This window comes from Dryocola clanedunensis, from assembly GCF_038405435.1.
In the GTDB taxonomy this organism is placed as follows: domain Bacteria; phylum Pseudomonadota; class Gammaproteobacteria; order Enterobacterales; family Enterobacteriaceae; genus Dryocola; species Dryocola clanedunensis_A.
On sequence record NZ_JBBYHZ010000005.1, the window covers coordinates 57,672 to 142,481 of the forward strand.

Below are 84,810 nucleotides of genomic sequence, written 5' to 3' on the forward strand. Positions count from 1 at the left end.
CGGGCGGCAAGCCACTGCACCACACCTTCCAGCGAAATGGTCGAATTAACAAACAGGCCGTAAACGCCATCTTCAGGCGGCATAAAGTCCTGTAATCCGGCCTGCACATGCTTCGGCGAATAGCCGTCCACAAAAGTATTTTTCGCTGAAACAACCAGGCCCGCTTCCTGATGCGCATCCCGGAAGCCGCGCAGGCGCTCACGCGTATTGTGATCGTTGCGCCTGCCGCCAATAAAGGTCAGTGCGACCTTCTTACCGAAGCGCTTTTCAGCGTTAAGCAGAATGCGTTCGGTTAACGCCTTCGATCCCGCGTAGTTATCGGAAATAACCGAAGGTGCCAGCGTGCCCGGCAGGTCGAGATTCAGGGTGTGAACGCCCGCCTGTGAACACAGTTCGGAGATCTCATCAGGGCGCGTTGCGCCTGTGGCAATAACCCATTCTACCTGCCATGAGAGCATGGTGCGCACCGCCTCCAGCTCCAGCGCCGGGTCACGACGGGTACAGGTAATAATCGGGAACAGGCCGCGCTCGCGCGCCATCTCTTCAAATTTTTCAACGATAGAGCCAAAGTAGCGGTTATCGTATTTCGGCACAATCATGCCAATCACGCGGGATTTCTCTTTGCGCAGCAGGCTGGCCTGGCGGTTAACCGCGTAGCCCTGCTCCTGAGCCACCTGGGTGACCTTCTCGGCAAGCTTCGCGCTGATGCGGCGCTTCTTCCAGTTGCCGTTAAGAATGGCGCTCACCGCGCTCGCCGAAACCCCGGTCAGCTCCGCCAGGTCATAAATCGTTATTTTCTTCGTTTTCCTGGTGCGTATCACAAATTTCTCTCTCCGTTTTTTATCGGGCTTGCCGCAAATTTCATCTGGTGCTAAATCTGCTCTATCGATTGAGCAATTTGTATTGCATCCCAATAATCTGCCTGGCTGACAAGGATTATAAAATGAAAAACACTTTACCCTCCATGAATTGCGCGCTTAGCGGCAAAGTAGCTGCCATTACCGGAGCCGCCTCCGGCATCGGGCTGGAATGCGCGAGAACGCTGCTTGCGGCGGGCGCGAAGGTTGTGCTGATTGACCGCGACGGCGAAAAGCTTGAGAAGCTGACCGCAGAAATGGGCGAGAACGCCTTTGCGCTGGTGGTCGATCTTATGCAGCCGCAGCAGGTCGACAATATTCTCGCCGGGATCCTGGAAAAAGCAGGGCGTCTCGATATTTTCCATGCTAACGCAGGCGCGTACATTGGCGGTCCGGTAGCGGAAGGCGACCCTGACGTCTGGGACCGTGTGCTTCACCTTAACATTAACGCCGCGTTCCGCAGCGTGCGGGCGGTGCTGCCCCATCTGATTGCCCAGAAGTCCGGGGATATTATTTTCACCAGCTCCATCGCGGGCGTGGTGCCGGTTATCTGGGAACCCATTTATACCGCTTCCAAGTTTGCCGTCCAGGCGTTTGTCCACTCGACTCGTCGCCAGGTCGCTCAGCACGGCGTGCGCGTTGGCGCCGTTCTGCCGGGCCCGGTGGTCACCGCCCTGCTCGACGACTGGCCAAAAGAGAAAATGGAAGAGGCGCTGGCCAACGGCAGCCTCATGCAGCCGATTGAAGTCGCCGAATCCGTATTGTTTATGGTGACGCGCAGTAAAAACGTGACCGTTCGCGATCTGGTCATTCTGCCAAACAGCGTGGATCTGTGATCCAGGGAAGATGGATACCGTAATGAACAGCGAAACACAAAGTACCCTGATCGGGGTTGACGTCGGTTCCGGCAGCGTACGCGCCGGGATCTTCGATCCAGCCGGACACCTGCTGGCCCATGCTTCAAGGCCTATTACGTTGCACCGCAGCGCGGGCAGCAAGGTTGAGCAGTCCAGCAATGAAATCTGGCGGGCGGTCTGCGAGAGCATTCGCGAAGCCGTGAGCTCCGCAGGCGTTTCACCCACCAGCGTGCGCGGCATAGGTTTTGATGCCACCTGTTCGCTTGTGGTGCTGGGAAAAGATGGCGAGCCGCTGCCGGTCGGTGACGCAGAGGCTCCAGAACAAAATATCATCGTCTGGATGGATCACCGGGCCACCGAACAGGCCGAGCGGATAAACGCCACCGCGCATCCCGTGCTGAAATACGTTGGCGGCAAAATCTCCCCGGAAATGGAGACGCCAAAGCTGCTCTGGCTGAAGGAGAATCGCCGGGAGGTTTACGATAGCGCCTGGCAGTTCTTTGACCTGGCGGACTTTTTGACCTGGCGCGCCACCGGCGATCTGGCGCGATCTAACTGTACCGTAACCTGCAAATGGACTTATCTGGCCCATGAAAAACGCTGGGATGGCGACTACTTCCGCACCATCGGGCTTGAGGAACTGGCAGAGGAAGAGTTCGTGCGCATCGGGCAGCGGATTGTTGAACCTGGCACGCCCTGCGGCGAGGGGCTAAGCGCTGCCGCAGCAGACGACATGGGGCTGCCGGCTGGTACGCCGGTCGCCGTGGGGATGATAGATGCCCACGCGGGCGGCATCGGCACCGCGGGGGTGGACAAGGGCGCGGAGCATAACCTCGCCTGGGTATTTGGCACATCGGCCTGTACGATGACCTCCACGCAGCAGCCCGTTTATATTCCCGGCGTCTGGGGGCCGTATTATTCGGCGATGGTGCCGGGGATGTGGCTCAGCGAGGGCGGCCAGAGCGCGGCGGGCGCGGCTATCGACCAGCTTCTCTCTTTCCATCCTGCCGCCGCCGAAGCGCGCAGGCAGGCCAGGGCGCTGAACGTTCCGCTCCCGGTTTATCTGGCAGACCTGGTGCTGGCCAGGATTACCGATCCTTCCCGTGCCATAGAGCTTGCCCATGGGCTGCACGTCGTGCCGGAATTCCTGGGTAACAGAGCGCCGTTCGCCGATCCCCATGCCAGGGCCGCGATTGCCGGGCTGGGCATGGAAAACGATCTGGATAATTTGCTGGCGTTCTACGTCGCCGGGCTGGGCGGCATTGGCTACGGGCTGAGACAAATCGTCGACGCCCAGCGTCACGCAGGGGTTAAAACAGAGAAAATTGCGATCAGCGGCGGCGCAGGCCAGCACCCGCTGGTGCGCCAGCTGCTGGCGGACGCCTGCGATCTGCCGGTCATCGCTACCCAGTGTAGCGAACCGGTACTGTTAGGTTCAGCGATCCTCGGCGCCGTAGCGGGGAATGTTGCCGCAACCGTCAGTCACGCAATGTCGCAGATGACGAAGCTGGATCGGCAGTTTGAGCCGCAGGAAACATACCGCCAGACGCACCGGGCGCGCTATGAGAGCTATAAGCTTTTACAGCAGACGGCGAAGGCGATTCGGGATAATTAACAGGCAGGCCCTCTCCTGGCAGAGAGGGTTAGATCAGGCTGCGCTTACTCGGCTGCGGCAGCGGACTTCGATTCGTTCTTGGCGTTGCGCGTCATCCACAGCGACAGCGCCTTTAACGAATCCGGGGTGAAGTCGTCGCAGCGGGCGGTGATCTCTTCCGGAGACATCCAGCTCACTTCGCTGACCTCGTCTTCCTGCAGCGCGAACGGGCCGTGGGAGACGCAGCTGAACAGCCCGCCCCAGACGCGGCAGTGCTTATCTTCGAAGTAGAACATGCCGTGTTCGGCAAAAGGAACGCCCGCGATACCCAGCTCTTCTTCGGCTTCGCGACGGGCGGAATCGAGGAGCTGTTCGTCAGATTGTACAACGCCTCCGGCGGTCGCATCGAGCATGCCCGGCAGGTAGTCTTTGGTTTCGGTGCGGCGCTGCACCAGGATTTTACCCATACCGTCGTGTACAACAATGTAGGTAGCCCGGTGACGCAGGCCCTGCGCGCGCATCTGCTCACGGCTGGCCTGTGCGATCACTTCATTGTCTTCGTTAACAATGTCTACCCATTCCGTGCCAGCAAAATGACTCTGTTCCACCATCGGAAACCTTCTCTATTGGGCGCTCTTACGGCGCGTTTAAGATCTTACCAGCGGTAAGGTACGGGGTAATGCCAACCTGTGCAATAACCCTGTCGTTAATCAGTGTGTGAACGGTCAGAACGTCGTCGTTCAGCATGCCGTAGCTCGCTTCAAATCCGCCTTTCGGGATGCTCACCGAACCGGGGTTGAAGAAGTAGATCCCATCGCGAATTTCCGCCACGGGAAGATGAGTATGACCGAAAATCAGCGCATCGTGTGGTGCTAAAGGTGGCAATTTTTCTGGATTATAAAGATGCCCGTGCGTCACGAACAGGCGCTGACCCGGCAGCAGGATCTGCGCAAACGGGGCGGTAATCGGAAAGTTAAGCAGCATCTGGTCGACTTCACTGTCGCAGTTGCCGCGCACCGCGATGATCTTCTCCGCCACGGTATTAAGCCCTTCTGCAACCTTCGCCGGGTTATAGCCTTCCGGGAGCGCGTTACGCGGCCCGTGGTTGAGCAAATCGCCCACCAGCACCAGCCACTGAGCGCCGCTGCGCGCAAAAATTTCCAGCACCTTTTCGGTGGCCGGTAGGGAACCGTGAAGATCGGAGGCAAACATCAGCTTCATAAGTCCACACCTCTTTTAATGGTAAGTGGCTCAATGATAGCGAACAAAACCTGCGGGATCAGCCCGTACGTTTAGCCGAACGGGCGATAAAGCGCTGGACGGAGGCCCGCTGCCACTGGAAGGCGGCATACTCCTGCAGGCGTTCCGGCACCGCATCGCCGTTCAGCACCAGCCGATTCAGCATCAGCGCCAGGTCCGTATCGGCAATCGACCATTCCCCAAACAGATTCTGCTGGCCGACCGGCAAAACGGACTCCGCCGTGGCAAACAGCTTCTCTGCGGCCTTAACGCCCGCAGGGCTGAGCGCCGGTTTTTTTACCCCGCCGAAAACCACGTCCGTCGAACGCTCTTCGCGAATCGGCATCAGGTCGCTGCGCAGCCAGGCCTGAATCTGGCGGGCGCGGGCGCGCTTTTCGATATCTACCGGATAGATGCGCTCCCAGGTTGGCGGGGCGAAGCGCTCTTCCAGATACTCGGTGATGGCGGAAGATTCGCTCAGCACAAATTCGTCTACCGCCAGCAGCGGCACGCGACGCGTGAAGTCATAGCCCTTCCAGCCCGGCTGTAGCTGCTGCCCGGCGGCGAGGTCGACAGTTTCCGTCGTGAAATTCAACCCCTTCTCCTTCAGGGCAACATAGACCGAAAGCACATAGGGGCTGAAAAAATTCGCATCTGACCAAAGGGTAATTACGGGCTGGCTCATGGTAATCCTCGTCATTCATCGCATCCGGCTTTTGAACATATAGCGAAAACGGCGGCCTGTCACTTGAGCAAACCTCAACATTGACCGCCCGTCCCCCGTCACAGGACCTATACTGCAAAAAGTTCCCGAAAACTGTTATCAGAGGCTGTCTATGATCGATCTCTTTTATGCGCCAACGCCCAACGGGCACAAAATCACGCTGTTCCTTGAAGAGGCGGGGCTGGAGTACAACATTCACCGCATTGATATTGGCAAAGGGGATCAGTTCAGGCCGGACTTCCTGGCCATTTCGCCGAACAATAAAATTCCGGCGATCGTTGACCATCTGCCCGCCGACGGCAGCGGCCCGCTGAGCGTATTCGAATCCGGCGCGATTCTGCTCTATCTGGCAGAGAAATCGAATTTGCTGCTGAGTAAAGATCTGCGCGAGCGCACCCATACCCTGCAATGGCTGTTCTGGCAGGTTGGCGGCTTCGGCCCGATGCTGGGGCAGAATCACCACTTCAACCACTTCGCCCCGCAGTCGGTGCCTTACGCTATCGAACGCTACCAGGTGGAAACACAGCGCCTGTACGGCGTGCTCAACAAGCAGCTGGAGAAAACGCCGTGGCTTGGCGGACAGGAGTACAGCATTGCGGATATCGCGACCTACCCGTGGGTGGTCTCTTTTGAACGGCAGCGCATTAACCTTGCGACCTACCCGGCGGTAAAAAACTGGTTCGAAAGAATTCGTTCCCGTCCGGCGACGGAGCGCGCTTACAAACAGGCTGAAAACGTCTGATCCGGCGTGTCAAAATCTTCCCGCCGTAGTGTATTCTGTGGCGGGAAGCAACACACGGAGGAAACCTGCAATGTCATCCCCTCAGCCAGACGCCATTATTCGTATTAAAAACCTACGCCTGCGCACCTTTATCGGCATCAAGGAAGAAGAGATCGCCAACCGTCAGGATATCGTCGTTAACGTCGCCATTCACTACCCGGCGGACAAGGCTCGCGCCAGCGAAGACATCAACGACGCGCTGAACTATCGCACTATTACCAAGCAAATCATCCAGCTGGTAGAGAGCAACCGCTTCTCGCTGCTGGAAAAATTAACTCAGGATGTGCTCGATATCGCATGTGACCATCCGTGGGTGTCTTATGCTGAAGTAGAGATCGATAAACTTCACGCGCTGCGCTACGCCGACTCGGTCTCCATGACCATGAGCTGGCGGCGATAAGCGTAGCCTTCAGGAGACGCGCATGCAGATACTCATAACCGGCGGCACAGGACTTATCGGCAGCCACCTTGTTCCTCGCCTGCTGGAAACCGGCCACGAAGTCACTCTGGTGACAAGGGACCCGGACAAAGCCCGCGGCCACTTCGACCCGCGCGTGGTGCTCTGGAAGGGGCTGAACGAGCATGAGAATCTTGATGGATTCGATGCGGTGATTAACCTTGCGGGCGAGCCGATTGCCGACAAGCGCTGGACGGAAGGTCAGAAGCAGCGCCTGTGCGTCAGCCGCTGGCAAATCACCGAGCGCCTGGTGGAGATGTTCAAAGCAGGCAGCACCCCGCCGTCCGTCCTGATATCCGGTTCTGCTGCTGGCTATTACGGGGATTTGGGCGAGGTTGTCGTCACCGAAGAGGAGCCGCCGCACAACGAGTTTACCCACAAGCTCTGCGCCCGCTGGGAGCAAATCGCCTGCGGCGCACAAAGCGATAATACTCGCGTTTGCCTGCTGCGCACCGGCGTCGTTCTGGCCCCGAAAGGCGGTATCCTGGCGAAGCTGCTGCCGATCTTCCGTTTAGGTCTGGGTGGCCCGATAGGTTCAGGCCGTCAGTACCTGGCGTGGATACACATCGACGATATGGTCAACGGCATCCTCTGGCTGCTGAACAACGATCTGCGCGGCCCGTTCAATATGGTTTCGCCCTATCCCGTGCGCAACGAGCAGTTCTCCCACGCGCTCGGCCACGCCCTCCACCGCCCGGCGTTCATGCGGGCGCCTGCCACAGCGGTGAAGCTGATGATGGGGGAATCGTCGGTATTAGTGCTTGGCGGGCAGCGGGCGCTGCCGAAACGGCTGGAGGAGTCCGGCTTTGGCTTCCGCTATTTTGACCTGGAAGAAGCGCTGGCGGATGTGGTTCGCTAGTCGGTAAAAGGTGGATGGCGCACGCGCTTATCCACCCTAAAATTCATCCTTCGTAGTCGGGTAAACGCAAGCGCCACCCGACTAAGTCCTCTGACAATTACTTCAGAGATCCAGAAAGGAACTGCTGCAAACGAGCGCTCTTAGGGTTGCCGAACAGCTCGTCCGGCGCGCCCTCTTCCTCGATGCGGCCCTGATGCAGGAAGATGACGTGGCTTGAAACGTGACGGGCAAAGTCCATCTCGTGCGTGACCACCACCATCGTTTTCCCCTCTTCGGCAAGCTTCTGCATGATGCGCAGCACCTCGCCCACCAGCTCCGGATCCAGCGCGGAGGTTGGCTCATCGAACAGCAATACTTCAGGCTCCATCGCCAGCGCGCGGGCAATAGAGACGCGCTGCTGCTGGCCGCCGGACAAATGCACCGGGTATTTCGCCTGCTGACGTTCGTCAATGCCCACCTTGGCCAGATACTTCAGCGCGCGCTCTTTCGCCTCCTGCTTGCTTAAGCCCAGCACCTGAATCGGCGCTTCCATGACGTTTTCCAGCACCGTCATGTGGCTCCACAGGTTGAAGTGCTGGAATACCATCGTCAGACGCGTACGCAGCAGGCGCAGCTGGTTTTTATCCGCCACCTTCAGCTGCCCGTCTTTGTCGCGCACCAGGTTGATGTTCTGGTTGCTGACCACAATCGTGCCTTCGCTCGGCTTTTCGAGGAAGTTAATGCAGCGCAAAAAAGTACTTTTCCCCGAGCCGGACGAGCCGATGATGCTGATCACATCTCCGGCGTTGGCCCGCAAAGAAACCCCTTTCAGCACTTCATGTTCGCCGTAGCGTTTGTGTAAATCAGTAACGTTTAATTTATTATCGGCCATGGAAATCACTCAATGCGAAGAGCTGGGTTTAACATGCTGCATAAAACGCTGCTCGGCTTTGCGGAACAGGCTTATCAGCACGTAAGAGATAATCAGATACAGCACCGCCGCGATGCCAAACGCCGTAAACGGCTGGTAGGTGGCGGAGTTAATATCCCGGGCGATTTTCAGCAGGTCCGGCACGGTGGCGGTGAAGGCCAGCGCCGTGGAGTGCAGCATCAAAATCACCTCGTTGCTGTACGCCGGCAGCGCGATGCGCAGGGCGGACGGCAGAATAATACAGCGATACATTTTCACCCGCGAGAAACCGTAGGCCCGCGCGGCTTCGATTTCACCGTGCGGCACGGAGCGGATCGCCCCGGCGAAGATTTCCGTGGTGTAGGCGCAGGTGTTAAGCGTCAGCGCCAGCACGGTACAGTTCAGCCCGCTGCGGAAGAACTCGTTCAGCAGCACGGTACCCTTCACCACTTCCAGCGTGTACATCCCGGAATAGAATACCAGCAGCTGTACGTACAGCGGCGTGCCGCGGAAAATATAGGTAAACAGCCAGATTGGGAAGGCGATGAATTTGTTGCTGGAGACGCGCCCGATGGCCAAAAACAGCGCCAGAATCCCGCCCATAATCACCGATGAAATCAGCAGCCACAGGGTGATTGCCACGCCGGTAAAACGGTAGCCGTCCGTCCACAGCAGGGATTTCCAGTATTCCTGAAGGATATCGATCATAGCTCAGCCCTCTTCACGCCAACCGAGTAGCGGCGCTCGAGCCAGAGCAGCACACCGTTAGAGACGGTGGTAAACACCAGATAGATAATCCCGGCGACGATAGCGAAGTAGAACGGCTGCCAGGTGCTCTTACCGGCAAGCTGGGTCGCCTTCACAACATCTTCCAGGCCTAACAGGGAGACCAGCGCGGTAGCCTTAAGGATGACCTGCCAGTTGTTGCCGATGCCGGGCAGCGCGTAGCGCATCATGGCCGGGAAAAGAATACGGCGGAAGGTCTGCGAGCCGGTAAATCCAAAGGCAGTTGCCGCTTCGATATGCCCTCTGGGAACGGCAAGAAAAGCCCCACGGAAGGTTTCGGTAAAATAAGCCCCGTAGATAAACCCGAGGGTAATGATACCTGCGACCATAGGGTCGATATCAAACTGCGCCACGCCCAGCGCGTCGGTAATGCTGTTGAGCAGCATTTGCAGGCCGTAGAAAATCAGCAGCATCAGCACCAGATCCGGCACGCCGCGAATCAGCGTGGTGTAGCCTTCAAACAGCAGCGCCAGCGGGCGATTTTTGGAGAGTTTCGCCCCCGCCCCGGCCAGGCCGATGATCACCGAAAGCACAACGGAGCTTAACGCCAGCTCCAGGGTGACGATCGCCCCCTTAAAAATCACTTCAGAAAAGCCATACAGCATGGTGCGTATCCTGTCGTCAGTGTCTGCACAAACCGGGCCTGCCCTTACGGGACACAGGCCCTACCACCGGTGACTGTTAACCACCAAAAACATCAAAATCGAAGTATTTTTTCGCCAGCTTGTCGTAGGTGCCGTCTTTACGCATTTCGGCAAAGGCTTTGTTCAGCGCCTGACGCAGTTCGGTGTCCTCTTTGCGCAGGCCCATACCGGTGCCTACCCCGAACAGCTTATTGTCTTTAATGGACGGGCCGCCAAACTGGTAATCTTTGCCGATGGGCTGCTTAAGGAAGCCTTCGCTGGCCGCCACTTCGTCCTGGAACGCCGCGTCGATTCGACCCGCCGTCAGGTCAGCGTAGATAGAGTCCTGGCCCTGATAAGAGACAATCTCAATGCCTTTTGGCGCCCAGTGCTCGTTACCGTAAGTTTCCTGAGTGGTGCCCTGCAGCACGCCGACGCGTTTGCCCTTCAGGGCCTCAAGCGTGGGCTGAATCGGTGAGCCTTTCGCAACCACCAGGCGGGAATCTGCCGCATAAAGCTTGTCGGTAAAGGCGATTTCCTGCTGGCGTTTTTCAGTAATGGAAAGCGACGACATAATCACGTCGATCTTTTTGGCTTTCAGAGAGGGGATCAGCGCATCCAGCGGGTTCTCAACGAACGTACAGTTAGTTTCGATGCGTTTGCAGAGTTCTTTAGCCAGATCGATATCAAAACCAACTAATTCGCCCTGGGCGTTCTTGGATTCGAACGGGGCGTAGGTTGGGTCCGTGCCGATACGCACGTTTTTAGGAATAGCGGCGAATGCTGTGGAAACACTGGAGAATGCCAGCACCAGTGAAAGGGACAACACCAACTTTTTCATAATTATCCTCATAGACTGTCTGTTTAGCGCTAATGCCGGTAGATGGCTAATCAAGAAGAATAATGATGCACCAAAAGAGGGCAACCCGGGGGCGCACCGTGCATGATTATCCAGCCCGGTTAAGAATATATTCAAAACCGGGCACAGACTACGGGAAAACCTTAATCACCGTAAACATTAAAATCGAAGTACTTTTTGGCAAATTTGTCGTAGGTGCCGTCTTTTCGCATTTCTGCCAGCGCTTTGTCGAAGGCGGCCTTCAGCTCCGTTTCGTCTTTGCGCATGCCGATACCGGTACCGTCACCAAAGTACTGCTTGTTCTTAACGGATGGGCCAGCAAAGGCAAACTCTTTGCCCGCAGGCTGCTTCAGGAACCCTTCGCTCGCGGCGACTTCATCCTGGAACGCCGCGTCCAGACGGCCCGCGGCCAGATCAGAGTAGATCAGATCCTGGTTAGCGTAGGCCACGACATCAATGCCTTTTGGACGCCATTCGGCATTGGCGAATGCTTCCTGAGTGGAGCCCTGCAGCACGCCGACGTGCTTGCCTTTCAGTGAGTCGAGGGTTGGTTTAATCGTTGAGCCAATGCTAGCGATCAGACGAGAGTCCGCCGCGTAGAGCTTGTCGGAGAAAGCAATTTCCTGCTGGCGTTTTTCAGTGATGGACAGAGAAGAGATGATCGCGTCGATTTTCTTCGCTTTCAGAGAAGGGATTAGCGAGTCGAAGTCGCTGCCCACCCAGGTACATTTGGTATTAATGCGTTTGCACAGCTCGTTGCCGAGGTCGATATCAAAGCCGACAAACTGCCCTTTCGCGTCTTTAGAAGAGAATGGCGCATAGGTGGCGTCCGTACCGATACGAACGTTCTGCGGGATTGCTGCGTAAACGGTGCTGGTCAGACCGAGCAACAAAGACAGAGCGAGAACCTGCTTCTTCATACATAACCCTCAAGTTGACTCTTATTATGTGTCGTGTTGTGTGGTGTAGCGGACGAAGAGTTGCACTTCTCATGCCACTTTTCCCTGCGTGGAGGAAAGTGCGAAGCTTTATGTTAATAAAACGTTGCAACTCTGTCGTCTGGTTGAAAGATAGCAGGTATGGCGAAGGGGCAAAACGTTTACGGAGTAAAGTGCGGACTAAATTCGAGAAAAGCGATCGGGGTTACAAAATCGCCCCAAATTGATGCAGGCGATTCTGTGATGCACCGCGCTGGCGCAGAGCGCTATGCACCCTGCCAGCGCTGGAAGAGATCCTGGGGCAGCTCAATATCGAACTGATCGATAACGCGGTTCACGGTCTGATTAATAACGTCATCCAGCGTCTGCGGACGGTGATAGAACGCGGGAACCGGCGGCATGATCACCGCACCCAGCTCGGCGGCCTGGGTCAGCAGACGCAGGTGGCCCAGATGCAAAGGGGTTTCCCGGACGCAGAGCACCAGCGGACGACGCTCTTTGAGCACCACGTCAGCGGCGCGCGTCAGCAGACCGTCCGTATAGCTGTGAACGATGCCTGACAGCGTTTTGATGGAACAGGGCAGGACAACCATGCCGTGGGTCTTAAAAGAGCCTGAGGAGATGTTTGCGGCGATATCACGCGCATCGTGTACGACATCGGCCAGCGCCTGCACGTCGCGCAGGGACATATCCGTTTCTAAAGTGAGGGTCTGGCGGGCAGCGTTGCTCATGATGAGATGGGTTTCCACCTCGGGCACTTGTTGCAGCACCTGTAGCAGCCGTACTCCGTAGATTGCGCCGCTGGCACCTGAAATCCCAACAATTAACCGTTTCATGCGTCTGCCCATCAAGTTCATTTGGGCTGACTTTGCCGCAAGATGGGGCGGGATGCAAGGAAGCGTGAAAGGCATGGGATCTGTAGGGCGGATAAGGCTCACGCCATCCGCCGCAAAATCTGGTGGATGACGCTGCGCTTATCCCCCCAGGAAGGGCAAAAGCAGGCGTTAACCCTCGTTGTGCATCTCTAAGTTTTCCACTTCGTTCTGACGCAGCAGGGCTTTGGAGTCGTCATTGCGCAGGGAGTCGAGATACTCAAGGTACTGCTGGTCAACGTCTTTGGTCACGTAAATGCCGTTGAAGACCGAGCATTCAAACTGGGTGATGTCCGGGTTTTCGACGCGCACCGCTTCAATCAAATCGTTCAGATCCTGGAAGATAAGCCCGTCCGCACCGATGATCTGGCGGATTTCATCCACTTCACGGCCGTGGGCGATCAGCTCGTTGGCGCTTGGCATATCGATGCCGTAGACGTTCGGGAAGCGAATTTCCGGTGCCGCAGAGGCCAGATAGACCTTTTTCGCCCCCGCTTCACGGGCCATCTCGATAATCTGTTCGGACGTCGTACCGCGCACGATAGAGTCATCCACCAGCAGCACGTTCTTATCGCGGAACTCGGCACGGTTTGCGTTAAGCTTGCGGCGCACGGATTTACGGCGCAGGTGCTGGCCCGGCATGATAAACGTGCGGCCAACGTAGCGGTTTTTCACGAAGCCCTGACGATACGGCTTATCGAGAATACGGGCGATCTCCAGCGCGATATCACAGGAGGTTTCCGGGATCGGGATAACTACGTCGATATCCAGATCTTCCCACTCGCGGGCAATTTTCTCACCGAGCTTTTTGCCCATCTCAACGCGGGCGCTGTAAACGGAAATTTTGTCGATGAACGAGTCCGGGCGCGCAAAATAGACGTACTCGAACAGGCACGGGTTGCTGGCCGGGTTATCCGCACACTGGCGGGTAAACAGCTGGCCCTTCTCGGTGACGTAAATCGCTTCGCCGGGCGCGATATCGCGCAGGAACTCAAAGCCCAGGGTATCCAGCGCCACGCTTTCGGAGGCGACCATATATTCGGTGCGGCCGTCGCCCAGTTCGCGCTTGCCCATTACCAGCGGACGGATGCCGTTCGGATCGCGGAACGCCACCATGCCGTGACCGATAATCATCGCCACGCAGGCGTAAGCGCCGCGGATCTGACGGTTAGTTGCGGCAATGGCCGCAAAAATGTTGTCGGCTTCCAACGGATAGTTACGGAAGTTATCCAGCTCGCTGGCAAAGATATTGAGCAGGATTTCAGAATCTGAAGTGGTGTTAATGTGACGGCGTTTCTCTTCGAACAGCTTTTTGCGCAGTTCGTGGGCGTTGGTCAGATTACCGTTGTGCGCCAGAGTAATGCCGTACGGGGAGTTAACGTAGAAAGGCTGAGCTTCGGAGGCGCTGGAGGAGCCAGCGGTCGGATAGCGGACATGGCCAATACCCATGTTGCCCTGCATACGCTGCATGTGGCGGGCTTCAAATACATCACTCACCAGGCCGTTCGCTTTACGCAGACGGAAGCAGTTTAAAGCATCAATGGTGACGATGCCTGCGGCATCCTGGCCACGGTGCTGAAGCACCGTTAACGCGTCATAAATCGACTGGTTGACCGGCATAAAACCGGCGATACCGACAATACCGCACATGTTGTCTTTTCCTCATTAAGCCACGACCCCCCGCCTTATGGCCGGGGCAAGAAACTTGACGAGCTTTGCAGATAGTCAAAGAACCATCTGATGATGAAACTGAATTGCGGGATAAGCTGCGACTTTTGCCAGTCTTCACTTTTCGAAAAGCCGGTGAAGGTATCCAGAAAGAACAGAATGGCGGCGACAATCAGGGCACCACGCAGAGCGCCAAAACAGATCCCCAACACCCTGTCTGTACCCGACAGGCCGGTTTTCTCCACCAGCGCGCCAATCACATAGTTGACAATCGCGCCGACGATCAGCGTCGCGATAAACAGTATCGCGATAGCAATCCCATTACGTACCAGTTCGTCTTCAAAGCCAGTGAACCAGACCGAAAGGTAAGTGTAGTAGTGACTGGCAACAAAGAAGGCACATCCCCAGGTCACCAGCGATAACGCTTCGCGGACGAAGCCACGAATCACACTAATCAGAGCCGAAAAGCCGATAACAGCAATAATGGCGTAATCTATCCAGACCATGCACAAATCTCGCGTCAAATCGCCCTGTCGTCCAGTTCGGGGCGCATTCTAACAGAAAAAGAAAACGTTTGCGTAGGGATTTCCTTCCCCCGCGTAAATAAATAATGGCGTTGAAAAAATCATCAACGCCATTAAAATTTTGCCTCGCAGCCGCCCGTTTTGAGCCCGTATTGTAGGGTGGATAAGCGCCAGCGCCATCCACCACCAGGCTCGTTCGCGGCGCGCTTAGCGAACCGAGTAGTTCATCACCACGCCGTTCAGCCCGGAAATGGAGTTCAGCTCGCTCAGGGAGGATTTAAGCTTATCCTTCGAGGCATCCGGCCCTACCAGAATACGGGTAATTTTACCCGGTACCGGGGTAGACGGAGAGGTATAAACCCGGAACCCGGCGCCACGCAGTTTACCAACAATTTCATTCACTTTGTCGGCATTTTTGAGCGCGCCAAGCTGCACGACATAGGCCTTGCCGGTCGGTGCCGCTGGCTGGTCGTCCTGCTTCGCTGGCTTCTCGGTTTTCGGCGGCTGCTCGTTGCCCATCGCCAGCTGCTCTTCGGTCCGATCGGCCGTTGGCCTGCTTTGTGGCTTAGGCTTCGGCTTTTCCGCAGCCGGCTTTGGCTGAGGCGGCTTTTCACGGGCAACCGGCACTTCGTCGATATCCGCGCCCGCCTCACCCGGCAGTGAAGCCGTGTCTAAACCAGGCGCAAAGGCGTTACCCGCCCTGACCTCTTCCGCAGCCCCTTCCGGCGGCTGCGAAGGCAATGCCTGCGTCGCCGCTGGCAGCATGTCAGGCTCGTCCGTATCCCCGGGCTTTGGCACCAGAGGAATAGCGGCAAACTCATCCTGATAATGTTTTTTCTGCCCGTCGAGCAGACCCGGAAGAATAATCACTCCCAGTGCGACCAGAATAATGGTCCCGACTAATCGGTTTTGAAACTTACTCGCCACCTTTTCTCCCCGCGTCCAGCGCTTCCATTACGTGGGCTACCGTGTGGAAGGATCCACACACCAGCACGGTGTCATCTGCCCCGGCGGCGGCCATTGCCGCATGCCAGGCCTCGGCCACGCTGCCATAGACTTCGCCAGTCTTAAGATGCTCCACCAGCTGTGCGGCGGTTGCACCGCGCGGCCCTTCAAGGGGTGCACAATACCAGCTATCCACCTGCCCCGCCAAACACGCCAGCGTGCCGGCTATATCTTTATCGTGCAGCATCCCGATTACCGCCAGTACGCGGCCCTTCTTCGGCAGCTGCGCCAGCCGGTCGGCAAGATAAGCGGCGGCGTGGGGATTATGCGCCACGTCCAGAATAACGCGTGGTGCGTCAGAGATAATCTGAAAACGCCCCGGCAGCGTCGCTTCTTTAAGCCCCTGACGAATCGCCGTTTCGCTGACGTCCAGCCAGCTGGCCCGCAGGGCCGCAAGCGCGGTTGCTGCATTAGGCTGCGGCACCAGCGGCAAAGGTAAACCTGTCAGCTCGCCCTTTCCGTCTTTGAAGCTCCAGCCGTCGGCACCCACGCTATAAGACCAGTCAACGCCACGACGCAGCAGCTGGGCACCTTTCTCGGCGGCCACATCGGCAATAGTCTGCGGCATATCCGGCTCGCCAACTATCGCAGGTTTACCGCCACGGAAAACGCCCGCTTTTTCGCGGCCAATGCTTTCGCGGTCCGGCCCCAGCCAGTCGGTATGATCCAGCGCGATGCTGGTCACCACCGCCACGTCGGCATCGACAATATTCGTGGCATCCAGACGCCCGCCGAGACCAACCTCAAGAATCACTACGTCCACGTTCAGCTGTTTGAACAGCAGCAGCGCGGACAGGGTGCTGTACTCGAAGTAAGTCAGAGACGTGTCGCCCCGCGCGGCTTCGATTTCGGCAAATGCCGCCGTGTGGTACGCCTCGTCCAGCTCTTCGTTCTGAATACGTACGCGCTCGGTATACCGCACCAGATGAGGGGAGCTGTAAACGCCCACGCTGTATCCCGCCGCCATCAGCACCATTTCCAGCGTGCGGCAGGTGGTGCCTTTGCCGTTGGTGCCAGCTACGGTGATGATGGTGGGGGCAGGTTTCAGTACGTCCAGCGTCGCCGCCACTTTCTGAACACGGGCAAGGCCCAGCTCAATGGCCGTAGAGTGGAGGTTTACAAGATAGCAAAGCCACGTGGCCAGGGGCGACGTGGCTTGAGGAGTGTGATGTTTTTCCATGGTACCCGTTCTGTCCGCGGTTCGGTTCAAGAAAAAAGGCAGTTCCGCGAGCGGCCCTGCCTTTATTGACTGTCAGGCCTCTTGACCCTGTTCCGGCGCTGGCGGAACCACAATAGGTTCGCGCGGCGCTTCCGGATTTGGTGCCGGCAGATTCATAAACTTCGCCAGCACGCGAGCCAGCTTCAGGCGCAGATCCGGACGACGGACGATCATGTCGATCGCCCCTTTTTCGATCAGGAACTCGCTGCGCTGGAAGCCCGCCGGCAGTTTTTCACGCACGGTTTGTTCGATAACGCGAGGACCGGCAAAGCCGATCAGCGCTTTCGGCTCGGCAACGTTCAGATCGCCCAGCATCGCAAAGCTTGCGGAAACGCCGCCCATGGTAGGGTCGGTCAGGACAGAGATGTACGGCAGACCGCGTTCCTGCATCTTCGCGAGCGCGGCGCTGGTTTTTGCCATCTGCATCAGCGACATCAGCGCTTCCTGCATACGTGCGCCGCCGGAGGCGGAGAAACAGATCATCGGGCAGTTATCTTCCAGCGCCTGTTCAACGGCACGGACAAAACGCGCGCCGACCACAGAGCCCATAGAGCCGCCCATAAAAGCAAACTCGAAGGCTGCGGCGACCACTGGCATACCGTGCAGGGTACCCTTCATGACCACCAGCGCGTCTTTCTCGCCGGTCTCTTTCTGGGCGCTTGCCAGACGATCTTTGTATTTTTTCGAGTCTTTGAACTTCAGCACGTCTTTCGGCTCAAGTTCGCTGCCCAGCTCCACCATCGAGTCTTCGTCTAACAGACTGTGCAGGCGCTCGCGCGCCGCCATACGCATGTGGTGATCGCACTTCGGGCAGACTTCCAGATTGCGTTCCAGCTCGGCGCGGTACAGGACCTGGCCGCAGCTGTCGCATTTCGTCCACACGCCTTCAGGGATGCTCGCCTTACGGGTGGGGGTGATGTTGTTACTCTTGAGAATTCGTTCAATCCAGCTCATTGATGACCTTTCTGCTTGAACCTGGTCGATGCCAGTTTTTCTGTGGCGCTAACGCTGCCCCAGACCATAAATGGTGCTCATTAAAACATAACGGCCCGCGACTTTGGATAAAAAAGTGGTCGAACCGCTGTACGGAGTTATTTTTGCAGCCGTGCGGCGGCGCGTTTGTGGCGGATAATTTCGATGACGCCCGGCAGAACCGACAGCACGATAATCGCCACAATCAGCAGCTTCAGGTTTTCCTGCACAATCGGCAAATCGCCGAACAGGTAACCCGCGTAGGTAAACAGCAGCACCCACAGCAGCGCTCCAACGACGTTATACATCGCAAAGTGGCGATAGGACATGTGCCCCATACCCGCGACGAACGGTGCGAAGGTTCGCACAATTGGAACGAAGCGCGCGAGGATAATCGTTTTTCCGCCGTGACGCTCGTAAAAAGCGTGAGTTTTATCGAGATAGCTGCGGCGGAAGATCTTCGAATTGGGGTTACTGAACAGCTTTTCGCCAAACAACCGACCAATAGTGTAGTTCACGGCGTCGCCGACAATAGCGGCGATCACCATCAGAATCACCATTGTGTGGACGTTCAGATCGTTGGTTGGCAGCGCCGCCAGCGCGCCGGCCACGAACAGCAGCGAATCGCCGGGCAGGAACGGCGTCACCACCAGGCCCGTTTCGCAGAACAGAATGAGGAAAAGTATCGCGTAAACCCAGACGCCGTACTGCGCGACCAGCTCAGCCAGGTGCACATCAATGTGCAGAATAAAATCAATAATAAAGTGGATAAATTCCATTGTGATTTACCTTTACGACTGCATCAGTCCGCTAAAAACAGAGGCCCCATCCGGGGAGTAGGTAACGCAAAATGTACTGGATAATCCACCGACACGAGATATAAGCCTTCCGCTTTGCCCGTGGCGGCGGCAAGCTTACGGTCTTTCGCGGCCAGCAACTCTGCCATCCAGTTTTCCGCCTGGTTACCGCAGCCGATTTCCATCAGGCTGCCGACGATATTACGCACCATGTGATGCACGAAGGCGTTCGCCTTGATGTCCACCACCACGTAAGAGCCATAGCGGGTGACGGTAATGTGCATCAGATTGCGCCACGGCGTGCGGGACTGGCACTGCACCGCGCGGAACGAGGTAAAGTCGTTCTCGCCCAGCAGGCACTGCGCTGCACGGTGCATTCTGTCGGCGTCCAGAGGGTGGTAGAAGTGCGTCACCCCCTGCCCCATCACCGCCGGGCGCAGCCTTTCGTTATAAATGACATAACGGTAGCGGCGCGCCGTGGCGCTGAAACGGGCATGAAAATCGTCGGGCACAGCTTTCACCCAACGCACCGCGATGTCTCCAGGCAAATTCGCATTTACGCCCAGCGTCCAGGCCGCATCCTTACGATCCATACTCGTTTCGAAATGCACAACCTGGCCGGTGGCGTGTACGCCCGCGTCGGTTCGCCCGGCGCAGAACACGTTCACCGGCTCGTTGGCGACTTTTGTCAGCGCCTTTTCAAGCTTTTCCTGCACGCTGCGCACTTCGTTCTGGCGCTGCCAGCCGTAATATTTGCTGCCGTCGTACTCAATACCGAGCGCAATTTTGCGCTTCGGGCTTTCAACCAGCTCGCCGGACATTAGTACATGTACTCCTGCACTAATTTTTCTGCCGTTTTCACCGCCATCAGCGCGCCGCCAAAGCGGACGTTATCGGCAACGGACCAGAACTGGATCTGTTCCGGCATGCCGTAGTCGTTGTGAACGCAGCCAACAGAAAGATGCGCGCTGCCGGAGGCATCTGAAACCTGCGTCGGATATTCGCCCTCTTCGGACAGCTCCAGGTCGGCTACCTGGCCAAACGCATCGCGCGCTTCTTCCGCCGCCAGCGGACGCATGGCTTCAAAATTCACCATTTGCGCGTGGCCGTAGAAAATCGGCGCCTGCACGTAGCTGACGGAAATCGGCAGGTTATCGTCCTGAAGGATTTTACGAACTTCGTTCACCAGACGGCGCTCTTCGCGCACGCTGCCTTCCGCATCCGGCACCAGCGGCAGCATGTTGAACGCCAGCTGACGGCCAAACAGGTCGTTTTCTTCGATTGGCATTCCGTTAAGCAGGCGCGCGCTCTGCCCAGCCAGGGCGTCCACAGCTACTTTTCCGCGTGCGGAAGCGGCCAGCAGGTTGGTGACCTGAATACGCGATAAACCACCTTGTTCAATCAGCGGTTTTAACGCCGTCAGCAGCTGGCTGGTCAGGCTGTCGGCCACGGCAACCACATTACGGTTACGGTAATCGCCCAGCACGAACGGGTTCACGTCCGGCACCACCAGCGGCACGTCAGGCTCAAGGGCAAACAGGCCGCTTGAGTCAATGACCAGGCAGCCCGCGTTGGTTGCTTCGTCAACATACTGCGCCGAGGCTTCAGCGCCCGCGACGAAGAAAGCAAGCTGCACCTGAGTCCAGTCGAATTCGGCGACGTCCTGCACCATCACCGTTTTGCCTTCAAAACGCAGATTTTCCCCGGCGCTTTCGCTACGGGCCAGGGCGTACAGCTCACCAACCGGGAACTGGCGTTCGGCCAGCAGATCAAACACAGCTGCGCCAACGGCACCCGTGGCACCTAAAACGGCAATATTCCAGCCTTCATACATGTTGGTTTACTCCAGACTTAAAAACAGCGTCCCACCGGGACTAAGACCGGTGGGACAAAAGATAAGGGTTAGCGGGCGGTGTGGTAGACCGCGCTGAAGCCCAGTTTTTGCAGTGTTTGTGCCGCAGGCTCATCGTCACACTGGATAAAGAGCGACGACCATTCGCGGCGTTCTAAATAGTTCTTCCGCAGCTTGTCGAATTCACCCGGCACGGCCGCGACCTTGCGCAGCGGCGCATCATCGCGGCGCACATCATACACCAGATGAACCAGTCTTTTGAGCGTGGCCTGATCGAGCGGGCCATGCAGCGTTATGCGGCCGAATTCTGGTGCCGGGAGCAGCGTATCCAGCGCGACCTGCTGCTGCTTGCCGATGAACTGGCTGAAGGCCTCAAACACCTGCGTGGTGCCGCGCGCTTTGCCTTCCAGGGTGTAGCCCGCAATATGCGGCGTACCGACATCAACCAGCTCCAGCAGATCGACGTTCAGCTCAGGCTCCGGCTCCCAGACGTCCAGCACCACGCTGAGATCCTGCCCGCTTTGCAGGCATTTCAGCAGCGCCGCGTTATCCACCACCGGCCCACGGCAGGCGTTGATCAGGATGGTGCCTGGCTTAAGGCTGGCAATAAGCTGCTCGTCAGCAAGATGCAGGGATTTGTATGGGCCATCTTTAAACAGCGGGGTATGGAAGGTCAGCACATCGGCTTCGCGCACCAGCTCGTCCAGCGGCTGGAAATCACCTTCATCGCCACGGTCAGCGCGCGGCGGATCGCAAAGCAGCGTACGCACGCCATAAGCTTCAAGACGAGCCTGCAAACGTGAGCCCACGTTGCCCACGCCCACAATACCAACCGTGCGGTCAGCAAGGGCAAAACCGTCGCGCTCGGCAAGCATCAGCAGCGAGGAGAAAACATACTCCACGACGGCAATGGCGTTACAGCCGGGAGCGGCAGAGAAAGCGATACCCGCGCGTTCCAGATACGCATCATCAACATGATCCGTTCCTGCCGTGGCGGTACCCACGAATTTGATTGGTTTACCGTCGAGCAGTTCAGCGTTCACTTTGGTGACCGAGCGCACCATTAAAGCGTCAGCATCGGCAAGCTCGGAAACGGGAATGGGGCGGCCTGGCACGGCGGTTACTTCGCCCAGACGACTAAATAATTCGCGGGCATAGGGCATATTTTCATCAACGAGAATTTTCACGTTCGCTACCTGTCGGTTAATCGTCGAGATTAAGCCCGATAGTGTGCCATAATCTGCCGTCCGGGCATAACGAACTACCTTGTAATGTTTTGTCGTTTTTCAGGTGAGATAAGGATCTAATGCTATGCAGCCTATTCAGGGAGCCACGCCGCGCCCTCCGGGGGAACCCGCTCCCGCGCCATCCGTTGCCGGGGAGCAGCCGCTCTCTTCCGTGCAGCGAACCGTTCTGGAACGCCTGATTACGCGCATCGTTGCCGTCAGCCAGCAGCAGAGCGCAGAGCTGTGGGCCGGTCTGAAACACGATCTGGGCCTGAAGAACGAGGCGCCTCTGCTGTCGCGCCATTTCCCCGCTGCGGAACAGAACCTCAACCAGCGCCTGACCAGCGCGCAGACAACCCATGCCACGCGCCAGATAGTCCAGCAGCTGAGCGAACTCCTGCCGCAGGGGAATAACCGCCAGGCCGTGAGCGACTATATCCGCCAGCAGTTTGGACAGACGGCCCTTAGCCAGCTTACCCCCGAACAGTTAAAAAGCGTGCTGACGCTGCTGCAAAATAACCAGCTGGCTATTCCCCAGCCGCAGCAGCGCCCGGCAACGGACCGTCCGTTACTGCCCGCAGAGCACAGCACGCTGAATCAGCAGGTGGCGAAGCTGACCGCCGCCACCGGGGAGTCCGGCAAGCAGATCTGGCAGTCCATGCTGGAGCTTAGCGGCGTGAAAACCGGCGAGCTGATCCCGGCGAAGCACTTTACGCTGCTGACCACCTGGCTTCAGGCTCGCCTATCCCTCAGCCAGCATTCCGCGCCGACGCTGCATACCATTCAGGCCGCGCTGAAGCAGCCGCTGGAGGCAGACGAGTGGAAAGAGATAACCGACTATTCACAGCAGCGTTTCCAGGCCACGCCGCAGACCGTGCTGACCACAGCTCAGGTGCAGGATATTCTCAACCAGGTGTTCCTGAAGCGCGCCGAAAAACAGCACGTCGGGCCGATTGAAACCCAGAATATTCAGCCGGTGTATAATCCGTTTATCGCGCCGTTTATCGAACCGCTGAAGATTATTTCGGCGCGTCCGGGACTGGCATTGATTGCCCTGATCGTGGTGATGCTGCTGTTCTGGATGGTGGTGTAGTCCGGCTTTATCTGGTGGATGACGGCTATTTGCGGAACGCGACCACCGTCACCACAATCCCCACTACAGCCGAAATCGCGCCTGCCAGGAACACCGACGGATAGCCCAGCGAGGTTGCCAGCAGGCCGGTCAGCGGCGCTGTCACCCCGTATGAGATATCCTGGAACGCGGCGTAGCCGCCCAGCGCCGTACCGCGAACCTGAGGCGGGACGCGCTTAACCACCTCAACGCCCAGCGCCGGGAAGATAAGCGAACAGCCGCTGCCGGTTAGCGCCGCGCCCAGCAGCGCAACCCAGGCGACCGGTGCCTGCCACAGCAGCAGTAAACCAACCGTTTCAATGACCAGCGAAACCAGCGCCACCCGCACGCCGCCGAAGCGGTCAGGCATCCAGCCGAACAGCACGCGCATCAGCACAAACGCCCCGCCAAATGCGGTCAGCGTAAACCCTGCCCACGCCCATCCTTTTGAAACGAAATAGAGCGAAACAAAAGTCCCGATTACCGCAAAGCCCACGCCCTGCAGCGCCAGCCCGAGTCCCGGCTTCCAGATAAGCCCAATCACCGTCAGCATCGACGGGCGTTCGCCTTTATGCGCAGGCACGGCATGCACGCGTCCGTTGAACAGCCACCCAAGCAGCGGTAAAACGACGGTGGAGATGTCCAGCGCGATGAAGCCCCACTGGCTGTTGAGCATCAGCCCCAGCGGCGCACCGGCCGCCAGCGCGCCATAGATAGCCATGCCGTTCCACGACATCACCTTGCCGGAACGCGCCGGGCCGACCAGCCCCATGCCCCACGTCAGCGTGCCGGTCAGCAGCTGGCTTTCGCCAAAGCCGAGGATCAGACGCCCGACGATGAGTATCCCAAACTTGATGGTGTTATCCACCGGCAGCAGCGCCGCCAGCAGGTAGGCCACGCCCGCCAGCGCGCAGGCAAACATCCCCTGCAGCGCGGTGCGCTTTGCCCCTTGCTGATCGGCCAGGCGCCCCGCATAGCCGCGCGTCAGCACCGTTGCCAGGAACTGAATACCCACGGCGACGCCCACCATCAGATTGCCGTAGCCCAGCTGATGGTGAACAAACAGCGGAATGACGGGCAGCGGCAGGCCGACTGTCATGTAGGTCAGGAAAACGGCAAAGGCAATTTTGAACAGGGATTTATCCGCCGACTTCGGCTTCTTAAAATGAGAATCAATCGTTGCAGACATGCTGCTTACTCCATTGACAGCAGAGTAAGGCGGGGAATTCGCCGCGCCTCTCTATCTGACAGGTCAGATTAAAGGTGCGTTGGATGACGTTAAACGCTTACGCATTATCATTTTGATAATGTTGAGGTCGGCATAGTGCCTTTATTCCCCCGGCGCGTCAACTTGTGTAAAGGCAAAAAAAACGGGGCGCCAGAGGCACCCCGCTTACATGCTTAAGCGTTTGTTATGCGTCGATTTTACGCATAACCAGCGTGGCGTTGGTGCCACCGAAGCCGAAGCTGTTAGACATCACAGTATTCAGTTTCTTCTCTGTCGCTTCGGTCACGATGTTCAGGCCAACGGCCTTCTCGTCCAGCTGTTCAATGTTGATGCTTGGGGCGATAAAGCCGTGTTCGAGCATCAGCAGAGAGTAGATCGCTTCCTGTACGCCTGCGGCACCCAGAGAGTGGCCGGTCATCGCTTTGGTTGCGGACATAGACGGAGAGTTATCGCCGAAGACTTCACGAATTGCGCCCAGCTCTTTCACATCGCCAACCGGCGTGGAGGTCCCGTGGGTGTTCAGGTAGTCAATCGGGGTGTCAACGCCGTGCATTGCCATCTTCATGCAGCGCACTGCGCCTTCGCCTGATGGAGCAACCATGTCCGCGCCGTCGGACGTTGCGCCGTAGCCAACGATTTCAGCGTAGATGTGTGCGCCACGTGCCAGAGCGTGCTCCAGCTCTTCGACCACCACCATGCCGCCGCCGCCTGCGATAACAAAACCGTCACGGTCTGCATCATAAGTACGGGAAGCCTTGGTTGGGTCTTCGTTGTATTTGGTGGACAGCGCGCCCATGGCGTCAAACTCACAGGCCATTTCCCAGCACAGCTCTTCGCCGCCGCCGGCAAACACGATGTCCTGTTTGCCCAGCTGGATCTGCTCAACAGCGTTACCGATACAGTGTGCAGAAGTCGCACACGCGGAGCTGATGGAGTAGTTCACACCGTGAATTTTGAAAGGTGTTGCGAGGCAGGCAGAAACGCCGGAGCCCATCGCTTTAGTCACCACATAAGGCCCTACCGCTTTCAGGCCGCGCGGGCTACGCATTGCGTCAGCACCGAACACCTGGTAGCGAGGGGAGCCGCCGCCGGAACCTGCAATCAGGCCGACACGCGGGTTATTCTGATAAGCTTCATCGCTGAGACCGGCGTCCTGAATAGCCTGTTCCATGGACAGGTAAGCGTAGATGGATGCATCGCTCATGAAACGCACAATTTTGCGATCGATGAGACCGGTGGTGTCCAGCTTGACGTTACCCCACACGTGGCTACGCATGCCGGAGTCTTTCAACTCCTGAGAGAAGGTGATCCCTGAGCGTCCTTCACGCAGAGATGCCAGGACTTCCTGCTGGTTATTACCAATGCTGGAAACGATGCCCAGGCCAGTAATCACTGCACGTTTCATTCAATACCTCTTCCACTGCACTATTAGGATTTCGACTGGCACAATAGCGTACACTTGTACGCCGAACAAGTCCGATCAGCGAAATCGGCCCGAAATTTGCGCCGCTTCGCACACATCGTTATGATCCTTTCACAGCCTGCCAGACGAGTAACTTACGTGAAACACTCCCCTATACAATCCGCCAGCCTTGGCTTTAACGAAGAGGGTACACCTGTATCCCGAGAATTCGACGATGTGTACTTCTCTAATGATAATGGACTGGAAGAAACTCGTTATGTCTTTCTTGAGGGAAATCGTCTGTCAGAGCGCTTTGCCACGCATGACCGCCCGCTGTTTGTGGTTGGCGAAAGCGGGTTCGGCACCGGGCTTAACTTCCTGACTTTATGGCAGGCCTTCGATGAATTTTGCCAGAAACAGCCTGATGCCACGCTGCGGCGTCTGCACTTCATCAGTTTCGAAAAATTCCCGCTCACGGCAGCGGATTTACAGACCGCCCACGGCCACTGGCCAGAATTGGCTGAATTTGCTTCCGAGCTACAAAAAAACTGGCCGCAGCCTTTTTCTGGCTGCCATCGCCTGCTGCTGGCGGGAGGCCGAATCACGCTCGATCTGTGGTTTGGGGATATTAACGATCTTATCCCCCAGCTGGATGACACCTTAACGAAGCAGGTTGATGCCTGGTTCCTGGACGGCTTTGCTCCGTCGAAAAACCCGGATATGTGGACGCCCCAGCTGTTCAATGCCATGGCGAAGCTGGCTCGTCCGGGCGGTACCCTGGCCACCTTTACCTGCGCTGGCTTCGTGCGCCGGGGGCTTATCGACGCGGGCTTTACGATGTTCAAAACCAAAGGCTTCGGGCGTAAGCGCACGATGCTGACCGGGATCATGGAGCAGGAACTTCCTCTCCGCTTACAGACGCCGTGGTTTAACCGTCCGCCCGCCCAGGGTAAAGAGGTCGCGATAGTGGGCGGAGGGATTGCCAGCGCCCTGCTCTCCCTGTCATTACTTCGGCGCGGCTGGCAGGTGGCGCTCTACTGCGAAGACGACGAACCGGCGCTTGGCGCATCCGGCAATCGCCAGGGTGCCCTCTATCCTCTTCTGAGCACTCACGACGCATCGCTGACGGACTTCTTCGCCACGGCCTTCACCTTCGCCCGCCGTCTTTACGATGCGCTGCCCGTTGAGTTCGACCGCGACTGGTGCGGCGTCACCCAGCTTGGCTGGGATGAGCGAAGCCGCCATAAAATCGAGCAGATGCTGAGCCTTGAGTTCCCTGAAGGTATCGCCCGCGCCGTGGATGAACAAACCGTTACCGAAATCAGCGGCGTTCCGACAGGCTGTGGCGGCATCACTTATCCGCTGGGCGGCTGGCTTTGTCCCGCGCAGCTGACCGCTGGCGCTATTGAACTTGCCCGTAAGCAGGGGCTGAAAGTGCATTTTGGTCATCACGTGAATAAGCTGATTAAAGCTGAAGATGTCTGGCAGCTGGAGTTTTCCGGGCAGCCGACTCGGCGGCATAGCGCCGTAGTGCTGGCTAACGGGCACAAGGTTAACCATTTCTCGCAGGCAGAAAAGCTGCCGGTGTCTGCGGTTGGCGGCCAGGTGAGCCATATCCCCACCGGCCCGGCGCTATCCTCGCTCCGCCAGGTTCTGTGCTACGACGGCTACCTGACGCCGCAAAACCCGGCGAACCAGCAGCACTGCATCGGGGCGAGCTACCATCGCGGCGTGGAGGATATGCAGTACAACGAGGAAGACCAGCGGCAGAATCGCCAGCGGCTTATTAACTGCCTGCCTGAGCAGGGCTGGCCGCAGGAGGTAGATGTTTCTGCTGGTAACGCCCGCTGCGGCGTGCGCTGCGCCTCGCGCGACCATTTGCCGCTTATCGGCAGCGTGCCGGATTATGAGCAGACGCTGGAAAGCTACGCGGGGCTGGTGCACAGCAAAGAGAACGCGGTGAACGCACCGGTCTATGGAAATCTCTTTATGCTCGCCGGGCTGGGTTCAAGAGGATTGTGCTCTGCCCCGCTGGCGGCGGAAGTTTTAGCCGCGCAGATGAGCAACGAGCCGATACCGCTGGATAGCGCAACGCTTGCGGCGATTAACCCGAATCGGTTCTGGGTACGGAAGCTGTTGAAAGGCAGAGAGGTTAAATAACTTCGTCGGATGACGCTGCGCTTATCCGACCTACCATAATGGCGGGTTATGGGTGAATTTTTCGGTTGACGCCGCGCTTATCCGACCTGGCGGACGGATGCTGTAGGGTGGATAAGCGGCAGCGTCATCCACCGGTTACTTAAACTCGGCCTGCTTATACAAATTATCCCACATCCCCAGCACCAGGGACTGGTCGCGCGGGGAGAGCTCGCCCGCCTGAATCGCTTTTTCCAGACTGCTGGAAACGGCCGTATGCAGCGCCTGCGGGGAGTGGTCTTCGCCGTGTTCTATTTCGGCCACGGCCAGGGTGAGGTGGCCACGCAGATATCCGCTGGCGAACAGCTCGTCATCACTGGCCACTTCAACCATTCCATCAATCAGCGCCAGAATGCGTGTTTCAAATTCCGCGATCATCGTACGTCTTTCCTCATTTGCAGGTAATTAGTTTAGATCTTCCGGCCACGGGAACAGCTCTGCTGTCACCGGCGGCGTTTTATAATAGTCACGAAGCGCCGCCATCAGGCGCGCCGGGCGTTCAGGGATGCCCTGCTCCAGATAAATCATCACCTGGGCATGTACACGACGCTGGAACGCAATTCTGTCCGGGTCGACGTCGCCGCTTAAGTTGTCGCAGCTGACGTTAAACGGGAAGCCCGCCGCCACGCAGAGCAGCCACTCCAGCGCCTGCGGCTTAACCTCCACGTCTTCAAACCTGCTCTGCGTTTCGGCATCACGGCCGTCCGGGCAGTACCAGTAACCGAAATCCACCAGCTCACGGCGGGCTTTCCCCGCGATGCACCAGTGCGAAATCTCATGCATCCCGCTTGCGTAGTAGCCGTGGGCGAACACCACACGGTTGTACGGCAGCTCTTCGTCTGCGGGAAGATAGATCGGTTCGTCGTCGCCTTTAATCAGACGGGTATTAAAATCATCTTTAAAACAGCCGTCGAAGATATCGATCAGCTGCTGATAGTGGTGTTCAGTCGTCATACTTGCTGTAGTCATCTCATGCTATCCCCATCCAGTGGAGGATCTCCGTTCCGTGGCTGTCGAATAATAGTTTGGCACTCATCACCGCCGATACGATCACGATCATCGGCCGGATGAGCTTCTGCCCTTTGCTTAATACCAGGCGCGAACCCATGCGCGCGCCCAAAAATTGCCCGGCCATCATCACAAAGCCGGTACCCCAAATCACCTTCCCGCCGATGATAAACAACAGCAGCCCGCCAAGGTTAGACGTGGCGTTCAGCACTTTGGCGTGAGCGGTAGATTTTGCCAGGTTGAAGCCGCACAGCGTAACAAACGCCAGGGCGTAAAACGAACCGGCGCCTGGCCCAAAAAATCCGTCATAGAATCCAACGCAGCCACCGGCGACCAGCGCAAACGGCAGGCCGTACAGGCGGCGCTGGCGATCTTCTTCCCCCAGCTTCGGCATCAGCAGGAAGTACAGGCCAATGCCGATAACCAGCAGCGGCAGGATCTGACGTAATAAGTCTGATTTGACGTGCTGCACCAGCAGCGCGCCGGTCATTGACCCGATGAAGGTCATCAGAATATTGAGCTTCTGATCCGCAAGGCTGACAACTTTTCGGCGAATAAAATAGAGCGAGGAGGAGACCGACCCGCCGCAGGCCTGAAGCTTATTGGTCGCCAGCGCGTGGGCCGGAGACATTCCGGCGGCCAGCAGCGCGGGCACGGTCAACAGGCCGCCGCCGCCCGCCAGCGCATCAATAAACCCCGCCAGCAGCGCGACAAAGAACAGCGTCACCAGCATCAGGGGAGAAACTAAAAACCATTCCATGAGGGTATCCGTCAGATTTCGTGATTATCCAGCAGGGCCTGACAAGAGGCCGGTATCGGCGGCGGCGTTTTCTTTTTCGGCGGCTTGCTGCCCGGCGGCGGTGGCTGGAACCAGCTTTGCAGTTCGGCTCCACAGCCGTCGCCGGGAGGCGGCAGCGGCTGATCGACGCACTCGAGGCTGTCTGCCGGACAGCGCAGACGAACGTGCATATGGGCGCGGTGGGCAAACCACGGACGTACCTTACGCAGCCAGTCGCGATCCGCACCGGCATCCAGACAAAGCTGCTGTTTGATAGCCGGATTGACGAAGATGCGCGTGACGTCGTTATCTTTCGCGGCAAGTTTGATCAGGCTGTCGATTTCCGGCTGCCACAAACGCTGGATAACGTGTTTATCGTCGCTTGCGACTAAATCCAGCGCCTGCGGCCTGAGCAGCTGGGCCGAAGTCCAGCGCGTTTTCGGCAGCTGCAGGAAAATATCTACGTCCAGCCCGGTCTGATGGCTGGCGTGTCCTGAACTGAAGCGCCCGCCTGCGGCCATGCCCATATCGCCAATCAGCACCGTGCCCAGCCCAAGCTGGTGAACCTGGCTGCTCAGCCGCTGGATAAACATCACCAGATCCGGATGGCCGAAGTAGCGGCGCTGATCCTGACGCATAATCTGGTAGTTAGCATCTTCAGGCGGCAGCCCGTGAGCGCCAACGATGCAGCCGTTGGCAAAAGAGCCGATAGACTGCGCGCTGCCCGCCACGGGATGGGTGATTTTTTGCCACGGGGTGGCAGCAAAAGTTACGCTGCTGGCAACGAGCGCCAGCAGACCGACGAGCGCTTTTTTCATCGTATTACCACTGTGGCAAAGGTGGTGTCACGTCGGCGTTTTGAGCGCGCTGACGCAGCATGTGATCCATCAGAACGATCGCCAGCATCGCCTCCGCGATCGGCACCGCGCGGATCCCAACGCACGGATCGTGACGCCCACGGGTCACCATTTCGACCTCTTCGCCTTCGCGGTTGATCGTACGGCCCGGCACCATAATGCTGGAAGTGGGCTTCAGCGCCATGTTTGCCACAATCTGCTGGCCGCTGCTGATGCCGCCGAGAATGCCGCCCGCATGGTTGCTCTGGAAGCCTTCTTTGGTGATCTCATCGCGGTTCTGGCTGCCGCGCAGGCTGACCACGCCGAAGCCTTCGCCGATTTCCACGCCTTTCACGGCGTTAATGCTCATCAGCGCATGGGCGATATCCGCATCAAGACGGTCAAACACCGGCTCGCCAAGGCCTGGCGGCACGTTGTCTGCCACCACGGTGACTTTCGCACCGATGGAATCCCCCTCTTTTTTCAGGGCGCGCATCAGCTCGTCGAGGGTTTCGATTTTGTCCGGGTCCGGGCAGAAGAACGGGTTCTGCTCAACCCGATCCCAGTCCTTAATCTCTAACGGCACGTCGCCCATCTGCGTCAGACAGCCGCGGATGGTGATGCCATATTTCTGCGCCAGATACTTTTTCGCAATGGCCCCCGCCGCCACGCGCATGGCGGTTTCACGGGCAGAGGAACGGCCACCGCCACGGTAATCGCGCTGGCCGTATTTTTGTTCGTAGGTGTAGTCGGCGTGGCCCGGACGGAACACGTCTTTAATGGCGCTGTAATCCTGCGAGCGCTGGTCGGTATTTTCGATCAGCAGGCCGATGCTGGTGCCGGTGGTGACGCCTTCAAACACGCCGGAGAGGATTTTAACCTGGTCCGGCTCGCGGCGCTGCGTGGTGTAGCGCGATGTGCCGGGGCGACGGCGGTCGAGGTCGTGCTGTAAGTCTGCTTCCGTCAGGGGAATGCCCGGCGGTACGCCGTCCACGATGCAGCCCAGCGCAATACCGTGAGACTCACCAAATGTCGTTACGCGAAAAACCTGTCCGATTGAATTTCCTGCCATTTTTCACGGCTCCTTACCGTTGTCATTTTTGATTGTGTTGTTGGCTATCGATTTCGCTGTTGGCGAAAAGAAGACGGGCCTTACGGCCCGCCTGCGGTCAATCTTTGTAGATGCTGAAGTGCTCGCGCGCCGCAATCAGCTGCGCTTTGGTGAGCATGAAGACACCGTCGCCGCCGTTGTCGAACTCAAGCCAGGTGAACGGCACCTCCGGGTACTGCTCCATCAGGTGAACCATGCTGTTTCCCACTTCGCAGACCAGCACGCCGCCGTCCGCCAGGTAATCCGGGGCGCAGGCCAGGATACGGCGCGCCAGCTTCAGACCGTCGCTGCCTGCAGCCAGGCCCAGCTCCGGCTCGAAGCGGAACTCGCCCGGCAGGTCGGACATATCTTCCGCATCCACGTACGGCGGATTGGTGACGATAATGTCGTACTGCACCTTCGGCAGGTCGCGGAACAGGTCGGAACGAATTGGCGTGACCTGATTCTCCAGGCCGTGCTCAGCAATGTTCTGCTCTGCTACCGCCAGCGCGTCCAGGGAGATATCGACCGCGTCGACTTCCGCATTCTGGAACTCATAGGCGCAGGCGATGGCGATGCAGCCGCTGCCGGTACACATATCCAGAATGTGCTGCGGCTCGCCGTCAAACAGGCCCGCAAAGCGGTTGGTGATAAGCTCACCGATTGGCGAACGCGGCACCAGCACGCGCTCGTCCACGTAGAATTCGTGGCCGCAGAACCAGGCTTTGTTGGTGAGGTAGGCAACCGGAATGCGCTCGTTGACGCGGCGAATCACGCGCTCCACGATACGGTGGCGCTCGCTGGAGGTCAGGCGCGCGGTGCGCATATCTTCAGGAATATCCAGCGGCAGATAGAGGCTTGGCAGCACCAGCTGAACGGCTTCATCCCACGGGTTGTCGGTGCCGTGACCATACCAGATGTTGGCGGCGCTGAAGCGACTGACCGACCAGCGCAGCATATCCTGAATGGTGTGCAGTTCACTCACTGCCTCATCGACGAAAATTTTATCCACGTTGCCCTCCGCAGGCCGTTCGCGCTAATACAATAATCGATTAGTTTGCCATGAAGACCGCGACAAATCAGCAGACAATCGCCGTGGCGGGGCGGAAAATCGCGTTTTATTTAGCGATGGGCGGCAAAGCGGGTAAACTGGCGGCATAGCAGATGCGAGACGAGAAACAGATGAAGAAGAAACCACCGCTCAGCGCTGACGATCAGAACCTTTTCCGCGATCTGATGAGCGGCACCAAAAAACTCACCCAGGACACCATTGTTCACCGCCCGGCGCGCAAAAAAGCCATGCAGGTGCCGGTGAAACGGCTGTTACAGGAGCAGGCGGACGCCAGCCACTACTTTTCCGATGAGTTTCAGCCGCGCCTGGCAACGGAAGGCCCTACGCGCTATGTCCGCGAGGACGTCAGCCACTTTGAATTAAAGAAGATTCGCCGGGGCGACTACTCCCCCGAGCTGTTTCTGGATTTACACGGGTTAACGCAGCTGCAGGCCAAGCAGGAGCTGGGCGCGCTGATTGCCGCCTGCCGCCGGGAGCACGTGTTTTGTGCCTGCGTAATGCACGGGCACGGCAAGCATGTTTTAAAGCAGCAGACGCCGCTGTGGCTGGCGCAGCATCCGCACGTGATGGCTTTCCATCAGTCACCGAAAGAGTACGGCGGCGACGCGGCGCTGCTGGTGCTGATTGAAGTGGAAGAGTGGCAGCCGCCGGAGCTGCCTTAACTTCTGGGTTGTCTGGTGCCCTCACCCCGGCCCTCTCCCACGTGGAGAGGGTGAAATTCAAAACCTGTTCACCGGAACCTCAAAAACAGAAAGAGCCGCATATAGCGGCTCTTTTTTTCATGCTTACGGCTCTCAGATAGCTTTCGCTACCCTGAGGTTGCACGGGTTCATCTGCCAGTTGAACACGCCTTTTCCGGTCTGCGGATCGAGCGTGACGTTGGCGATTGCCGAGGTACAAAACATAGGTGGAGACTCTTCAGGGCAGAGTTCAGACACCAGGTAACCTACCAGCGGCAGGTGGGACACCACCAGCGCTGACTCAACGCCTTCACTGGCCAGGGCCTGCAGGTAGTCGCCCACCAGGCCTACATCACCGCACGGAGTCAACTCCTGCAGGATGTCCTCTTTTTCCGGGAGGTTAAGCGCTTCCCGCACCACGTCCAGGGTCTGTTCAGCTCGCAGGTAAGGGCTCACCAGAACACGTTCGATATCCGCTACCTGACCTTTCAACCAGGTCGCCATTACCCGGGATTCGTCACACCCGCACTGGGTTAATGGACGTACCGAGTCACTGGCGGCATCGAGTGCCGCGTCGCCGTGACGCATGATAAAAACTTGCATATTGCACCGCTTTTGTTAACCAGGAATGCTGCGCCATATCCCCAATGAGAGCAGAGGATATATTCAGCAGCCGGGCATTGTGCCTTATCCGTACATCGAATGAAACGCTGTTTTTTACCTTATTGCTGTAAGTATAGTCAATTAGTGTTTACACATTAACCAACCAGCGCCCATTCACCGAGTTGCTGCCTCGCCCGGGGCGAGGAGAAACTCATGCTTCTTTGACCCCAACTTCCGCAGCAGGGTTCACTGTTCCTGAGAAAGTAAGGTTGTTCTCTGCCATCTGCCGCAGCCGGTCACAGGGTGTGAAACGCTCCCCGTACTGCCCTGCCAGCCGTTCGAGCCTGGCCACAATGTCACCCGCGCCCCGGCTATCCATATAGCGGAACGGGCCACCAAGGAAAGGTGGAAATCCTATACCAAATACGGCACCAATATCGCCATCACGCGCGCTGCGCACCACGACTTCATCCAGGCAGCGAGCGGCTTCATTCAGCATCATTAACACACAGCGCTCAGCGATAACCTGCGGATCGAGCTGCCCTTTCGGCGTTACGCCCAGCAGTTTATAAATTGCCGGGTCGGCCTGTTTTTTGCTTTTACGCCCTTTCGCCGGATAAAGATAGAAACCGCGCCCATTTTTTCTCCCTTTGCGATCGTCCTTCAAAATTGCGTCTATTGCAGGCGGAGCGGCAAAACGATCGCCGTAAGCGTTTTGCAGTATTGGACTAATTTTAGTCCCCACGTCGATTCCCACCTCATCCAAAAGTTGGATTGGGCCAACGGGGAAACCATACTTCACCAGGGCTTCGTCGATCTTTTCGATCGGCTCCCCTTCCACCAGGCAGCGCATGGCTTCATTTATGTAAGGTGCAAGAATACGGTTAACGTAGAACCCGGCGCTGTCGCCGACCACGATCGGCGTTTTTCCCTGTTTCTTCGCCAGCGCAACCGTTGTGGAAATAGTTTCCGCAGATGTACCGGCGTGAGGAATAACTTCCACCAGCGGCATTTTGTCCACCGGGCTGAAGTAGTGCAGACCGATAACCTGTTCTGGACGTGCGGCGTTCGCGGCGATATCCGCAATCGGTAAAGAAGAGGTATTAGAGGCAAAGATGGTATGCGCCGCGGCGTACCGTTCAATTTCCGCCACCATTTTCTGCTTCAGGGCTAAATCCTCGAACACGGCCTCCACCACGATTTCGCGATGGCTGAAGCCGTGGTAATCCGTGCCGCCAGAGATACGCGCCATTTCCCGCTGCCGCTCTGCCGCTTTCATATGACGGCGGCGCACCTTTTTATCCAGCAGATCCCAGCTGTATTTCAGGGCGTGGTTGATGCCGTCGTTACTGATATCTTTAATTCGCACCGGAAGATGCCCTTTCGATGCCGTAACGTACGCAATGCCACCGCCCATCAGGCCGCCGCCCAGCACGCCGACTGCATGAATCGGACGAGGCTCGGCGTCGCCGCCGTGCTCTTTTTTTAGCTCCGTGCTGGCGAAGAATATGCTGCGCAACGCGGCGGACTGCGGCGTCATTGCCAGCTCACCGAAGGCTTTTGCCTCCGCTTCGTAGCCGCTGTGGCTCCCCTGCTCTAAGCCGGTTTTGATAACGTCAAGAATGCGTCGCGTCGCCGGATAGTTGCCTTTGGTTTTCTGTTCGGTTTTTTTACCGACGAGATTAAACAATAGTGAGCGCCCCAGCGGCCCGGCGAGAATACGCTCCCGGACGGGCAAAACGCGCGAAGGTTTGCGGCCTTTCAGGGCCAGCTCCACTGCCGCATTCAGCAAAATAGATTGCGGAACAACGTCGTCCACCAGGCCCAGCTTCAGCGCCTGGCGCGGACGAAGCTGTTTGCCGGTCAGGATCATATCCAGCGCGTTGCTTACGCCAACCAGACGCGGTAAACGCTGCGTGCCGCCGGAACCGGGCAGCAGCCCGAGCTGTACTTCAGGCAGCCCCAGCTTCGTTTTTTCGTCGTCGGTGCAGATACGCGCGTGGCAGGCCAGCGCCAGCTCCAGGCCACCGCCCAGGCAGGCGCCGTGGATTGCGGCCACCACCGGTATCGGTAAAGCCGCAATTTCTGCCATTATCTGCTGACCCTGCTGCGCCAGAGACTGGGCTTCTGCGGCGGACTGGCAGCCGGCAATCATATTGATATCCGCACCGGCGACAAAGTTATCCGGCTTGCCGGAAATGAATACCAGCCCCTGCAAACTGTGGTTATCGCGAACCTGTTTAATGATGGCGTGAACCTCCGGGCCGAACGAAGCCTTGAGGGTATTCATCTTTTCGCCGGGAACGTCGATGGTGACCACCGCCACGTTGTCGAGACGGACGTGCAGAGTGAATGCGCTTGTCTGTTCCATTATTCGACCTCCAGTACCATAGCCGCGCCCAGGCCACCGGCGGCACAGGCCGTCACCAGCCCAAGCCCACCGCCGCGACGACGCAGTTCATGCAGCGTCTGGGTAATCATACGCGCGCCCGTGGCCGCAAACGGGTGGCCGTAGGCAATCGACCCGCCGAGCACGTTAAATTTGGCATCGTCCACCTCTCCCGTAGCATGAGCACGGCCAAGAACATCGCGGGCAAAGCGCTCGCTGGAAAGCATTTTCAAATTGGCAAGCGTCTGCGCCGCAAAGGCTTCATGCATATCAAAGAGGGTCAGGTCGGCAAGCGTGATCCCGGCGCGCTCCAGCGCCAGCGGCGTCGCCCAGGCCGGTCCAAGAAGCATGTCTTTCCAGACGTCCACTGCGGTAAACGCATAGCTGCGCAGGAAACCAAGCGGCTTAAGGCCGATCTCACGAGCACGCGACTCCGTCATCAGTATGACGGCAGCGGCCCCGTCGGTCAGCGGCGTGCTGTTGGCCGCGGTTACCGTGCCGTGTTTACGATCGAAAGCAGGCCGCAGCTTTGCGTAATCTTCCAGTGAAGAACCTTTGCGCACGTTGTTATCTTCCGCGAAAGGCTGGCGATATGGCGAGATAAACGCCGTCATCACTTCTTCCGACAGCTTCCCTTCCTGCCATGCCTGCGCCGCACGAATATGGGAACGATGGGCCAGGGCATCCTGCTGTTCGCGGGTGATACCGTGCGTCTTCGCCATTTGTTCGGCGGTGTCACCCATGCGTAATCCGGTCGAATATTCCGCTACCGCCGGAGGAACAGGCAGCAAGTCGCGTGGGCGAAGCTTAGAGAATAGTTTGAGGCGCTGTCCGAGCGAGCGGGCTTTGTTCACATCCACGAGCGTACGGCCAAGCTTTTTACTCACGCCAATCGGCAAAACGGAGGATGAGTCTGCCCCACCCGCGATCCCCGCGCGAATCGTCCCGGCAAGTAAACTTTCCGCCACGTTGGCCACGGCCTGGAAACTTGTCGCGCACGCACGGCTGACGCTATAGGCATCGGTATGCACGCTCATGCCGGTGCCGAGCACGATTTCACGGGCAATATTTGGCGCTTCCGGCATCTGTACAACCTGGCCGAAAACGAGCTGCTCAATGATTTCCGGGGATATCTCGCTGCGCGCCAGCAGTTCGCTGACCACCATGTTGCCAAGATCGATGGCGGGAATGCCGTGAAAAGCTGTCGCCTGTTTTGCAAACGGCGTGCGTAGACCGCTGACGATGGCAATGCGGTCGCCCTGACGGGTAACCAGCGGAAGTGCCTTACTCATAACGCGCCCCTGTTAAAAAATGTAAGCAGATAAATTAGTGGTCGGACCTGATCACAGTTTTAACCAAAAAGTTACATTCAGCCAACCGGGGGAGGAGAAATTTGGGAGGGGGGACACGCTTTACCGCAGGATTATTGGAGATGAAGACACAGGATGAAGCTGGCGTCATCGGTCAAATTTTACGGTGGATGACGCTGACGCTTATCCACCCTACGTCCGCTCGGGCATAGGGTGGTTAGAAAAAATTAACGCAGGCCGAGCTGGAAGATCATGGTTTCAGCCTGGCAGCTGAAGACAAAGTCGATATCCATCTGCACGCCACCCTCAACTTCTTTGAAAGTTGGGACGATCTGGCAGGGCTCGGACTCGACTTCACGGGCCTTCTCGCTTAGCGCGGCCAGCGTTTCTTCTGCCTGGGCCTTATTGTCAAAGACGCGGCTGTAGGTTGCGATGCAGTCGGTATTATCAATGATGGAGCCGACATCAATACAGCAGCAAACCGGGGTTTCATCAGCGCTGTTCTTACTCATTATGATTTTCCTCTGTATCTAAAGATGGGAAGGGATTCAACAATTACTGTCTATTTTACGCTCCCAGTTGAATGCTCACCAGCCGTTAATATTATCTGGCGCGCCAGGGGAGCAAAATCACACTTAAAAATGATCTAAAACAAATTTCATGCTTCTGGCCTGGGCGCCCTGGCCGCTATTTTGCCAGGCAGATCTCGTTTTTAAGATCAAACTTTAAAAACTTTAGAAACAAACTTGCAACATCCCATCTGGTCAGACCTATACTCTCGCCACTGGTCAGATTTCTCTTACACGGATCAGTCCCTACTATTCGCGCTCCTGTTACTACATGTAACATTGTTTGTATAAAAATAAATCTATGAGGTTTTGGTCATGAGCCAGAAAAACCTGTTTACAAAGTCAGCCCTCGCGGTTGCAGTGGCAATTGTCTCCTCGCAGGCGTACGCCGCCGGCTTTCAATTAAACGAGTTCTCTTCCTCTGGCCTTGGCCGAGCGTATTCGGGGGAAGGTGCCGTGGCGGACAACGCGGGCTCAGCCAGCCGTAACCCAGCCACCATCATGATGTTCGATCGCCCTTCTTTCTCGGGCGGTGCGATCTTCATCGACCCGGACGTAAATGTTTCAGGCACCTCACCTTCAGGCCGCAGCCTTGACGCAGATAACATTGCGCCAACCGCCTGGGTACCAAACCTGCACTTTGTCGCGCCGATTAACGAACAATTTGGTTGGGGGGCATCGGTCACCTCTAACTATGGTCTGGCAACAGAATTTACCGATGACTACACCGCAGGCTCCATGGGCGGCAAAACCGACCTGACCACCCTGAACCTGAACCTGAGCGGTGCTTACCGCCTGAACAATAACTGGAGCTTCGGCGTTGGCTTTGATGCTGTATACGCCAAAGCGAAAATCGAGCGTTACGCCGGTGACCTGCCTCAGCTCATCGCTGGGTCTGGCGCCCTGCCGCCGCAGCTGGCAGGCCCGGTTTCCCAGATCCCTGGCGACACCCAAATCGCCCACCTGAAAGGTGACGAGTGGGGCTACGGCTGGAACGCCGGTATTCTTTACGAAATCGATAAGGACAACCGCTACGGCTTTACCTACCGTTCAGAAATCAAAATCGACTTCGACGGCGACTATAAGAGCAACCTTCCGGCCGCCTATAACCCGCTGCTGTCTAACTTTGGCCTACCGGCCGGCACCAACGGACAAACCGTTCCGGGCGCGCTGACCCTGAACCTGCCTGAAATGTGGGAGCTGTCCGGGTATAACAAAGTCGCACCGCAGTGGGCTATCCACTACAGCGTGACCTATACCAGCTGGAGCCAGTTCCAGGAGCTGAAAGCAACCGGCAACAACGGCCAGACGCTGTTCTATAAAGAAGAAAGCTTCAAGGATGCCTACCGCATCGCGCTGGGTACCACCTACTTTATGGATAAAAACTGGACCTTCCGTACCGGTATCGCATTCGACGATAGCCCGGTTCCGGCTGATAACCGCTCCATCTCTATCCCGGATCAGGACCGTCTGTGGCTGAGCGCGGGTACCACCTACGCGTTTAACGACGATGCCTCCGTAGACCTGGGCGTGTCCTATATGCACGGTCAGCACGTAGAGATCAACGAAGGGCCATATACCTTCCGCTCCGAAGGGAAAGCCTGGCTGTACGGCATGAACTTCAACTACGCGTTCTGATAGCCAGCAGCAACAAAAAAGGCGAACCTCCAGGTTCGCCTTTTTTTATGCCTTCGCACATTACTGCGAGTCGATATCTTTTAAATCGTCCTGAATCAGCGCCGCGTTCGGGTTCACCTGCGGCGTCAGGCTGCCGCCGTTGGCAATAAAGTCGTGGCGCTGGAAATAGGCTTCGCGCACCAGAATATAAGGATCGGAGGACTGTTTGAGCAGGCCGTCGGAATCCAGCAGCTGCGCACGGGTTTCGATACCTTCAATGGCCCATTTACCAACGGACATCGGCCACGTCAGCCAGGAGAGCACCGGATACAGCGCATCCACGTTGTCGCCGCCTTCATCACGCAGCGTAAAGCTGCCGTAGAAAGGAAGCTGAAGGTACGGACCGTAGCCGACGCCATAATGCCCAAGCGTCGAACCGAAGCGGTGCGGCTCTTCGCGCTGCAGTTTCGGGTTCGCCATTCCTGCCACGTCGATTAACCCGCCCATCCCCAGCACGGTATTCAGGAAGAAGCGCGTGAAGTGCACCATCCCCTGGTACGGATTCCCCTGCACAAAGTAGTTCGCCATGATGGCCGGCTCTTCGAGGTTGCTGGTGAAGTTGCTTATCCCGTTACGCGCGGGCTGCGGCACATAATCACGCCAGACCACAGCAACCGGACGCACCACATAAGGATCCAACACGTTAAAGTTGAAGTCGTACATGGTGCGGTTGAACCCTTCAAAGGGATCCGAACGGCCCTGCGTCTGTTGATCGGTCGAACTGGCGCACCCTACAAGTAGCATGGTGGCCAGTGCCAGCCCGGTCAGGCGAAAATTCATTATGCGTCTCCCTGTTATTGTTCGTTTACGCTCTCAGGTGCGGTGATGTCCTTGCCTGACTGAGCCTGCTCCTGCGCCTGCGCGATGCTGCGCTCGACGACCGCGCGCCGCTGGTCGTCAGCAGGAAGCAGCTTCAGCATGACCTGCCAGGCACCAATCGCCTCGCGATACTGCTGCTGCTCGAATGCGTTGAAGGCAAACAAACTCAGCACGCGTACGTTGGCATGGTCGCTCTTAAGTAATTCCCGCAGCAGACGTCCCCCCAGCAGGTTGTCTTGCGGATCGCCCGAGCGGGTCAATACTTCAGCATAGCCCAGCTTTACATCACCGTTGGTCGGCGACAGTTTATATGCTCTGGCAAAGGCTTGTGTAGCGGTAGTTGCGTTATTGAGTACCATACCAATACGCCCGAGCATCATCCACCCCTCAACATTGTCAGGGTCCTGCTGCAGACGGGTGCGTAAGCCCAGCCCAAGACGCGCCATATCCTCGATATTCAGCGGCTCCGCTTTAGGGTTCATCACGCGCTGCAGCAGCTGCGGCGTTTGTTCCGTTACCTGCTGCCACTCGCGAACCTGTTTAATACTGGAAACTTTCAGATAAACACCAACGCTGATAACTACCAGGATCACCGCGCCGGGCACGAATATCCAGTAGCTGGCCTTTTCCGCCGGTTCATCAGCGTCATCGCCGTCGACCCCGTCCCGGAAGTAGACCCGACGTTTGCGGCTGCGCACCACGATCACCCCGATGCCGCCAAGAATAAACAGCACCGGCAGCACCCACAGGATAATGGTCGACGGGGTAACCGGCGGCTCGTAAGTCACAAAGTTGCCGTAGCGGTCGACCATATAATCGATGATCTGCTGCTTGCTTTTGCCCTGCTGCATCAGCTCATAGACCTTCAGACGCATGTCCGAAGCAATCATCGCGTTGGAATCCGCAATGCTGTTGTTCTGGCATTTCGGGCAGCGCAGCTGCTCCGTCAGCTGGCGGAACTGCTGCTCCTGGGCTTCGTCTTTAAACTTATAAGTGTCGATGGCGGCGGTGGCGTAAAAAGAGAACAGCAGCGCGGCAATCAGTAACAGACAGCGTTTCATGCCCCCGCCTCCTTGTTGTATTTGTCCCACAGCGGCTTAATCTCCTGATTCCACACGCGATCGTTCAGATCCCCCGCGTGGCGATAGCGAATGATCCCTTTGCCGTCGATCAGGAAAGTTTCCGGCGCGCCATAAACGCCCAAATCCAGCCCCAGCATGCCGTTGCCGTCAAACAGGCTCAGGGCATAGGGGTTACCCAGCTCGTTAAGCCAGGTTATCGCCTTCTGGCGGTCGTCTTTGTAGTTCATGCCCACCACGCGAATGCCCTGCGCCTTCAGGCCGTTGAGATACTGATGCTCCGCGCGGCAGGTCGGGCACCAGGTCGCCCAGACGTTAAGCAGCAGCGGCCTGCCGTCCGTCAGCACCGCCTGGTCATAGGTTTTGCCGGGAATGTCTAACGATTCAAGGCGGAATTCCGGCACCGGCTTGCCAATCAGCGCGGATTCCAGATTCGTCGGGTCGTCCCCCTGCGCATTACGCGTCAGCTGCCACAGCAGCGCCGCCGCCAGCAGTAAAAAGAGCACCAGCGGGATGTACAATATTTTGCGGTTCATGCGGCCTCCGCCATTTTTTTACGTGAGCGATAGCGGGGATCGAGCAGGCAGCACAGGCCGCCCAGCGTCATCAGCAAACCGCCCGCCCAGATCCAGCGCACGAATGGCTTGTAGTAAAGGCGTACCGCCCAGCTGCCGTCGTCCAGCTCTTCCCCCAGCGCAGCGTACAAATCGCGGGTGAAGCCGCCGTCGATAGCCGCTTCGGTCATCATCGAGCGGCTGCTGTTGTAAAAGCGTTTTTCCGCGTGCAGCGTAGCTTCGTGCTTGCCGTTGCGCGTTACGTCGATAATCCCCACGCCGCCGCTGTAGTTCGGGCCAGCCAGGTCGTGCACGTCGCGGAAGACGAAGTGGTACTGATGGATGTCGATGCTGTCGCCGGACTTCATGCGCACGTCGCGCTCAACGCTGTAGTTCTGGCTGAAGGCGATGCCGACCACCGTCACCGCCAGGCCAAGATGGCCAAACACCATGCCCCAGTGGCTGCGCGGTAATTTCCACAGCCCCATCAGCAGCCCACGGCGATGCGTGGCGCGCCCGTACACTTCGGTCAGCGCCAGCACAAAGACCCAGACCGCCATCAGCAGCCCGACAACGGTCATGGCCTCTACGCGATCCTGCATCAGCCACGGCAGCGCAAGCGACAGCACAACCGTAATCACCAGCGCGGTAACCAGCCGTCTGACCAGCTTCTGCGGCTCATCGCGACGCCAGCGCACCAGCGGCCCGATCCCCAGCAGCAGCGCAAACGGCGCCATCAGCGCGGTAAACATCGTATTAAAGAACGGCTCGCCGATTGAAATGCTGCCCAGCCCAAGCTGTTTATGCACCAGCGGCAGCAGCGTACCCAGCAGCACCACCAGCATGGCGGCAATCAGCAGGACGTTATTGCCCAACAGGAAAGATTCGCGCGACCAGAGTTCGTTGCCCACCCGCGAACGCACCTTGCTGCCCTTTACCGCGTACAGCAGCAGCGAGCCGCCAATAACGATGACCAGGAAGGCGAGGATAAACATGCCGCGAGCCGGGTCGGAGGCGAAGGAGTGGACAGAAACCAGTACGCCGGAGCGCACCAGGAACGTCCCCAGCAGGCAAAGCGAGAACGCGGTAATCGCCAGCAGCACCGTCCAGGCCTTAAAGCTGCCGCGCTTTTCCGTGACCGACAGGGAGTGGATCAGCGCCGTCCCCGCAAGCCACGGCATGAACGAGGCGTTTTCCACCGGGTCCCAGAACCACCAGCCGCCCCAGCCCAGCTCGTAGTAGGCCCAGGCGGAGCCAAGAACGATGCCGATAGTCAGGAACGACCAGGCCGCCAGCGTCCACGGGCGGGTCCAGCGCGCCCAGTTGGTATCCAGCTTACCCGCCATCAGCGCGGCAATGGAAAACGCAAAGGCGACGGAGAAACCGACGTAGCCCATATACAGCAGCGGCGGATGGAAGATCAGCCCGATATCCTGCAGCAGCGGATTCAGGTCTCGCCCTTCAACGGGAAAGTCCGGCAGCGTGCGGGTGAACGGGTTCGAGGTGAAGATGATAAACAGCAGGAAGCCGAAGTTAATCATCCCCATTACCGACAGCACCCGCGCCAGCGCATCTTTTGGCATTCCCTCGCTGAACAGCGCCACGGCAAATGTCCAGGTGCTCATCAGCAGCACCCAGAGCATCAGCGAGCCCTCGTGCGCCCCCCAGGTCGCCGCCACGCGGTACCAGACCGGCAGCTCAGTATTGGAGTTGCTCGCCACGTACAGCACGGTGAAGTCGTTAACCACAAACGCATACACCAGCACTAAAAATGAGGCGAGAATAGTAAAGAACAGCGCCCAGGCTAGCGGACGCGCCGAGTTCATCAGCCGTAAATCGTTACGCTTCACGCCCCAGAGCGGGTATACGCTCAGCAGGATGGAGAGCGCCAGCGCCACGCAAAGCAAAAAACTGCCGACTTCAGGCATCATGAGGCATTGTCCTTATAGATTTGCGGCGCACGCTTGTGATTTTTGTTCATCGCCTCTTTGACTTCCGGCGGCGTGTAGTTTTCGTCATGCTTCGCCAGCACTTCTTTCGCGGCGATAAGATTGCCCTTTTCCAGCACGCCCTGGGCAACTACGCCCTGGCCCTCCCGGAACAGGTCCGGCAGGATGCCGACGTAGGTTACGTCCACCACGCCGTTGATGTCATAAAGCTTGAAGCTGACTTTAAGGGTTTTGCTATCGCGCTTAACGCTGCCAGGCTGAACCATGCCGCCAACGCGCAGGCGCTGGCCGATTTCCGGCAGCTGCTGGCTTTCACCCTTGCCGTAGATGATTTCACCCGGCGTATAGAAGAGATCGATATTGCTGCGCAGCGCATAGAGCACCAGCGAGATAGTGAGCCCTAACCCCACCAGTATGGCCACGGCCAGGTAGAGACGGGTTTTACGACGACTGTTCACTTACACTCCCTCGCTTTGCTTTCTTGCACGAATGCGCTGTTCGCGCGCCTGCTGGAGACCCACGTCATTTAAAATGGCGCGGTGCCGGGATGCGGTATGCACCACCAGCCCCAGCAGCGGAATCACGGTAAAGGCAACGGCCAGCCAGACGTAAAAGGCGTAGCCACCCATGGCGAAAAAATCGGCCCAGCTGGTAAAGGCACTGGTCACAGGCTTCTCCCTTTGTTTGCAAGCGCTAACACCCACGGGCGACGGCGCTCCTGAAGCAGGATGAGGTTACGAAGGCGCATCAGCGTCAGGGTGATAAACAGCAGCAGGAAGCCAACGATGGTCAGACGCAGCGGCGTGCGCATCGAAGGGTCGATGCTTTGCTGCATGTTGGTAGACCCCTGATGCAGGGTGTTCCACCACTCCACGGAGTAATGAATGATGGGCAGGTTTACCACGCCCACCAGCACGAGGATACCGGCGGCGCGCCCGGCCAGGCGGCGGTCATCGAAGGCGTTATAAAGGGCGATGACGCCAATATAAAGGAAGAGCAGCACCAGCTCCGAGGTCAGGCGGGCGTCCCAGATCCACCAGGTTCCCCACATTGGTTTACCCCACGCCGAGCCGGTCACCAGCGCGATAAAGGTAAAGACCGCGCCGACCGGCGCCATGGCTGCCACGGCCAGATCGGACATTTTCATCTGCCAGACCAGCCCGATAAACGCCGCCACGGCCATCGACCCGTAGATACCCATCGACCAGATCGCCGCCGGGACATGAAGATACATGATGCGGTAGCTCTGTCCCTGCTGGTAGTCAGCGGGGGCGTAGACAAATCCCCACACGCAGCCCGCAATTAACGTAATGGCACTGAGCACCGCCAGCCACGGCACGAATTTCCCGCATAGCTGATAGAGCCGTTCCGGCTTAGCCAGTTGATGTAGCGCTTTCCACATTGTCCGTTTGCTCACAAATTAAAAAGTCTTATGGTGGATGACGCAGCCGTTTTTCCACCCTACAACACACTCTAGTTTTACTGCACGCTCACGCGCAGCGCCGCCGCCGTAGCGAACGGGCTTAATGTCGCGCTGCCCGCAAGCAGCGCACCGAGGATCGCCATATAGCCATCGACGGGTAAATGCATTGACGCCGCGTCCATCGCCGCCGTGGCGAAAATCAGCAGCGGGATGGTCAGCGGCAGCACCAGCAGGCTCAGCAGAACGCCGCCTCGCCGCAGGCCAACCGTTAAGCCAACGCCCGGCGCGCCCAAAAAGCTCAGCGTCGGCGTGCCCAGCAGCAGCGTTAACGCCATCACCTGCCAGCTGTAAAAATCCAGGCCGAGCAGCAGCGCCGCCAGCGGCGAGAGGATTAACAGCGGCAGGCCGGTCACCACCCAGTGAGCGGTCACTTTCGCCAGCACCACTACGGGTAAAGGGACGGGCAACAGCATAAGCTGTTCCAGCGAGCCGTCCAGGAAGTCATCCCGGAACAGCCTGTCCATCGCCAGCAGCGACGCCAGCAGCGCGGCAACCCAGATAACGCCGGGCGCAATGCGCGCCAGCAGCTGCGGCTCCGGGCCAATCCCCAGCGGAAACAGGGTGATAACAATAATAAAAAACCACAGCGGATTGGCGATTTCAGATCTTTTTCTGAAGACAACCCGCATTTCCTGCAAAAAAATACGCCCCATCATGCCTGCGCTTCCCGTAAAACAACCTGGCGGACGGAGGCCAGCGCCAGCGGCTGGTGCGTCGTGAGAATGACCATGCCACCCGCTTCGGTATGCCTCACCATCTGCCGCGTGAGCTTTTCCACGCCGGCGACATCAATGGCGGTAAACGGCTCGTCCAGAATCCACAGTTTTGCGGAGCTGAGCCATAAACGGGCCAGCGCCACGCGGCGCTGCTGTCCGGCAGAAAGCTGATTCACCGGCACGTCCTCGAATCCCAGCAGGCCAGCCTCTGCCAGGGCTTCCCAGCGCGCGTCGACCGGGCTGTCGGCATGAAAAAAATTAATGTTTTCGACAGCGGTGAGCACCGCTTTGATGCCGGGCTGATGCCCAAGCCAGAGTAAATCCTCATGAAACTGGTCGCGGGCGCGCCGCAGGGGCTCGCCCTGCCAGCGAACGTCCCCCTCTTCGGCCTGAGAAAGCCCGGCAAGAATACGCAGCAGGGATGTTTTACCCGCGCCGTTCGCGCCTGCCACCTGAACCATTTCGCCCGCGTTAACGGTAAACGACAGCGCGCTGAACAGCAGACGGTCGTCACGGGTGCAGCTCAAATTTACGGCTTCAAGCATGAGGAAGTATCGCTACGAATTTTAGGGGAATGAATGATAGCACATCATCCTCCGTGCTCCAGGCCGTACAAGCACTTAGTGGTACTCCAAAAGAGGTAAAGGCCAACCACGAGATCAACGATTGGGCAGATTCCTGAAATTAGCGAGCCGCAGCAAAAAAGCCGCTACGCTTACCTTATCAGAACTCAAGCGGAGCGCCCGTTAACATGGACAAACTGAAGGAAGATAAAATCGACAAATCCAGCGACGAACTGGAGGTGGAGAGCGAAGAGAAGTCGAGCGGCAAAGAGATCGACGTGGACGAGGATCACCTGCCCTCCCGGGCGATGGCTATCCACGAGCATATTCGTCAGGACGGGGAGAAAGAGCTGGAGCGCGACGCCATGGCGCTGCTGTGGTCTGCCATCGCCGCTGGCCTGTCTATGGGGGCATCGCTGCTGGCAAAGGGCGTGTTTCACGTCCATCTCGAAGGCGTGCCGGGCAGCTTCCTGCTGGAGAACCTCGGCTACACCTTCGGGTTTATCATCGTGATAATGGCCCGCCAGCAGCTGTTCACCGAGAACACCGTCACGGCGGTGCTGCCCGTCATGCAAAATCCCAGCGCCAGCAACTTCCTGCTGCTGCTGCGTTTATGGGGCATGGTGCTGCTGGGTAACCTGATCGGCACCGGGCTTGCGGCATACGCATTTGAATACATGCCAATATTCGATGAAAAAACCCGGGACGCGTTTGTGACCATCGGCATGGAAGTGATGCACAACACGCCGGGTGAGATGTTCGCCAACGCCATGATTTCCGGCTGGATCATCGCCACTATGGTCTGGATGTTCCCTTCCGCTGGCTCGGCCAAAATAGTGGTGATCGTTATCATGACGTGGCTGGTGGGGCTGGGCAATTTAACGCATATCGTCGTCGGCTCCGTAGAGATCCTCTATCTGGTCTTTAACGGCACCCTCCACTGGAGCGACTTCTTCTGGCCCTTCGCCCTGCCGACCCTGGCGGGCAACATCTGCGGCGGCACGTTTATTTTCGCGCTTATCAGCCACGCGCAAATCCGCAACGATATGAGCAACAAGAAGAAAGCCGAAGCAAAAGCCAAAGCGAAGCGCAAAGCGGAAGTGGAGAACGGCGAGGAAGAAGGGAAAGGCAACAAACGGCAGGCGTAAGACGAAAACTGGTTACGATTCAGGCAATCAACCCGTTAACCCCTTACCCCGGCCCGAAAAGCGGGTATACTACGCCCGCTTGTCCTCTTAGTTAAATGGATATAACGAGCCCCTCCTAAGGGCTAGTTGCAGGTTCGATTCCTGCAGGGGACACCATTCAAATACAGCCTTTCGTTTACTCAACTCTATAAAACGCCGTTAAATCAGCCTGCACGGGTATATTTTCACATATCAACGACTGCTCACATCCCCTGTTTGTAGGTCGGAAAAGCGAAGCGTCTTCCGACAATATGAATCAAATGGTGGATGACGCTGCCGCTTATCCCCTCTACGAGTCCAGTCTTAATTTGTTGTTTGCGAGCCTCTTCGCACATCCAAAATGCAACGCTGTAACCACCATTTTTCTGCTTGTCAGTTGCAAACCGCCGAGCGTATGATTTCTGCGCACCAGCAAAATCTGGTGCCGGGCGTAGGAACCCGAACACTCTCTACGGCGAAATCAGGAGCTTAGTTTCTTTTTGATTGTCGCGGCGTCAACACACCTTTATTCTTATCAACGGTGGTGCTGACGGGGCAACCTTCGGGTTGGCCAGCTATCGTAGAGAGTCTGGTATTCCTACCCCCGTTAGCGCCACCACCCCGAGCGTAGGAACTCAAGTGGTGGTATGTAAATAACTCTCTACGGAGTTCACTATCATGCTTTCAACTCACAATATTTCTCAGCCGCAACCAAACGACGCCCTGCTTTCCCCGATTACCGCCAGCATGGATCTGTTTCAGCTTCTGGACGTGTGCGAATCCCTTGCCGACGAGCTAATTGAATGCAAAACAGCAACCGAACAACAGGCGCTTTGCGGGCGCATCGCCCACTGTCTGGAAGTGATGAAAACGACCTTTGACCAGCCGCTGCCCGCGTATCTGGTAGAACGCCTCACCGTCGATAAAGAAGTGAAAATACAGGTGAACCACGACTCAGAAATACAACGCCAGTATTGCCACGCGCTGACGCAAACTTTATTGAGCCGCGCCCATACCCTTGAGGTGAACCGCGCCTTAACCGGCATGCTGTTTGAGCTGATTAATGAACTGGTCGAGGATTTACAGGCACCGCGCTTTCTGCGCGGATAGGTGAGATTGGTTGGCGGGTAAGCGTTGCCCGCCAAAGCGGCACCGAGGTTAGTGCATCAGGTAATCACATGGAACGATGTTCTGAGCCAATGCAGGGAAAGCCATCATCCGTTACAGGGCTTCTGCTTTGATCGACTTATGTACTCAGCTCTACGCGTCCGGTGTCGTTACCTGGCACAGTCCCGGTGATTAAAGGTATAATCCCCCGCATTACTTAACTGGTTCAGAAACGATCATGACAAAACTCACCCTACAAGAGCAGATGCTGAAAGCTGGCTTAGTGACCAGCAAGAAGATGGCCAAAGTGCAAAAAACGGCCAAAAAATCACGCGTTCAGGCGCGCGAGGCCAGAGAGGCCGTTGAAGAGAACAAGAAGGCGCAGCTTGAGCGTGATAAAGAGTTAAGCGAGCAGCAAAAGCAGGCCGCGTTAGCGAAAGAATTTAAAGCTCAGGTTAAGCAATTAATCGAAATGAACAGAATCGTTATTGCCAGAGGCGATATCGGCTATAACTTCACGGACAATAATTTAATTAAAAAAGTCTACGTGGATAAAGCAACCCAGGCCCAGCTTATTAACGGCCGCCTTGCCATTGCCCGACTGTCTACAGATAAAAATGGTGACAGCGAGTATGCAATTATCCCCGCAAGCGTAGCCGACAAAATTGCCCAGCGTGACGCGAGCAGTATCGTATTAAACAGCGCGCTAAGCACCGAAGAACAGGATGAAGAAGATCCGTACGCGGACTTTAAAGTGCCTGATGATTTGATGTGGTAATTAGCATTTAACAGAGATGTGCAGGGCGATGGATTTTATTTCATTGCCCTTTTGCAAATTTTGACCTTAAGTCATGCACGTTTAAATCCCACCGATCAGATATCAATGATGCTGGCATCTGGCATCTGAGAAGTAGCAATGAGTCGACTGCCCGCATATGGAACACCGACCCAAAGTTCTGGTTATCGAACAATGCCACGTTCTCAGAGTATATCTTTAACCTCGCCCATCTTTGGGAACGAGAAAATAAAAAGCAAAAGGTGATGAGCCAATTATTGTGAACATAATACTGTAAATGGCAACCCACGCGCCTTGAATGATGAAGAGTGATGCACTCCATTGTTCCATTGGCATATTATACTGCTCCTCAACGCCTTCGAAGGTCACACTTGAGACTGCCGAAAAAACAATTATAAAAACAATAGCAACTGCAATCAGGAATTTTTTCCCTTCGCGAGTTTTGAATATTTTCAACATAACCCTTCCCTCACAGATGGTTTTAATTAGTACAGCCGTTATGAAACCGTAGTCTGGCAAAACGTCACCAAAAAATGTGATCCAGGCCCATCTCTGAAGATATTTCCGAATGAGCCGAAACTACGGTTTCCAGCCATGTTCAGAAGTCGGCCGCAAGCTTTGTCTGACAAGGTTATCGGCACCAGGGCTCGAATTAAAGTATTTATTTGCACCAAAAGTGATATTTCAGCTGGTACCGGTTAAGCAGAAAGCCGCAACGTTTATGAACAGCACAATTTCCATTCACTCATGCAGCGAGCTGAAGTGCGCTTATGGTAGCTTATAGCCTCCCGCATTATGTTGAAGGTGCTATGTATGCTGAGCGGTCTAAACCACATAACCATTGCCGTAAGTGATGTTACGAGAAGCTTCGATTTTTATGTCAACACGCTTGGTTTTGTCCCAAAGGCAAGATGGGCCAGCGGGGCTTATCTTTGTCTTGGTAGCCTGTGGCTGTGCCTTTCCGCTGACGCAGTGGCCCCTCAGGAAGATTACACTCATTACGCATTCAGCATCCGCAGCGAAGACTTCGATGCGTTTGCTGCTCAGCTGAAGTCATCGGGCGTCAAAGAGTGGAAAACAAACAAGAGTGAAGGAAAATCTATCTACTTCCTTGACCCTGATGGCCACAAGCTGGAAATACATGACGGCGATCTGGAGAGCCGCCTCAACGCCTGCATGAGGCAGCCTTATGAAAAAATGGAATTTTTCTGATGTCTTGAAACTGAACGGTTATTTTATGCGTAGGGTTTCTTAAAAATTTAATGCTTCGCCAGCTCAATAAAAAATGCTGGATTATCCCGGATGGTAGCCAGTACCTTTGCCGCCAGGCCAGTTGGGTTACGCCTTTTAGCCTCCCAGCTTTTTATCGTATCAACGCTGGTACCCAGCGCATTTGCCATCTCGCTCTGGGTAACGTTAAGCTGCTCCCTTATCGCCTTCACATCAGCAATTTCATAACGGGTAACCCTTGCTGGTTCCTTAATGCCGTTCTTAATATCTACGGCTTCTTCAAGCGACGTTTTCAGATCGTCAAAAAAACTCATTTCATACCTCATCTTTCAGCAACTTCGTCAGTTTTTTTAGCTCTGCTTTTTCCACATCGGTCAGGCTATCTTTACTACTTTTCGGATAGGCCATCACAAGATAGATAATTTCTTCCGTCGCCAGAAAATAAATAACCCTTGCGCTGCTACTCTTTCCCTGGCAGCCAGTTGCCATCCTTATTTTTCTCAGCCCGCCGGTTTGCCGTATCAGATCGCCTCTTTCAGGAAAGGCGATAAGCATCTTCTGAAGCTCCCTTAGCTCCTCATCCGTTGCCATCCGTTTTATCTGACGGGTAAACATTGCAGTCTCGATAAATTCTATCGCATGGCACATCATCAACTCTCCATGTAAGGTACAGAGTACACCAATATGCGTACCAGGTACACTTTAAAGAGCAAACCTATGCACAGCCAGATATCTGCAAAACGAGATGATTTAACTTCGGGAGATCTCGCAAATAGTAATTATTTCTGACGTAACCAGCAGATTATGAAGAGGGGCAGCCCCCCACTAAGAGCCTTTTCCCAGACATCGCACATACCTCTCCCCGGAGCGCTGCACGATTTCGTCCGCCCTTTCCTTTATATCCTTGCCTTCGAACGCGCCGTAGAGTTTCTTAAACTTCACGCCGCTCAGGCGACGCGTGATCTCGCGGACCGTCTCTGCTGCAAGCGGCAGCATATTTGGGTAGCTCCACATAAAGGAGACGGCGTCCGCGCCCGGCGTGACCTGAAGGATATCCCCTGACAGCAGCACCCCTTCGCCCTGCTGCCAGTGGAGTACGCTGCCGCCCGCGAAGTGGCCGCCGAGGCGCATCAGGGTGACATCGCTGGTCAGCTTAAGGGTGTCTCCTTCCCAGAGGGTAACGTGAGGGCTGTCGCGCATGATCCACTCCCGGTCGCTGGCATGAAGATAAATAGGGGCGTCAAACGCTTCGGCCCAGTCCTGCATGGTGGTGTAGTAATGAGGATGCGAGATGGCGATGGCTTTCAGCCCGCCGAGGGCGGATACCAGCGTTCTGGTGGCGTCGTCGAGGATGGCGATACAGTCCCAAAGAATATTGCCTTCCGGGGTTCGTACGATAAAAGCCCGCTGGCCAATGGCAAAATCAGGGACGGTGCGGATGCTGAGGAGATCGGCCTCGTGCTGCTTCCATTTATTGGTATGCGTTGCAATCAGGGTATCGAAATCCACCCATTTCTGCCCTGCGGCTGGCACATACTGACGCTCGTCTTCGCAGATCTTGCAGCGTTGGGGATGGGAACCGCTGACGTCGTAAGACGTTCCGCAGGCTTTGCATAATGCGATCATTGAGGGGCGTTCTCCGTTCCGGTTAGCTAATATCAGTCTGGCACACCGATAGAAGGTCATGTACCAGATAATGCTGCCGATCAGGCTACGAAGGAGTTATTCAGAAAGGGCTGGCATGACGGGCATGGACTGACTTTTCGCTGGCGGGATGCACAAAGTGGAGCTCGCTGGCATGCAGCATCAGGCGCGGGGCGTGCTCCGTGCCCGGTCGCAGCAGCCCGCCGTAGAGATCGCATCCCAGAATAGGATGGCCCAGCTGCTGGCAGTGGATGCGCAGCTGGTGCGTACGCCCGGTCTCCGGCGTTAGCTCGACCCGCGTTAGCGGCAGCAAATCGCGGTAAAAGCGCTCAACAACCCGATAGCGGGAGCGCGCGGGCTTGCCGTTGACCGCGCAAATCGACATCAACGGAAACAGCGCCGGATCTTTGGCTATCGGCGCGTCTATCACCCCTTCGTCGTTGTCCAGGTGCCCGCAAAGCAGCGCGCTGTAAACCTTACTGACGGTGCGCTGGCTGAACTGATGGCAAAGCGCGGCGTTGATAGCCTTGTTGCGGGCAACCACCATCAGCCCGGAAGTGCCGAAATCAAGCCGGTGGACCAGGGTACAGCCGGGGAAGATCTTTACCAGCCGGTGATGTACGGAATCGAGATTCTGCGGATTTTTCCCCGACAGGCTCAGCAGCCCGGCGGGTTTGTTAATAAGCACCAGGTGCTCGTCCTGACAGAGGATCTCGATCTCGTCATGGCACGGCGGGGCAATAAAAGTATCGATAATCGTAGACATCAGGCGGCCCGGCTGGAGAGTGGCAGCGGATAGTACCGAATTTCCCGGCGGCTGGCGAATCTGGCCGCTGGCTTTGGACCGTCGATAACTCATATGGTACTTCGCTGTTGGACGCACAGACAGCCTGAAGCATCCCCGCATTTTCCAATAAAAAGGGCCGCCGCAAGGCAGCCCGTTTTCTTATTTAATAGTTTAAATCACTCCCAGGCCCGCTCGGCCCTGGTTGCATCGAACTGTGGCGGGGGCTTGCGGAACAGGCCGGTCAGATAAGCCAGATACCCCAGCCCCACCGCGGCCCAGACCAGGCCCAGCGTTAAGGATGTCGACTCCAGGTTAATCCACAGCACCGCCACCGTTATTGCGCCGGTCAGCGGCAGGATCAGGTAGTGGAATTTATCCTTCCAGGTTTTGTTGCGGCCTTCACGGCGCCAGAAATGGTTGATCACCGAGATGTTCACGAAGGTAAAGGCCACCAGCGCGCCGAAGTTAATCAGTGCGGTTGCGGTCACCAGATCGAAGAACAGCGCGGAAAGCGCCACCACGCCAACCATCAGCACGTTGAGTGCCGGAGTGCGCCATTTCGGGTGGACGTAGCCGAAATACTTCTCCGGGAAGACGTTGTCGCGCCCCATCACGTACAGCAAGCGCGAGACGCTGGCGTGCGAGGCCAGCCCCGAAGCCAGCGTATTCACGAAGGTTGTACACAGGAAGATGGACTGGAACAGCTTGCCGCCCACGTACAGGGCGATTTCCGGCAGCGCCGCGTCCGGATCCTTAAAGCGGCTATTGTCCGGGAAGAAGAGCTGCATAAAGAACGATGCGGCAATGAAAATAATCCCGCCGTAAACGGCCGTCAGGAAGATGGCTTTGGGGATAGTGCGCGCGGCGTCCGGCGTTTCTTCAGAAAGCGTGGTCACCGCATCGAAGCCCAGGAACGAGAAGCAGACTATCGTCGCCCCCGTAATAATGGGGATGAGGTGCGCGTTCTGGCTGATGAACGGCTGCAGCGACCAGACGGAGCCAACGCCCTCGCCTTTATGCAGCCCCTGCACGACGAGAAAAATAAACACCACCATGATGCAAATCTGCACCAGCACGAACAGGGTGTTGAAGTTCGCCACCAGATTGACGCTTTTCAGGTTGGCGGCGGTTAGGATGGCCACGAAGCTCACCACCCAGACCCACGGCGGCACCTCCGGGAACAGCGCCGAGAGATAGATTTTTGCCAGCAGGACGTTAATCATCGGCAGGAACAGGTAGTCCAGCAGCGACGACCAGCCCACCATAAAGCCCACGTGAGGGCCAATGGCCTTCTGGGCATAGGTATAGGCTGAACCGGCCTGGGGGAACTGGCGCACCAGCTTGCCGTAGCTGATAGCGGTAAACAGCACGCCCGCCAGCGCAAGCAGGTAGGACGCCGGGACGTGGCCGTCGCTGATGCCGGACACAATCCCGAAGGTATCAAACACCGTCATTGGCGTGAGGTAGGCAAGCCCCATCATCACCACCTGCCAGAGTTTTAAAGATTTGCGCAGCTGCGGCTTTCCCGCCTGCGACGGATTTTCTAAAGAAGAGTTAGTCGCCATGACCTTGCCCCCCCATGCACGCGGAGGTTTGCGATGAAATCGTCGTTATGGCAAACCTGCTCAGGCTGGGGGTGAGGCGTGGATCCAGAGGGATAAAAATCGGGCCGTGACCGTGAACAGGTCCGTCGTAATCAATGCGGCAGCGGCATTCGCCCTCGCCGTGCGGGTATTTGAACATCTGCATCATCTCCATCCTCGTCATACATTTTGTCGAACTGAAGACCCGTTGCCGCGTGCTCCGTGATGCGCCTCAGGGAAATGGCAGGGTAATCCTGCAATGTTGTCGGTCCGGCTCCGCTCAGACCTTATGATGCTGCATAATTTTTTCTGCCGGGCGGCGGCAGCCACCCCGGCATGGCTCTGCTCAGGCGTTTTTCAACATCCACTCAATTTCCGTTTCTGTGATCATCCGCTCAAACTGGATCAGCTCGTCGTTCTTACAGGCGTGGAAAACGTGCACAAAACGGTCCCCTAACAGCTCGCGCAGGTGGTCGTTCTGGGTGAATTCCCACAGCGCGTCGCTCTGGCGGATTGGGAAAGGCAGCCCTTCCTGCTCCAGCCCGTTACCTTCTACTTCTTCGTGCAGCGGCAGCTCGTTGTCCAGGCCGTGCAGAATGCCCGCCAGTATAGTTGCCATCACCAGATACGGGTTGGCGTCGGCACCCGCCACGCGGTACTCGACGCGATGGTTATCACGGTCGCCGCACGGGATACGCAGCGCGACAGTACGGTTGTTATGCCCCCACGATGCCTGCGTCGGCACGTACATCCCCGGCTGAAAGCGACGGTAGGAGTTGACGTTTGGCGCCAGCATCGCAATCGACGCGGGCATCAGGTCAATCATGCCCGCCAGCGCCCGCTTCAGAATCGAGGAGTCTTCGCCGTCGGCATCCGCCAGCACGTTCTCACCTTTACCGTTCAGGATGCTGATATGAATGTGCATGCCGCTGCCCGCGTGCTCTTCATACGGCTTCGCCATAAAAGTGGCGTGCATCTTATGTTTTTCCGCAACCGAACGCACCAGGCGTTTGAGGGCCAGCGCGTCGTCGCAGGCGTCCAGCACGTTATCGGTGTGGTGCAGGTTAATCTCGAACTGGCCGGGGGAGGCTTCCGCTACCGCGCCGTCGGCGGGGATCAGCTGCAGGCGGCCCAGCTCGTCAATATCGCTGAGCACGTCGGCGAAGTGGTTAAGGTTATCAACGGAGTAGACCTGGCTTTGGGTGTTGCGGTCTTCGGTGCCCGGCGCGCACGGCGGCTGCAGGTAGCCTTCGGCATCACGCTGACGATCGAGTAAATAGAACTCCAGCTCTACCGCTACCACGGGGTGCAGACCGCGCTGGCGCAGCTTTTGCCAGAGCCGGTTAAGCACGTTGCGCGGCTCAACGTCAAAGGGAGCGCCATCTTCGTCCAGCATGGTGAGCATCATCTGCCCGATAAACTCCGGGTCCGCCGCCGACGGGGTTAAAGTACCCAGAATCGGCACGCAGCTGCGATCCGGCTCGCCCAGCTCCTGGCCCAGACCGGCCTCTTCCACCACGTTGCCCAGAATGTCCATGGCAAATACCGAGGCCGGGAAGTAGCAGCCCTTCTCTATCTTACGCAGGCTGGCAACCGGAATACGCTTGCCGCGAAAGCCGCCGTTCAGGTCAGTAATCAGCACGTCAACATATTGGGTATTGGGATAGGTCTCGAGATAGGTTTTGACTTCGCGTGCGAACGCGCTACTTCGTCTCTCCTCGGTTTGCTGAACGAAATTCTCAACTTCTACGATATTGGTATCCATGATTCACCACCGTTTTGGATGCGGGTCGCCACTGTTAAATATAATGTCCACCTTTCGACAATGGTGCCAATTTAAATGTTTGTCAAATGTTAAGTGGAGTTTGCAAATAGGTTATCTCGCTGCTAGATTGATAAAATATTGAACGGAAATGGGCAGAATGGAATCTTTTGGCAATAATTTAGTCCAGAATGTGAGGTCGATCATGGGCAATATATTTGACAGACCAGTGATTGGTGTGGTCATGTGCAGGAACAGGCTTAAGGGTCATGAGACCCAGACATTGCAAGAAAAGTACCTGAATGCTGTTTTGAACGCCGGAGGGTTACCTGTTGCCCTCCCCCATGCGCTGGCGGAGCCAGAATTGCTGAACGCACTTCTTCCGACGCTCGACGGCATCTTCCTGCCGGGCAGCCCCAGCAACGTGCAGCCGCACCTCTATGGTGAAAACGGCGATGAGCCTGACGCCGATCCCGGGCGTGATGAATTGAGCCTGGCGCTGATCAACGCCGGGATTGAAAGGCGCATCCCCATTTTCGCCATCTGCCGGGGTTTACAGGAAATGGTGGTGGCCACCGGGGGGACACTGTATCGTCGCCTGCACGAACAGCCGACGTTCCTCGAACACCGTGAAGATCCCGAACTCCCGATGGAGGGGCAGTACGCTCCCTCTCATGAAGTCCAGGTTCAACAGGGAGGATTACTCTCTACCTTAATTCCAGGCTGCAGCTCGTTTTGGGTTAATTCACTCCATGGACAAGGAGCGAAAACGCTGGGCCGCCTGCTGCGTGTGGAAGCACGTTCGCCGGATGGCCTGGTGGAAGCCGTCAGCGTACACGATCACCCCTTTGCCCTTGGTGTACAATGGCATCCGGAATGGAACAGTAGCGAATACGCCCTGTCGCGTTTATTGCTAGAAGGTTTTATCACCGCTTGTCAGAGCTTTATCGCTGAAAAACAGCGGCTCTGACCACTACTGTTAAGGAAATACCAATATGAGCGATGACGGCCTGGCGCCGGGAAAACGTTTGTCAGCGATCCGCCAGCAGTTGGGTCTATCACAACGTCGTGCCGCCGAACTGTCTGGATTAACGCATAGTGCCATCAGCACCATAGAGCAGGACAAAGTCAGTCCTGCAATCAGTACGCTACAGAAGCTGCTGAAAGTTTATGGGCTGTCGCTCTCCGAGTTCTTCGCGGACCCGGAAAAACCTGATGAGCCGCAGGTGGTTATCGATCAGGATGACCTGATTGAGATTGGCAGTCAGGGCGTTTCAATGAAGCTGGTTCACAACGGGAATCCGAACCGTACGCTGGCGATGATCTTCGAGACTTACCAACCCGGCACGACTACCGGGGAGAGGATCAAACACCAGGGTGAAGAGATAGGCACGATACTGGAAGGTGAAGTGATCCTGACCATCAACGGCCAGACATACCACCTTGTTGCGGGGCAAAGCTATGCCATCAACACCGGCATACCGCACAGCTTCAGCAACACCTCGGCAGGGATCTGCCGCATTATCAGCGCCCACACTCCCACCACGTTCTGATTTCTTTTCGGCCTGAGTTTCTCAGGCCACTTTTAAAGACGCTTTTTACGGGATTTATTTCCTGGGGCAACTTGCAACCTGATTTTGCCAACAGCAGCGAAGAAAGACCTTTTATCTTATTGAATTTAAGGAGTAATCATGGACTTTCAGCATCTGAATTACTGGCAGGAAAAAGCAAAGAATATTTCGCCGGAAGGCCGCCTGTTTATTAACGGCGAATATTGTCCGGCCGTGGATAATACGACTTTTGAGATCGTTGACCCTGCCGCCCAGCGCACGCTTGCTCAGGTTGCCCGCGGTAAAAAAGCAGACGTAGATAAAGCCGTGTGCGCCGCTCGCGACGTTTTCGAACGCGGCGACTGGTCGCAGGCCTCCCCGGCAAAACGCAAAGCGGTCTTAAGCAGGCTCGCAGATTTAATGGAGCAGCATCACGAAGAGCTGGCGCTGCTGGAGACGCTCGATACCGGCAAGCCTGTGCGCCATAGCCTGCGTGATGATATTCCAGGCGCCGCCCGCGCCATCCGCTGGTACGCGGAAGCCATCGACAAAGTTTACGGCGAAGTCGCCACCACCGGCGTTAACGAGCTGGCGCTGATCGTACGTGAGCCGATTGGCGTCGTGGCCGCCGTGGTGCCGTGGAACTTCCCGCTGCTGCTTGCCTGCTGGAAGCTTGGCCCCGCGCTGGCAACCGGCAACAGCGTCATCCTTAAACCTTCTGAAAAATCCCCGCTGACCGCGATTCGCCTGGCGCAGCTTGCCAAAGAGGCGGGGCTGCCGGACGGCGTGCTTAACGTCATTCCCGGCTTTGGTCATGAAGCCGGCCAGGCGCTGTCGCAGCACCCCGACGTGGACGTCATCACCTTCACCGGCTCGACCCGTACGGGCAAACAGCTGCTGAAAGACGCGGGCGACAGCAACATGAAACGCGTCTGGCTGGAGGCCGGGGGCAAAAGTGCCAATATCGTCTTCGCCGACTGCCCGAATCTGCAAAACGCAGCCGCCGCCACCGCCGCGGGCATTTTCTATAACCAGGGCCAGGTGTGCATCGCCGGGACCCGCCTGCTGCTGGAAGAGAGCATTGCCGACGAGTTTATTGCGCTGCTGAAGGAGCAGGCAAAGAGCTGGCAGCCGGGCAACCCCCTCGACCCGGACACCACCATGGGCACGCTGATTGACAACGCCCATGCAGACACCGTGCACAGCTTTATCCGCGACGGCGAAAGCCAGGGCAGGCTGGTTCTGGACGGACGTGATGGCAAACACCCCGCCGCCGTCGGCCCGACCATTTTTGTCGACACGGCTACAGATTCCCGCGTCGGGCGCGATGAAATCTTCGGTCCGGTGCTGGTGATCACCCGCTTCTCCTCCGAAGCCGAAGCGCTGAAGCTGGCAAACGACAGCGACTATGGCCTCGGCGCCGCCGTCTGGACCCGCGACCTCTCCCGCGCGCACCGCATGAGCCGTCGTCTGAAAGCAGGCTCCGTGTTTGTGAATAACTACAACGACGGCGACATGACCGTGCCTTTCGGCGGCTACAAGCAGAGCGGTAACGGGCGCGATAAATCCCTCCACGCGCTGGAAAAATTTAGCGAACTGAAAACCATCTGGATCTCCCTGGAGTCTTAATCATGACTGAACATACCACCAGCTATTATGCCGCCAGCGCTAACCAGTACGTGCCGTTCCCCCAGCTCGACGAGCCGGTTACCTGCGACGTGTGCATCGTCGGCGGCGGCTACACCGGCCTTTCTTCGGCGCTGCACCTGTCCGAAATGGGTTATGACGTGGTGCTGCTGGAGTCGGCCCGCATCGGCTTCGGCGCCAGCGGGCGCAACGGCGGCCAGCTCGTCAACTCGTACAGCCGCGATATCGACGTCATCGAACGCACCTACGGCCCGGAGGCCGCAAAAATGCTCGGCGGCATGATGTTTGAGGGCGGGGAGATCATCCGCGAGCGCATCAAGCGCTACCAGATTGACTGCGACTACCGTCCGGGCGGGCTGTTCGTCGCCATGAACCACCGGCAGCTGGAAACCCTGGAAGAGCAGAAAACTAACTGGGAGCGCTACGGCAACACCCGGCTGGAGCTGCTGGACGCCGACGAGCTGCGTCGCGAAGTGGACAGCGATCGCTATGTTGGCGGCCTGCTTGACCACAGCGGCGGCCATATTCATCCGCTGAATCTGGCCATTGGCGAGGCGAACGCCATCCGCCTGAACGGGGGCCGCGTCTATGAGCAGTCGCCGGTGACCAATATTCAGCACGCCAGCCCGGCCGTCGTCAGTACCGCAAAAGGCCAGGTCACGGCGAAATACGTGATTGTGGCGGGCAACGCCTACCTGGGCGATAAACTTGAGCCGGAGCTGGCAAAGCGCAGCATGCCGTGCGGCACGCAGGTGCTGACCACCGAGCCTCTGGGCGAAGATCTGGCCCGCTCGCTGATCCCGAAAAACTACTGCGTGGAAGACTGTAACTACCTGCTGGACTACTACCGCCTGACCGGCGACAACCGCCTGCTGTACGGCGGCGGCGTGGTGTACGGCGCGCGCGACCCGGCGGACATCGAACGTCTGGTCATGCCAAACCTGCTGAAAACCTTCCCGCAGCTGAAGGGCGTAAAAATCGACTACCGCTGGACCGGCAATTTCCTGCTGACGCTCTCCAGGATGCCGCAGTTTGGCCGTCTCGATAACAACATTTATTACATGCAGGGCTACAGCGGACACGGCGTGACCTGTACGCATCTGGCGGGCCGCCTGATAGCCGAGCTGCTGCGCGGCGACGCCGAGCGCTTCGACGCCTTTGCCAGGCTGCCGCACTACCCGTTCCCGGGTGGCCGCAGCCTGCGCATCCCGTTTACCGCGATGGGCGCGGTTTACTACAAGCTGCGCGATCGCCTTGGCGTGTAATTAATCCTCTAACCGATCCCTACGTGTAAGGAAAAAAAGATGAGCAACAATAGCTTCCAGCAGCGCCGCCTTGATGCCACCCCGCGCGGCGTCGGCGTGATGTGTGATTTTATGGTTAAGAAAGCCGAGAACGCGACCATCACCGATACCGAAGGCCGCGAGTACACTGACTTCGCGGCGGGCATCGCCGTGCTGAATACCGGGCACCGCCACCCGAAAATCATCGCCGCCGTTCAGCAACAGCTGGAGTGTTTTACCCATACGGCGTTCCAGATCCTGCCATACGAAAACTACCTTTCGCTGGCCGAACGCCTGAACGACCTGGTGCCGATTGAAGGCAAAGCTAAAACGACGTTCTTCACCACCGGCGCGGAGGCGGTAGAAAACGCGGTGAAGATTGCCCGCGCCGCCACCGGTCGCCCTGGCGTCATTACCTTTACCGGCGCTTTCCACGGCCGCACGCTGATGACGCTGGCCCTGACCGGAAAAGTGGCGCCTTATAAAACCGGCTTCGGCCCGTTCCCTGGTTCCGTATTCCATGCCCGCTATCCGAATGCGCTGCACGGCGTGAGCGTCGAAGACTCGCTGAGCAGCCTGGAAGATATCTTCCACTGCGACATTGCCCCGCAGCAGGTTGCCGCCATCGTCTTTGAACCCGTCCAGGGCGAAGGCGGATTCAACGTTGCGCCGCCGGAGTTTGTCAGCGCGCTGCGCAGGCTGTGCGACCAGCACGGCATTCTGTTAGTTGCCGATGAAATTCAGAGCGGCTTCGCCCGTACCGGCAGGCTGTTTGCCAGCGAATACTACCCGGACGCGAAGCCGGACCTGATCACCATGGCGAAAAGCATGGGCGGCGGCTTCCCGATTTCAGGCGTCTCCGGGCGTGCCGAAGTGATGGACAGCCCAACGCCGGGCGGCCTGGGCGGCACCTATGCCGGTAGCCCGGTCGCTATTGCAGCGGCGCATGCTGTGCTGGATGTGATTGCTGAAGAGAAACTGTGCGAACGTGCCGACATGCTCGGCAGCCAGCTAATCGAAACTATTCAGGGCGCGGGCAACCCGGCTGTGGCACAGGTTCGCGGGCGCGGCTCGATGATCGCCGTCGAGTTTAACGATCCGCAAACCGGTAAGCCGAGCGCTGACATCGCGAAAGATATCCAGAAGCGCGCCATGGAGCAGAGCCTGATCCTGCTGACCTGCGGCATTCACGGCAACGTGATCCGCTTCCTGTACCCGCTGACTATCCCGGATGCGCAGTTCAGCAAATCGCTGAATATTTTGAGCGAGATTTTTAGAGGTTAATCAAAGAACTAAGCGGGGAACCGGTGGATGGCGCTGGCGCTTATCCACCCTACCACTGCCTGCTTTTCAATTGCTTAGCGTCATCCGACAAAACTCTTCACCGCAATCCCCTGCTCTTCCAGCAGCTGGCGCACCCGGCGGGCCATTTCAACCGCGCCGGGGGTGTCGCCATGCACGCAAATAGAATCTGCCTGAATCGGGGTGAAGATTCCTTCTACAGAGTTGATGCCGCCCTGGGTGATGAGCTGGAGCATGCGCTGGGCAACTGTTTGCGGATCGTGAATAACCGAGCCTGGTTCACGGCGGACAACTAAAGTGCCGTCAGCGTGATATGCGCGGTCGGCAAAAGCTTCAGAGATTACCCGCAGCCCTTTTTGCGCGGCCCACTCCAGAATCTTTGAACCGGCTAGCCCCACCAGCGGCAGATTCGCATCGACAGCCAAAATACCGTCAATCACCGCCGCTGCCTGGCGTTCGTCATGAGCTATGGTGTTATAGAGCGCGCCATGGGGTTTGACGTAACGAACAGAGGTTCCGGCAGCCCGCGCCAGACCCTGCAACGCGCCTATCTGATAGATAACGTCGGCGGTCAGCTCGTCGCTGGCGATGTCCATACTGCGGCGGCCAAAACCAACGAGGTCGGGGTAAGAGACGTGAGCACCAACGGCCACGCCTTGTGCCCGTGCCGCACGCAGCGTGTCGAGAAGGCCAGCAGGCGAACCAGCGTGAAATCCACAGGCAACGTTCGCGCTGCTCACCACCTTCAGAATCGCCGCGTCATCGCCCATCGTCCACTGCCCGAAGCTCTCACCCAGATCGCTGTTTAAATCGATTGTTATGCTCATTGACTACTCGTTGTCCTCAGTCCTTTGAGAAAATTAGCACACTTCTCCCCTACTTACGCAGCGGCACGTCCTTTATCAGCCATGACAGAATAAACGCCAGCACCACCACGCCTGCGGCGATAATGTAAACCGAGTGCAGGGCCGAGCCGAACGCCTGAAGATAGTCATTACGCAGGGCGACGGGCAGCTCATGCACGGCTTTTGCGCCCAGCTGACGCGGCAGCTGCACATCCGGTGGGATCAGCGCCATAAGCTTAGTTTGCAGCACGTTCGTGAAGATTGCGCCGAAGCCTGCCACGCCAATCGAGCCGCCAATCTGACGGAACAGCGTGGCGCTGGAGGTTGCCACGCCGATCAGCTTTTGCTCCACGCTGTTCTGCACCGCGAGGATCAGCACCTGCATCACCATGCCCAGGCCGCAGCCGAGCAGCGCAATATAGAAATAGAGCGTGTGCAGCGGCGAGTCGATTTTCAACGTGCCCAGCAGCGCCATGGCAATAAACGTCACCAGCGTGCCGACGATCGGGAAGATGCGGTAGCGGCCAATTTTACTGATGATGCGCCCGCTGATAATCGAGGTGATCATCAGGCCGCCCATCAGCGGCAGCAGCTGGATGCCCGCCTCCGTTGGCGTGGAGGATTTCACCACCTGCAAATAGAGCGGCAGGAAGGTCATCGAGCCAAACAGCGACATCCCGATGATAAAGCCAATCAGGCAGCTGAGCAGGAAAGTGCGGTCGCGGAACAGGCCCAGCGGGATGATCGGCTCGATGGCCAGCCGCTCTTCATAAATAAACCCGCCGAGCGTCACGGCAAAGAAGGCAAAGATGCACCACAGCTGCGGATCGGACCACGCCATCACGGTGCCGCCCTGGCTGGTAAAGAGGATCAGGCAGGTCAGCGAGATGGCAAGATAGCCCGCGCCAAGGAAGTCTATCTGGTGGCGAATGCGCGCCGTCTGCGGCTTCAGCACCGCGCCGATCACCAGCAGCGCAAAGACCCCGAGCGGCAGGTTGATATAGAAGATCCAGCGCCAGGAGAAGTGTTCAACCAGGAAGCCGCCGATCAGCGGCCCGATGACGGTTGCCAGCCCAAATACGCCGCCAAACAGCCCCTGGTATTTACCGCGATCCGCCGGAGGAATAACGTCCCCTACCGCTGCCATAGTGACAACCATCAGACCGCCGCCGCCGAGGCCCTGCAGGGCGCGCATCAGGATAAGCTGAGTCATATTCTGCGCCAGGCCGCACAGCGCGGAGCCAAGCAGGAAGATGACGATAGCCGTTTGCAGAACGATTTTGCGCCCGAGCAAATCGCCAAATTTACCGTACAGCGGTACGACAATCGTTGAAGAAAGCAGATACGCCGTGACCACCCAGGAGAGTTTTTCCAGCCCGCCCAGCTCGCTGACAATCGTCGGCAGCGCCGTGGAAACGATGGTTTGATCCAGCGCGGCAAGCAGCATCACCAGCATCAGGGCGGCAAAAAGCAAACGAACCGAAGTGGTCTGCGGTGGAGAATCCGTTTGTGATTCGTGCGTTGTAGTCATCGGCTCCGGCTTAATCAGTTACAGGTATTTTTATCGTAGGTCGGATAAGCGCGCGTCATCCGACAAAACATAATCAGTCAGCTGAGAAATTAATATGATGGGAATATTTTCACTGCTATCGGTTATTGTGGCTCAGTAACCTTCCTGACGCAGTGCCAAAACTCTTAAATCTGTCGATACCAAATCAACACTATTTCAATTTTAATTATCACAAAGGCTGATGATTAGGTTTTTTCCTGGTTTACCCACACTGAAAATGGTGGATTATGCCCGCGCCTGAAAGGGTGTTCCGCTACGGCGGCTTTTCAATTTTGGATTAAACAGCAATGAAAACAATAATGTTAGTGATAGTAGCAGCAGTGGCGGCAACGCTGACCGGATGCAGCACCCCGGCACAACGTATGGCAGATTGTCAGGCTCAGGGGGTCAGCAAAGATACCTGCTATCTGGCCGAACAGAATCGTCAGGCGGCGTTTAACAGCGCAGCGATGAAGCAGGCGATGGAAAACTCCAATGAAGCGATAAAATAGCAGCACTATGACAGGCCCCGGGGCCTGTTTTTAGTATTCCAGATTCACCCGGTCCCCGCGGGTCGTTGGCTCAGAAACCATCAGAAATTCTGTATCTGATTGCGAATCATTACGTGCCTGATGCCGTGACCGTGCAGGAATGGGGATCCCCTTACCCGCAGGAATTCGATGCAACTCCCCTTCCAGCTCCATGCTCAGCTCCCCGGACAGAACAAAAAAGAACTGTTGCGCGGCGGAGTGGTAATGGCGCTGCTCCTCGCGACCGGCAGGCATACGTTCGTGAATAACGCTAAGGGTTGGGCTTTTTAAAAGGTGCCAGCCATCACAATCGTCCCCCCAAAGGTAGTGTTCAGCGTTCTCTTTTGAAACGATCATATTTTTCCTTATTTAAGCTAATGTGAAAGCTATCTGGATATAACAAAAACAAAAAAATATACAGTCCTGAACGATAAAAAGAGCAGGCGAAAAACCTTTTAATTCAGCAGGTTTAATATTCTCTTACGCCGTGAAATGTAAAGTTTAAAAAAGGATCGCCACCGCGCTTTTCATCCCCTTGTAAAGCTGCGCGCATTGGGAGTACATTAGCGCCGACTGGCCGCTCCCGGCCACGGAATACAACGTGAAACGCTCAGCACGCCGGATGAAGTTAATCCCAAAATGCCCCTTCGGCGATTTCACTTTTCTATACTGATTTTCTGGCGAAAAGAGTGCGTGAATACGCGCGGAGCAATGCAAAGTGAAATATTTTCTGATGGGTATCTCGGTCATTCTGGCGGTGTGGGTCGGGACTTTTGTGATTATGATTTAATCTTCACGCAGCCGGTGATAAAAACAGGAGCCGATGGCTCCTGTTTGCGTTTTTAACCGGTGATATCCGTTGCGGCTTTGGTGGTCGCAGGAAGCAACCCGTCCGCACGGAACATGGATTTAATCCCCCGCACCGCCTGCCGGATGCGGTCGCGGTTTTCAATCAGCGCAAATCGCACGTGGGTATCGCCGTAATCACCAAAACCGATGCCTGGCGAGACGCAGACCTTCGCGTCCTGCAGCAACTTCTTGGCAAACTCCAGCGACCCCATTGCCGCATACTGTTCTGGAATTTTGGCCCACACGTACATAGAAGCCTTCGGGCATTCCACCATCCAGCCAGCTTCATGCAGCCCTTTGACGAGCACATCGCGGCGGCGCCTGTACTGTTCGGCGATATCTTTCACGCACTGCTGATCCCCTTCCAGCGCGGCAATCGCTGCCACCTGCAACGGAGTAAACGTGCCGTAGTCGTGATAGCTCTTGATACGCGCCAGCGCGCTTACCAGCTCCTGGTTGCCCACCATAAAGCCAATGCGCCAGCCCGCCATGTTATAGCTTTTTGACAGCGTGAAGAATTCGACGGCCACGTCGCGCGCGCCGGGCACCTGCATAATAGACGGCGCTTTCCAGCCGTCGTATACGATATCGGCATAGGCCAGATCGTGGATCACCAGCACGTCATAGCGCTTAGCCAGCGCCACAACCTTTTCGAAGAACTCCAGCTCCACGCACTGCGCCGTTGGGTTAGACGGGAAGCCAAGGATCATCATTTTCGGCTTCGGATAGCTTTCGCGGATGGCGCGCTCCAGCTCGTTGAAGAAGTCAACGCCCTCCACCAGCGGCACGGAACGCACCTGCGCACCCGCGATGACCGCGCCGTAGATATGAATCGGGTAGCTCGGGTTTGGCACCAGCACGGTGTCACCGTGATCGAGCGTGGCCAGCATCAGGTGCGCCAGCCCCTCTTTCGAGCCGATGGTGACAATCGCTTCGCTTTCCGGATCGATATCCACTTCATAGCGATCTTTGTACCAGCGAGAAATTGCGCGGCGCAGGCGTGGGATACCACGGGAGGTGGAATAGCCGTGCGTGTCGTCACGCTGGGCTACGGTGCAGAGTTTTTCAACGATATGCGGCGGCGTAGGGCCGTCGGGGTTGCCCATGCTGAAATCGATAATATCTTCGCCACGGCGGCGCGCGGCCATTTTCAGCTCGGCGGTGATATTAAATACGTACGGGGGTAGACGATCGATACGCGAAAAACGACGTTTAGGACTGGAGTCAGCCATAGATTCCTCTGGATTACGTAAGCGCCCGGACCGTCCGAGCGACGCTGCCACGCTGTTGTGGCCCGCTTTGAAAATAGCCTGAATAAAAATCATCTGTCGAGAGGCAAAGCGAAAATATTTTCGTTTCGCCTAAAACATGAACTTTCATTTGAAAGTCATCACTGTTTTGTTTGATTAGCAAGGCCTATATTAACCTCGTCGTAACAAACCAATAACCTCTTACCCGATGACGACGAGGAACCTGCCATGAACCTGAACATCGATGAACTACCGCAAGAAATTCGCAAGATTAAACAACAACTTCGAAAAGAGCTCCCAGATTACAAAGCAGTGTTCGCCGAACTGGAAAGGGATATGCGCCGCCAGATCGACGCCATTCGTTCTGAGCTGGATCGCGGAGAAAACCCCGTCCCGCAAATTCATGCCGATGACATTGTCCATAACCGCATTAGCGAGCAGCAAAAAGCCCTGATTCGCCAGCGCGGATGCTGCACCGTAAAAGGGGTTTTCCCGGAGCAGCAGGCCCGCGCCTGGAACGAAGAGATCGGTAATTATCTGGAGAGAAACAACTTCACCGAAAGGCTAAAGAACGCAGCAGAAGACTACTATTTCGGCACGCTTGCCGCCAGTAAGCCGCAGATTTACGGCATTTATTGGTCAAAACCGCAGGTCGAAGCGCGCCAGCACGAACGCATGAAAGCGGTGCAGGTGTTCCTCAATAATCTGTGGGAGACGGAAAGCAACGGTAAACGGCACTTTGATGCGGACCGCGTAGTGAGCTACGCTGACCGGACGCGCCGCCGCCCGCCTCGTTCCACCTCACTGGGCCTTTCCCCACACGTTGACGGCGGCTCCGTAGAACGCTGGCTGGATGAGAACTTCCGCCACGTTTACCGCCATGTTTTTTCAGGCGACTGGCAGAGCTACAACCCGTTTGCCGCAGAAGGCCGCACGGAAGTCCGCGAGTTCCCTTCCCCGGCGGTCTGCTCCATGTTCCGCACCTTCCAGGGCTGGACGGCGCTTAGCCCGCAGCGCAAACACGGCGGCACGCTGAACCTGCTGCCGATTGCCAACGCCATGGCTTACATTCTGCTGCGCGCCCTGCAAGATGACGTGCCGGAAGACTCGCTTTGCGAAGCCTGGCCAGGCCGGGCGCTGTCCATTAACGAACGGTGGCATCCCCTTTTATTAAAAGGGATATCCTCAATTCCTGATATGGAAGCGGGCGACACCGTGTTCTGGCACTGCGACGTGATCCACTCGGTGGAAAACGAACATCTGGGCGAGTTCGACAGCAACGTCATGTATATCGCCGCAGCCCCCTGGTGCGAGAAGAATGCCGCGTACCTTGAGCGTCAGTGGCCGGCGTTTGTAGAAGGTAAGTCCCCGCCGGACTTCGCCGCTGACGATTTCGAGGTGGAATTCAGCGGCCGGGCAACCCCTGCGGACTTGACTGCCGCCGGGGTTGAGCAGATGGGCGGTAAATAGTTTTCGGCGGATGACGCAGGCTTATCCGCCCTACGATCCGGGAATTGTAGGGTGGATAAACAAAGTGCCATCCACCACGTGTTCGGCATGGGGGTTCTGGCTTCCCCGTCAGAATTTCCTTATCATGGCCCCTTCCCCCAAGGCATGCGAGTAACCCGTGCACGAAATTTTTAATATGCTGCTGGCGGTGTTTGACCGGGCGGCGCTGATGCTTATTTGTCTTTTCTTCCTGATCCGCATCCGCCTGTTTCGCGAGCTGCTGCACAAAAACGCCCACACGCCGAAAGAGCTGCTGGCCGTCACCGCTATTTTCTCGATGTTCGCCCTCTTCAGCACCTGGTCCGGCGTGCACGTTGAAGGCTCGCTGGTCAACGTGCGGATTATCGCCGTTATGGCGGGCGGCATTCTGTTTGGCCCATGGGTGGGGATTATTACCGGCGTGATTGCCGGGACGCACCGCTATTTAATTGATATCGGTGGCGTCACCGCCGTGCCGTGCTTTATTACCAGCATTACCGCAGGCTTTATCTCCGGGTGGATCAACCGCAAAGTGCCGAAAGAGCAGCACTGGCGCATCGGCATTATCGCCGGCATGCTGTGCGAAACGATGACCATGACGCTGGTCGTGCTCTGGGCGCCGTCCATTGAGCTTGGCTGGGATATCGTCTCGAAAATCGGCGCGCCGATGATTCTGGGCTCGGTTTCCATCGGTTTTATCGTGCTGCTGGTGCAGAGCGTTGAAGGGGAAAAGGAGGCCAGCGCGGCTCGCCAGGCGAAGCTGGCGCTGGATATTGCCAACAAAACCCTGCCGCTGTTTCGCAACGTGAACAGCGAATCCCTGCGCAAGGTCTGCGATATTATTCGTCAGGACATCAGCGCCGACGCGGTTGCCATCACGGACAACGATAAGGTGCTGGCCTACGTTGGCGTCGGTGAGAAGAACTATAAGCAGAACGATCTGGGGATCAGCCCGCGCACCAAGCTGGCGCTGCGCGAAGGCAAAATCATTATCCGCAACGACGACGAAGCCTACCGCACCCCGGAAATTCACTCCCTGATCATCATCCCGCTGTGGGAAAAAGGCGTGGTGACCGGCACGCTGAAAATCTACTATCGCCACGCGCACCAGATCACCTCTACGTTGCAGGAGATGGCGGTTGGGCTGTCGCAGATAATCTCGACCCAGCTCGAAGTTTCCCGCGCCGAGCAGCTGCGCGAAATGGCGAACAAGGCCGAGCTGCGGGCGCTGCAAAGCAAGATTAACCCGCACTTTCTGTTTAACGCCCTGAACGCCATTTCCTCTTCAATTCGCATGAATCCGGACACCGCCCGCCAGCTGATTTTCAATCTTTCACGCTATCTGCGTTACAACATTGAGCTGAATGACGACGAGCAGATTGATATCAAGCGCGAGCTTTACCAGATTAAAGATTACATCGCCATCGAACAGGCCCGCTTCGGGGATAAGCTGACGGTGATTTATCATATTGATGAAGAGGTGACGTGCAAGATCCCGAGCCTGCTCATCCAGCCGCTGGTTGAAAATGCCATCGTGCATGGGATCCAGCCCTGCAAAGGGAAAGGCGTGGTGACCCTCAGCGTGGAAGAGAGCGGTAACCGGGTGCGTATTGCGGTCCGGGACACGGGCAACGGTATCGATCCGAAAGTCATCGAGCGCGTGGAGGCCAACGAAATGCCGGGCAACAAAATCGGCCTGCTGAACGTTCATCACCGGGTGAAGCTGCTCTATGGCGAAGGGTTGATTATTCGCCGCCTGGAGCCGGGCACCGAGATTGCGTTTTACGTGCCGAAAGCCGTCGCCAGCCTGCCGCCGGGGCTGCTGCCGCTGGAAGGAGAGAAAGCATGAAGGTGATCATTGTAGAAGATGAGGTGCTGGCCCAGCAGGAGCTGAACTGGCTGATTAAAACCCATTCGCAGATGGATATTGTTGCCACCTTCGACGACGGCATGGACGTGCTGAAATACCTTCAGCATCATGAAGTGGACGCCATTTTCCTCGATATTAACATCCCGTCGCTGGACGGCGTGCTGCTGGCGCAGAACATCAGCAAGTTCGCCCATAAGCCCTTTATCGTGTTTATCACCGCCTGGAAAGAGCACGCGGTGGAGGCCTTTGAGCTGGAGGCCTTCGACTACATTCTGAAGCCTTATGAAGAGTCGCGGATTATTGGCATGCTGCAAAAGCTGGAGGCCGCGCACCACCAGCAGACCGCACCGCAGGCTCACGTCAGCAGCAGCCGCGAAAACCTCACCATTAACCTGGTGAAGGACGAGCGTATTATCGTCACGGATATCAACGATATCTATTACGCGGAAGCCCACGAAAAAATGACGTTTGTTTATACGCGACGCGAGGCCTACGTGATGCCGATGAATATTACCGAATTTTGCAGCCGCCTGCCAGAAAGCCACTTCTTCCGCTGCCACCGCTCTTACTGCGTGAACTTAAGCAAGATCCGCGAGATCGAACCCTGGTTTAACAACACCTATATTTTGCGCTTAAGGGATTTAGATTTTCAGGTGCCGGTGAGCCGCAGCAAGGTGAAAGAGTTTCGCCAGCTGATGCGGCTGTAATGCGGGGAAGGCTGTGAAAGTGTCGGATGGCGCTTGCGCTTATCCGACCTACAAGATTCAATAAATCATCTGGTTACGTAGGGTGGATAAGCGCAGGCGCCCTCCACCCCTATTTCGTGCAGGTTAAAGGATCTGCCCCAGCGTCTGGCGCAGATGCGCCCCCGCCCCCAGCAGCCCCGGCTGATCGTGAACGATCAGGTAGACCGGGATATCTTTAACGTAATCCCTGAAGCGCCCTTTATCTTCAAACCCGCCGCGGAAACCGGATGCTTTAAAGAACTCGAGGAAGCGCGGCACGATGCCGCCTGCGATATAAACCCCGCCGAAGCAGCCAAGCGTTAACGCCAGGTTACCTCCGAAGCGCCCCAGCACCACGCAGAATAGCGAAAGCGCACGCTTACAGTCCGTGCAGCTGTCGTTCAGCGCGCGTTCGGTAATGTCTTTAGGCTCGTAGCGTTCCGGCTCCCGGCCGTCAGATTTAACAATCGCGCGGTAGAAATTCACCAGCCCCGGACCAGAGAGCACGCGCTCCGCCGACACGTGGCCGATTTCCGCGCGCAGCTCTTCAAGGATAATGCCCTCTTCTTCGCTGTTCGGCGCAAAGTCGACGTGGCCGCCTTCGCCCGGCAGGCTTACCCAGCGTTTATCAACGTGGACAAGGTGCGCCACGCCAAGCCCGGTGCCCGCGCCGTAGACCGCAACCGGCTTACCTTCCACCGGCTCGCCGCCGCCGAATTTGATCAGGTGTTCCTCTTTGATCATTGGAATCGCCATCGAAACGGCGGTGAAATCGTTGATGATTTCCAGATGGTCAAAGCCGAGATTCTTTTTCATTTCGGCGATGGAAAATTCCCAGGTATGATTGGTCATCGCCACCCAGTCGCCGGTTATCGGGCAGGCGATGGCGATACAGCCATCCGTCACGCTTGCGTCGTGCTCTTTGAGATAATGCACCACCACCGCTTCCAGGCTCGGAAAATCGAGGCCGGAGTAGGTTTTTGCCTGCGTGATATCACCATTTTCAACGTTACACAGTGCCAGACGCGCGTTGGTGCCGCCAACATCTCCCACCAAAGCATATTTTGTCATTCTTCAACTGCTCCGCTAAAGTCAGAATAAGTCCTGGCCACACTGTAAAATTAGCCAGCCAAAACAACAACGCCCCGCTGAGTTATCTCCCGGGATTATAGATCTACATCACATATTAGCCTGAACGTTTCAGCCCGTTTTGCGTAAGCGTGGAGGGGCGTTCTCTGTCAGACTGTAACAAGTGACGAATTGCGCGTTTAAAATAGCAAAAAATAAGGAAGGATTATGCTCCATCCGCGAGCCAGAACCATGCTGGTTCTTTCTGTTCCGGCTGTCATCATCGGTGTTTTTTCCAGCCTGATATTGATTGTGGTGATGAAAGTCGCCTCCATTTTACAGACTTTTCTGTGGGTTACGCTGCCGGCTCGCTTCGGTATGAACATTAATTCACCGATCTGGATCCTTCTGACGCTGACCCTGACCGGCGTTGCCGTAGGGCTGGTGATCCGCTATATGCCTGGGCACGCGGGGCCAGATCCGGCAACAGAGCCGTTAATTGGCGCTCCCGTGCCGGTGATGGCGCTGCCGGGACTGATTCTGGCGCTGATTCTCGGCCTCTCCGGTGGGGTCAGCCTCGGCCCTGAGCATCCGATTATGGCGGTGAATATTGCCCTCGCGGTGGCAATTGGCGCGCGTATCCTGCCAAAGGTCGGGTCGCTGGACTGGACGATCCTTGCGGCGGCCGGGACCATCGGCGCGTTGTTTGGCACGCCGGTTGCGGCAGCGCTTATTTTTTCGCAGATGCTGAACGGCAGTAGCGAAGTACCGATGTGGGACAGGTTGTTCGCTCCGCTGATGGCGGCGGCGGCGGGCGCCCTCACCACGGGCTTCTTCTTCGATCCTGATTTCTCCCTGCCTGTCGAACAATATGCCGAGCTGCACGTGGTCGATATCTTCAGCGGGGCGGTTGTCGCGGCTATCGCCATCGCGCTGGGCATGGTCGCCGTCTGGTGCCTGCCCCACGCCCATCGCCTGATGCACAAGCTTAAACATCCGGTGCTGGTGCTGGGTGCCGGTGGCTTCGTGCTGGGCCTGCTGGGTCTTGTCGGCGGCGAAGTGACGCTGTTTAAAGGGCTCGACGAGATGCGCCAGCTCGGCACGGCGAACTACGCCGTTGGCACGCTGCTGATGTTTGCGGTGGTGAAGCTCGCGGCGCTGGTCGTAGCCTCCGCCTGCGGGTTCCGCGGTGGGCGCATTTTCCCGGTAGTGTTTGTCGGCGTGGCGCTGGGAATGATGCTTCACCAGCACGTTGAGGCGGTACCGGCGGCCATCACCATCTCCTGCGCCATCCTTGGCCTGGTGTTAGTCGTCACCCGCGACGGCTGGCTGAGCCTGTTTATGGCGATGGCCGTGGTGCCGGACATCAAGCTGCTGCCGCTGCTGTGTATCGTTATGCTGCCGGCCTGGCTGCTGCTGGCCGGCAAGCCGGTGATGATGGTCGACAGGCATAATGACTAGTCTTCCTGGGCGTTGCGGCGTGCTAAAGACGTCGTGACGGCCTGCAACAGTTCCGGCACGTCCTGCTTCGGCAGAACGACTTCGATAAGCGTGAGCCGTTCTGCCCCGCCCGTTTTAGCCATAGCCTCTTCAAGCTGCACCGTTTCAGTTACCCGCCAGCACTGCGCCTCGCAGTTGAGATGCAGCGCCTGCGGCAGCTGCGTCCAGTTCCAGGGCGCGATGTCGTTATAGCGCTGCTCCGCCCCGTGTATCGCCCGCTCGACCGTGTAGCCGTCGTTGTTCAGCAGGAAAATAACCGGCGTCTGTTTATCCCGCTGCATTGACCCCAGCTCCTGAATGGTAAGCTGCGCCGAACCATCCCCCACCAGCAGCACGACGCGGCGGTTCGGGCAGGCCGTCTGTGCGCCAAACGCGGCGGGCAGCGTGTAGCCAATCGATCCCCACAGCGGCTGGGCTATAAAAGTCGAACCCGCAGGCAGCGTGAGCGTGGCCGCCCCGAAGGCCGCCGTCCCCTGATCGGCAAGAATGATATCGCCAGGCCGGAGGAATTTTTGTATCGACTGCCAGAACGCGTGCTGGTCCAGCCTGCCACTTTCGCAGGTCGGCAGCGCGGGCGGCTTCTGGTCCGGCACGGGCCAGTGGGAAACCTGGCGCTTGCAGAGCTGGTGCAGAACCTCTACCGCCTGCGCCATCGGCAGGCCGCTGAACCAGCGTTCGCCAATGCGCGTGGCGTTGGGCTGAATATCTATCGTCTGCTGTAGCGTCAGCTTCTGGGTAAACCCTGCCGTAATGGTATCGGTGAATTTCACCCCCACGCAGACCACCAGCTCTGCTTCTTCAATAGCGACACGGATCCCCTTCTCGCTCGCCGCTCCGCTGTAAGTGCCAATAAACCCCTGCTGCCCTTCATCGAACAGGCCTTTACCCATCAGTAGCGTGGCGTGCGGCAGCGGCGTGTCGTCCATCCACTGCTGGAGCGCTTTTTGCTGCCCGTAGCGCAGCGCCAGGAAATCCGCCAGCAGGGCAACGCTGCGGCTTTCAGAGAGCCTGGCCTGGGCGGCGCGTCGGAACTCATCAAGGACGGCGGTTTCACCGAACGCAGGATGGATCTCAAGCGGGCTATCGGGGGCGGTTGCTGGAGCCATGGCTACATCGCTCGGCAGAAGCAGATAGCCGGGGCGGCGGTTGCTTAGCGACTCTTTCAGCACCCGATCGATTTCATAGCAGGCATTTTCCGGGGTCAGCGCAGCCTGCGAAACGGTGACTTCACGGGCCATGCGGGCGAAATGGTTAAAATCGCCGTCGCCCAGGGTGTGGTGCATCAGCTCGCCCCGCTGCTGGGCAGCCAGGCGCGGAGATCCAACGACGTGAATGACGGGTAGATATTCAGCGTAGCTGCCCGCAATGCCGTTCACGGCGCTGAGTTCACCTACGCCGAAGGTTGTGAGCAGCGCCGCCGCGCCGCTACAGCGGGCATAGCCATCTGCGGCGTAAGCCGCATTCAGCTCGTTGGCGCAGCCAACCCAGGCAACGGATTCATGGGCAATGACGTTATCGAGAAACTGCAGGTTGTAGTCACCGGGGACGCCGAATAGATGGGCAATTCCGCATTCCGTTAACCGGTCGAGAAGATAGTCCGCAACACAGTAGCGCATGGCATTTTCCTTCCAGCAGGGGTCTGCTGTGAGTATTGGACATCTGCGATCGCTGTCGAGGATATAGCTCAAATAGAGTGTGGAAAGAAGGATTTACAGCAAAACGAGGTGTAAGCTGAGGGTCGCGCGTTCTGTGTAAACGTATACACTAGGTTGAGCATTCACTGACAAGGGTAACAACATGGTCTACCAGGCAAATCCTTCCCGTTATGAATCAATGCAGTATCGCCGCTGCGGCCGTAGCGGCCTGAAGCTCCCGGCTATTTCGCTTGGGCTGTGGCATAACTTTGGCGATACCACGCTGCTCGATAACAGCCGCCAGCTGCTGCGCCGCGCCTTTGATGTCGGCATTACCCATCTGGATCTGGCGAACAACTATGGTCCGCCTCCGGGCTCCGCAGAAGAGAATTTTGGCCGCATCCTGCGGGAGGATTTCCTGCCGTATCGCGACGAGCTGATTATCTCTTCGAAAGCGGGCTACACCATGTGGGACGGCCCTTACGGCGACTGGGGTTCCCGCAAGTATCTGATTTCCAGCCTCGATCAGAGCCTCAGGCGCATGGGCCTTGAATACGTCGATATCTTCTATCACCACCGCCCGGACCCGGAAACGCCGCTGGAAGAGACGATGCGCGCGCTGGATCACGTGGTGCGTCAGGGCAAGGCGCTGTACGTAGGTATCTCTAACTATCCGGCAGATCTTGCGCGCCAGGCGATTGATATCCTCAACGATTTGGGCACGCCGTGTCTTATCCACCAGCCGAAGTATTCAATGTTTGAACGCTGGGTAGAGGGCGGTTTGCTGGATGTCCTGCAGGAGAAAGGCGTGGGGAGCATTGCCTTCTCGCCTCTGGCCGGCGGGCAGCTCACGGACCGCTACCTGAACGGCATTCCGGCGGATTCCCGCGCCGCCAGCGGCAGCATCTTCCTGAAGGCGGACCAGCTGACCGAAGAGAAGCTGGCTAAGGTCCGCAAGCTGAACGCCATAGCGGAACGCCGCGGACAGAAGCTGTCGCAGATGGCGCTGGCCTGGGTGCTGCGCGGGGACAGGGTGACCTCAGTGCTGATTGGTGCCAGCAAAATCAGCCAGATTGATGACGCGGTGGGCATGCTCAACAACCGCCATTTCAGCGCGGCTGAAGAAGCAGAGATCGAAGCTATCCTCGTGTAACCGCTTACCCGAGCCGATGAAACATTCGGCTATTTTAGCAAAAAGTGCTGTGAAAAAGGATTTAAGAGTTGTGCCGATGAAACACTTGTTTACCTCCCCTTAATATTGCGTTAACAGGCCGCCCCGGCGGCTACCGTGAGTTAAGGAGAGAGTATGTTCAGGTCACTGATTCTTGCAGTTGCATTGCTGGCGTCCGCACCGCTGGTCGCGAATGCTGGCGAAATCACCCTGTTGCCATCGGTGAAGTTAAACATCGGCGATCAGGATTATCGCGGTAATTACTGGGACGGCCGCGACTGGCGCGACCGCGATTACTGGCACCGTAACTATGAATGGCGTGACCGTGGCTGGCACCACCACCGCGGCTGGGATCGCGGACGTAACAGCTATGAGAAAGGATATCGCGCAGGCTGGAACGACCGTGACGACCATCGCGGACGCGGTCGGGGCCATGGGCGCGGACACGGCCACGGACACCATCATTAAGATTTTATAAACCTCTCCCCCTCCGGGAGAGGTTTTTTACAGTCCCAGCAAAGTCCCGACGATAAGCCACAGATTCAGCGCCACAACTACCACCACGATTGCCCATCCCGCCTGCTTCACGATTCTGGTGTTCACCAGTTCGCCCATCAGCTGTTTATTGCTGGTAAAGATCAGCAGCGGCACCAGCGCCAGCGCAATCCCGAAGCTCAGCAGCACCTGGCTCATCACCAGAATGCGGGTCGGGTCCAGCCCCATCAGGATAACGATAAATGATGGTGCCATGGTAATTGCCCGGCGGACCCACAGCGGAATGTAAAACCTCACGAATCCCTGCATTACCACCTGCCCGGCCAGCGTCCCCACAACCGTAGACGAAAGGCCCGCCGCGACCAGGCTCAGGCCGAAGATAGTGGCTGCCGCATGGCTGAGCAGCGGTTCCAGCGTCAGATAGGCCTGGTCGAGATCCGCAACGCCGGTATGGCCCGAGAAGTGAAACGCCGCCGCAGCCGTTGCCATCATCGCCAGATTCACAAAGCCTGCGATGGTCATGGCAATGGCCACGTCCCATTTGGTTGCTGAATACTTTTCAGCCCGGTTTCCCTCATGAAGGTGCTGAGTCAGGGAGGAGTGCAGATAGATAACGTGCGGCATGATCGTTGCCCCCAGCACCCCGGCGGCCAGGAAAACAGCTTCACTGGTTGGCAGGCTTGGGATGAGCATGCCTTTGCCCAGCTCGATAAATTTCGGCTGCGAGAAGATAAGTTCAACGATGTAGGCGGCGGCCACAAACAGCAATAGCCCGCCGATAACCTTCTCGAGCGGCTTCTGGCCGCGCTGCTGGAGCATGAGGATCAGGAAGGTAGCAATGCCGGTCAGCACCGCCCCCTGCAGCAGGGAGACGCCCAGAATGAGCTTGAAACCGATGGCCGCACCGATGAACTCTGCCAGATCCGTCGCCATGGCGATAATTTCTGCCTGGATCCAGTACAGCCAGACAACGGGGCGCGGATAGTGGTCGCGAATATGTTCGGCGAGATTTTTCCCGGTGGCGATACCGAGCTTAGCGGAGAGTACCTGGATCAGCATTGCCATCAGGTTTGCCCACACCACCACCCACAGCAGCTTATAGCCGAAGCTGGCCCCCGCCTGAATGTTGGTGGCGAAGTTACCCGGATCGATGTAGCCAATGGCGGCAATGAACGCCGGCCCCATCAGCGCCAGTCGCAGCCTGCGGGCAGTTTTTCCACTGCTGGTATCAATACGACTGTTGGTCATCTTCTGCCTCTGAGATATAGCCTTTGCTATGTTTCATGCTATCAAAATGAGAATGATTATCAAGTTCATCTGTAAAGTTTGTCTGGATTGCTCTGATAGCTGAAAACAATGGCGGGAAGTTTCGGGTTCTGCATAGCTGTTAACGAAAATCGCGGCGGCGCCCTGATATGTTAGCGGAGTGTGCGCTGACGCAACTTTTAGCTTCTTTACTTAACATAGCAGAAATGTATGGTTGATCACTAATTTTGCTATGCGTCACATGTCATCACTATAGTGTGCGATTAGTCTCGTTTTCTTATTGCTTGTTTCATAGAATGTGCAACGAAATTAAACCTGCCTCATATTTGGAGCAAATATGTCCCGCGTTCTGCACTTTGTTTTAGCGCTTGCAGTGGTTGCGCTGCTTGCTTTGCTGGTTAGCCCTAACCGCAAGCAAATTCGTATTCGCTTTGTTATTCAATTATTAGTGATTGAAATGATTCTGGCGTGGTTCTTCCTCAACTCCTCAATCGGCCTTGGCTTTGTGCAAGGGTTCTCTGAGATGTTCGAGAAGCTGCTGGCCTTCGCTAATGAAGGGACAAACTTTGTATTCGGCAAGATGAATGACGAAGGACTCGCCTTCTTCTTCCTGAAAGTACTCTGCCCTATCGTCTTTATCTCCGCGCTGATCGGGATTTTGCAGCATATCCGTATTCTGCCGATCGTCATCCGCTTCATCGGTACCCTGCTGTCGAAAGTGAACGGCATGGGCAAGCTGGAATCCTTTAACGCCGTAAGCTCGCTGATTCTGGGACAATCAGAAAACTTCATCGCCTATAAGGATATCCTCGGCAAGATGTCGCGCAACCGCATGTACACCATGTCGGCGACCGCAATGTCTACCGTTTCCATGTCCATCGTCGGTGCGTATATGACCATGCTTGATCCTAAGTATGTGGTTGCCGCGCTGGTACTGAACATGTTCAGCACCTTTATCGTGCTTTCTCTTATTAACCCGTACCGCGTTGATGAGAGCGAAGAAAACCTGCAGATGTCTAACCTGCACGAAGGTCAGAGCTTCTTCGAAATGCTGGGTGAATACATTCTGGCAGGCTTCAAAGTGGCGATTATCGTTGCGGCGATGCTGATTGGCTTTATCGCGCTGATCTCCGCACTGAACGCGCTGTTCGCGGCGGTACTGGGCATCTCCTTCCAGGGCATTCTGGGCTACATCTTCTACCCGATTGCCTGGGTGATGGGTGTACCTGCGCACGAAGCGCTGCAGGTTGGCTCTATTATGGCAACCAAGCTGGTGTCTAACGAATTCGTGGCGATGATGGATCTGCAGAAGCTTGCCAGCACCATGTCTCCACGCGCGGAAGGTATCCTGTCCGTGTTCCTGGTCTCCTTCGCGAACTTCTCTTCCATCGGCATCATCGCCGGTGCGATTAAAGGTCTGAACGAAGAGCAGGGTAACGTGGTTTCCCGCTTTGGCCTGAAACTGGTTTACGGTTCTACGCTGGTGAGCATCCTGTCTGCATCGATTGCAGCGCTGTTCCTGTAAGAGCCGTAAATTTGTAGGGTGGAGAAGCGTTAGCGTTATCCTCCTGTGACGGTAGCTATGCCGGATGACGCTACGCTCATCCGGCCTACGAAAAGAGTTGTAACCGGAGCCTTACGCTCCGGTTTTTTTATGCCTGCGAGGCGTCTTCGCCGTCCGCGCAGACCTGGTTTCGCCCGCGCTGCTTGGCGCGATAGAGCCTTGAGTCCGCCAGCGACTGGATTTGCTCCAGCGTGTAGTCAGCGTGCTCGCTGTGGGCCGCAACGCCGAGCGACGCGGTTGTCGTCAGTTTCATGCCGTTGCCCAGCGTCAGGGATGAGAATTCAAGATGCTTTTTGATGCGCAGCGCAACGGCTTCCCCGGCTTCCAGATGAGTATCCGGCAGGAAGACGCAGAACTCCTCTCCCCCCAGGCGGCCTAAGATGTCTTTGCCGCGAATAGCCCGCTGAATACGCTGGGTGGCGTGCTGGAGGACAGCATCGCCAACCCCGTGGCCGTAGCGGTCATTCACCTTTTTGAAGTAATCCAGATCGATCTGCACCAGCGTGTAGTCTTTGTACTGCGGATTGAGCTGGGCCGTGGTCTCGAAGAAGCCCCGGCGGTTAAGCGCCCCGGTCAGCTCGTCGTGATAAGCATGCCAGTGCATTTCGCGCTGCATCACGCCCATATCGCGTACCAGCCGGCAAATAATCCGGTGAAATGCCCACAGCAAAAGTACAAAGATGACCCACATCACCACTAACAGAACGCTGAAGCGGCCGAAGTCCTCGTGCAGCCCCTGGCGCAGCGTCTGGGTGCTGATGATAACGCTGTCGGTACCGCCCACGGCGCCAAAGGTGACAAATACCTGCCCAAAGCGCAGCGTGCCCCGCGAGGAGTGCTCAAGTTTTTCGCCAATTAAGCGCAGCTGATTCGGCGTAAGTTTAACCTGATTGAGCGCGCCTGCTGGCGTGGTCAGCGGAATGAGCCGGTTGTCAAAAAGCTGGTAGCTGCTTTGCGTCTGTTCGGAGAGCGAATCATTGAGCAGCTGTTTAATGCTATCGTCGCTTATCGCCACGCCGAGCAGGCCAATCCATTTGCCGTTGAAATCGACCGGTACCGCGCCGTTTACCAGCGTGTCGTGAGTCTCGGCAATATTCTGCCGTGTCCAGAAGGCTTTACGCTTGGGGTTTAAAATCGGAGAGGCCATGATAAAGGTCCCCTCTTTGCGGCGGGGATTGTAGCTGCGAACCAGCTGTGAGTTAGTCTCATCAGAAAGCGACGCGATAAACTCGCCCTTACGGGAGATATAATAGATATCTTCGCGCATCTCTCCGGCATCGCTTGCCAGCGGGAAGAGATCCTGGATCTTACGCAGCGCGTACAGCTCATGCTGAATTAGCGAGGCGCTATCCCGGCTCTTTTCGTCATCGTTTGATAGCCTGTCGGGTATCGGCAGGTTACTGACAAAAAGTGAGGCTTCACCCCGTTCATTGCGAATTTCATTGGGTATCCGCACGCTGCCGGGGAAAAGCGGATCGTCCATAGCTTCAATAAAAATACGCTGCAGGTAGCGCAGATTGTCGATTTTGTATTTGGCCCGGCTTTCCAGGCGCGCAATCACGCTCTCCAGATGGCTTAGCTGGCTGGTACGGTATCCATGGTTAAACAGCTCTCCCTGCTGCCAGAACAGAAACGTAGTGAGCAGGAAAACGAAAATGAAACACAGATGGATGACACGAAGCGTTTTTACCAGAGGTAAACGCAGACGGTTCGCTGCTGTCATGCTGACTACCTTCCCTTAATGTTATAACGCCGTCTGCTGGCTATAGGCAGGATCAGGGTCCTGCAGAGGTTCAGGTCTGCCCAGCAAATACCCCTGCAGATACTGAACGCCAAGATCCAGCAGGATGGTGCGCTGCTCGGGGGTTTCCACAAATTCCGCCACGACGCACAACCCTTTGGCGTTTGCCAAATCGCTGATGGACTTCACAATCATAAGATCCAGCGAGTTTGAGGCTATATCCTTGATGAAACAGCCATCGATTTTTATGACGTCGGCCTGCATCCGCTTGAGCCGCTCGTAGTTAGCATAGCCTGTGCCAAAATCGTCGATGGCAATTTTAAAACCGTTATCCCGCAGCAGCGTGATGTTCTGGACGGACGTTTCAGAATTAGAAAACGCCTGCTCCTCGGTCACTTCGATGATGACCGCGCTGGTCGGAACTTTATTCTGCGCAAACAGGGTGACAATTTGCTGGGCAATATCTTTCTGCATCAGCGTAAAGGGCATCAGGTTTACCGAGAACTGCGCGCATAACGAATCTGTCTCGTGCTCGCGCAGATGGGTAATCAGCTTGCTCATCACCAGCATGTCAAACCGTACGCTAAGATTAAATTCCGCAATAATGGGTATGAACCTGTCTGGCGTAATCATTTCACCGTTAAAGAACAAGCGGGTCAAAATTTCTTTGTAGCCTTTGCCATCGCGGTCGACGATAGGCTGCGCATAGAGCTGAAGCGACTTCTCATCGTCAAGCGTCAGGGCGTGTTTGACTTTGTGAAGCAGCAGTACGCGCTCCGTTGTCTCGTCAGAAACCGCCTCCACCTCGGTGTTAAGGCTCAGCACCTGCTTCACGGAGCAGGCCTGCTCGGCAAGATAGCTTAGCTGGCCAAGCGTGCGGTGCAGCTCATCGAAATCATCGTTCGCGAGGCAGTAAGACGCTCCGTACTCAATTTCGAGCATGCTGTTATGCCAGCGTATTTTTTTGTTATTCAGCAAATCAACCATGTGGTTCAACCGAGCCTGCGCCTCATTTCCCTGCAGGAAAATCAGCAGCTCGCAGCCCGGCAGCTGGAAAACCTGCTCACCTTCGTTAAGCCACGGCTTGAGCTGCTGCGTAATTTCACGTTTGCAATGAATGCGCATCATCAGGCCGTAGTGGCGGCTCAGAAACTCAAGATTCGACATTCTCAGGCAGCACAGGGTGCCGGTCGGGAAGCATTTGAAATGCTCTTCGAGCGCCCGCAGGTTGGGCAGCTGGGTCAACGGGTCGGTCATCGCCTGCAGCCGGTACACCCGCTTCATCCACTCATTCTTATGGAAAATCATCGTCATGTAGAGCATGCAGACGGTGAAGGAAATAATGACCGACAGGGTAAACGCGAGCGTAAAACCTGTGTTTACCCCCTGCAGGAAACCGTCGTTATAGGTCAGCAGCAGCCAGGCGGAAATCCCCCACAGCAGAGCAATCAGCCTCGGCCCCATGTGGCGAATGCCAAGGGTAAACAAAATAAAAATGAGCGGCACGAGATAGCCCGCTATTAGCGTCGTTTTATAGGAGCTGCACAACAGCACGAGAAAACAGACCCAGGTCGTGAGCCAGGTAAATGAGCTCAGGCGTCGCTGAGGGGCCAGGTAACGTAATACGCAACGTCGCCAGAATGCCCGTGCATAGTGGAGGTTAAGCACCATACGTAGCGGATAGTAGAACAACATCGTGAAAATCATCGCCGCCGCAATCATATTCAGCAGATCGATGACCTGGTAAATTTGCGAACTTTCGCCGAAGAATGGAGAAAGTGATGGTGGATAATTAATAAAAAGACCGCACAGATACATCGCAATTTTAATACTAAACGGGGCGAAAAATCCTAGCCAGAATATCCTTACGCCAATACCTCTATTGGTAATAGCAAATCGCCAGCGCGCCCCCAGGTAATAGCGTGCAATCAGGCAAGCTAAAAACAAGGGTAGTAATAAGCAGGCGACAAATGAAATTAATGGTATTAACGGAACTTTTAGTATCTGAGAGAAAACGAGGGTAGAGCCAATAACCAGGGGGGCAACGGCCGCGCGACCAAAAATAAAAAGCAGCGCAATCATCAGGCTAAGTGGAAGATAAGCAAGGTAAACCTTGTTCCCGGCAAGCACTGTTTCAGGCGAGATATAGCGCGCAAGCGGCGTGAGAACTAAGCATAACACCAGTGATATAAAAAATTTTCTAATCAATTTGTGAAAACTCATAAAGGCGGGTGTTAATGATATGTATTAATTCGACCTGATGTATTGACAGCAAGAATACGTTTATTTTCCGTGCAAAGCAAGGCGCCCTACAGTCCAAAAAAACACCTTACGTAAACGACATATATATATACAAATAAACATATAACGATTTATTTTGCTGAAAATGAATATCATTTATCAACGTCGAAATAATATATTCGGGAAGTTAATGCACTGAAAAAGAAGGTTTTTAAAGGCCTGAAAGCAAAAACCCCCGCCATAAGGCGAGGGTTTTATATTTTGGTGGAGCTAAGCGGGATCGAACCGCTGACCTCTTGCATGCCATGCAAGCGCTCTCCCAGCTGAGCTATAGCCCCACGAGGGGTTGTCTAAACGGTGCAAATCTTGCTGGAGAAGATTTGGTGGAGCTAAGCGGGATCGAACCGCTGACCTCTTGCATGCCATGCAAGCGCTCTCCCAGCTGAGCTATAGCCCC

At 56.7% G+C, this 84,810-nt stretch carries 83 protein-coding genes and 3 tRNA genes (1 of these 86 cut by a window edge); 28 read left to right on the top strand and 58 right to left on the bottom strand.

What is annotated here, in order from left to right:
* On the bottom strand, nucleotides 1-821 hold the 5' portion of the coding sequence (locus AAE045_RS13055) for a LacI family DNA-binding transcriptional regulator (protein ID WP_455548109.1). It extends 202 nt beyond the left edge of the window; the window shows 821 of its 1,023 coding nt (coding positions 1-821); it begins with the start codon at nucleotides 819-821; its stop codon lies beyond the left edge, outside the window.
* 122 nt (nucleotides 822-943) lie between these two features.
* On the opposite strand from AAE045_RS13055, the gene AAE045_RS13060 reads away from it, so the two are divergent.
* Together AAE045_RS13060 and AAE045_RS13065 are read left to right on the top strand one after the other, a co-directional pair.
* Entirely contained in the window at nucleotides 944-1,693 is a 750-nt protein-coding gene (locus AAE045_RS13060) for an SDR family oxidoreductase (protein WP_455548110.1), read from the top strand.
* 22 nt (nucleotides 1,694-1,715) lie between these two features.
* Nucleotides 1,716-3,329, top strand: a complete 1,614-nt coding sequence (locus AAE045_RS13065) for an FGGY-family carbohydrate kinase (RefSeq protein ID WP_455548111.1) — start codon at nucleotides 1,716-1,718, stop codon at nucleotides 3,327-3,329.
* A gap of 44 nt (nucleotides 3,330-3,373) precedes the next feature.
* On the opposite strand, the gene yfcD is transcribed toward AAE045_RS13065, so the two are convergent.
* The 3 genes from yfcD to yfcF are packed head-to-tail and all read right to left on the bottom strand — an operon-like array spanning nucleotide 3,374 to nucleotide 5,232.
* Nucleotides 3,374-3,919 (bottom strand): NUDIX hydrolase YfcD, encoded by a 546-nt coding sequence (yfcD, locus tag AAE045_RS13070; RefSeq protein WP_455548112.1) that lies wholly within the window; start codon nucleotides 3,917-3,919, stop codon nucleotides 3,374-3,376.
* A 25-nt stretch (nucleotides 3,920-3,944) separates the two neighbouring features.
* A complete protein-coding gene (gene yfcE / locus AAE045_RS13075) occupies nucleotides 3,945-4,529 on the bottom strand; it encodes a phosphodiesterase (RefSeq protein ID WP_455548113.1) in 585 nt (194 codons plus the stop codon).
* Nucleotides 4,530-4,587: 58 nt separating this feature from the next.
* Nucleotides 4,588-5,232 carry a glutathione S-transferase gene (gene yfcF / locus AAE045_RS13080; RefSeq protein ID WP_455425256.1) on the bottom strand — a complete coding sequence of 215 codons (645 nt, stop codon included), beginning with the start codon at nucleotides 5,230-5,232 and terminating at the stop codon, nucleotides 4,588-4,590.
* 151 nt (nucleotides 5,233-5,383) lie between these two features.
* Here yfcF and yfcG point away from each other — a divergent pair, with 151 nt between their 5' ends.
* From yfcG to AAE045_RS13095, 3 genes are all read left to right on the top strand, one after another.
* Complete coding sequence (yfcG, locus tag AAE045_RS13085; RefSeq protein ID WP_455548114.1) at nucleotides 5,384-6,013, top strand: GSH-dependent disulfide bond oxidoreductase; 630 nt, start codon at nucleotides 5,384-5,386, stop codon at nucleotides 6,011-6,013.
* A 70-nt stretch (nucleotides 6,014-6,083) separates the two neighbouring features.
* On the top strand, nucleotides 6,084-6,452 hold the full coding sequence (gene folX / locus AAE045_RS13090; protein ID WP_455548115.1) for a dihydroneopterin triphosphate 2'-epimerase: 369 nt from the start codon (nucleotides 6,084-6,086) through the stop codon (nucleotides 6,450-6,452).
* Between the two features lie 22 nt (nucleotides 6,453-6,474).
* Nucleotides 6,475-7,368: a TIGR01777 family oxidoreductase gene (locus tag AAE045_RS13095; RefSeq protein WP_455548116.1), complete on the top strand. Its 894-nt coding sequence runs from the start codon at nucleotides 6,475-6,477 to the stop codon at nucleotides 7,366-7,368.
* 97 nt (nucleotides 7,369-7,465) lie between these two features.
* Here AAE045_RS13095 and hisP read toward each other — a convergent pair whose 3' ends face one another.
* The 15 genes from hisP to pdxB all read right to left on the bottom strand — a co-directional run bounded on the left by hisP (nucleotide 7,466) and on the right by pdxB (nucleotide 21,559).
* The gene (gene hisP / locus AAE045_RS13100; protein ID WP_455548117.1) at nucleotides 7,466-8,239 is read right to left on the bottom strand and encodes a histidine ABC transporter ATP-binding protein HisP; all 774 of its coding nucleotides are present in this window, start codon (nucleotides 8,237-8,239) and stop codon (nucleotides 7,466-7,468) included.
* 9 nt (nucleotides 8,240-8,248) lie between these two features.
* Nucleotides 8,249-8,965 (bottom strand): ABC transporter permease, encoded by a 717-nt coding sequence (locus AAE045_RS13105; protein ID WP_455425261.1) that lies wholly within the window; start codon nucleotides 8,963-8,965, stop codon nucleotides 8,249-8,251.
* Nucleotides 8,962-9,648, bottom strand: coding sequence for a histidine ABC transporter permease HisQ (locus AAE045_RS13110; protein WP_455548118.1), 687 nt, complete (start codon nucleotides 9,646-9,648; stop codon nucleotides 8,962-8,964). Before AAE045_RS13110 ends, AAE045_RS13105 begins: the two co-directional genes overlap by 4 nt.
* 76 nt (nucleotides 9,649-9,724) lie before the next feature.
* On the bottom strand, nucleotides 9,725-10,507 hold the full coding sequence (gene hisJ, locus AAE045_RS13115) for a histidine ABC transporter substrate-binding protein HisJ (protein WP_455548119.1): 783 nt from the start codon (nucleotides 10,505-10,507) through the stop codon (nucleotides 9,725-9,727).
* A 161-nt stretch (nucleotides 10,508-10,668) separates the two neighbouring features.
* Nucleotides 10,669-11,445 (bottom strand): lysine/arginine/ornithine ABC transporter substrate-binding protein ArgT, encoded by a 777-nt coding sequence (gene argT / locus AAE045_RS13120; RefSeq protein WP_455548120.1) that lies wholly within the window; start codon nucleotides 11,443-11,445, stop codon nucleotides 10,669-10,671.
* 284 nt (nucleotides 11,446-11,729) lie between these two features.
* Nucleotides 11,730-12,299: a UbiX family flavin prenyltransferase gene (locus AAE045_RS13125; protein WP_455548121.1), complete on the bottom strand. Its 570-nt coding sequence runs from the start codon at nucleotides 12,297-12,299 to the stop codon at nucleotides 11,730-11,732.
* A gap of 168 nt (nucleotides 12,300-12,467) precedes the next feature.
* Nucleotides 12,468-13,985 (bottom strand): amidophosphoribosyltransferase, encoded by a 1,518-nt coding sequence (gene purF, locus AAE045_RS13130; protein WP_455425266.1) that lies wholly within the window; start codon nucleotides 13,983-13,985, stop codon nucleotides 12,468-12,470.
* Nucleotides 13,986-14,020: 35 nt separating this feature from the next.
* Nucleotides 14,021-14,509 carry a colicin V production protein gene (gene cvpA / locus AAE045_RS13135; RefSeq protein ID WP_455425267.1) on the bottom strand — a complete coding sequence of 163 codons (489 nt, stop codon included), beginning with the start codon at nucleotides 14,507-14,509 and terminating at the stop codon, nucleotides 14,021-14,023.
* 225 nt (nucleotides 14,510-14,734) lie between these two features.
* Complete coding sequence (gene dedD / locus AAE045_RS13140) at nucleotides 14,735-15,454, bottom strand: cell division protein DedD (RefSeq protein WP_455548122.1); 720 nt, start codon at nucleotides 15,452-15,454, stop codon at nucleotides 14,735-14,737.
* On the bottom strand, nucleotides 15,444-16,712 hold the full coding sequence (gene folC / locus AAE045_RS13145) for a bifunctional tetrahydrofolate synthase/dihydrofolate synthase (protein WP_455548123.1): 1,269 nt from the start codon (nucleotides 16,710-16,712) through the stop codon (nucleotides 15,444-15,446). Before folC ends, dedD begins: the two co-directional genes overlap by 11 nt.
* A 72-nt stretch (nucleotides 16,713-16,784) precedes the next feature.
* Nucleotides 16,785-17,705, bottom strand: a complete 921-nt coding sequence (gene accD, locus AAE045_RS13150; RefSeq protein ID WP_455425270.1) for an acetyl-CoA carboxylase carboxyltransferase subunit beta — start codon at nucleotides 17,703-17,705, stop codon at nucleotides 16,785-16,787.
* A 137-nt stretch (nucleotides 17,706-17,842) separates the two neighbouring features.
* Nucleotides 17,843-18,502, bottom strand: coding sequence for a DedA family protein (locus AAE045_RS13155; protein WP_455548124.1), 660 nt, complete (start codon nucleotides 18,500-18,502; stop codon nucleotides 17,843-17,845).
* Between the two features lie 23 nt (nucleotides 18,503-18,525).
* Complete coding sequence (gene truA / locus AAE045_RS13160) at nucleotides 18,526-19,341, bottom strand: tRNA pseudouridine(38-40) synthase TruA (RefSeq protein ID WP_455548125.1); 816 nt, start codon at nucleotides 19,339-19,341, stop codon at nucleotides 18,526-18,528.
* On the bottom strand, nucleotides 19,341-20,354 hold the full coding sequence (locus AAE045_RS13165) for an aspartate-semialdehyde dehydrogenase (protein WP_455548126.1): 1,014 nt from the start codon (nucleotides 20,352-20,354) through the stop codon (nucleotides 19,341-19,343). Before AAE045_RS13165 ends, truA begins: the two co-directional genes overlap by 1 nt.
* A gap of 68 nt (nucleotides 20,355-20,422) precedes the next feature.
* The gene (pdxB, locus tag AAE045_RS13170) at nucleotides 20,423-21,559 is read right to left on the bottom strand and encodes a 4-phosphoerythronate dehydrogenase PdxB (RefSeq protein WP_455548127.1); all 1,137 of its coding nucleotides are present in this window, start codon (nucleotides 21,557-21,559) and stop codon (nucleotides 20,423-20,425) included.
* 124 nt (nucleotides 21,560-21,683) lie between these two features.
* On the opposite strand from pdxB, the gene flk reads away from it, so the two are divergent.
* Nucleotides 21,684-22,691: a flagella biosynthesis regulator Flk gene (gene flk, locus AAE045_RS13175; RefSeq protein WP_455548128.1), complete on the top strand. Its 1,008-nt coding sequence runs from the start codon at nucleotides 21,684-21,686 to the stop codon at nucleotides 22,689-22,691.
* 25 nt (nucleotides 22,692-22,716) lie between these two features.
* Here the strand turns inward: flk and AAE045_RS13180 are convergent, their stop codons facing one another.
* Together AAE045_RS13180 and fabB are read right to left on the bottom strand one after the other, a co-directional pair.
* Nucleotides 22,717-23,898 (bottom strand): arabinose transporter, encoded by a 1,182-nt coding sequence (locus AAE045_RS13180; RefSeq protein WP_455548129.1) that lies wholly within the window; start codon nucleotides 23,896-23,898, stop codon nucleotides 22,717-22,719.
* Between the two features lie 223 nt (nucleotides 23,899-24,121).
* Nucleotides 24,122-25,342: a beta-ketoacyl-ACP synthase I gene (fabB, locus tag AAE045_RS13185; RefSeq protein WP_202303174.1), complete on the bottom strand. Its 1,221-nt coding sequence runs from the start codon at nucleotides 25,340-25,342 to the stop codon at nucleotides 24,122-24,124.
* Between the two features lie 156 nt (nucleotides 25,343-25,498).
* Here fabB and mnmC point away from each other — a divergent pair, with 156 nt between their 5' ends.
* Nucleotides 25,499-27,499: a bifunctional tRNA (5-methylaminomethyl-2-thiouridine)(34)-methyltransferase MnmD/FAD-dependent 5-carboxymethylaminomethyl-2-thiouridine(34) oxidoreductase MnmC gene (mnmC, locus tag AAE045_RS13190; protein WP_455548130.1), complete on the top strand. Its 2,001-nt coding sequence runs from the start codon at nucleotides 25,499-25,501 to the stop codon at nucleotides 27,497-27,499.
* A 135-nt stretch (nucleotides 27,500-27,634) separates the two neighbouring features.
* Here mnmC and AAE045_RS13195 read toward each other — a convergent pair whose 3' ends face one another.
* From AAE045_RS13195 to prmB, 6 genes are all read right to left on the bottom strand, one after another.
* Nucleotides 27,635-27,913 (bottom strand): YfcL family protein, encoded by a 279-nt coding sequence (locus AAE045_RS13195; protein WP_455548131.1) that lies wholly within the window; start codon nucleotides 27,911-27,913, stop codon nucleotides 27,635-27,637.
* A gap of 27 nt (nucleotides 27,914-27,940) precedes the next feature.
* Complete coding sequence (locus tag AAE045_RS13200; RefSeq protein WP_455548292.1) at nucleotides 27,941-28,489, bottom strand: elongation factor P hydroxylase; 549 nt, start codon at nucleotides 28,487-28,489, stop codon at nucleotides 27,941-27,943.
* A gap of 16 nt (nucleotides 28,490-28,505) precedes the next feature.
* Nucleotides 28,506-29,303 carry a sulfite exporter TauE/SafE family protein gene (locus AAE045_RS13205; protein WP_455425280.1) on the bottom strand — a complete coding sequence of 266 codons (798 nt, stop codon included), beginning with the start codon at nucleotides 29,301-29,303 and terminating at the stop codon, nucleotides 28,506-28,508.
* An 11-nt stretch (nucleotides 29,304-29,314) separates the two neighbouring features.
* Nucleotides 29,315-30,139 carry a penicillin-insensitive murein endopeptidase gene (gene mepA, locus AAE045_RS13210; protein WP_455548132.1) on the bottom strand — a complete coding sequence of 275 codons (825 nt, stop codon included), beginning with the start codon at nucleotides 30,137-30,139 and terminating at the stop codon, nucleotides 29,315-29,317.
* 4 nt (nucleotides 30,140-30,143) lie between these two features.
* Nucleotides 30,144-31,229, bottom strand: a complete 1,086-nt coding sequence (aroC, locus tag AAE045_RS13215) for a chorismate synthase (protein WP_455548133.1) — start codon at nucleotides 31,227-31,229, stop codon at nucleotides 30,144-30,146.
* Nucleotides 31,230-31,326: 97 nt separating this feature from the next.
* A complete protein-coding gene (gene prmB / locus AAE045_RS13220) occupies nucleotides 31,327-32,259 on the bottom strand; it encodes a ribosomal protein L3 N(5)-glutamine methyltransferase (protein ID WP_455425283.1) in 933 nt (310 codons plus the stop codon).
* A 170-nt stretch (nucleotides 32,260-32,429) separates the two neighbouring features.
* On the opposite strand from prmB, the gene smrB reads away from it, so the two are divergent.
* A complete protein-coding gene (gene smrB, locus AAE045_RS13225) occupies nucleotides 32,430-32,981 on the top strand; it encodes an endonuclease SmrB (RefSeq protein WP_455548134.1) in 552 nt (183 codons plus the stop codon).
* A 132-nt stretch (nucleotides 32,982-33,113) separates the two neighbouring features.
* Here the strand turns inward: smrB and sixA are convergent, their stop codons facing one another.
* The 4 genes from sixA to AAE045_RS13245 form a co-directional block, all read right to left on the bottom strand.
* Nucleotides 33,114-33,602 carry a phosphohistidine phosphatase SixA gene (gene sixA / locus AAE045_RS13230; protein WP_455548135.1) on the bottom strand — a complete coding sequence of 163 codons (489 nt, stop codon included), beginning with the start codon at nucleotides 33,600-33,602 and terminating at the stop codon, nucleotides 33,114-33,116.
* 211 nt (nucleotides 33,603-33,813) lie between these two features.
* A complete protein-coding gene (fadJ, locus tag AAE045_RS13235; protein WP_455548136.1) occupies nucleotides 33,814-35,973 on the bottom strand; it encodes a fatty acid oxidation complex subunit alpha FadJ in 2,160 nt (719 codons plus the stop codon).
* On the bottom strand, nucleotides 35,973-37,283 hold the full coding sequence (gene fadI / locus AAE045_RS13240; protein ID WP_455548137.1) for an acetyl-CoA C-acyltransferase FadI: 1,311 nt from the start codon (nucleotides 37,281-37,283) through the stop codon (nucleotides 35,973-35,975). Before fadI ends, fadJ begins: the two co-directional genes overlap by 1 nt.
* A 245-nt stretch (nucleotides 37,284-37,528) precedes the next feature.
* Nucleotides 37,529-37,813 carry a YfcZ/YiiS family protein gene (locus tag AAE045_RS13245; protein ID WP_455548138.1) on the bottom strand — a complete coding sequence of 95 codons (285 nt, stop codon included), beginning with the start codon at nucleotides 37,811-37,813 and terminating at the stop codon, nucleotides 37,529-37,531.
* 372 nt (nucleotides 37,814-38,185) lie between these two features.
* Between AAE045_RS13245 and fadL the strand changes: the two genes are divergently transcribed.
* Nucleotides 38,186-39,508: a long-chain fatty acid transporter FadL gene (gene fadL / locus AAE045_RS13250; RefSeq protein ID WP_455548139.1), complete on the top strand. Its 1,323-nt coding sequence runs from the start codon at nucleotides 38,186-38,188 to the stop codon at nucleotides 39,506-39,508.
* A 60-nt stretch (nucleotides 39,509-39,568) separates the two neighbouring features.
* Here fadL and mlaA read toward each other — a convergent pair whose 3' ends face one another.
* From mlaA to ccmA, 9 genes are all read right to left on the bottom strand, one after another.
* Nucleotides 39,569-40,327, bottom strand: coding sequence for a phospholipid-binding lipoprotein MlaA (gene mlaA / locus AAE045_RS13255; RefSeq protein WP_455548140.1), 759 nt, complete (start codon nucleotides 40,325-40,327; stop codon nucleotides 39,569-39,571).
* A gap of 14 nt (nucleotides 40,328-40,341) precedes the next feature.
* Nucleotides 40,342-41,427, bottom strand: coding sequence for a cytochrome c-type biogenesis protein CcmH (locus AAE045_RS13260; RefSeq protein WP_455548141.1), 1,086 nt, complete (start codon nucleotides 41,425-41,427; stop codon nucleotides 40,342-40,344).
* Nucleotides 41,424-41,981 carry a thiol:disulfide interchange protein DsbE gene (dsbE, locus tag AAE045_RS13265; RefSeq protein ID WP_455548142.1) on the bottom strand — a complete coding sequence of 186 codons (558 nt, stop codon included), beginning with the start codon at nucleotides 41,979-41,981 and terminating at the stop codon, nucleotides 41,424-41,426. Before dsbE ends, AAE045_RS13260 begins: the two co-directional genes overlap by 4 nt.
* Nucleotides 41,978-43,930, bottom strand: coding sequence for a heme lyase CcmF/NrfE family subunit (locus AAE045_RS13270; RefSeq protein ID WP_455548143.1), 1,953 nt, complete (start codon nucleotides 43,928-43,930; stop codon nucleotides 41,978-41,980). The genes dsbE and AAE045_RS13270 overlap by 4 nt, the downstream gene beginning before the upstream one ends.
* A complete protein-coding gene (gene ccmE / locus AAE045_RS13275; RefSeq protein WP_455548144.1) occupies nucleotides 43,927-44,406 on the bottom strand; it encodes a cytochrome c maturation protein CcmE in 480 nt (159 codons plus the stop codon). Before ccmE ends, AAE045_RS13270 begins: the two co-directional genes overlap by 4 nt.
* On the bottom strand, nucleotides 44,407-44,616 hold the full coding sequence (gene ccmD / locus AAE045_RS13280) for a heme exporter protein CcmD (RefSeq protein WP_455548145.1): 210 nt from the start codon (nucleotides 44,614-44,616) through the stop codon (nucleotides 44,407-44,409).
* Complete coding sequence (locus AAE045_RS13285) at nucleotides 44,613-45,350, bottom strand: heme ABC transporter permease (RefSeq protein WP_455548146.1); 738 nt, start codon at nucleotides 45,348-45,350, stop codon at nucleotides 44,613-44,615. Before AAE045_RS13285 ends, ccmD begins: the two co-directional genes overlap by 4 nt.
* Before the next feature lie 77 nt (nucleotides 45,351-45,427).
* Nucleotides 45,428-46,087, bottom strand: coding sequence for a heme exporter protein CcmB (ccmB, locus tag AAE045_RS13290; protein ID WP_455548147.1), 660 nt, complete (start codon nucleotides 46,085-46,087; stop codon nucleotides 45,428-45,430).
* Nucleotides 46,084-46,692, bottom strand: coding sequence for a cytochrome c biogenesis heme-transporting ATPase CcmA (gene ccmA / locus AAE045_RS13295; RefSeq protein ID WP_455548148.1), 609 nt, complete (start codon nucleotides 46,690-46,692; stop codon nucleotides 46,084-46,086). The genes ccmB and ccmA overlap by 4 nt, the downstream gene beginning before the upstream one ends.
* A gap of 215 nt (nucleotides 46,693-46,907) precedes the next feature.
* On the opposite strand from ccmA, the gene AAE045_RS13300 reads away from it, so the two are divergent.
* The 4 genes from AAE045_RS13300 to AAE045_RS13315 all read left to right on the top strand — a co-directional run bounded on the left by AAE045_RS13300 (nucleotide 46,908) and on the right by AAE045_RS13315 (nucleotide 49,761).
* Nucleotides 46,908-47,858, top strand: a complete 951-nt coding sequence (locus AAE045_RS13300; protein WP_455548293.1) for a formate/nitrite transporter family protein — start codon at nucleotides 46,908-46,910, stop codon at nucleotides 47,856-47,858.
* A gap of 81 nt (nucleotides 47,859-47,939) precedes the next feature.
* Nucleotides 47,940-48,014: transfer RNA gene (locus tag AAE045_RS13305), tRNA-Arg, on the top strand.
* A 540-nt stretch (nucleotides 48,015-48,554) separates the two neighbouring features.
* Nucleotides 48,555-48,986: a hypothetical protein gene (locus AAE045_RS13310; protein ID WP_202303209.1), complete on the top strand. Its 432-nt coding sequence runs from the start codon at nucleotides 48,555-48,557 to the stop codon at nucleotides 48,984-48,986.
* Between the two features lie 235 nt (nucleotides 48,987-49,221).
* On the top strand, nucleotides 49,222-49,761 hold the full coding sequence (locus AAE045_RS13315; RefSeq protein ID WP_455548149.1) for a DUF2058 domain-containing protein: 540 nt from the start codon (nucleotides 49,222-49,224) through the stop codon (nucleotides 49,759-49,761).
* 216 nt (nucleotides 49,762-49,977) lie between these two features.
* On the opposite strand, the gene AAE045_RS13320 is transcribed toward AAE045_RS13315, so the two are convergent.
* A complete protein-coding gene (locus tag AAE045_RS13320; RefSeq protein ID WP_455425312.1) occupies nucleotides 49,978-50,238 on the bottom strand; it encodes a DUF2534 family protein in 261 nt (86 codons plus the stop codon).
* Nucleotides 50,239-50,592: 354 nt separating this feature from the next.
* Here AAE045_RS13320 and fos point away from each other — a divergent pair, with 354 nt between their 5' ends.
* Entirely contained in the window at nucleotides 50,593-50,991 is a 399-nt protein-coding gene (gene fos, locus AAE045_RS13325) for a fosfomycin resistance glutathione transferase (RefSeq protein ID WP_455548150.1), read from the top strand.
* A gap of 47 nt (nucleotides 50,992-51,038) precedes the next feature.
* On the opposite strand, the gene nadS is transcribed toward fos, so the two are convergent.
* The 6 genes from nadS to AAE045_RS13355 all read right to left on the bottom strand — a co-directional run bounded on the left by nadS (nucleotide 51,039) and on the right by AAE045_RS13355 (nucleotide 56,788).
* Nucleotides 51,039-51,323: a NadS family protein gene (nadS, locus tag AAE045_RS13330; protein WP_455548151.1), complete on the bottom strand. Its 285-nt coding sequence runs from the start codon at nucleotides 51,321-51,323 to the stop codon at nucleotides 51,039-51,041.
* Between the two features lies 1 nt (nucleotide 51,324).
* Complete coding sequence (locus AAE045_RS13335) at nucleotides 51,325-51,657, bottom strand: type II toxin-antitoxin system RelE/ParE family toxin (RefSeq protein WP_455548294.1); 333 nt, start codon at nucleotides 51,655-51,657, stop codon at nucleotides 51,325-51,327.
* A 177-nt stretch (nucleotides 51,658-51,834) separates the two neighbouring features.
* Nucleotides 51,835-52,635 carry an MBL fold metallo-hydrolase gene (locus AAE045_RS13340; RefSeq protein WP_455548152.1) on the bottom strand — a complete coding sequence of 267 codons (801 nt, stop codon included), beginning with the start codon at nucleotides 52,633-52,635 and terminating at the stop codon, nucleotides 51,835-51,837.
* A gap of 100 nt (nucleotides 52,636-52,735) precedes the next feature.
* Entirely contained in the window at nucleotides 52,736-53,419 is a 684-nt protein-coding gene (locus tag AAE045_RS13345) for an RluA family pseudouridine synthase (RefSeq protein ID WP_455548295.1), read from the bottom strand.
* Nucleotides 53,420-53,616: 197 nt separating this feature from the next.
* Nucleotides 53,617-55,005 carry an APC family permease gene (locus AAE045_RS13350; protein ID WP_455548153.1) on the bottom strand — a complete coding sequence of 463 codons (1,389 nt, stop codon included), beginning with the start codon at nucleotides 55,003-55,005 and terminating at the stop codon, nucleotides 53,617-53,619.
* A gap of 364 nt (nucleotides 55,006-55,369) precedes the next feature.
* Nucleotides 55,370-56,788 carry a glutamine synthetase family protein gene (locus AAE045_RS13355; protein ID WP_455548154.1) on the bottom strand — a complete coding sequence of 473 codons (1,419 nt, stop codon included), beginning with the start codon at nucleotides 56,786-56,788 and terminating at the stop codon, nucleotides 55,370-55,372.
* A gap of 202 nt (nucleotides 56,789-56,990) precedes the next feature.
* On the opposite strand from AAE045_RS13355, the gene puuD reads away from it, so the two are divergent.
* From puuD to AAE045_RS13380, 5 genes are all read left to right on the top strand, one after another.
* Nucleotides 56,991-57,755, top strand: a complete 765-nt coding sequence (gene puuD, locus AAE045_RS13360; RefSeq protein WP_455548296.1) for a gamma-glutamyl-gamma-aminobutyrate hydrolase — start codon at nucleotides 56,991-56,993, stop codon at nucleotides 57,753-57,755.
* A 25-nt stretch (nucleotides 57,756-57,780) separates the two neighbouring features.
* The gene (gene puuR, locus AAE045_RS13365; protein ID WP_455548155.1) at nucleotides 57,781-58,338 is read left to right on the top strand and encodes an HTH-type transcriptional regulator PuuR; all 558 of its coding nucleotides are present in this window, start codon (nucleotides 57,781-57,783) and stop codon (nucleotides 58,336-58,338) included.
* A gap of 138 nt (nucleotides 58,339-58,476) precedes the next feature.
* Nucleotides 58,477-59,964: an aldehyde dehydrogenase PuuC gene (gene puuC / locus AAE045_RS13370; RefSeq protein WP_455548156.1), complete on the top strand. Its 1,488-nt coding sequence runs from the start codon at nucleotides 58,477-58,479 to the stop codon at nucleotides 59,962-59,964.
* A gap of 2 nt (nucleotides 59,965-59,966) precedes the next feature.
* On the top strand, nucleotides 59,967-61,247 hold the full coding sequence (locus AAE045_RS13375) for an NAD(P)/FAD-dependent oxidoreductase (RefSeq protein WP_455548157.1): 1,281 nt from the start codon (nucleotides 59,967-59,969) through the stop codon (nucleotides 61,245-61,247).
* A gap of 39 nt (nucleotides 61,248-61,286) precedes the next feature.
* On the top strand, nucleotides 61,287-62,549 hold the full coding sequence (locus AAE045_RS13380; protein ID WP_455548158.1) for a 4-aminobutyrate--2-oxoglutarate transaminase: 1,263 nt from the start codon (nucleotides 61,287-61,289) through the stop codon (nucleotides 62,547-62,549).
* An 80-nt stretch (nucleotides 62,550-62,629) separates the two neighbouring features.
* Here the strand turns inward: AAE045_RS13380 and AAE045_RS13385 are convergent, their stop codons facing one another.
* Both AAE045_RS13385 and AAE045_RS13390 read right to left on the bottom strand, forming a co-directional pair.
* Nucleotides 62,630-63,394 carry a LamB/YcsF family protein gene (locus AAE045_RS13385; RefSeq protein ID WP_455548159.1) on the bottom strand — a complete coding sequence of 255 codons (765 nt, stop codon included), beginning with the start codon at nucleotides 63,392-63,394 and terminating at the stop codon, nucleotides 62,630-62,632.
* 49 nt (nucleotides 63,395-63,443) lie between these two features.
* On the bottom strand, nucleotides 63,444-64,943 hold the full coding sequence (locus tag AAE045_RS13390) for an MDR family MFS transporter (RefSeq protein ID WP_455548160.1): 1,500 nt from the start codon (nucleotides 64,941-64,943) through the stop codon (nucleotides 63,444-63,446).
* Nucleotides 64,944-65,281: 338 nt separating this feature from the next.
* Between AAE045_RS13390 and AAE045_RS13395 the strand changes: the two genes are divergently transcribed.
* Complete coding sequence (locus AAE045_RS13395; protein ID WP_455548161.1) at nucleotides 65,282-65,473, top strand: hypothetical protein; 192 nt, start codon at nucleotides 65,282-65,284, stop codon at nucleotides 65,471-65,473.
* Nucleotides 65,474-65,503: 30 nt separating this feature from the next.
* Here AAE045_RS13395 and AAE045_RS13400 read toward each other — a convergent pair whose 3' ends face one another.
* On the bottom strand, nucleotides 65,504-65,848 hold the full coding sequence (locus AAE045_RS13400; RefSeq protein ID WP_455548162.1) for a cupin domain-containing protein: 345 nt from the start codon (nucleotides 65,846-65,848) through the stop codon (nucleotides 65,504-65,506).
* Nucleotides 65,849-66,209: 361 nt separating this feature from the next.
* Here AAE045_RS13400 and ypdK point away from each other — a divergent pair, with 361 nt between their 5' ends.
* On the top strand, nucleotides 66,210-66,281 hold the full coding sequence (gene ypdK / locus AAE045_RS13405; protein ID WP_455548297.1) for a membrane protein YpdK: 72 nt from the start codon (nucleotides 66,210-66,212) through the stop codon (nucleotides 66,279-66,281).
* A gap of 52 nt (nucleotides 66,282-66,333) precedes the next feature.
* Here the strand turns inward: ypdK and alaC are convergent, their stop codons facing one another.
* Nucleotides 66,334-67,572 carry an alanine transaminase gene (gene alaC, locus AAE045_RS13410; RefSeq protein WP_455548163.1) on the bottom strand — a complete coding sequence of 413 codons (1,239 nt, stop codon included), beginning with the start codon at nucleotides 67,570-67,572 and terminating at the stop codon, nucleotides 66,334-66,336.
* Nucleotides 67,573-67,818: 246 nt separating this feature from the next.
* Here alaC and AAE045_RS13415 point away from each other — a divergent pair, with 246 nt between their 5' ends.
* From AAE045_RS13415 to AAE045_RS13425, 3 genes are all read left to right on the top strand, one after another.
* Complete coding sequence (locus tag AAE045_RS13415; protein ID WP_455548164.1) at nucleotides 67,819-69,060, top strand: DUF1479 domain-containing protein; 1,242 nt, start codon at nucleotides 67,819-67,821, stop codon at nucleotides 69,058-69,060.
* A 157-nt stretch (nucleotides 69,061-69,217) separates the two neighbouring features.
* Nucleotides 69,218-70,927 (top strand): LytS/YhcK type 5TM receptor domain-containing protein, encoded by a 1,710-nt coding sequence (locus tag AAE045_RS13420; protein WP_455548165.1) that lies wholly within the window; start codon nucleotides 69,218-69,220, stop codon nucleotides 70,925-70,927.
* Nucleotides 70,924-71,655: a LytR/AlgR family response regulator transcription factor gene (locus tag AAE045_RS13425; protein ID WP_455548166.1), complete on the top strand. Its 732-nt coding sequence runs from the start codon at nucleotides 70,924-70,926 to the stop codon at nucleotides 71,653-71,655. The genes AAE045_RS13420 and AAE045_RS13425 overlap by 4 nt, the downstream gene beginning before the upstream one ends.
* Before the next feature lie 123 nt (nucleotides 71,656-71,778).
* Here AAE045_RS13425 and glk read toward each other — a convergent pair whose 3' ends face one another.
* Nucleotides 71,779-72,744, bottom strand: coding sequence for a glucokinase (glk, locus tag AAE045_RS13430; protein ID WP_455548167.1), 966 nt, complete (start codon nucleotides 72,742-72,744; stop codon nucleotides 71,779-71,781).
* 225 nt (nucleotides 72,745-72,969) lie between these two features.
* Here glk and AAE045_RS13435 point away from each other — a divergent pair, with 225 nt between their 5' ends.
* Nucleotides 72,970-74,202, top strand: a complete 1,233-nt coding sequence (locus tag AAE045_RS13435; RefSeq protein ID WP_455548168.1) for an ion channel protein — start codon at nucleotides 72,970-72,972, stop codon at nucleotides 74,200-74,202.
* On the opposite strand, the gene AAE045_RS13440 is transcribed toward AAE045_RS13435, so the two are convergent.
* Complete coding sequence (locus tag AAE045_RS13440) at nucleotides 74,199-75,857, bottom strand: alpha-keto acid decarboxylase family protein (protein WP_455548169.1); 1,659 nt, start codon at nucleotides 75,855-75,857, stop codon at nucleotides 74,199-74,201. The two genes, AAE045_RS13435 and AAE045_RS13440, sit on opposite strands and share 4 nt — an antisense overlap.
* A gap of 181 nt (nucleotides 75,858-76,038) precedes the next feature.
* Between AAE045_RS13440 and mgrA the strand changes: the two genes are divergently transcribed.
* Both mgrA and AAE045_RS13450 read left to right on the top strand, forming a co-directional pair.
* Nucleotides 76,039-77,028: an L-glyceraldehyde 3-phosphate reductase gene (mgrA, locus tag AAE045_RS13445; protein ID WP_455548170.1), complete on the top strand. Its 990-nt coding sequence runs from the start codon at nucleotides 76,039-76,041 to the stop codon at nucleotides 77,026-77,028.
* A 153-nt stretch (nucleotides 77,029-77,181) separates the two neighbouring features.
* Nucleotides 77,182-77,514 carry a DUF2502 domain-containing protein gene (locus AAE045_RS13450; protein WP_202304050.1) on the top strand — a complete coding sequence of 111 codons (333 nt, stop codon included), beginning with the start codon at nucleotides 77,182-77,184 and terminating at the stop codon, nucleotides 77,512-77,514.
* A 36-nt stretch (nucleotides 77,515-77,550) separates the two neighbouring features.
* On the opposite strand, the gene AAE045_RS13455 is transcribed toward AAE045_RS13450, so the two are convergent.
* Nucleotides 77,551-78,807: an Nramp family divalent metal transporter gene (locus tag AAE045_RS13455; RefSeq protein ID WP_348519213.1), complete on the bottom strand. Its 1,257-nt coding sequence runs from the start codon at nucleotides 78,805-78,807 to the stop codon at nucleotides 77,551-77,553.
* Between the two features lie 337 nt (nucleotides 78,808-79,144).
* On the opposite strand from AAE045_RS13455, the gene AAE045_RS13460 reads away from it, so the two are divergent.
* Nucleotides 79,145-80,332, top strand: coding sequence for a NupC/NupG family nucleoside CNT transporter (locus AAE045_RS13460; RefSeq protein WP_202304048.1), 1,188 nt, complete (start codon nucleotides 79,145-79,147; stop codon nucleotides 80,330-80,332).
* Nucleotides 80,333-80,459: 127 nt separating this feature from the next.
* Here AAE045_RS13460 and AAE045_RS13465 read toward each other — a convergent pair whose 3' ends face one another.
* The 4 genes from AAE045_RS13465 to AAE045_RS13480 all read right to left on the bottom strand — a co-directional run bounded on the left by AAE045_RS13465 (nucleotide 80,460) and on the right by AAE045_RS13480 (nucleotide 84,810).
* A complete protein-coding gene (locus AAE045_RS13465) occupies nucleotides 80,460-82,094 on the bottom strand; it encodes a diguanylate cyclase (protein ID WP_455548171.1) in 1,635 nt (544 codons plus the stop codon).
* A gap of 21 nt (nucleotides 82,095-82,115) precedes the next feature.
* Nucleotides 82,116-84,335, bottom strand: a complete 2,220-nt coding sequence (locus AAE045_RS13470; protein ID WP_455548172.1) for an EAL domain-containing protein — start codon at nucleotides 84,333-84,335, stop codon at nucleotides 82,116-82,118.
* Between the two features lie 280 nt (nucleotides 84,336-84,615).
* Nucleotides 84,616-84,691 (bottom strand) — tRNA-Ala (locus tag AAE045_RS13475).
* A 43-nt stretch (nucleotides 84,692-84,734) separates the two neighbouring features.
* Nucleotides 84,735-84,810 (bottom strand) — tRNA-Ala (locus tag AAE045_RS13480).

Bases quoted from the DNA above. Each gene is read 5' to 3' on its own strand.
- AAE045_RS13440 (WP_455548169.1), bottom strand. From the start codon at position 75,857: ATGCGCTACTGTGTTGCGGACTATCTTCTCGACCGGTTAACGGAATGC.
- AAE045_RS13155 (WP_455548124.1), bottom strand. From the start codon at position 18,502: ATGGAATTTATCCACTTTATTATTGATTTTATTCTGCACATTGATGTG.
- mgrA (WP_455548170.1), top strand. From the start codon at position 76,039: ATGGTCTACCAGGCAAATCCTTCCCGTTATGAATCAATGCAGTATCGC.
- AAE045_RS13345 (WP_455548295.1), bottom strand. From the start codon at position 53,419: ATGTCTACGATTATCGATACTTTTATTGCCCCGCCGTGCCATGACGAG.
- AAE045_RS13095 (WP_455548116.1), top strand. From the start codon at position 6,475: ATGCAGATACTCATAACCGGCGGCACAGGACTTATCGGCAGCCACCTT.
- AAE045_RS13320 (WP_455425312.1), bottom strand. From the start codon at position 50,238: ATGTTGAAAATATTCAAAACTCGCGAAGGGAAAAAATTCCTGATTGCA.
- AAE045_RS13385 (WP_455548159.1), bottom strand. From the start codon at position 63,394: ATGAGCATAACAATCGATTTAAACAGCGATCTGGGTGAGAGCTTCGGG.
- AAE045_RS13390 (WP_455548160.1), bottom strand. From the start codon at position 64,943: ATGACTACAACGCACGAATCACAAACGGATTCTCCACCGCAGACCACT.
- flk (WP_455548128.1), top strand. From the start codon at position 21,684: ATGCAGCCTATTCAGGGAGCCACGCCGCGCCCTCCGGGGGAACCCGCT.
- puuC (WP_455548156.1), top strand. From the start codon at position 58,477: ATGGACTTTCAGCATCTGAATTACTGGCAGGAAAAAGCAAAGAATATT.
- fadL (WP_455548139.1), top strand. From the start codon at position 38,186: ATGAGCCAGAAAAACCTGTTTACAAAGTCAGCCCTCGCGGTTGCAGTG.
- puuR (WP_455548155.1), top strand. From the start codon at position 57,781: ATGAGCGATGACGGCCTGGCGCCGGGAAAACGTTTGTCAGCGATCCGC.
- AAE045_RS13065 (WP_455548111.1), top strand. From the start codon at position 1,716: ATGAACAGCGAAACACAAAGTACCCTGATCGGGGTTGACGTCGGTTCC.
- AAE045_RS13355 (WP_455548154.1), bottom strand. From the start codon at position 56,788: ATGGATACCAATATCGTAGAAGTTGAGAATTTCGTTCAGCAAACCGAG.
- smrB (WP_455548134.1), top strand. From the start codon at position 32,430: ATGAAGAAGAAACCACCGCTCAGCGCTGACGATCAGAACCTTTTCCGC.
- AAE045_RS13375 (WP_455548157.1), top strand. From the start codon at position 59,967: ATGACTGAACATACCACCAGCTATTATGCCGCCAGCGCTAACCAGTAC.
- AAE045_RS13465 (WP_455548171.1), bottom strand. From the start codon at position 82,094: ATGACAGCAGCGAACCGTCTGCGTTTACCTCTGGTAAAAACGCTTCGT.
- fadJ (WP_455548136.1), bottom strand. From the start codon at position 35,973: ATGGAACAGACAAGCGCATTCACTCTGCACGTCCGTCTCGACAACGTG.
- nadS (WP_455548151.1), bottom strand. From the start codon at position 51,323: ATGAGTTTTTTTGACGATCTGAAAACGTCGCTTGAAGAAGCCGTAGAT.
- ccmA (WP_455548148.1), bottom strand. From the start codon at position 46,692: ATGCTTGAAGCCGTAAATTTGAGCTGCACCCGTGACGACCGTCTGCTG.
- hisP (WP_455548117.1), bottom strand. From the start codon at position 8,239: ATGGCCGATAATAAATTAAACGTTACTGATTTACACAAACGCTACGGC.
- AAE045_RS13470 (WP_455548172.1), bottom strand. From the start codon at position 84,335: ATGAGTTTTCACAAATTGATTAGAAAATTTTTTATATCACTGGTGTTA.
- AAE045_RS13200 (WP_455548292.1), bottom strand. From the start codon at position 28,489: ATGACGACTGAACACCACTATCAGCAGCTGATCGATATCTTCGACGGC.
- alaC (WP_455548163.1), bottom strand. From the start codon at position 67,572: ATGGCTGACTCCAGTCCTAAACGTCGTTTTTCGCGTATCGATCGTCTA.
- AAE045_RS13180 (WP_455548129.1), bottom strand. From the start codon at position 23,898: ATGTCTGCAACGATTGATTCTCATTTTAAGAAGCCGAAGTCGGCGGAT.
- ccmB (WP_455548147.1), bottom strand. From the start codon at position 46,087: ATGATGGGGCGTATTTTTTTGCAGGAAATGCGGGTTGTCTTCAGAAAA.
- AAE045_RS13380 (WP_455548158.1), top strand. From the start codon at position 61,287: ATGAGCAACAATAGCTTCCAGCAGCGCCGCCTTGATGCCACCCCGCGC.
- AAE045_RS13310 (WP_202303209.1), top strand. From the start codon at position 48,555: ATGCTTTCAACTCACAATATTTCTCAGCCGCAACCAAACGACGCCCTG.
- folC (WP_455548123.1), bottom strand. From the start codon at position 16,712: ATGGAAAAACATCACACTCCTCAAGCCACGTCGCCCCTGGCCACGTGG.
- AAE045_RS13105 (WP_455425261.1), bottom strand. From the start codon at position 8,965: ATGATCGATATCCTTCAGGAATACTGGAAATCCCTGCTGTGGACGGAC.
- AAE045_RS13315 (WP_455548149.1), top strand. From the start codon at position 49,222: ATGACAAAACTCACCCTACAAGAGCAGATGCTGAAAGCTGGCTTAGTG.
- AAE045_RS13260 (WP_455548141.1), bottom strand. From the start codon at position 41,427: ATGAAACGCTGTCTGTTACTGATTGCCGCGCTGCTGTTCTCTTTTTAC.
- mlaA (WP_455548140.1), bottom strand. From the start codon at position 40,327: ATGAATTTTCGCCTGACCGGGCTGGCACTGGCCACCATGCTACTTGTA.
- hisJ (WP_455548119.1), bottom strand. From the start codon at position 10,507: ATGAAAAAGTTGGTGTTGTCCCTTTCACTGGTGCTGGCATTCTCCAGT.
- AAE045_RS13340 (WP_455548152.1), bottom strand. From the start codon at position 52,635: ATGATCGCATTATGCAAAGCCTGCGGAACGTCTTACGACGTCAGCGGT.
- glk (WP_455548167.1), bottom strand. From the start codon at position 72,744: ATGACAAAATATGCTTTGGTGGGAGATGTTGGCGGCACCAACGCGCGT.
- AAE045_RS13450 (WP_202304050.1), top strand. From the start codon at position 77,182: ATGTTCAGGTCACTGATTCTTGCAGTTGCATTGCTGGCGTCCGCACCG.
- sixA (WP_455548135.1), bottom strand. From the start codon at position 33,602: ATGCAAGTTTTTATCATGCGTCACGGCGACGCGGCACTCGATGCCGCC.
- fos (WP_455548150.1), top strand. From the start codon at position 50,593: ATGCTGAGCGGTCTAAACCACATAACCATTGCCGTAAGTGATGTTACG.
- yfcG (WP_455548114.1), top strand. From the start codon at position 5,384: ATGATCGATCTCTTTTATGCGCCAACGCCCAACGGGCACAAAATCACG.
- argT (WP_455548120.1), bottom strand. From the start codon at position 11,445: ATGAAGAAGCAGGTTCTCGCTCTGTCTTTGTTGCTCGGTCTGACCAGC.
- puuD (WP_455548296.1), top strand. From the start codon at position 56,991: ATGGGCAATATATTTGACAGACCAGTGATTGGTGTGGTCATGTGCAGG.
- AAE045_RS13195 (WP_455548131.1), bottom strand. From the start codon at position 27,913: ATGATCGCGGAATTTGAAACACGCATTCTGGCGCTGATTGATGGAATG.
- AAE045_RS13270 (WP_455548143.1), bottom strand. From the start codon at position 43,930: ATGATGCCTGAAGTCGGCAGTTTTTTGCTTTGCGTGGCGCTGGCGCTC.
- fabB (WP_202303174.1), bottom strand. From the start codon at position 25,342: ATGAAACGTGCAGTGATTACTGGCCTGGGCATCGTTTCCAGCATTGGT.
- AAE045_RS13425 (WP_455548166.1), top strand. From the start codon at position 70,924: ATGAAGGTGATCATTGTAGAAGATGAGGTGCTGGCCCAGCAGGAGCTG.
- AAE045_RS13435 (WP_455548168.1), top strand. From the start codon at position 72,970: ATGCTCCATCCGCGAGCCAGAACCATGCTGGTTCTTTCTGTTCCGGCT.
- fadI (WP_455548137.1), bottom strand. From the start codon at position 37,283: ATGAGTAAGGCACTTCCGCTGGTTACCCGTCAGGGCGACCGCATTGCC.
- AAE045_RS13335 (WP_455548294.1), bottom strand. From the start codon at position 51,657: ATGTGCCATGCGATAGAATTTATCGAGACTGCAATGTTTACCCGTCAG.
- AAE045_RS13400 (WP_455548162.1), bottom strand. From the start codon at position 65,848: ATGATCGTTTCAAAAGAGAACGCTGAACACTACCTTTGGGGGGACGAT.
- AAE045_RS13415 (WP_455548164.1), top strand. From the start codon at position 67,819: ATGAACCTGAACATCGATGAACTACCGCAAGAAATTCGCAAGATTAAA.
- AAE045_RS13350 (WP_455548153.1), bottom strand. From the start codon at position 55,005: ATGGCGACTAACTCTTCTTTAGAAAATCCGTCGCAGGCGGGAAAGCCG.
- dsbE (WP_455548142.1), bottom strand. From the start codon at position 41,981: ATGAACCGCAAAATATTGTACATCCCGCTGGTGCTCTTTTTACTGCTG.
- aroC (WP_455548133.1), bottom strand. From the start codon at position 31,229: ATGGCAGGAAATTCAATCGGACAGGTTTTTCGCGTAACGACATTTGGT.
- yfcF (WP_455425256.1), bottom strand. From the start codon at position 5,232: ATGAGCCAGCCCGTAATTACCCTTTGGTCAGATGCGAATTTTTTCAGC.
- cvpA (WP_455425267.1), bottom strand. From the start codon at position 14,509: ATGGTCTGGATAGATTACGCCATTATTGCTGTTATCGGCTTTTCGGCT.
- AAE045_RS13110 (WP_455548118.1), bottom strand. From the start codon at position 9,648: ATGCTGTATGGCTTTTCTGAAGTGATTTTTAAGGGGGCGATCGTCACC.
- AAE045_RS13245 (WP_455548138.1), bottom strand. From the start codon at position 37,813: ATGAGTAAGAACAGCGCTGATGAAACCCCGGTTTGCTGCTGTATTGAT.
- yfcD (WP_455548112.1), bottom strand. From the start codon at position 3,919: ATGGTGGAACAGAGTCATTTTGCTGGCACGGAATGGGTAGACATTGTT.
- AAE045_RS13395 (WP_455548161.1), top strand. From the start codon at position 65,282: ATGTTAGTGATAGTAGCAGCAGTGGCGGCAACGCTGACCGGATGCAGC.
- AAE045_RS13165 (WP_455548126.1), bottom strand. From the start codon at position 20,354: ATGTATGAAGGCTGGAATATTGCCGTTTTAGGTGCCACGGGTGCCGTT.
- AAE045_RS13125 (WP_455548121.1), bottom strand. From the start codon at position 12,299: ATGAAACGGTTAATTGTTGGGATTTCAGGTGCCAGCGGCGCAATCTAC.
- yfcE (WP_455548113.1), bottom strand. From the start codon at position 4,529: ATGAAGCTGATGTTTGCCTCCGATCTTCACGGTTCCCTACCGGCCACC.
- AAE045_RS13060 (WP_455548110.1), top strand. From the start codon at position 944: ATGAAAAACACTTTACCCTCCATGAATTGCGCGCTTAGCGGCAAAGTA.
- mepA (WP_455548132.1), bottom strand. From the start codon at position 30,139: ATGAAAAAAGCGCTCGTCGGTCTGCTGGCGCTCGTTGCCAGCAGCGTA.
- truA (WP_455548125.1), bottom strand. From the start codon at position 19,341: ATGTCCGGCGAGCTGGTTGAAAGCCCGAAGCGCAAAATTGCGCTCGGT.
- folX (WP_455548115.1), top strand. From the start codon at position 6,084: ATGTCATCCCCTCAGCCAGACGCCATTATTCGTATTAAAAACCTACGC.
- AAE045_RS13205 (WP_455425280.1), bottom strand. From the start codon at position 29,303: ATGGAATGGTTTTTAGTTTCTCCCCTGATGCTGGTGACGCTGTTCTTT.
- purF (WP_455425266.1), bottom strand. From the start codon at position 13,985: ATGTGCGGTATTGTCGGTATCGCCGGTTTTATGCCGGTCAACCAGTCG.
- accD (WP_455425270.1), bottom strand. From the start codon at position 17,705: ATGAGCTGGATTGAACGAATTCTCAAGAGTAACAACATCACCCCCACC.
- AAE045_RS13285 (WP_455548146.1), bottom strand. From the start codon at position 45,350: ATGTGGAAAGCGCTACATCAACTGGCTAAGCCGGAACGGCTCTATCAG.
- AAE045_RS13460 (WP_202304048.1), top strand. From the start codon at position 79,145: ATGTCCCGCGTTCTGCACTTTGTTTTAGCGCTTGCAGTGGTTGCGCTG.